General features: G+C 39.8%; 98 protein-coding genes (1 of these 98 running past the window's edge). 34 read left to right on the plus strand and 64 right to left on the minus strand.

Annotation, left to right across the window (positions count from 1 at the left end; translation table 11 throughout):
• Positions 1-442: 442 nt before the first annotated feature.
• A complete protein-coding gene (locus GGQ60_RS22025) occupies positions 443-1,291 on the minus strand; it encodes a DUF2911 domain-containing protein (protein ID WP_183768477.1) in 849 nt (282 codons plus the stop codon).
• Positions 1,292-1,363: 72 nt separating this feature from the next.
• Positions 1,364-1,873, minus strand: a complete 510-nt coding sequence (locus tag GGQ60_RS22030) for a GNAT family N-acetyltransferase (protein ID WP_183768479.1) — start codon at positions 1,871-1,873, stop codon at positions 1,364-1,366.
• A 74-nt stretch (positions 1,874-1,947) separates the two neighbouring features.
• Here GGQ60_RS22030 and GGQ60_RS22035 point away from each other — a divergent pair, with 74 nt between their 5' ends.
• Together GGQ60_RS22035 and GGQ60_RS22040 are read left to right on the plus strand one after the other, a co-directional pair.
• On the plus strand, positions 1,948-2,580 hold the full coding sequence (locus tag GGQ60_RS22035) for an ABC transporter ATP-binding protein (protein WP_183768481.1): 633 nt from the start codon (positions 1,948-1,950) through the stop codon (positions 2,578-2,580).
• Positions 2,580-3,707 carry a hypothetical protein gene (locus tag GGQ60_RS22040; protein ID WP_183768483.1) on the plus strand — a complete coding sequence of 376 codons (1,128 nt, stop codon included), beginning with the start codon at positions 2,580-2,582 and terminating at the stop codon, positions 3,705-3,707. Before GGQ60_RS22035 ends, GGQ60_RS22040 begins: the two co-directional genes overlap by 1 nt.
• A gap of 49 nt (positions 3,708-3,756) precedes the next feature.
• Here the strand turns inward: GGQ60_RS22040 and GGQ60_RS22045 are convergent, their stop codons facing one another.
• From GGQ60_RS22045 to GGQ60_RS22140, 20 genes are all read right to left on the minus strand, one after another.
• On the minus strand, positions 3,757-4,149 hold the full coding sequence (locus GGQ60_RS22045; protein WP_183768485.1) for a type II toxin-antitoxin system VapC family toxin: 393 nt from the start codon (positions 4,147-4,149) through the stop codon (positions 3,757-3,759).
• Positions 4,134-4,370 carry a hypothetical protein gene (locus GGQ60_RS22050; protein WP_183768487.1) on the minus strand — a complete coding sequence of 79 codons (237 nt, stop codon included), beginning with the start codon at positions 4,368-4,370 and terminating at the stop codon, positions 4,134-4,136. The genes GGQ60_RS22045 and GGQ60_RS22050 overlap by 16 nt, the downstream gene beginning before the upstream one ends.
• Before the next feature lie 79 nt (positions 4,371-4,449).
• Complete coding sequence (dacB, locus tag GGQ60_RS22055) at positions 4,450-5,859, minus strand: D-alanyl-D-alanine carboxypeptidase/D-alanyl-D-alanine endopeptidase (RefSeq protein ID WP_183768489.1); 1,410 nt, start codon at positions 5,857-5,859, stop codon at positions 4,450-4,452.
• Positions 5,860-5,931: 72 nt separating this feature from the next.
• The gene (locus GGQ60_RS22060; protein ID WP_183768490.1) at positions 5,932-6,534 is read right to left on the minus strand and encodes a CDP-alcohol phosphatidyltransferase family protein; all 603 of its coding nucleotides are present in this window, start codon (positions 6,532-6,534) and stop codon (positions 5,932-5,934) included.
• Between the two features lie 57 nt (positions 6,535-6,591).
• Positions 6,592-7,581, minus strand: a complete 990-nt coding sequence (locus GGQ60_RS22065) for an aspartate-semialdehyde dehydrogenase (RefSeq protein WP_183768491.1) — start codon at positions 7,579-7,581, stop codon at positions 6,592-6,594.
• 237 nt (positions 7,582-7,818) lie between these two features.
• Positions 7,819-8,691: a sugar phosphate isomerase/epimerase family protein gene (locus GGQ60_RS22070; RefSeq protein WP_229685188.1), complete on the minus strand. Its 873-nt coding sequence runs from the start codon at positions 8,689-8,691 to the stop codon at positions 7,819-7,821.
• 8 nt (positions 8,692-8,699) lie between these two features.
• Positions 8,700-9,575 (minus strand): sugar phosphate isomerase/epimerase family protein, encoded by an 876-nt coding sequence (locus tag GGQ60_RS22075; protein ID WP_183768492.1) that lies wholly within the window; start codon positions 9,573-9,575, stop codon positions 8,700-8,702.
• A gap of 10 nt (positions 9,576-9,585) precedes the next feature.
• Positions 9,586-10,497 (minus strand): hydroxypyruvate isomerase family protein, encoded by a 912-nt coding sequence (locus GGQ60_RS22080; RefSeq protein ID WP_311635852.1) that lies wholly within the window; start codon positions 10,495-10,497, stop codon positions 9,586-9,588.
• Entirely contained in the window at positions 10,478-11,716 is a 1,239-nt protein-coding gene (locus GGQ60_RS22085; protein WP_183768493.1) for a nucleoside permease, read from the minus strand. Before GGQ60_RS22085 ends, GGQ60_RS22080 begins: the two co-directional genes overlap by 20 nt.
• A gap of 164 nt (positions 11,717-11,880) precedes the next feature.
• On the minus strand, positions 11,881-12,561 hold the full coding sequence (locus GGQ60_RS22090; protein ID WP_183768494.1) for a 3-keto-disaccharide hydrolase: 681 nt from the start codon (positions 12,559-12,561) through the stop codon (positions 11,881-11,883).
• Positions 12,562-12,613: 52 nt separating this feature from the next.
• The gene (locus tag GGQ60_RS22095) at positions 12,614-14,071 is read right to left on the minus strand and encodes a Gfo/Idh/MocA family protein (RefSeq protein ID WP_183768496.1); all 1,458 of its coding nucleotides are present in this window, start codon (positions 14,069-14,071) and stop codon (positions 12,614-12,616) included.
• A gap of 32 nt (positions 14,072-14,103) precedes the next feature.
• Positions 14,104-14,487 (minus strand): c-type cytochrome, encoded by a 384-nt coding sequence (locus tag GGQ60_RS22100; protein WP_183768498.1) that lies wholly within the window; start codon positions 14,485-14,487, stop codon positions 14,104-14,106.
• An 87-nt stretch (positions 14,488-14,574) separates the two neighbouring features.
• A complete protein-coding gene (locus GGQ60_RS22105; RefSeq protein ID WP_183768500.1) occupies positions 14,575-15,633 on the minus strand; it encodes a sugar phosphate isomerase/epimerase family protein in 1,059 nt (352 codons plus the stop codon).
• A 9-nt stretch (positions 15,634-15,642) separates the two neighbouring features.
• A complete protein-coding gene (locus tag GGQ60_RS22110) occupies positions 15,643-16,800 on the minus strand; it encodes a Gfo/Idh/MocA family protein (RefSeq protein WP_183768502.1) in 1,158 nt (385 codons plus the stop codon).
• 224 nt (positions 16,801-17,024) lie between these two features.
• Positions 17,025-18,725 (minus strand): GMC oxidoreductase, encoded by a 1,701-nt coding sequence (locus GGQ60_RS22115; RefSeq protein WP_183768504.1) that lies wholly within the window; start codon positions 18,723-18,725, stop codon positions 17,025-17,027.
• Positions 18,726-18,750: 25 nt separating this feature from the next.
• Complete coding sequence (locus tag GGQ60_RS22120) at positions 18,751-19,335, minus strand: gluconate 2-dehydrogenase subunit 3 family protein (protein ID WP_183768506.1); 585 nt, start codon at positions 19,333-19,335, stop codon at positions 18,751-18,753.
• A 279-nt stretch (positions 19,336-19,614) separates the two neighbouring features.
• Positions 19,615-20,520: a TIM barrel protein gene (locus GGQ60_RS22125; protein ID WP_183768507.1), complete on the minus strand. Its 906-nt coding sequence runs from the start codon at positions 20,518-20,520 to the stop codon at positions 19,615-19,617.
• A 47-nt stretch (positions 20,521-20,567) separates the two neighbouring features.
• Entirely contained in the window at positions 20,568-23,498 is a 2,931-nt protein-coding gene (locus tag GGQ60_RS22130; protein ID WP_183768509.1) for a TonB-dependent receptor, read from the minus strand.
• Positions 23,499-23,691: 193 nt separating this feature from the next.
• Positions 23,692-24,711, minus strand: a complete 1,020-nt coding sequence (locus tag GGQ60_RS22135) for a FecR family protein (RefSeq protein WP_183768511.1) — start codon at positions 24,709-24,711, stop codon at positions 23,692-23,694.
• A 105-nt stretch (positions 24,712-24,816) separates the two neighbouring features.
• Positions 24,817-25,377 carry a sigma-70 family RNA polymerase sigma factor gene (locus GGQ60_RS22140; RefSeq protein ID WP_183768513.1) on the minus strand — a complete coding sequence of 187 codons (561 nt, stop codon included), beginning with the start codon at positions 25,375-25,377 and terminating at the stop codon, positions 24,817-24,819.
• A 218-nt stretch (positions 25,378-25,595) separates the two neighbouring features.
• Here GGQ60_RS22140 and GGQ60_RS22145 point away from each other — a divergent pair, with 218 nt between their 5' ends.
• Complete coding sequence (locus GGQ60_RS22145; RefSeq protein ID WP_183768515.1) at positions 25,596-26,540, plus strand: NAD-dependent epimerase/dehydratase family protein; 945 nt, start codon at positions 25,596-25,598, stop codon at positions 26,538-26,540.
• 75 nt (positions 26,541-26,615) lie between these two features.
• Positions 26,616-27,344 (plus strand): YebC/PmpR family DNA-binding transcriptional regulator, encoded by a 729-nt coding sequence (locus GGQ60_RS22150; RefSeq protein ID WP_183768517.1) that lies wholly within the window; start codon positions 26,616-26,618, stop codon positions 27,342-27,344.
• A 150-nt stretch (positions 27,345-27,494) separates the two neighbouring features.
• Here the strand turns inward: GGQ60_RS22150 and GGQ60_RS22155 are convergent, their stop codons facing one another.
• The 11 genes from GGQ60_RS22155 to GGQ60_RS22205 form a co-directional block, all read right to left on the minus strand.
• Positions 27,495-28,274: a carboxylesterase family protein gene (locus GGQ60_RS22155; protein ID WP_221236025.1), complete on the minus strand. Its 780-nt coding sequence runs from the start codon at positions 28,272-28,274 to the stop codon at positions 27,495-27,497.
• An 85-nt stretch (positions 28,275-28,359) separates the two neighbouring features.
• Positions 28,360-30,657, minus strand: a complete 2,298-nt coding sequence (gene bglX / locus GGQ60_RS22160) for a beta-glucosidase BglX (protein WP_183768521.1) — start codon at positions 30,655-30,657, stop codon at positions 28,360-28,362.
• Positions 30,658-30,679: 22 nt separating this feature from the next.
• Entirely contained in the window at positions 30,680-32,437 is a 1,758-nt protein-coding gene (locus GGQ60_RS22165; protein ID WP_229685189.1) for a discoidin domain-containing protein, read from the minus strand.
• A 13-nt stretch (positions 32,438-32,450) separates the two neighbouring features.
• Positions 32,451-32,852, minus strand: a complete 402-nt coding sequence (locus tag GGQ60_RS22170) for a hypothetical protein (RefSeq protein WP_183768523.1) — start codon at positions 32,850-32,852, stop codon at positions 32,451-32,453.
• Positions 32,853-32,908: 56 nt separating this feature from the next.
• The gene (locus tag GGQ60_RS22175; RefSeq protein ID WP_183768525.1) at positions 32,909-34,282 is read right to left on the minus strand and encodes a glucoamylase family protein; all 1,374 of its coding nucleotides are present in this window, start codon (positions 34,280-34,282) and stop codon (positions 32,909-32,911) included.
• A gap of 58 nt (positions 34,283-34,340) precedes the next feature.
• Complete coding sequence (locus tag GGQ60_RS22180; RefSeq protein WP_183768527.1) at positions 34,341-35,813, minus strand: RagB/SusD family nutrient uptake outer membrane protein; 1,473 nt, start codon at positions 35,811-35,813, stop codon at positions 34,341-34,343.
• A gap of 10 nt (positions 35,814-35,823) precedes the next feature.
• The gene (locus tag GGQ60_RS22185) at positions 35,824-38,835 is read right to left on the minus strand and encodes a SusC/RagA family TonB-linked outer membrane protein (protein ID WP_183768529.1); all 3,012 of its coding nucleotides are present in this window, start codon (positions 38,833-38,835) and stop codon (positions 35,824-35,826) included.
• A gap of 375 nt (positions 38,836-39,210) precedes the next feature.
• The gene (locus GGQ60_RS22190) at positions 39,211-42,090 is read right to left on the minus strand and encodes a triple tyrosine motif-containing protein (RefSeq protein WP_183768531.1); all 2,880 of its coding nucleotides are present in this window, start codon (positions 42,088-42,090) and stop codon (positions 39,211-39,213) included.
• A gap of 280 nt (positions 42,091-42,370) precedes the next feature.
• Positions 42,371-42,721 carry a four helix bundle protein gene (locus GGQ60_RS22195; protein ID WP_183768533.1) on the minus strand — a complete coding sequence of 117 codons (351 nt, stop codon included), beginning with the start codon at positions 42,719-42,721 and terminating at the stop codon, positions 42,371-42,373.
• A 231-nt stretch (positions 42,722-42,952) separates the two neighbouring features.
• Entirely contained in the window at positions 42,953-43,891 is a 939-nt protein-coding gene (trhO, locus tag GGQ60_RS22200) for an oxygen-dependent tRNA uridine(34) hydroxylase TrhO (protein ID WP_183768535.1), read from the minus strand.
• Positions 43,892-44,073: 182 nt separating this feature from the next.
• Positions 44,074-46,521 carry a DUF5686 and carboxypeptidase regulatory-like domain-containing protein gene (locus tag GGQ60_RS22205; RefSeq protein ID WP_183768537.1) on the minus strand — a complete coding sequence of 816 codons (2,448 nt, stop codon included), beginning with the start codon at positions 46,519-46,521 and terminating at the stop codon, positions 44,074-44,076.
• Between the two features lie 249 nt (positions 46,522-46,770).
• Between GGQ60_RS22205 and kbl the strand changes: the two genes are divergently transcribed.
• The 4 genes from kbl (at position 46,771) to GGQ60_RS22225 (ending at position 50,133) form a co-directional block, all read left to right on the plus strand.
• Positions 46,771-47,958, plus strand: coding sequence for a glycine C-acetyltransferase (gene kbl / locus GGQ60_RS22210; protein ID WP_183768539.1), 1,188 nt, complete (start codon positions 46,771-46,773; stop codon positions 47,956-47,958).
• Between the two features lie 147 nt (positions 47,959-48,105).
• Positions 48,106-49,146 (plus strand): phenylalanine--tRNA ligase subunit alpha, encoded by a 1,041-nt coding sequence (gene pheS / locus GGQ60_RS22215; RefSeq protein WP_183768541.1) that lies wholly within the window; start codon positions 48,106-48,108, stop codon positions 49,144-49,146.
• 2 nt (positions 49,147-49,148) lie between these two features.
• Positions 49,149-49,556, plus strand: coding sequence for a Rieske (2Fe-2S) protein (locus GGQ60_RS22220; RefSeq protein WP_183768542.1), 408 nt, complete (start codon positions 49,149-49,151; stop codon positions 49,554-49,556).
• Position 49,557: 1 nt separating this feature from the next.
• Positions 49,558-50,133 carry a TetR/AcrR family transcriptional regulator gene (locus tag GGQ60_RS22225; protein WP_183768543.1) on the plus strand — a complete coding sequence of 192 codons (576 nt, stop codon included), beginning with the start codon at positions 49,558-49,560 and terminating at the stop codon, positions 50,131-50,133.
• 165 nt (positions 50,134-50,298) lie between these two features.
• Here GGQ60_RS22225 and GGQ60_RS22230 read toward each other — a convergent pair whose 3' ends face one another.
• From GGQ60_RS22230 to carA, 4 genes are all read right to left on the minus strand, one after another.
• Positions 50,299-50,982, minus strand: coding sequence for an XAC2610-related protein (locus tag GGQ60_RS22230; RefSeq protein WP_183768545.1), 684 nt, complete (start codon positions 50,980-50,982; stop codon positions 50,299-50,301).
• A gap of 268 nt (positions 50,983-51,250) precedes the next feature.
• The gene (locus GGQ60_RS22235; RefSeq protein WP_183768546.1) at positions 51,251-52,372 is read right to left on the minus strand and encodes an ABC transporter permease; all 1,122 of its coding nucleotides are present in this window, start codon (positions 52,370-52,372) and stop codon (positions 51,251-51,253) included.
• 78 nt (positions 52,373-52,450) lie between these two features.
• Positions 52,451-53,215, minus strand: a complete 765-nt coding sequence (locus GGQ60_RS22240; RefSeq protein WP_183768548.1) for an ABC transporter ATP-binding protein — start codon at positions 53,213-53,215, stop codon at positions 52,451-52,453.
• A 241-nt stretch (positions 53,216-53,456) separates the two neighbouring features.
• Complete coding sequence (gene carA / locus GGQ60_RS22245) at positions 53,457-54,569, minus strand: glutamine-hydrolyzing carbamoyl-phosphate synthase small subunit (protein ID WP_183768549.1); 1,113 nt, start codon at positions 54,567-54,569, stop codon at positions 53,457-53,459.
• Between the two features lie 35 nt (positions 54,570-54,604).
• On the opposite strand from carA, the gene GGQ60_RS22250 reads away from it, so the two are divergent.
• The 4 genes from GGQ60_RS22250 (at position 54,605) to GGQ60_RS22265 (ending at position 57,059) form a co-directional block, all read left to right on the plus strand.
• Entirely contained in the window at positions 54,605-54,805 is a 201-nt protein-coding gene (locus GGQ60_RS22250; protein WP_183768550.1) for a hypothetical protein, read from the plus strand.
• An 86-nt stretch (positions 54,806-54,891) separates the two neighbouring features.
• Entirely contained in the window at positions 54,892-55,707 is an 816-nt protein-coding gene (panB, locus tag GGQ60_RS22255) for a 3-methyl-2-oxobutanoate hydroxymethyltransferase (protein ID WP_183768552.1), read from the plus strand.
• Positions 55,708-55,865: 158 nt separating this feature from the next.
• Positions 55,866-56,552 carry an RluA family pseudouridine synthase gene (locus GGQ60_RS22260; protein WP_183768555.1) on the plus strand — a complete coding sequence of 229 codons (687 nt, stop codon included), beginning with the start codon at positions 55,866-55,868 and terminating at the stop codon, positions 56,550-56,552.
• Positions 56,553-56,633: 81 nt separating this feature from the next.
• Complete coding sequence (locus tag GGQ60_RS22265; protein ID WP_183768558.1) at positions 56,634-57,059, plus strand: hypothetical protein; 426 nt, start codon at positions 56,634-56,636, stop codon at positions 57,057-57,059.
• A 139-nt stretch (positions 57,060-57,198) separates the two neighbouring features.
• Here GGQ60_RS22265 and GGQ60_RS22270 read toward each other — a convergent pair whose 3' ends face one another.
• The 13 genes from GGQ60_RS22270 to GGQ60_RS22330 all read right to left on the minus strand — a co-directional run bounded on the left by GGQ60_RS22270 (position 57,199) and on the right by GGQ60_RS22330 (position 68,547).
• Positions 57,199-57,672, minus strand: a complete 474-nt coding sequence (locus GGQ60_RS22270) for a hypothetical protein (RefSeq protein WP_183768561.1) — start codon at positions 57,670-57,672, stop codon at positions 57,199-57,201.
• Positions 57,673-57,816: 144 nt separating this feature from the next.
• On the minus strand, positions 57,817-59,127 hold the full coding sequence (locus tag GGQ60_RS22275; protein ID WP_183768563.1) for a sensor histidine kinase: 1,311 nt from the start codon (positions 59,125-59,127) through the stop codon (positions 57,817-57,819).
• 77 nt (positions 59,128-59,204) lie between these two features.
• Positions 59,205-59,882 (minus strand): response regulator transcription factor, encoded by a 678-nt coding sequence (locus GGQ60_RS22280; RefSeq protein WP_183768565.1) that lies wholly within the window; start codon positions 59,880-59,882, stop codon positions 59,205-59,207.
• Positions 59,883-59,986: 104 nt separating this feature from the next.
• Positions 59,987-61,177, minus strand: a complete 1,191-nt coding sequence (locus tag GGQ60_RS22285) for an aspartate aminotransferase family protein (RefSeq protein ID WP_183768567.1) — start codon at positions 61,175-61,177, stop codon at positions 59,987-59,989.
• A 71-nt stretch (positions 61,178-61,248) separates the two neighbouring features.
• On the minus strand, positions 61,249-61,692 hold the full coding sequence (locus GGQ60_RS22290; protein WP_229685190.1) for a hypothetical protein: 444 nt from the start codon (positions 61,690-61,692) through the stop codon (positions 61,249-61,251).
• 1 nt (position 61,693) lies between these two features.
• Positions 61,694-62,347: a hypothetical protein gene (locus GGQ60_RS22295; protein WP_183768569.1), complete on the minus strand. Its 654-nt coding sequence runs from the start codon at positions 62,345-62,347 to the stop codon at positions 61,694-61,696.
• A gap of 33 nt (positions 62,348-62,380) precedes the next feature.
• Positions 62,381-62,941: an RNA polymerase sigma factor gene (locus GGQ60_RS22300; RefSeq protein ID WP_183768572.1), complete on the minus strand. Its 561-nt coding sequence runs from the start codon at positions 62,939-62,941 to the stop codon at positions 62,381-62,383.
• Positions 62,942-63,022: 81 nt separating this feature from the next.
• The gene (locus tag GGQ60_RS22305) at positions 63,023-63,979 is read right to left on the minus strand and encodes a transketolase family protein (RefSeq protein WP_183768575.1); all 957 of its coding nucleotides are present in this window, start codon (positions 63,977-63,979) and stop codon (positions 63,023-63,025) included.
• Positions 63,980-64,074: 95 nt separating this feature from the next.
• On the minus strand, positions 64,075-64,920 hold the full coding sequence (locus GGQ60_RS22310) for a transketolase (protein ID WP_183768577.1): 846 nt from the start codon (positions 64,918-64,920) through the stop codon (positions 64,075-64,077).
• A 57-nt stretch (positions 64,921-64,977) separates the two neighbouring features.
• The gene (bcp, locus tag GGQ60_RS22315; RefSeq protein ID WP_183768580.1) at positions 64,978-65,442 is read right to left on the minus strand and encodes a thioredoxin-dependent thiol peroxidase; all 465 of its coding nucleotides are present in this window, start codon (positions 65,440-65,442) and stop codon (positions 64,978-64,980) included.
• A gap of 150 nt (positions 65,443-65,592) precedes the next feature.
• Positions 65,593-67,266, minus strand: coding sequence for a M23 family metallopeptidase (locus GGQ60_RS22320; RefSeq protein WP_229685191.1), 1,674 nt, complete (start codon positions 67,264-67,266; stop codon positions 65,593-65,595).
• Positions 67,267-67,329: 63 nt separating this feature from the next.
• Positions 67,330-67,941, minus strand: a complete 612-nt coding sequence (locus GGQ60_RS22325; RefSeq protein ID WP_183768585.1) for a fumarylacetoacetate hydrolase family protein — start codon at positions 67,939-67,941, stop codon at positions 67,330-67,332.
• A 75-nt stretch (positions 67,942-68,016) separates the two neighbouring features.
• Positions 68,017-68,547, minus strand: a complete 531-nt coding sequence (locus GGQ60_RS22330; protein WP_221236026.1) for a T9SS type A sorting domain-containing protein — start codon at positions 68,545-68,547, stop codon at positions 68,017-68,019.
• A gap of 179 nt (positions 68,548-68,726) precedes the next feature.
• Between GGQ60_RS22330 and GGQ60_RS22335 the strand changes: the two genes are divergently transcribed.
• On the plus strand, positions 68,727-70,706 hold the full coding sequence (locus tag GGQ60_RS22335; protein WP_183768588.1) for a KUP/HAK/KT family potassium transporter: 1,980 nt from the start codon (positions 68,727-68,729) through the stop codon (positions 70,704-70,706).
• Between the two features lie 192 nt (positions 70,707-70,898).
• Here GGQ60_RS22335 and GGQ60_RS22340 read toward each other — a convergent pair whose 3' ends face one another.
• On the minus strand, positions 70,899-71,438 hold the full coding sequence (locus tag GGQ60_RS22340; RefSeq protein ID WP_183768591.1) for a transposase: 540 nt from the start codon (positions 71,436-71,438) through the stop codon (positions 70,899-70,901).
• 5 nt (positions 71,439-71,443) lie between these two features.
• Positions 71,444-73,393 (minus strand): amino acid permease, encoded by a 1,950-nt coding sequence (locus tag GGQ60_RS22345; RefSeq protein WP_183768593.1) that lies wholly within the window; start codon positions 73,391-73,393, stop codon positions 71,444-71,446.
• Between the two features lie 289 nt (positions 73,394-73,682).
• Between GGQ60_RS22345 and GGQ60_RS22350 the strand changes: the two genes are divergently transcribed.
• Positions 73,683-74,903 (plus strand): MFS transporter, encoded by a 1,221-nt coding sequence (locus GGQ60_RS22350; protein ID WP_183768595.1) that lies wholly within the window; start codon positions 73,683-73,685, stop codon positions 74,901-74,903.
• Between the two features lie 234 nt (positions 74,904-75,137).
• Here the strand turns inward: GGQ60_RS22350 and GGQ60_RS22355 are convergent, their stop codons facing one another.
• The 3 genes from GGQ60_RS22355 to yihA form a co-directional block, all read right to left on the minus strand.
• Positions 75,138-76,844: a M3 family oligoendopeptidase gene (locus tag GGQ60_RS22355; RefSeq protein WP_183768597.1), complete on the minus strand. Its 1,707-nt coding sequence runs from the start codon at positions 76,842-76,844 to the stop codon at positions 75,138-75,140.
• A 99-nt stretch (positions 76,845-76,943) separates the two neighbouring features.
• The gene (locus GGQ60_RS22360; RefSeq protein ID WP_183768599.1) at positions 76,944-77,801 is read right to left on the minus strand and encodes a UbiA-like polyprenyltransferase; all 858 of its coding nucleotides are present in this window, start codon (positions 77,799-77,801) and stop codon (positions 76,944-76,946) included.
• Between the two features lie 97 nt (positions 77,802-77,898).
• Complete coding sequence (gene yihA, locus GGQ60_RS22365) at positions 77,899-78,522, minus strand: ribosome biogenesis GTP-binding protein YihA/YsxC (RefSeq protein WP_183768602.1); 624 nt, start codon at positions 78,520-78,522, stop codon at positions 77,899-77,901.
• A gap of 227 nt (positions 78,523-78,749) precedes the next feature.
• Here yihA and ubiE point away from each other — a divergent pair, with 227 nt between their 5' ends.
• From ubiE to murI, 13 genes are all read left to right on the plus strand, one after another.
• Positions 78,750-79,481, plus strand: coding sequence for a bifunctional demethylmenaquinone methyltransferase/2-methoxy-6-polyprenyl-1,4-benzoquinol methylase UbiE (ubiE, locus tag GGQ60_RS22370; protein WP_183768605.1), 732 nt, complete (start codon positions 78,750-78,752; stop codon positions 79,479-79,481).
• The gene (gene porT, locus GGQ60_RS22375) at positions 79,478-80,275 is read left to right on the plus strand and encodes a type IX secretion/gliding motility protein PorT/SprT (RefSeq protein WP_183768607.1); all 798 of its coding nucleotides are present in this window, start codon (positions 79,478-79,480) and stop codon (positions 80,273-80,275) included. The genes ubiE and porT overlap by 4 nt, the downstream gene beginning before the upstream one ends.
• A gap of 88 nt (positions 80,276-80,363) precedes the next feature.
• Entirely contained in the window at positions 80,364-81,122 is a 759-nt protein-coding gene (locus GGQ60_RS22380) for an SDR family NAD(P)-dependent oxidoreductase (protein WP_183768609.1), read from the plus strand.
• Positions 81,123-81,248: 126 nt separating this feature from the next.
• Positions 81,249-81,695 carry a GatB/YqeY domain-containing protein gene (locus tag GGQ60_RS22385; protein ID WP_183768611.1) on the plus strand — a complete coding sequence of 149 codons (447 nt, stop codon included), beginning with the start codon at positions 81,249-81,251 and terminating at the stop codon, positions 81,693-81,695.
• 161 nt (positions 81,696-81,856) lie between these two features.
• The gene (locus GGQ60_RS22390; RefSeq protein WP_183768613.1) at positions 81,857-82,621 is read left to right on the plus strand and encodes an alpha/beta fold hydrolase; all 765 of its coding nucleotides are present in this window, start codon (positions 81,857-81,859) and stop codon (positions 82,619-82,621) included.
• Entirely contained in the window at positions 82,622-83,284 is a 663-nt protein-coding gene (locus GGQ60_RS22395) for a CBS domain-containing protein (RefSeq protein ID WP_183768615.1), read from the plus strand.
• 9 nt (positions 83,285-83,293) lie between these two features.
• Positions 83,294-84,175 carry an NAD kinase gene (locus GGQ60_RS22400; RefSeq protein WP_183768617.1) on the plus strand — a complete coding sequence of 294 codons (882 nt, stop codon included), beginning with the start codon at positions 83,294-83,296 and terminating at the stop codon, positions 84,173-84,175.
• Positions 84,176-84,177: 2 nt separating this feature from the next.
• Positions 84,178-84,990, plus strand: a complete 813-nt coding sequence (gene porG, locus GGQ60_RS22405) for a type IX secretion system protein PorG (RefSeq protein ID WP_183768619.1) — start codon at positions 84,178-84,180, stop codon at positions 84,988-84,990.
• A gap of 19 nt (positions 84,991-85,009) precedes the next feature.
• Positions 85,010-85,750 (plus strand): undecaprenyl pyrophosphate synthase, encoded by a 741-nt coding sequence (gene uppS / locus GGQ60_RS22410; RefSeq protein ID WP_183768621.1) that lies wholly within the window; start codon positions 85,010-85,012, stop codon positions 85,748-85,750.
• A gap of 149 nt (positions 85,751-85,899) precedes the next feature.
• Positions 85,900-88,443 carry an outer membrane protein assembly factor BamA gene (bamA, locus tag GGQ60_RS22415; protein ID WP_183768623.1) on the plus strand — a complete coding sequence of 848 codons (2,544 nt, stop codon included), beginning with the start codon at positions 85,900-85,902 and terminating at the stop codon, positions 88,441-88,443.
• Positions 88,444-88,625: 182 nt separating this feature from the next.
• Positions 88,626-89,156, plus strand: coding sequence for an OmpH/Skp family outer membrane protein (locus GGQ60_RS22420; protein WP_121283542.1), 531 nt, complete (start codon positions 88,626-88,628; stop codon positions 89,154-89,156).
• A 62-nt stretch (positions 89,157-89,218) separates the two neighbouring features.
• The gene (locus GGQ60_RS22425; RefSeq protein WP_183768625.1) at positions 89,219-89,797 is read left to right on the plus strand and encodes an OmpH/Skp family outer membrane protein; all 579 of its coding nucleotides are present in this window, start codon (positions 89,219-89,221) and stop codon (positions 89,795-89,797) included.
• Positions 89,798-90,018: 221 nt separating this feature from the next.
• A complete protein-coding gene (gene murI / locus GGQ60_RS22430) occupies positions 90,019-90,837 on the plus strand; it encodes a glutamate racemase (protein ID WP_183768627.1) in 819 nt (272 codons plus the stop codon).
• 87 nt (positions 90,838-90,924) lie between these two features.
• Here the strand turns inward: murI and GGQ60_RS22435 are convergent, their stop codons facing one another.
• The 4 genes from GGQ60_RS22435 to GGQ60_RS22450 are packed head-to-tail and all read right to left on the minus strand — an operon-like array spanning position 90,925 to position 97,706.
• Positions 90,925-92,064: a cytochrome-c peroxidase gene (locus GGQ60_RS22435; protein WP_183768629.1), complete on the minus strand. Its 1,140-nt coding sequence runs from the start codon at positions 92,062-92,064 to the stop codon at positions 90,925-90,927.
• Between the two features lie 3 nt (positions 92,065-92,067).
• The gene (locus GGQ60_RS22440) at positions 92,068-93,651 is read right to left on the minus strand and encodes a DUF6850 family outer membrane beta-barrel protein (RefSeq protein WP_183768631.1); all 1,584 of its coding nucleotides are present in this window, start codon (positions 93,649-93,651) and stop codon (positions 92,068-92,070) included.
• A gap of 7 nt (positions 93,652-93,658) precedes the next feature.
• Positions 93,659-94,993, minus strand: a complete 1,335-nt coding sequence (locus tag GGQ60_RS22445) for a DUF4876 domain-containing protein (RefSeq protein WP_183768633.1) — start codon at positions 94,991-94,993, stop codon at positions 93,659-93,661.
• 1 nt (position 94,994) lies between these two features.
• Positions 94,995-97,706 carry a TonB-dependent receptor domain-containing protein gene (locus tag GGQ60_RS22450; RefSeq protein WP_183768635.1) on the minus strand — a complete coding sequence of 904 codons (2,712 nt, stop codon included), beginning with the start codon at positions 97,704-97,706 and terminating at the stop codon, positions 94,995-94,997.
• Positions 97,707-98,000: 294 nt separating this feature from the next.
• Between GGQ60_RS22450 and GGQ60_RS22455 the strand changes: the two genes are divergently transcribed.
• Positions 98,001-99,902, plus strand: a complete 1,902-nt coding sequence (locus GGQ60_RS22455) for an amidophosphoribosyltransferase (RefSeq protein WP_183768637.1) — start codon at positions 98,001-98,003, stop codon at positions 99,900-99,902.
• Between the two features lie 791 nt (positions 99,903-100,693).
• On the opposite strand, the gene GGQ60_RS22460 is transcribed toward GGQ60_RS22455, so the two are convergent.
• Positions 100,694-101,320 (minus strand): LysE family translocator, encoded by a 627-nt coding sequence (locus GGQ60_RS22460; protein ID WP_183768639.1) that lies wholly within the window; start codon positions 101,318-101,320, stop codon positions 100,694-100,696.
• A gap of 148 nt (positions 101,321-101,468) precedes the next feature.
• Between GGQ60_RS22460 and GGQ60_RS22465 the strand changes: the two genes are divergently transcribed.
• From GGQ60_RS22465 to GGQ60_RS22485, 5 genes are all read left to right on the plus strand, one after another.
• The gene (locus GGQ60_RS22465) at positions 101,469-103,076 is read left to right on the plus strand and encodes an MFS transporter (protein WP_183768641.1); all 1,608 of its coding nucleotides are present in this window, start codon (positions 101,469-101,471) and stop codon (positions 103,074-103,076) included.
• Between the two features lie 63 nt (positions 103,077-103,139).
• Positions 103,140-103,598: a deoxycytidylate deaminase gene (locus tag GGQ60_RS22470; protein WP_183768643.1), complete on the plus strand. Its 459-nt coding sequence runs from the start codon at positions 103,140-103,142 to the stop codon at positions 103,596-103,598.
• Positions 103,599-103,819: 221 nt separating this feature from the next.
• Complete coding sequence (gene guaA, locus GGQ60_RS22475) at positions 103,820-105,349, plus strand: glutamine-hydrolyzing GMP synthase (protein ID WP_183768645.1); 1,530 nt, start codon at positions 103,820-103,822, stop codon at positions 105,347-105,349.
• Between the two features lie 115 nt (positions 105,350-105,464).
• On the plus strand, positions 105,465-106,676 hold the full coding sequence (locus GGQ60_RS22480; RefSeq protein ID WP_183768647.1) for an ABC transporter substrate-binding protein: 1,212 nt from the start codon (positions 105,465-105,467) through the stop codon (positions 106,674-106,676).
• A gap of 26 nt (positions 106,677-106,702) precedes the next feature.
• Positions 106,703-107,872: an RsmB/NOP family class I SAM-dependent RNA methyltransferase gene (locus GGQ60_RS22485; RefSeq protein ID WP_183768649.1), complete on the plus strand. Its 1,170-nt coding sequence runs from the start codon at positions 106,703-106,705 to the stop codon at positions 107,870-107,872.
• Positions 107,873-108,262: 390 nt separating this feature from the next.
• On the opposite strand, the gene GGQ60_RS22490 is transcribed toward GGQ60_RS22485, so the two are convergent.
• The 4 genes from GGQ60_RS22490 to GGQ60_RS22505 all read right to left on the minus strand — a co-directional run bounded on the left by GGQ60_RS22490 (position 108,263) and on the right by GGQ60_RS22505 (position 114,230).
• Positions 108,263-108,829, minus strand: coding sequence for a MarC family protein (locus GGQ60_RS22490; protein ID WP_183768734.1), 567 nt, complete (start codon positions 108,827-108,829; stop codon positions 108,263-108,265).
• A gap of 79 nt (positions 108,830-108,908) precedes the next feature.
• On the minus strand, positions 108,909-110,240 hold the full coding sequence (locus GGQ60_RS22495) for a putative porin (RefSeq protein WP_183768651.1): 1,332 nt from the start codon (positions 110,238-110,240) through the stop codon (positions 108,909-108,911).
• Positions 110,241-110,340: 100 nt separating this feature from the next.
• Positions 110,341-111,849 carry an amino acid permease gene (locus tag GGQ60_RS22500; RefSeq protein ID WP_183768653.1) on the minus strand — a complete coding sequence of 503 codons (1,509 nt, stop codon included), beginning with the start codon at positions 111,847-111,849 and terminating at the stop codon, positions 110,341-110,343.
• A 134-nt stretch (positions 111,850-111,983) separates the two neighbouring features.
• Positions 111,984-114,230, minus strand: coding sequence for a sodium-translocating pyrophosphatase (locus GGQ60_RS22505; protein WP_183768655.1), 2,247 nt, complete (start codon positions 114,228-114,230; stop codon positions 111,984-111,986).
• Positions 114,231-114,481: 251 nt separating this feature from the next.
• On the opposite strand from GGQ60_RS22505, the gene GGQ60_RS22510 reads away from it, so the two are divergent.
• On the plus strand, positions 114,482-115,343 hold the 5' portion of the coding sequence (locus GGQ60_RS22510) for an APC family permease (protein ID WP_183768657.1). 575 nt of this gene lie beyond the right edge of the window; 862 of the gene's 1,437 nt are visible here — the first part of the coding sequence; it begins with the start codon at positions 114,482-114,484; its stop codon lies beyond the right edge, outside the window.

The raw sequence follows: 115,343 nt of genomic DNA on the forward strand, positions 1-115,343 counted from the left end.
TTGAAAGAAAGGCCTTATAAGAAAGATCTTGGTATTGCTGCTTAAATATTTTAAAATTTATTTGCAAAAACCATAGAATACGGGTTTAGTAACAAGGGTTTCTGCACCCGGCAAGCCCTAAAAATGAAATACTGCATTGGCCACCTAGCCCCGGTTGAAGCATTACCCTGCAGCAACGAGGTATCCCGAATTTTCGGGAAAGTGTATAAGCGTAAAACGGGGAGAAACTTGCTGTTTTGCACCAGCATTGCGCTCCCCTAAAAAATAATAATTTTAGGGTTGGGAAATGGATGGTCTGTGGTTCTTAACGGTGTAGTTCCTTTTTCCATTACTCCCAACTTTATGTCGGGACCATTGTATAATATTTCTTGAAATCGACTAATCCTTACATAGAAAAACCGTTGAAGTAATTCAACGGTTCGTTAAAATATTTTTTAACAGCTTATTTTTTAGTTTCAGCCAAAAGTTCAGAATTTAAGCGGACATATTCATCAATTTTTTGGGCTTTGGCAGCATCTATTCCTTGCTGGGCAGTAACCATTGCACCTGTTTTATCGCCCATTTTCAGCTGTATACGGCCTTTCCAAAGTTTAAACCAGGGTGCTTTCGGATCCGATTTTTCTGCTTCTGTCATCCATTCCAAAGCTTGTTTCAAATCTTTTCCATGTTGAAAATAGTATTGGGCAGCCGCAAAATACGGTTTCTTTTCACCTTTCATCGCTTCGGCAATATTGGCCATCACTTTTTCATCAATTGAAGTCGTAATATTGATAGCATAGGCACTATGCTCCCACATCATGTTTAAAGTTGCCGAAGTTTCGCTAACAGCCGAGAACTGCATGGTTAATGTTTCTACTTTATCTTTTAAAGCTGTTGTTTTAACTGTTACGCGAAGCACATCATCACTTTCCTTATATTCGTATGCACCCCACTGATCGGCAATTTTGTTAAAAATAACAGTCCATTCTTTTTTACCCGGGATACTGAAAAGGCCATATTCGCCTGCAGGTAAATCTTTGCCTTCAATTTTAACGGCATCCGTAAATTTAATGCGTGTAGCTGCATTTGCACCATTACGCCAAACGACGCCCATGGGCTCCATGCCGCCAAAAATTTTACGGTCTTTAACATTGGGTCGAGAGTAGGTTAACGTTATTTTGCCCAATCCAAAATCCTGGATGATGGTTTGGCCACTGCTGGCTTGTGGGAATTTGGCTTCCTGGGCGCCTGCAAAGTCTGCTGTCCCCAAAAGTGCCACAAACAGTACCACTGTTTTGATCGATAATTTCATTGTTTTGTTGTTTTTGGTTTTGACGAATTTACGCAATTCGCACTGACTTTGGCAAAAATTTTAGTGCAGCAGTTAGATCAATTGATTTTTTCTGAATCCAAAAATAAGTTCGTCAAAATATTCGCCATTTTTAAAAATAGTGCCTTTTAGTTCTGCCTCGAAAATAAACCCCGATTTTTTTAAAACCTGTTGCGAAGCAAAGTTGGTATGTGCGGTTCGGGCGAAAATCCGTTCAATATCAAAAGTATCGAAACCATATTTAAGCATCTCTTTTATGGCTATCGGAACAATTCCTTTCCCCCAAAAATCTTCGGCAATCCAATAACCCATTTCTGCACTTTTACTATAAATATCGGCCAATTGATGCACCCCTATCGATCCGATTACCTCGCCATTTAACACAATGGCTTTGATCTGTAGCGGATCGTGACTCAACGCCAACCGGATAAAAGCTTCTCCATCTTTTTTTTCATATGGGAAAGGAAATTTATTAGTCAGGTATTTGGAAATATTAACATTATTGGCATGTTTAACTAAATCTTCAACATCACCCGGCTGATAAGGGCGTAAAATTATTTGCATGGGTTTAAAATTTTATCAGGATGAAATAAGCTGTAACTTTTTAATAAAAATAAAGTCAGAATTGAAATGTCTTTATGTTACACTTCAATCAGTTTGAAAAATCTTATTCCGGTCATCTTGTTTTAAAGATAGCTAATATTAAGCTTCCCCAGGGCGTTTTTTGGATAAAAGGAAGCAATGGCTCTGGCAAAAGTACGCTGCTGAAGGCCATTGCCGGAATACTTTCTTTTCAGGGCGATATTGCAATTGGCACCATTTACTTAAAAGATCATGGTATTGCGTACCGGAAACTGGTCAATTTTGCAGCGGCTGAGCCCTTGTTCCCCGAATTTTTAAGCGGTGCGGAAATGATCGGTCTTTTTGCAAAAGCGAAGGGTGGAGGTATTGATCAGGCGGAGGCTTTGCTTAGCGAAATGCGTATGAAAGATTACATACATAATCCTTTGAGTTCCTATTCGAGCGGCATGCTGAAAAAACTTTCGCTGGTACTGGCCTTTTTAGGAAAACCGAAACTGATTTTATTGGATGAACCTTTAAATACCATCGATGCCGAATCACTCGAAGTATTATACCATTGGATCAATAAAAAACATAAGGAAGAGGGGATCAGTTTTCTTTTGTCATCTCATCAGCCACTTGATGGGATAAAACTGCCCGGACTCAGGCAAATTAATATTGACGACAAAAAAATAATTCTGAACTTTTAATGTTGCAGCTTTCAAATCTGGCACTAAGAAAAATATTTGTAGGTGGGTTTTACCGTACCCATGCAGGCATGCTGGTGTTTGTTTTTGTCATGTTGATCAGTTATTGTTTGTTCATTAATACTTTAGGTACGGTTATGCCCGATCAGATTGATTTTTGGCAGTTTTTTTTTACCATCAGTTTGGTGAGCAATCCGTTAATTATGGGGTTTTATCTGTTTGCCAGTGTATTATATGCTTATAAAGGCCTGCAATATGTAACCAGCCAACTTGCTTTACCACAACAGGAGTTTTTGTATTATAGTTTTACGGCTTCTTCTAAAAAGCAGCAGTTTAAAACCTGGTGCATTGTTCAGGTTTATTTATTTATCCCTGTTTTGTCCTATACGTTCTATGCCAGCATAATCGGGCTGGTTTTTGGTTATTATCTTATTTCGACCGGCATTTTATGCTTCCAACTGCTGCTTATTATTGGCTGCGCTTATCTCAGTCTGAAAGAAAATAATCGTTTAATAACAAAAAACACATTTAATTGGCTGGTACGGATCAGCAGAAAATGGAATAAACCGGTTTTTTTATTGTACAGTTTTCAGGTTTTCAACCAGTCGAAGTTGGCTTATGTACTTACAAAACTCCTTTCGTGGTTATTGATTTCCAGTGTATTTATGCTTTTCGCCGATATTAAAGAAAATTCGAGGTTGTTAATGCTTATTACTTCCTGTATTGTGGTGGCGCATGCGGTACTGATCTACCAGGAAAGGGTTTTTAACAATCGTTATCTGGCTTTCTTACCTAATTTCCCTTTTCCCAAAGCAAAAATGTTTTTTAGCTTTGGTTTAAACTATCTCCTTTTATTATTACCCGAAATATGCTGGATGGCTAACCGTTTTGGATTGATAACTTCACTCGGGTTGGCTGCATTTGCTTTTTCCGCTATCCTTTCATTTAGAAGCTTGCTTTTGTTGGATGGGATCCGGATTAAAGGATTTTTAATCCTGGTTTTCTGCCAGTTTTTCCTTTTCTATATTGTGATTATATTTGGATTAGGCTTAATACTCATTCCGATGAATATTGTTACGGCCTGGCTGGTGTTTAAGGGAAATTATTTGAACGATTATGCATTAAATTAATTCTTGTTTTAAGATAACCTGAATTAACAGTAAGAGCATCTGTACTTGATTATATTTCAATTAATTCCAGGTCAGTAATTCTTTCGAAGTGTTTTTTATTAAGTGTAGCAATTTTTATTTTTCTGGCTAATGCTGTTGCCCCAATAAAAATATCAGGAATTTCAACCAAACTGTTTTTCTTTTTGAGCTCTTTTGTAATTTTTATAGCAATATCATTTGATTGCTTATCAAAAGGAAGTATGGTTACCCGGTCAAAAAAATCTTTCCAAAAATCAACTTCCTCTGCTTTAGCACCAATCATAATCTCATATTCTGTAATAATAGAGACTGCAAAAAGATTATAAACTTTGGTTAACTGATAGAATGTACTTTTCTCTTTTATTCGTTTTCGATAAAAATCAATCAAAATAGATGTATCCAAGCAAATTACTTCGTTCTCCATGAATTGAAGTTTTTCCTATTTGCCTGATGCTGTTTGTACTGCTCTTCATTCATTATAGGTCCTTTGAGCAAAAATTCCTGGAAATCAGATAAGTCATTTGATGCTTTTTGTTCAATAAACTCATCATTTAAAACTGATTTTAATTGTTTTATTTTTGCTGCCGGAAGTTTTTTTATCGCTGCAAGCAATTGTTCATAACCTATGTCGATTGTTATTTCCATATACCAAAAATACAAAATATTAAAAATTTAATCAAGTTGCAGATTTTTACATGCACTTTTAAAGACGTACTTTTTGTTTTTACTTCAGTTCATCCAGTACCTTAAATAATTTTTTATTGATGCCACTTCCGTTATAGTTATTGATATTGATCACCACAACATATTTGTTCCCGGCGGTATCTGTATGGTAACCTGCAAAGGCCGAAACATCATTTATGGTTCCGCTTTTAATTTTCATACCATTGTATTCAGGCAATGCTTTGTAATAATCAGCAAACCAGCTTTCTTTTTGAATCTGGAATAAAATGCTGGCCATGGCTGCTGTTGTAATCCTGTCGCCTGGCGAAAGCCCACTGCCATCGATAATGTTCAATGCCGATTTTTCGATGCCTTTACTGGCCCAAAAAGAAATTTCAGCTTCAGCGCCTTTTGCGGTACTTGCTTCTTTTCCTGACTTTATGGCAATGGTTTTTAATAAACTCTCGCCATACAGGTTGATGCTTTTCTTTAAAAACCAGTAAATCATATCGCTCAGGATAGGAGAACTGATGGTGCTTATTTTTTGCGTTACAAGCGGAACAGTCTGGTTATTTAAAGCCATCAGGCGGGTGGTGGTGGCTTGCTGACTAGTATTTATGCCCAATCTTTTTAGCGTATCCTGCAAACGGTATGCGCAATCAAAAGCAGGGTCAGGACTGGCGACTGAAATTCCCGGTTTTGTAATGCCCATACCCCAGCTACCGCGGAGGTAAGCAACATTGCTATAAGGTGGAAGAAAAGCATAACTCCTGTCGCCGGTACCTGCCGCACCGGTTTTTAACTCATTTACTATTTGGATGTAAGGAGTTGCCGGAACCATTTTTACGATTCTCACTTCATCGGATGTGCTACTGCCGGGCCGAAGGTGAATATCGAACTGATTTTCCCGCCAGGCCAGGCCAGAGGTTCCTGCGCCATAATAATTGCCAATATCCTGCCAAACCCAGCCTTCAGGCGTAGTCTGCGAACCGAAAATACGGTCGTCGCCAATTATACCGCCTTCAATTTTTTTTATGCCAGCCGATCTTATAGCGGCAACCCATTGCGTTAAAACGGTATTTTCTTTGTTTTGATAACGCCATGAACCCAAGGTAGGGTCGCCACTGCCTATTATTATTAAATTTCCCTTTAATGTTCCATCAGCGGTAACCGTACCGGTGTAGGCCAGGGTAGTCTGAAATTGAAAATCTTTTCCTAAAATACTAAAAGCTGTTGCCGCAGTAATGGTTTTTAGCGTTGAAGCGGTGGCCAAACCGATTTGCTCATTTTTGGCGTAAAGCGTTTTACCTGTATTGGCATCCAAAACGCATAGCGAAACGATAGCATGTTTAGCCTGTTCGTCGTTCAATAAATTGTTAAAGGCTTTTTCGATGTTTTGGATCCTGTTTTGGGCAAAGCTTTGGGTAAAGGAAAGAGACAGGAAGATAAAAAGGAGTTTTAAAAATTTCATTTGTGAAGATATGGTAATCACTAAATTATATATAAAAAGAGATTATAATCACTAAATTCTATGATTTTAACCTTATCCGTTAAATAACCTGTTGCGTTTGATTTCCTTCCCCTGTCTTAATCTTATTGCATGATAGATGGTGGGTACATCGTTTGTCCATTTTTTGAGCGTGAAAACGATAGCCAGAATTTCTAAACGGGTAGCCAGACCAACCCAAACGCAAAGCTCAAACCAAAACACCGATTGGCAATGGGCCATTACTTCTACCAATGTGGCAAATAAAATGAGGGTCCATATTTTGGCGCCGATAGAGTGGGTAGCAATCTCTCTTTTAAATTTAAAGTAACATACTAAATAGGTTGAAGCCTCGAATGCAACCAGAACGATCAGTTTAACGAAGTTGTTTTTAAAAAAATCAGGACATTGGATGTAGGTAGCTACCGCTACGGAAATAAAAAACACCTGGTCGATACTGGAGTCTAAACGGCGCAGTTTTTCGGATGATATATTAAAACGGCGTGCAATAATGCCATCAAACACATCGGTTAGCAAACCAATGGATAGGAGGGGAATGGCTAAAAAAGGATAATGTGCCACCTGAAAAACACTGAGTAAAAGTATGGCAAAGCCAATGAGTAACCTTGAATAAATTAAAGCAATAGGGATGTTTTTCACGGATAGCGCACATAAAAAAGCCCCCCGATGTAAATCGGAGGGCTGTAGTATTATTGATTAAACCAATTCTTTCTGAACCAGGTATTCCGCAATCTGAACAGCGTTGGTTGCAGCGCCTTTACGTAAGTTATCGGCAACAATCCAAAGGTTTAAGGCTTTAGGCGCCGATTCGTCTCTACGGATACGGCCTACAAAAACCTCATCTTTTTCATGAGCGTCTTTTGGCATTGGGTATTTTAAGTTGGCTACATCATCAACAACAATTACACCTGGTGCTTTCTCTAAAATGCTGCGCACTTCGGCTAAATCGAAATCATTTTCAAATTCAATATTTACTGATTCTGAATGCCCGCCCATTACCGGGATACGAACCGTTGTAGCGGTAACTTTAATGCTGTCGTCGCTCATAATTTTGTTCGTTTCCTTAACCATTTTCATTTCTTCTTTGGTATATCCGTTATCAGTGAAAATGTCGATATGCGGAAGAACGTTCAAGTCTATTTCGTATGGATAAGCCTTAGGGCCATCAATGCCTTTACGCTCATTCATTAACTGCTCAACTGCTTTAACGCCTGTACCGGTAACCGATTGGTAAGTAGAAACCACTACACGTTTAATTTTGTATTTATCGTGCAAAGGTTTTAAAACTACCACCATTTGGATGGTAGAACAGTTTGGGTTGGCAATAATTTTATTATCAATGGATAGTTCGTGTGCATTAACTTCCGGTACGATCAATTTAATGGCCGGGTCCATTCGCCATGCAGAAGAGTTATCGATAACTGTTGCTCCCGCTTCTTTAAAACGTGGCGCGTGTTCCAATGAAGTATTTCCACCTGCCGAAAACAAAGCGATATCTGGTTTCATGCTGATTGCAGTATCCATGCTAACAATTGGGAACTTCTTACCCTTAAAAGTAATTTCCTTACCAACACTCTTTTCTGATGCTACGGGAATCAACTCTGTTAAAGGGAAATTTCTCTCCTCCAATACTTTTAACATGACAGTGCCCACCAATCCGGTGGCACCCACTACTGCTACTTTCATTTTAAATTTTAATTATTTTTTATTAATTATTTGATATAAGCCCAAATATGCTAAAAATTAAGCTTATATCCCTATCGTTGCCAATTTAATTTGCTTTTAATGGCAGAAATATTATTTTTTCAATAAATAACATGGTTTTATGAAGAAAACACAATAGAACCGGTTCGCGGGCAGCTACAGAGCTGGAAAAGGGAGGATAAACCTTGCAGGGGATTAACCTGCAAGGCTGAGGAAAGTTTATACCAGGTTTGCTTTAATATAATCGCAGCTGGTTTTGATAGAACCAATTGGGTCGGGTTTATAGTTGGTTTCCTGCTCAACAAAGAAATGTTGCATGCCCGAAAGTTTTGCCTGTGCAAAAATGGTTTTAAAATCAACTGAACCTTGTCCAACTTCGGTATTCCATTCCGGCTTGGTTTTGTCCATATCTTTAACATGCCACATCGGGAAACGGCCCGGATACTTTTTAAACAAAGCTAATGGATCGTTTCCTGAGCGTACAACCCAATACAAATCCATTTCAAAATTGACCAAATTTTTGTCAGTTTCGCTTAAGTAAACATCATAGCCGGTGGTACCGTCCAACTTTTTAAATTCAAAATCATGGTTATGGTAAGCAAATTTTAAGCCTGATGCTTTGGCAATTTCGGCAACTTTATTAAAGTCGTCGGCAGTTTTTTTGAAACCGTCAATACCCTTACTGGTATCTACATGAGCGCCGGCAATTGTAAAATATTTACCTCCAATGGCTGCTGATGATTCGATATCGGCTTTTAATTTATCCGTTTTGCCCGTTTTTGAAAAATCATCCATGCCGTAATGACCACTTGGTGCTTTTAACCCATTGGCATCAAGCAAGGCTTTAAATTCTTTAGGTGTTAAGCCCCAGAACTTCCCATTGGAAAATCCATAGGTTTCCACCTCTTTGTACCCCGCCTGTGCTACTTTTTCAATAACCCCTTTTACATCTTTTGGCAGTTCGCCGCGTAGGGAATATAATTGAATGCCCACATTTTTACTCGCTTTATCAAAAGCAAAAGAAGGGATTAAGAATGCAGCTCCGGCAGCTAATCCTGCCTGTTTTAAGAATGTTCTTCTCGAATTCATCATTTAAAAAATTAAATAATTTCTTTTTTAATGTAAGCGCAGCTGGCTGTAACCGATTCCAGTGGGTTTGGCTTGTAATTGGTTTCGTGCTCTACAAAAAAGTGTTTCATGCCCGAAAGCTTAGCATTGGCAAAAATAGATTTGAAGTTAATGGATCCGGTTCCTACTTCAGCATTTAATGCAGGGTTCGCTTTGTCCATATCCTTAACATGCCACATGGTAAAACGGCCAGGGTTTTCCTTAAACAATTTAATCGGATCGTTTCCTGAACGTACCACCCAATATAGGTCGAGTTCGAAATCGACTAGTTTTTTATCAGTACCTTTTAACAAAATTTCGTAACCGGTGGTATTGCCTATTTTGTCGAATTCGAAATTGTGGTTATGGTAGGCCAAACGGATGCCGGCGGCTTTACACATTTTAGCGGCTTCGTTTAACCTGGCTGCAATTTTTTTATAATCGTCGGCATTCTTTCTGATACTTGAATCCAACCACGGAACAGTTACATATTCGCTTTTAAGTACTTTTGCTGCCGCGATAGCTGCTTTTAGCTCAACGGTGTTGCCATCGCTTAAATAAGTACCTAAACCATAGTGACCGCTTGGGGCTTTTAATCCATTCGCATCCAATAACGCTTTAAATTCTTTAGGTGTTAATCCCCAAAACTGATCCTTTATTGAAAAACCATAGGTTTCCACTTCTTTAAAGCCAGCCTTGGCAATTTTTGCGATCGTTCCTTTTACATCTTTTGGCAATTCCTCTCTTAAAGAATATAATTGAAGGCCAACGGCTCTTTTATCAGCAGCAGCAAAAACAAAAGATGGAACCAACAGTGCTGCCGCTGCAGCCATACTGCTGTTTAATATAAAATTTCTTCTTGATATCATAGGTCTATTTTTAAATGTCGCAGATGGTAACTGCCTTTTTTAAGGAAGCCATTTTATCTGCATTTTTAGGTAAAAATTCTTGCGCAACGAAACCTTTAAAGCCAGTTTCGGCAATGGCTTTCATAATGGCAGGGTAGTATAGTTCCTGGGTATCGTCTATTTCATTACGGCCAGGTACACCGGCAGTATGGTAGTGGGCAATATACTGATGATAATCTTTGATGTTCCTGATTACATCGCCCTCATCTATCTGCATATGATAAATATCATATAACAATTTAAAGTTTTCCGAACCCACACGTTTACAAAGCTCGGCACCCCACGAGGTTCTGTCGCATTGGTAATCTTTATGGTTGATTTTGCTGTTTAGAAGCTCCATTACCAGAACAACATTGTGTTTTTCTGCCAAAGGAATTAACTGTTTCAAGCCTTTAACGCAATTGTTCCAGCCTGTTTCATCGTCTTTACCCCTTCGGTTACCGCTAAAGCAGATTAAGTTTTTATATCCGGCTTCGGCAACGAGCGGAATCATGGCAGTATAATTCTGAATCAGCTTTTCGTGAAATTTTTCATCGTTAAAACCATCCACCAAATTGATCTCGGCACCATTACACATGGTTGATTCTAAGCCATATTTTTTTAAGGTTGGCCAATCTTTAGGACCAACCAGATCAATCCCCTTAATGCCTATCTTTTTGGCTTCGATGCAGAGTGCTTCTAACTCGAAGCTGCTAAAACACCAACGGCAAACAGCATGATTAATATTTCCTTTTAGTTTAAGTGGCTGATCTGATTCTGATTTATCCATTGCTAAGGCTGATAGTCCTGATGAAACACCGATGGCAGCGGTACCTGCAACGATGTTTTTTAAAGCATTTCTTCTATTGATGTTTGAGGTCATGTTAAACTGTTTTAGTTTCAATTTCCGATTTGGTTTTATCATTGAACAGCAGTGCGAATAATAAGAAAACTGCCGCTGCAATTCCCGCAGGAATAATCCAAACCATTTTCCAATCGGTTACATTTCCGGTTTTGTACATATCTGTAATTAATCCGGCAACCTTAAAACCGATTAACATACCAAGGCCATAAGTTGCGAGGGTAATAATACCCTGCGCTGCACTTTTAAATTTTTCTCCGGCTTTTGAGTTGGTGTAAATCTGGCCGGAAACAAAAAAGAAATCGTAGCAAACACCATGAAGTGCAATCCCGATGATCAGCATAAAGCTTAAGCTGCCGGCATTACCATAAGCAAAAAGAAGATAACGGACTGCCCAGGCGAGCATACCCACTAAAATGGTTTTCTTAAAGCCGTATTTTGAAAAGAATACAGGAATTGCAAGCAAAAACAATGCTTCTGAAACCTGGCCTATAGCCATTTTACCCGTTGGGTTAGAAACTTTAATATCTGCCAGGAAAAGGCCTGCATTTTGATAATAGAAGGCCAATGGGATACAGATCAGGATAGAAGAAATAAAGAAAACAGCAAAATTTTTATCTTTTAATAATTTTAATGCATCTAATCCTAAAATGTCGCCTAGTTTTATTTTTTCATCTTTTGCAACCTTTGGAGGAGTAGCCGGTAAAGTAAAGCTGAATAAACCTAATGCAAGAGAGGCGATACCAGCCATTAAAAAGGTACTTTTTAGTAGCCCAGCCTGTATTCCTTCCGGAGAATCCCAGTGGAACGCAAAACTGATCAATAAACCAGCAATAATCCAACCGATTGTACCAAATACCCTGATGTTTGCAAATTCTTTTTCTGCATCTTTCATCTGATTAAAAGAAACCGAATTTACCAGTGCAAGGGTTGGCATGAACAAAATCATATAAGCTAAAACGTAAGGGTAGAAAACACTTACATCTGGTGCACTGTACATCTGGTACATTAAAATAGCACCAATAATGTGTAGAACACCTAAAATCCTTTCAGCGTTAAAATACCTGTCGGCAATAAGGCCTATAATAAACGGAGCAATAATAGCTCCCCATGACTGTGTCGAAAATACAGAACCAATTTCAGAATTGGTTGCCTTTAAGTTATTGTTTAAAAAAGCTCCTAAAGTTACAAACCATGCGCCCCAGATAAAAAATTCAAGGAACATCATGGCAGAAAGTTTAAAGCGAGTAGTGCTATTCATTTGGTTTATATGAGGGTTGTATTAAGGTGTAAGGTTAAAGGTAAAGGGGAGATGAGGTTAATGCGAAAACGGGTAACTTACGCTTTCCCGCTCTCTAACTTTAATATATAATTAAAGTGCAAGGGAGAAAGCTCTCGGCCTTTTCCCTTGCGCCTGCAACCTCTTTATAGTTCTTTAATAGAGATGTTTTTGTACCACACTTCATCACCGTGGTCTTGTAAAGCGATTTTACCGGTTTTGAAAGTACCCCAGTTTTCCCAGTTGGCAAATTTACTGCCTGCAACAAGCTTTTTCCAGTTATCGTCCCAAAGGGTGGTTTTTACTACTTCAACACCATTTAATATCAAAGTTAGCTTGCCTTTTTTGCTGATAATTTCTGCTTTATTCCATTCACCAACAGGTTTAACCGGTTCTGATGAGCTTTTTACCAGGTCATATAAATCACCAGCACGGTGTTTGGTTATTTTTCCATCTGGGTGACCATCGTTATCAATGACCTGCATTTCCAACCCGGTTGAATAGGTAGCATGGTATTTAGGTTCTTCATGAACGTAAAAAACAAGACCGCTATTTGCTTTTGGAGCCACTTTCCATTCATATTTCAAATGGAAATCGCCGTATTCTTTGTCGGTAACTAAATCGCCACCGCCATTAGGGCCTTTTTTAGCCAGGTCTAAGTGTAATGCCCCATCCTGAACTTGCCAGGCGCTACCAACGGTAGTTTTGTTGTAAGTATGCCAACCCGTGGTGGTTTTACCATCGAAAAGCGGTTTAAAACCCTTTTGGGCTTTTGATATTTGCGTAACTGCCAGCATGATGCAAGCAGAAAGAAAGATTTTTTTCATATTTTTTTTAAATTAAACCTCGTAGATTTTAAAACCTATCAGGTTTGGGAAATTAAAGGGTTAAATTGTTCCAGCCTTTACGGTATTCGCGCTTTACAAACTGGTTTGCTTCGTCGAAATTGGTTACTTTCATATTATCGTTATCCCAAAGCATTTTAATGTACCTGCCAGGGTAGGTAACTTTATCGTTTACCGTTTTTTGGATATCGAAACTCCTGATGGCCAGGTTAGCCATCAACAATGCTTCCGTTAGCGGACCTGCAATTTCGAAAGGCGAACTCACTTCCTGCTTGCCATAACCGGCAATTGCTGCTTCAACCCATTGTTTGTAATGCCCGTTTGCACCATCAGGTACGCGGGTGTATTTTGGTTCCACTTTAATGTCTTTGTTTTTACTTAAAGGCAATAATTTTGGATTTGCGCTATACGTTTCGCACATCATTTTACCTTTTGTTCCAATAAAGAGGGTACCGTTACCGCCATCGCCAAAAGTTTCGTTTGCCTCTAATTCTTCAGGGCGTTCGGGTTGGATACCACCGTCCATCCAGTGTAAAGTAATATCGCCTTCGGTTTTATTCGTTTTAGGGAATTTTAAGGTAACATGACTTGATGGAGGACAGCTTTCAGGGAAATAACCACGTTTAAATTCGTCTACGTAAACAGAACCTACACTTGCCTCAACTTCCTTGGCATATTTTAAATTTAATACGCTAAACGGAGCTTCGATTAGGTGGCAGCCCATGTCGCCCAAGGCACCGGTTCCATAATCCCACCAGCCGCGCCAGTTAAAAGGAACCAATTTATCAACAAAATCCTTGTCAGGAGCTGTTCCCAGCCATAAATTCCAGTCTAATTCTTTAGGAATTTCTGCTTTTTTGCTTGGCCATGGAATGCCTTGCGGCCAAACCGGACGGTTAGTCCAGGCATAAACCGTATGTACGTCGCCGATTAAACCGGCTTCGTACCATTCTTTCATTTGGCGCGGACCGTCGTTTGATGCACCCTGATTACCCATCTGTGTAACCACTTTATATTTTTTAGCAGCTGCGGTTAGTATACGCGCTTCATAAATATCGTGTGTTAAAGGTTTTTGCACGTAAACATGTTTGCCCAGCTGCATGGCTGCTAAAGCCTGGATGGCATGGTTATGATCGGGAGTAGAAACCGATACAGCGTCGAAGTGCTTATGCTCTTTATCCAGCATCTCGCGCCAGTCTTTATAGTATTTTGCTTTAGGGAAAGCTTTTACACTATTGGCTGCACGGCGGTCGTCAACATCACATAAAAAAGCAATGTTTGCTTTTCCGCTTTTGTTGAACATTTCCAAATCGCTTTGTCCTTTTCCTCCAACACCGATACCGGCAACCAATAAACGGTCGCTTGGTGCTAAATAACCTGGGCCACCTAAAACATGGCGGGGTACAATCATAAAAGCAGCGGCAGCTATAGCTGTGGTTTTAATAAAATCACGGCGGTTGCTCGTGTTTTTATTTTCTTGCTCCGTTTTCATAGGCGGTAAATTGATTAGTTAATCGGTTAAGATTACTTTTTTAAAGATAAAATATACTTTACCATTAATTTTGCGTCATCTTTTTTAAGCGTAGCATGAGCGGTCATCGGCATATTGCCCCAAACTCCTGTTCCACCTTTAATGATTTTATCGGCTAACATGTTGATGTTTTTTTCGGTAGCCGGATATTTTTTTGCAATGTCTACGTAAGCAGGGCCAATAATTTTGTTGGTTTTGTTGTGGCAGCCCAGGCAGTCTGATTTATTGATCAGTTTTTCACCCGGATTGGATTGAAAAGCAGCATGGTTGGTCATTGTTGCCGTTGCTACCACGGTTTTCTCTTTCGCTAAATCGGCTTTTGTAAACGACGCCATAAAAACGACTACAGCGCCTAAAATTAAAAATGTTTTTTTCATGTGTTGTGTGTTGTTTTAATTGCAATCAAGCATGTACAAGCGGTAATATTTTAGTTCTTTGTTGCTCATACAGACTTTCATGTGTTGTTATTCTTGTAATCCTAATATTCTTTTATTGAAAGCGCTATCGCTACCTGATGCAGCAAAATCATCAAATGCTTTATCGGTTACGTTAATGATATTCTTTTTGATGAACTCTGCGCCTTCGCGGGCACCATCCTGCTGGTTTTTAATGCAGCATTCCCATTCCATAACGGCCCAACCTTTAAAATCATATTGGGCTAATTTACTAAAAATGGTTTTAAAATCAACTTGCCCATCTCCGGGTGAGCGGTAGCGTCCGGCGCGGTTTGCCCAACTTTGGTATCCACCAAAAGTGCCTTGTTTGCCTGTAGGGTTAAATTCTGCGTCCTTTACATGGAAGGCTTTGATGCGTTCGTGGTAAAAATCGATGTATTGAATGTAATCCAATTGTTGCAACACAAAGTGAGATGGGTCGTACAATAAGCATGCCCGGGGGTGATTATTTGCCGCAGCGAGGAACATTTCGTAGGTTTCGCCATCAAATAAATCTTCTCCGGGGTGTATCTCGTAACAAACATCAACACCACATTGGTCGAATTCGTTTAAGATTGGTGTCCATCGTTTTGCCAGTTCTGCAAAACCTTCTTCAACCAATCCTGCCGGACGTTGCGGCCAGGGGTGGAAATATTGCCACAATAAAGAACCACTAAAGGTTGCATGTGCGTTTAAGCCGAGGTTTTGTGATGCTTTGGCAGCATATTTCATTTGTTGTACAGCCCATTCTGTTCTTGCTTTCGGGTTTTTATGTAATTCTTTTGGTGCAAATGCATCAAACAGGTCATCATAGGCAGGGTGAACTGCAACCAGCTGGCCTTGGAGGTGTGTAGACAGTTCGGTAATTTCTAAGCCATAACTGGCAATTTTACCTTTCAATTCGTCTGCATAAGTTTTGCTTTCAGCAGCCTTCTGAAGATCGATAAACCTTGCATCTAACGTTGGCATCTGGATTCCTTTGAAACCTAATCCTGCTGCCCATTTGCAGATACTATCTAAAGAATTAAATGGGGCTTCGTCGCTTATAAATTGTGCTAAAAATACTGCTGGTCCTTTTATCGTTGTCATGCCGGATGATTATAATTTATAGTCGAACCATTTTTGATCTGATTGGCTTGAAGCCACTACATTTTCGATGAATGCCATCCCCCTGATACCGTCTGCTGTGCCAGGAAAATCGAGCATTTCTGCAGTAGGCTGCTCATGGTTTAATTTTGCATTTACCGTAAGAGCAAAGTTTCTATAAATGTTGGCAAATGCCTCTAAATAACCTTCTGGGTGACCGCCCGGGGTACGGGTATTGTGTTTTGCAAAACTACCCATATAACCATTGCCGGTTCTGTAGATCTGGGCAGGAGCATTTAACCATCTTACAATTAGCGTATTTGGTTCCATCTGGTGCCATTCCAAACCACCTTTTTCGCCATATACCCTGATTTTTAGAGCGTTTTCTTCGCCGGCGGCAATTTGTGAAGCTACCAATACACCGTTGGCTCCGTTATCGAATTTCAACAGCACGTTGCCATCATCATCAATAGCTCTTCCAGGTACGACAATGTTTAAGTCGGCGCAGATTTTGGTTATTTTCAATCCGGAGATATACTCGGCAAGGTGTGCTGCATGTGTGCCAATATCGCCCATACAACCGCTTTTACCGGTTTTAGATGGGTCGGTACGCCATGCTGCCTGTGCATTTCCTTCGCGCTCAGAAAGTGTGCTTAGCCAACCTTGAGGATATTCTACTACAATTTTGCGGATGGCACCCAGTTCGCCCTCTTTTACCATCTGTTTGGCCTGCTTAACCATAGGATAACCAGAATAGGTATGCGTTAAACAAAGGGTTAAGCCGGTTTCTTCTACTTTAGCCTGTAACTGTTTAGCCTCTTCCAAGGTTAAAGTCATTGGTTTTTCTATTACCACATTGAAACCTTTATCCAAAGCCATCATGGCTGGTGCAAAGTGCGCAAAATTTGGGGTAACAATGGTTACAAAATCAATTCTTTCGTCTGCTGGCAACTCACTTTCCTTGGTCAGCATTTCTTCGTAATTATTGTAGATCCTGTTGTCTGGAAGAAAAAGCATTTTTCCCGATTCGTATCCCACTTCAGGATTTACACTTAAAGCACCTGCAGATAATTCAATTAGGCCATCCATGTTAGCGGCCAAACGGTGTACGGCACCGATAAAGGCGTCTTTTCCACCGCCTATCATGCCCATTCTTAATTTTCTTTTCATTTTGTAAAGGTGTGAGGTTTAAGGTTAAAGGTTTAGGATGATTTTCCTATGCCTTACATCTTTTACCTCTTGCTCTGTTTTTTATTAGGTTTTGTGTTATGCTTTAAAGTAATTCGTCTGTTTATGCTACCTTAAAAAGGTTCAGGGTAAAAGGTTTAAGATTTTCGGCTTATTAAACCTTATACCTTACGCCTTCTACCTCGAACCTTAAGCTTTAAACCTTTCTAGATATTCTTTTTCTTTAGTTCCTTTACTGCGTAATCGGCAGCGCGCGCTGTTAGCGCCATAAATGTTAGCGATGGGTTTTGACAAGCAATAGAAGGCATACACGATCCATCGGTTACAAAAACGTTATTAACTTCGTGCATCTGGTTCCATTTGTTCAGTACAGAAGTTTTCGGATCGTTACCCATCCTTGCGGTACCCATTTCGTGGATCGCCATACCCGGATAACAACCATTATCGTAAGTCTTGATGTTTTTCATGCCTGCTTTTTCCAGCATTTCAGCAGCATCGTTCATCATATCCACACGCATTTTTTTCTCATTTTCCTTGTATTCGCAATCTATCGCCAATACGGGTTGTCCCCACTTGTCTTTTTTGCTGTGGTCGATATAAACCTTGTTTTCGTAGTATGGAAGCATTTCTCCGAAGCCACCTAATCCCATCGTCCATTTTCCCGGAGTAGTCATTTTTTGTTTCAGGTCTGCACCAAATGATAACTCGGCAACATCACTTTGCCAGTTGCTTCTGCTCGCACCGCCCTGATAACCGAAGCCTCGTAAGTAATCGCGTTTATCGTTACCGATATTCTGATATCTTGGCACATAAATTCCATTTGCACGGCGACCATAAGTGTATCTGTCGTCAAAGCCTTCTGCTTCGCCTGATGCACCGCAACGGAAATGGTGATCCATTAAATTGTGGCCCAGCTGCCCGCTGCCATTGCCCAGTCCGTTTGGATGTGCTTCTGATGTAGAGTTTAATAAAATGAATGTCGAACCTAGCGTAGAACCGTTTACAAAAACAATTTTGGCGTAAAACTCCATCGTTTTGTTGGTTTGGGCATCAATTACCATTACCCCTTTAGCTTTTTTGGTATCTTTATCGTAAATGATATGATTAACGATAGAATATGGCCTTAATGTTAAACGTTTGGTAGCCATAGCAGCAGGCAGGGTAGAAGATTGCGTACTGAAATAAGCACCGAACGGACAGCCTCTGCTGCACAGGTTCCTGTACTGGCAGTTGCCCCGGCCTTTATGCGGAACAGTAAGGTTGGCCACACGGCCAATCATCATAATCCGTTCTCTTTTATAATGTTCTTCTATACGTTTTTTTACCGATTTTTCTACAATGTTTAGATCCATTGGAGGTAAGAACTGCCCATCAGGACAGGTTGGCCAGTTTTCGTTGGAACCGCTTATGCCTGCAAAACGCTCGGCATAATCATACCAGGGTGAAAGTTCTGCATAACGAATTGGCCAGTCGTTTCCGTGGCCATCTCTTGCATTATCTTCGAAGTTATGATCGCTTAAGCGATAGCTTTGGCGGCCCCACATTAATGATTTACCACCAACGTGGAAACCACGGTACCAGTCGAAACGCTTATCTTCGGTATACGGACATTCTAAATCGTTCACCCACCATTTTTCGTTCGCTTCCTGGTAAGGGTAATCTCTTTTCTGTACCGGGTGGGTACGTTTTTGCTCTTCGGTTAATCGGCCTGCATGTTTAAAATCCCATGGATTTTTCATAGCATTTTCGTAACCGGTAATGTGCTCAATGTTCATCCCTCTTTCGAGCATTAAAACACGTAAGCCTTTTTCGGTAAGTTCTTTTGCAGCCCAGCCGCCACTAATCCCCGATCCTATAACAATAGCATCGTAAGTATTTTCTGCTTTTAAATTTGTATTTAAATTCATGATGTTTTGTAGTTGTTGTTAGGAATTAGGTTGCCCAAGATCTTTGGCCAGGTTTTAAAGGCGCATTGCCATCATACCGGCCCGGAATAAGCACATATTCACGTGCTTTGGTACAACCTATTTCTGAAGAATAGTAGCCAAGTAAAGTTAAATCTCTTGCAGTGACAAAAAAGTAGGCTAAATCTTTATTTTCTTCTGATTTGCTTTCTTTTTGAGCAAGTGCGATTGCCCTTAAATCGATCATAAGTTTCTTACGTTCAGCTGGCGTTAAGGTGATATAACTTTTTCCGAAATCTTTCATTGACTTTGCCTGAAGATCTTTGAAGCCCTGAGCAAATGAGGCTTGCATCGTTGCAGGGTAACAATCTTTCATCATCATTGGAATAAACTTCCCTAAGCCCGCAGCTTTAGCACCGGCAGATGATTTGGTCGTCGGGACAATAATATCGGCAAATTCTGCAAAAATCTTCTCGTCTTCTAACGAATAGAGGACAAAGTTCTTCTCGTTTTCCGGTAAGGTAAAACTTTCAAATAAAACGCCCATTGTACTGGCTGAGATTGCTCCTCCCAGCAAAAATGCAACGTTTTTGAGTGCTTCTCTTCTGTGCATCGTTGTTATGATTTTATATATTGGTTACTTATGTGTTGAATGAGTAATATTAGAAAAAATATAATGGAAAGAATAACTTTTTTGAATTAATTTATCGGCATGCAATGCGATTGTTACTGAATAGAATTATTCTAAATAAGTATTAATTTCTTACTTCATTGCAATTTAAACTGTGTTTTTTTGCCGGTTTTACTTGGTGTAAAAAATACATTTAGTAAAAGTAATCCTATTATTTATAAATAAATCACAAAACACCAGTTTTTTAGGGCGAATACCTGCTTAAATCAGATTTCTTTTAATGTAATTATAACTTTCGGCAATACTCTCATATGGCGCTTTTTTGATGATATCCTGTTCCGTAAAAATATAATCGACTCCAGCCAGTTTCGAAGCAGCAAAAATGCTCTTGAAATCTATCCTGCCAGAACCCACTTCCACGAACACCGCTTTATCTGCTTTATCCATATCCTTAACATGGAACATTTTATAACGGCCCGGATTTTTCCTGAACATATCGACCGGGTTTAAACCGGCATTTACTGCCCAAAAAATATCGAGTTCAAAACCCACCAGCCTAGTATCGGTTTCGGTGAGCAGGATTTCGTAGCCTGTGGCGCCATTGCCCTGATCTTTAAATTCGAAGTTATGGTTGTGGTAAGCCAGTTTTAAGCCCGCTTTTTGGCAAAGTTCGGCTGCCTGATTAAATTTTGCAGCCATGCGTTTATAATCATCCAATGTTCCGTTGGCCCTGATATCGGTGGGTAATGCAGGAATAACAAAATATTGCTGGCCAACAGTGGCTGCTGTTTCGATATGCGATTTTAATATTTTATCGTCGCCCGATGATAAAAATTCCGTTACGTTATAATGGCCACTGGGAGAGGTGAGGCCATTTGCTTTTAATAGGGAATCAAAGTCTTTTGCTTTCAAGCCCCAAAAACCACTCACTTCGTATTTTCCCGGGTAGCCATAATAGGTTTCTACCTGGCTATAACCGATTTTGGCTACTTCTTCTATTGTTGCCTTTACATCAGCTGTTAATTGTTCCCTTAAAGTGAAGAGACCGATCCCGATTTTTGAAATTTTAGCAGGGGCTGCTAAAACTTTTGTTACGAATGGTGGAGCCAAAAAAGCTGCTGCACCAGCCAGGCTTACTTTTTGTAAAAATGATCTTCTTGTTGTCATGATGTTTTAGAATTAAAAAAACCGGAGTGTAAACTCCGGTTTACCTGTTAGAATGAATAAGCTAATGATCCCCAGAAGGTACGTTGAAGTAATGTTCTGCCAATCATTAATTGACCAGGGGTAACGGTAGAGAAATCTCTGAACTGATCTCCCCGAACATCGCCCTCTGTCAACACTTTTGCATTTAACAAGTTGTCTGCCCAAAATCGTATTGAAATCTTTTTAGTAAAATTGTACCCTGCACCGGCTTTCATTACCACATAACCTGGTAACTCGTAACTTTCGCTGGGTGAAGTGAAACGGCTGCCCACATAATTTGCTGCCACATATAAATTAAAGTTTTTATGATCGTAGTTAGCGCCAAGTTCGGTGTTGAGTACAGGAACGCGTTCGGTCCTGTTGCCCGTGAAGCTGTAGATGCGGTTGCCAAATTCGGCCGCTACAGCAGCATTGCCACTGGTATTTGCTTCATAATCGGTGTATTTGGAGTCTTGTAATGTTCCGGTTAAACGTAAGCTTAGCGGCTTAGCAATTTTGTATGAAACTTCATACTCGGCACTCCAGGTGCGGGTAGAGCCAAATGCTACCAATGCCTGCAAACCTGAGGCAACCGTTGGAACATTAATGGTTAACGATGTATTTTTAATTGCGGAGTAACTTCCTGAAGCAAAGATCGCCAGGTTGTTTTTAGCATATTTAAAACCAATTTCACCTAAATAAACAGGGCGTTTTTTGATGTTTGCCGCATTATAGGCGGATGCATTATAATCGCCAATATTTGGAGCGTTATAAGCTTTTGTAGCCCTGGCAAAAATACTTGATGTAGCGCTTATTTTGTAGTTGGCGCCTACAGAAGCGGCCCAATTGGTTAAAGTTTCATCATAATGCGTGTAACCTAAAATTGTAGGAGTTGCGCTGGCGGTGGTATTAACCGTACCATTTGCATTTAGTGCATAATAAGGCCGGTCGCCCTTAACATTCTGATTGTCAATTCTGGCACCGATATCTAAACGCCATTTTTCGGATATTTTAATTTCATCGCCTGCATAAGCAGATAGTGTCCTGGTATCACCAATAAAAGTATTTTTGGTTTGGATGGTACGCTCTGCCGCCGTTGGCGATTGTAGTAAAATGCTTGGATGTTCTTTAAATTCGGTGTATGAACGGAAAGCATAACGTAAATCATCCCTGTTATACTGGTGGATGCCTAATCCGATATTAAGGCTATGGTTTTTTACTTTTTTTCTTAAATCCAGGTAATCCACAATCTGCACATCGCTGTTAATCTGTCCCTGTGCGTTAGAGGTAATTACATAATCTCCGGCTACAAAAGGCGCTACAGAACCTCCCGGATAATAATAAGGTGTTGCTGCTGTTCTCGCTACTATCCCAGCAGGGGCTGTATAAGTAGAATTAGTATGTGTATTTTGGTAACGGAAATTGTTAACAATTTGCCAACCGTTATCGGTTAAGTAGTTGAATTGGAAACCACCTGAACCTAATTTGGTGTGGATCCCATCTGTTAAACTAAAATTATGGCTCCCATTGGTAGGATCATTATAACTCCAATCGGTTTGAATCGGCGTAATTGATTGCGTTGCCATATTATAATCGCGGTAAGTTGTTGGTTTCCCGGTACCATCATAAGGATAATAACTTGTTAGTAAGAACTGAACCTTATCATTCAGGTATTTACCATATACCCTGATAAAGCCTTTGTTGTTCTTAAAATTGAAAGTGATGTTGCCTTTAATCTGTCCACCCTCATTAGCCGGTTTAAAACCCTGGTCTACCACACCGTTATCAGTACGGTAAAAACCACCGATATTGTATTTGATCTGGTCGTTTATTTTGCCCCCTGTGTTGCCATCAAAACGGTACAGACCTTGCGAAAAACCTGTTGTAAACTTGAACTGGCCATACTGTTTATCTGCTCCCACGTAACTGATGTTATTTACTACAGCACCAGGAGTATTGGCCTGAACAATTGAGGCATTCCCCCCTCTGATGGCTTCAATGTTCTGAATGGTTAAATCGGTTTTGTAATATTGATCTACGGATGGGTTAGTATTGAAACCTGTTGGTAAGAGTGGTAGGCCATCTTCTTGTATGCCTAAGAAAATATAACCGCCCTGTTGTGGAAAGCCCCTTACCCAAACATTGCCCGGACCGTCGCCACCTGTACTTTCTACAGTGAGGCCTGGTATAGCCTTTAGTAAATCGGTGCTGTTTAAAGGTGCCCTGTTGGTGATGTCTTTATTGCTTACAGAGGTTAGGGCCACACTGCTTTCCAGTTTTTTCTTGGGGTTACCGCCGGTAACCATCACACTTTCTAACTGCAGATTATCTTCTGATAGGGTGATGCTCAGGTTTTCGTCGGCATTGCCTGGAGAAAGATTTACTTCTTTGGAGATGAAACCAACATAGCGTACAATTAAAATACGGCTATCTACCGTTAAGCCTTTTAAAGCAAAAGCGCCATTTTCGTCGGTGGTAGTACCGATAGATTTTCCTTTTACGGTAACTGAAACACCTGGAAGGGGATTACCTTTACTATCGGTTACTTTTCCGGTTACAATGCCTTCGAAGGCCTTTAAGAGCTCGAGGTTGTTATTAGCGGGAATAGAATAGAGCAAAATCTGATCTTTAACTATTCTATATCCCACGTCATAACGTTTTAGCGAATTCTCAAGAAAGTATTTAAGTTTTTGGTTTACAACGTTAATGGAAACTTTACGGCCTGAATTTATTAGCTGTGGACTGTAAACAAACTTCACATTGGCCAGTTGCTCTGTTTTTTCAATGATGGTTTTAATATCGGTTTGATCTGCTTTGATCGAAATGGGCGTATTCAAAAAGTCCTGTGCGCCCACATGATTTGCAAATGCAGCACAGGTAAAAATTATTATTGCAAGTATTTGGTAAATCGAAACTTTCATTGCATATATCGCCAGCGAAATAAGTTGATTTTTTTTCATAAATTTGGTTATTGTTCATTAAATGATTGGATTTATTGGACATAGAAATACCATGAATACATTTCTGATGTATTTAACTCGCCGGCAATGCCCCCCATTGTCGGCTTTGTTTTTTAGAAAAATATTATGGAAAATAGAGCCGTATTACGGGCTGTTGGTGTTGTGGTTCTTTTTCATCATATTTTATATTTGGTTAGTTTTTGGAAACCACAATGCGGGTTCCCTGGATAGAATATTTGCTTGATAGGGTTCCGCAGATCAGGTCGAGCTGCTCATACAGCCCTTTCTTGCTTAAATCTCCGGTAAAAGTATAGGTAGAAATCTGTTCGTTATCCGATTTTATCTCAATGCCATATGCTTCAGATAAGGTCTTGAAAATTTCCTGAACGCTTTCCTCTTTAAAGTTATAACTCAAACTGCTTGGTATGTTATAAGCTTCGGCCAGCGGAATGGGATTGCTTACCAATGTTTTATTTAAATGATGTTCAGAAAAAACACCTTTTTGATTTGGCGTAAGCAGAATCGGTTCAGCCAATTTTTTTTTAGAGAAATCAAATAATGAACTTTTTTGATTTTCTTCAACATGTACTTTCCCGGTCCTAACCGCAACCTGGGCTGGCAGGTTATCTGTAGCCGATTTAACCAAGAAACTGGTGCCCAAAACCCGAACGACCAATTTTTGATTGTATACCAAAAATGGTTTTTTGGGGTTTTTACTCACTGAAAAGAATGCATCTCCTTTTAGGTATACCGTTCTTTTATTGGCCGCAAAAACTTTAGGGTAAATAATGGTTGCTTTTGGTTTAAGGGCTACAGTACTTTTATCGCTTAGTGCAATCACCACGTTTTGATTGCTTTCATTGGTTTTGCTGATCAGGTTTAAATCAACATTTTCGTCTAAGAAAGATTGTTCTGCGTGGTTGTAGTTAACTAAATATAATCCGGCAATAAAAAAGGCCACAACAATCGAAGCTGCAATGACAACTTTTGGCCAAAGCCATTTAATTTTTAAGGTAGTTGCCGGCCTGCGTTCAATGGTATTGATGTGTTGCCAGGCGTTCCTCTGCATTTCTTCCAATGCCATTGAAGGCAGGTCTTTAAAATTCCTGCTGTTAAGATTATGATACCATTGATCAACCCAAAGCTTTTCGGCTTCGGTACAATCCCCGCTTTCGTAACGGCTGAGTAAATCGTAAAATGATTTCTGATCCATGATGAATAATATTTGGCTTTATATATACCAGTAACACAATGGGGGTGAAGCCCTAAACGGAAACATTAAAAAAAACTAATTATTTTATAACTAATTGGTAATCAACTATAAAAAGGTGTAAAAATTTTTAATGTATTCTTTTATTCTTTTAATGGAGCGGGTGATGTGGTACTCTACAGCTTTTTCGGTAATGTTTAAACCGGCCGCGATGTCTTTGGTAGATTGATGTTTATAACGGCTCAACCTGAAAACTTCCTGTGTTTTTTCAGGCAATGAGTTAATGCTTTCTTCTATAATGGAAGTTAAATCATGAAGGTCGATAAGGTTGGCAGTATCCTGATGGTTTTCTGAATAGGTAAGTGTTTGATATTCCATGTACCTGTTTTCCATTACCAAACTGCGGATGTGATTGATTAAGCTTAACTTTAATGCGCCAAATAAATAGGCCTGCAGGTTATTGATCTTTAAATCCTGCCGTTTTTCCCAAAGCGAAATAAAAATATTCTGAACAAGTTCTTCCGCAATTACGCGGTCGCCCGTTTTCTTATAGGCGGCATAAAGCAGTTCCTTGCTAAAAGTAAAATATATTTTTTCGTAAGCCTGCTTATCGCCCTGTTTTAGGCGATTAAGTAAATCTTCAGATTGGTAAGGCTCAAAAGGAGTCATTGATTTGGTTATTCGGCGTGTAACGAAAGTAAATGTAATAAAATTAATATGGAAAGTTTCGTTAGCCTTTCATAGTTTTCAATTTATGCAATCTGAAAATCTGCTATGCGGTGAGTATATAAGCCTTTTAGGCAATTAACCGGTTAAGCTCTTCTTATCTATAAAAATTTTATCTCCTTTTAGGTCATTTTTTTACCTTTGCTCAATCTCAAAAAAATATGCAAGAAAAAATTGTTGTTTTAGGCTCTAACGGGCAAATAGGAACCGAGTTGGTAACCACGTTACGTAAAATATATGGTGATGATCATGTAGTTGCTTGCGATATACGCAGGCCCGATTACGACATTAAAAATTCAGCACCGTTTGAATTTGTGAATGTTCTGGATAAAGAAATGATCAATGGCATTTTCCACAAATACAGACCCACACAGGTTTATCTTTTGGCCGCCTTATTATCGGCTACAGGCGAACAAAATCCAAAGCTAGCCTGGGATTTAAATATGAACGGCTTACTGAATGTTTTAGATTTAGCGTTAGAATATAAAACTGCTAAAGTATATTGGCCAAGTTCGATTGCCGTTTTTGGTCCGAATTCGCCAAAAGACAATACTTCGCAATATTGTATAATGGATCCGAATACCGTTTACGGAATCAGTAAATTGGCCGGAGAACGTTGGTGTGAGTATTATAACCAAAAATACGGATTGGATGTACGCAGTATCCGATATCCTGGATTAATCAGCTGGAAAGCAGCTCCGGGCGGTGGAACAACAGATTATGCGATCCACATTTTCCACGATGCATTAAAAAAAGGCAGTTACCAAAGTTTCTTAAGTGCAGAAACAGAGCTCCCAATGATGTACATGGATGATGCTATCCGCGGTACGATTGAGCTGATGGATGCACCTGCCGATCAGATTTCGGTACGCAGCAGTTACAATTTTGCAGGAGTAAGCTTTACACCTGAGGTGCTGGCAGCCGAAATCAGAAAACATATTCCGGATTTTACCTTATCTTACGCAGCCAATGATCCGCGTCAGCAGATTGCGAACAGCTGGCCACGTTCCATAGACGATAATTATGCAGCAAAAGACTGGGGATGGAAACCAGAGTTTGATTTGTCCAAACTCACAATTGACATGTTGAATAATTTAAAAAAATAATATAAAGGTATAGGGTTGGAAAGCTGAGGGCTTAGGGCCTCAAATCTCAATTCTCATATCTCAATACTCCAAACAATGGGAAGAGCATTCGAATTTAGAAAAGAGCGAAAATTTAAGCGTTGGGCCAAAATGGCGGTTCAGTTTACGCGTATTGGTAAAGATATTGTAATGGCAGTTAAGGAATCAGGGCCTCATCCGGAAACCAACTCCCGTTTACGTACAGCCATACAAAATGCGAAAGCGGTTAACATGCCAAAAGATAGGGTAGAGGCAGCCATTAAGCGCGCATCTGATAAATCTTTGGCAAACTACGAAGAAATTGTATACGAAGGTTATGCGCCGCATGGTGTTGCCGTTTTGATCGAAACTGCTACCGATAATACCAATCGTACGGTGGCAAATATTCGCAGTTATTTTAACAAAACGAATGGTACTTTAGGCAAAACCGGATCGTTGGACTTTGTTTTTAACCGCAAATCTATTTTCCGTTTTGTACCTGCTGAAGGGTTAGACCTGGAAGAACTGGAGTTTGAATTAATTGATGCCGGTTTGGAAGAACTTTATGTTGAGGCTGATGAAGAAGGAAACGATATTGTGGTTGCCCAGGGTGCCTTCGAAAACTTCGGTTCCTTACAAAAAGCTTTGGAAGAAAAAGGCATTGAATTAAAAAGCTCGAAACTGGAGCGCATTGCTTTATCTCATCATGAGGTTACCGAAGAGCAGGCTGCTGATGTATTAAAATTGATCGATAAACTGGAGGAAGATGATGATGTGCAGGCGGTTTATCACAATATGGCCGAGTAACAGCAATTGAATAATTTATTTAGAAGAGCCTGAAGAATTTTCTTCAGGCTCTTTTTTTACTTCGTAGTCATGCTGAACTAGAGAACTTTTTTGTTTCGTGGTGCTTAGGCCCCGCAGGTTTTTAAAACCTGCGAAGTTTGATTTAATCTACTATTTTTTATGCGAAAATAACCAGGGTAATAACTCCGGTTCGGCAAATGCACTGTCCCAGCTATTGTGGTTGGCATTTGGATAAAGGGTAAACTTCACTTCATCGCCAACCGTTTTTAATCGTTCTGCAATGGCGATAGAGAATGCCGGATCTACGATATCATCTTTTGCACCATGAAAGATCCAAAGCGGTATTTTTTGATACTTCTTAATGTTGTTGGTATTGTCTCCACCACAAATGGCAATGGCTGCGGCAAATTTACGGCGCTCTCTCCTTAACAATTCGTAAGTACCCATAGCACCCATTGATAAGCCACCAACATAAACCTGATCTCTGTTTACAAATGGCTTTTTAAGAAAATTTTTAACCATCCCCTGGAGGGCATGCATAGCTTTGGTAGGCTTCCCATCTTCTATAAAGCTGATTTTTCTTTTGCCTTTGGCATCTTGCTCAAAATTAATATTGGCCCAATAATCGTTCTGTGGACATTGCGGGAAAACCACAATTGCAGGAAAATTTTTGCGTATATCAGGTTTTAAGAACAACTTTCCGCCATGTACCAGTTGGCTGGCATTATCGTTGCCTCTCTCTCCGGCTCCGTGCAAAAAGAAAACGATCGGATATTTTTGATCGGGATTAAAATTTTCTGGAAACAATATCCTGTAGTAGATAGAATCCTTTCCTTTAATAAAGCTTCCCCTGTCGTATTTTTTAAAATCTTGAGCGTTTAAAAAGAGTACAGAAAAAAGAATGCAGATTGTTAAGGTAATCTTTTTCATCTTTTTAATTTTTTTCATTCAACAAAAATAGAAAACCCTGACTACTTTACAATAGTACAGGGTTCATAACCAAACCTAATTGTCTTTATTGCAATGTAAAAGATGCTTCTTTTACATCGTGTGAGTTTGTGCCGATAAATACTTTGAAATCGCCGGGTTCTGCCGCAAATTTCAGGTCTGAATTGTAAAATTTGAGGTCGTTTTCAGAAATGTTGAAAGTGATCGTTTTGCTTTCCCCGGCTTTTAAATTTACCTTTTGGAAACCTTTTAGCTCTTTAACCGGGCGGGTAATGCTGCCCACAAGATCCTGGATATACAACTGAACAACCTCTTTACCATCATATTTGCCCGTATTGCTTAAAGTTACCGATGCTGTGATCGATTTTCCTTTGGTTAAGGTATTTGAACTTAATTTAATATTGCTGTAAGCAAATGTGGTATAGCTCAAGCCAAAACCGAAAGGATATAACGGATCGTTGCTTACATCTAAATAATTGGACCGGAATTTTTCGAACCATTTGCCTTCTGCCAAGGGCCGACCGGTGTTTTTATGTGCATAATATAAGGGTACCTGACCTACGTTTTGAGGGAACGTAGTACTCAATTTGCCTGATGGATTTACATCGCCAAAAAGTACATCGGCAATTGCACTGCCAGCCTCACTGCCCGGAAACCAGACATTTAAAATGGCCTGGATATTTTCCTGCTCCCAGTTTAGTGCCAACGGACGGCCGGTAAACAATACCAATACCACCGGTTTACCTGTTTTAGCTAAAGCCTTTAATAAATTTTTCTGTGTTTCAGGGATCTGGATATCAGTTACACTGCTGCTTTCGCCGGTAAATTCAGAACCTTCTCCAACAGCAGCTACAATGACATCCGATTTTTTTGCTATTTCTAAAGCTTCTTTGATCATTTCCGCTTTGGTACGGAGGTCGCGTTTATAGGTAGGGTTGTGGATGTTTACATAACGGTGTTCCATGGCAGAATCGGCCAGGAAATTGGCACCCCGCGCTGTTAGTATTTTGGCATTATTGCCCACAGCATTTTTCAGACCTTGCAATACGGTAACCGATTGATCAAAAAGGGCAGCAACACTCCAGGTACCATACATATTTGCCGTATTATCGGCCAATGGACCAATTAAACCGATCGTACCTGATTTTTTTAATGGAAGAATATGGTTATTGTTTTTTAACAATACAAAGCTTTCGCCGGCAACCTGGCGAGCCACTCCGCGGTTAGCCGGACTGAAAACCTCTTTTTCTGCCCTCTCAGGATTACAGAATTTATAAGGATCTGTGAACAAGCCCAGTTTATATTTTGCCTGGAGTATCAGTCTACAGGCCCTGTCGATCTGTGCGATACTTACTTTTTTCTCAGCCAGCGATTTTTTTAGTGTCCCTAAAAAACCTTCGCCCACCATATCCATATCTATGCCTGCATTTAAAGCCAATGCCGAAACGGTTTGCAGATCACCCATGCCATGTGCAATCATTTCAGGGATGCCGGTATAATCGGTTACTACAAAACCTTTAAAGCCCCATTGGTTACGTAAAACATCAGTCATTAACCATTTGTTTCCGGTAGCAGGGATACCGTCAACTTCGTTAAAGGAAGCCATTATGCTTGCGGCTCCGGCATCAACGGCAGCTTTATACGGTGGGAAATATTCGTTGTACATGCGTACCCTGCTCATATCAGTAGTGTTATAATCTCTTCCTGCTTCGGCGGCACCATATAAGGCATAATGTTTTACGCAGGCCAGAATTTCGTTGTTGGCCTGAAGTTTACCCTGGTAGCCCTTTACCATTGCTGCCGCAATCTGCGAACCCAGGTAAGCATCTTCTCCACTTCCTTCCGAAATTCTGCCCCAACGCGGATCCCTGGATATATCTACCATAGGAGAGAAAGTCCAGTTAATGCCACTGGCACTTGCTTCTATCGCTGCTACACGTGCCGATTTTTGTACCGCTTCCATGTCCCAGATGCAGCTTATACCTAAAGGAATCGGAAAGACGGTATGGTAACCGTGGATAACATCCATCCCGAAAAGTAAAGGAATTTTCATGCGGCTGTTTTCTACCGCAATTTTTTGTACCGCCTTAATCTTATCTACACCTTTGATGTTGAATAAACCACCCACTTGTCCGGCTTTTATTTTTTTAGAAATGTCGCTGCTGTTGGCCTGCCCGGTAGTGATATCTCCAGAACTTGGCAAGTTCAGCTGACCTATTTTTTCGTCAACTGTCATTTTCGCCATCAGGTTGCTGATGAAGGTATTCATCTTCGCTTGTTCTGCCGAAACAGGCTTTTTGGTCTGTGCCGATCCGTTCAGTACAAACAGGGTTAAAAAAACAACCAGGATATTCGCTCTCTTCATTATATGTGTATTTTATTCTTTGTTAATCAACTTTTTTTACTTCGGTTTTTGCCGATACGCCATTTTCATTTATCGCCTCTATGGCAAAATAATACGCTTTTTGACTATCCATTGCCTTAAACCAATATTCATTAAAATCGTGGATCATGATACAATTGTACAGCTTATCGGGTGCGGTGCCGTAATAAAGATTATAGGCAAAAGCATTATCAACGGGTTCCCATTTGATGTAGGCGCTTCGTTTGTCTTTTTCTGTCCTTAAAACGATCAGGTTTTTCACTTTTGTGGGTTTCTCCCCATTTCCATTGCCAAATACGCGTAAGCCACTGATGGCAAATTTACCTGTGGGCATGTGTATGTTGACCATTTTAATGAACCGGGTTTTTACCGGCTTTTGGAGTTCAATGTAATCGTGCGGAACATCTGTTTTATTCTGGCTTTTATCAACCAGCACGGTCCATTTTTTCCCGTCAGTTGAAGAAAGGATTTTATACTGGTGGTAAATTCCGGTCTGTTTCCCTAAAAATTCAGCATCCTGATCGGCATAATTGATCTGTATGGCGTTAACGGTAGCAAGGCTGCCGAGGTCAGTCTGGATCCACTCGCCATTATCTGCTGTTTTAGCACTCCAGTACGTTTTAATGCTTTCGTCAACCGCGTTATTGGCATTAAAGCCTCCCAGAGTAGACGAAACGGTTACCGGTTTTTTATAGTTGATGAGCATCCAGCCTGGCCCTGCCGGACCGTCCTCTTTTCTTTCTGAAGGCAAATAAAGCGGGTAATCGCCAAAGGCCGTATTGGTCCACATTACATCATCCTTGTCGAAACCTGTTGGCCAGATACCCATCCTGCGCTCCCAGGTGTTTTTTACGCAGATAATGCTGGTAGAAATGTGCCAGTAATTTTTGTTGTTATCCTGAAAGGTAGCCCCATGCCCGGCACCACGGGAGAAGCCACCTCCTTTATAACTTAAAGGATCGGATTGTGGCGTAGTAGGGGTATCATAAAACAAAGGTTTGGTGCCCACCACCACACCATCAGAATAGCCGCTGAACTCAGTTCCTGGTGCGCCATACTGAAAATAATATTTGCCATTGTGCTTGGTCATCCAGGCACCCTCCGCGAAAGGATCAAGGAACGTATTGTCCATATATTCGCCAAAGCGTTGCCAGCCATAGCGCCAGCTCTCTAACAGGTACATCGGGGTACGTGTACCTTTGGGTTTAAAGGTTTTGCGGTCTAACTCTACGCCGTACATTGGGTAATTGTTGCTGCTTCCGTTGTACATGTAAAATTTGCCATCGTCATCAGTAAAAAATGCAGGGTCCCAACCGCCTATTTCTAAAGAATCGACCAATGGAAACCATTTGTTCCCTTTAGGATCGGTGCTTCCCCACAAGGTAAAATTTTTGGTATAGGTACTGCCGAAAACCACCATCGTATCGCCTATAATGCCCACACCAGGGGCACAGAGTTCATCTTTTGTTTTATTCCACGGGCGAAGAAATTTTCTTTCGTGGAACTTCCAGTTCAGCATATCGGCACTATGCCAATAGCCCCACTGGTTGGTGCTGAAAAGAAAGAAATCGCCTTTATAATTTACGATTACAGGATCGGCAGTGGCCCGGTGTTTACCCCATTCGGTAAAAGACTCAAAGGGGGTATAACCATAATCTACATTGATGGGGTTGCAGTAAGTTTTCTGTTGTGCAGAAACTGTACAAGCAGCACTGAAGAGTAAGCTTACCGATAAAAATATTTTGAATAAATGTTTAGCCATTATTCGTATGTGATTAATTAAAAATGTTTATCCGGGCGCAGCTGGAACATCCTATCGACATCCCGCTAACGGTTAATCCGGTAACGTGCGATTGGTGTTCCCAGTATACCCACATATCGTGCGCACCACCTGTTGAAGTTAATGTAACGGTGTAAACATCGCCATTTTCCGGTATCTGGCCAATAACGGTTCCGCTTGGAGAATTTGGTGGAATAAAGAAAGAATAAACAATCCCACTGGTATTATTTTCTAGCCTTACATATACGCCATCGGTGGTTGAGTTGGTTGCTGTTACATTTACCGTGGCGAATTTTGCTGTTGCTTTTTTATGTTTAGCATAAGGTATATTGGTAAAACCCGTGTTGAGGATGATACTCCCTATCATTGCTGTTAATATTAAAATTACTTTTTTCATGGTTCTGTAGATTTAGTTTGAATATATGATGGCTAAACATTTATATGCAATTAATATCAGGGTGTGAATTGGAAATCGAGTTTCTTTAATCCATTTTGAACATCCTTATTTCCCATAAACAGCTTCCAGAGCAACCCTGACCTGTAATTTTCGATCATTACTACCATAGGTCCCTGGTCTATTCCCAAGTATCTTTTTGGATACCAGTTGTCGGTTTCGGAGAAGGCATCATAAAAGCCGTATTTGCCCCAAACCTTATCGCCTAAATCCTCATAAAGATGCCTGATTACCTTCATTGATTCTTTTGGGGTATAGGGAATTGAAGAAATGGCTGCGGTGGGAGAGATAACGCCGTAATCTTCCTGAAGGCTATGGGCGGCATAACCTTTTACAGAGTAACTGGCGGTTAAACCCCAGCTATTTTCGCCATAGCCTTTAAATTTTTTAGGGTTGGCTACGCAATAATCATGTATGGCCAATGTTTGGTTTACATTGTTTTCCCAGTAATCGGCATAGCGGTCTTTTAATCCCTTAGGATTTAAGCCTAAATAGGAATAATGTGCCCAGAATAAAGGGCCTACAGAATTCTTTGCGCCCTGGTAATCCAATGGGATATGGTGCCCATAAAGGTTAAAATCAGCTTTAATTTTTCCCCCTCTTGCCCAGCCCTCATGATAAACCTCGGCCGGTACCGTGTGGGTAGGGGAGGAAGCGGCCATAACATACATGATTAAACATTCGTTATAACCTTTAACCGGAAAGTTCATCTCCCAGTTATACTCCGGCGACCAATGCCAGTACAATACATTTTTTCCGTTGCGGTACCAGCTGAAATCTATTCCTTTCCAAAGCTCATCGGCTTTTTTTGCCAGGGCTTTTTCGGCTTCTGTTCCATTCTTATAATATTCTTTGATGCAGATCAGCGCTTGCGCAACAAAAGACGTTTCTACCAGGTCGCCTCCGTTATCTTTCCGCCCAAAAGGACGTACTTTGCCGGTTTCGCCATTTATCCAGTGCGGCCATGCACCATGAAAGCGATCTGCCCGGGATAGGAAATCCAATATTTTATTTAACCGGTCTAACCCTTCTTTCTTGCTTACATAATTCCTGTCGATCCCACTTAAAATGGCCATTAACCCAAATCCTGTGGCGCCTGTAGCTACGGTGTTTTTATCATTTTCAGGGTATATATTATCAACATGGAAACGCTCCCTGCCTGCACCAGAGGTGGGTTCAGCACCATCCCAAAAATATTGGAAGGTCTGTTTTTGAACAAGATCCAATAATTCGATATCGGAAAGATTTTTTTTGATCGTTAAATCAGGAACATAAGTTGTGTTTTTATTTTTGGTGCAAACCGGGAAGAGCAAAAAAGGGCATAATACTGTTATCAGTAGGGAAGTAATTTTGCCTGAGAAGATGTTTAGCATAGTATTAGAAGAAAAAAAGGTTGCCAGCATTCACCGGCAACCTTTGTCTAAAGATGTATTAGTAACCAGGGTTTTGTTTTAACAGGTTGCCACTTAGCTCAATCTCGTTCTGAGGAATTGGCCAAACTTCATTTTTATTGGCTTTCCAGCCCTTAACACCAAAAACAGCTGAACCTCTGCCCTGACGGATGACATCGAAATAGCGATCATTTTCCATTGCGAGTTCTACTTGTCTTTCTTTCCAGATCGCATTGCGTAGCGCGGTTTTATCCGTGGTGGTCACATCAGGCAGGATGTTGTTATTGCCTCCTCTGGCGCGTTTACGCACACGGTTGAGCGAAGTTAATGCCTGCGATGGAATGTTCTGCTCATTGGCTGCCTCTGCATTCATCAGAAGGATATCTGCAAATCTTAATACCCTGAAATTTTGTTGTGCACCCTCATTAAATCCGGAAACACGCATAGCAAAAGGCACGTAAGATTTTTGATTGTACCGATCGTTTGGTACAGTAGTCGGAATTAAGTCGCCCTGAGGAGTCGTTTCGCCTTTAAATAATATAGTTGCGTCCCTACGTGGGTCTCCTGCTTCAAAAGCATTGGCTAATACTTCTGATGGTGTATTAAACCCCCAGCCCATAATGCCAGCTACACCCTGCACCTGACTGTATTGTGAATTGGAAGCGTCAGGATTACCGGGAACCAGCTCTGCCTGTACTTCAAATAACGATTCGATGTTATTTTCGTTCTCGGTTCTGAAACCTTTTTCAAAATCAGGAAAAAGATCATAACCCATTGTCATTACCTGGTTGGTTAGCGCAAGTACATCTGCCCATTTGCCCTGGTACATGGCAACTTTTGCATGTAAACCAATTGCAGCACCCTTTGTTGCCCTGCCTAAATCTGCCGCACCGTACGATTGTGGTAATACTGCTGCAGCTTCAGTTAAGTCTTTTTCGATTTGAGCATAAACGGTGGCTTTATCCGATTGCGGTAGGTTATATTCACTATTGTCTTTAGGAACATGTAACCTTAATACCACATTGCCATAGGCGCGAACTAACCTGAAGTAAGAATATGCCCTTACAAATTTTGCTTCGGCGAGGTACCTGTTTTTTAACGATTCATCCATGCTGATATTAGGGATGTTATCCAGAACCTGGTTGCAAAGGTTTATATTCTGGTACTGACCGGTCCAAAAATCCTGAAGCGAACCATGGGTAGACGTTACCGTAAACTGATCGTAAAGGTTAAAAAAAGTGGCATCAGTAGGAGTGCTTCCTTTATCAGCCTCGTCTGATCCGGTACTTTCGATAGCGATCGCGTTAAAAGCAATATTATTCCAACTTCTTAAGTTGGCGTAAATGGCATTAACGCCTTTTAAGGCATCTTCAGGAGTTTTCCAGAAGGTTACTGATGGCTGCTGAGCCTGTGGCGGAACATTTAGAAAATCTTTTTTGCATGATGCAGTGAAAAGTACTGTACTAAATGCAGCTGCAGCAAAAAATGATTGTGTATTTATATATTTTTTCATTTTAAGTCGATTAGAAAGTTACGTTAACCCCAAAGTTGTAAGTAGCAAACAAAGGATATACATTGGTATCGATTCCTGCATTTGTTGGTGTTCCACCTACCTCCGGACTAAATCCTTTATACCCAAAAATGTTAACAGCATTTTGTGCGTTCAGGAATACCCTTAAACGTTGCATTTTCCATTTGTTAACAAGTGAAGCGGGTAAGCTATAACCCAACTGGATATTCCTTAACCTGATATAATCGCCTTTTTCTACGTAAAACGAATTTGGCGCATTATTTAAACCGCCTGCTAAATCTGCAGAAGGGTAGGTGTTCGAAGTACCAGGTCCTGTCCAGCGGTGATCAAAGAAATCTTTGGTGTAGTTTTCGTTACCAAATCTGCTGCTTAGGTTTGCATTAAATACACTTACATCAGCAACACCCTGGATATCGAGTGTTAAATCGAAATTTTTATAGGCGAAGTTGGTATTTAAACCATAAGTGAATTTAGGATTTGGATTACCAAGAACAACCCTGTCCCTTAAATCGATTGTTCCATCACCGTTGATGTCTGCATACTTAAAGTCACCTTTTTTAAATCCTGGCCAAGCTGCGGCTTCTGCATCTGTTTGGAAGATGCCAACAACCTGGTAGCCATAAAATTCTCCAATTGGCCTGTTGTTAACCGTTCTGGTAGAAAGATAACCACTGGTTAAGCCAGCACCGCCCTTATAGATCGGGTTGGCTCCTGAAGTTACGTTTAATACTTTATTGTTATTGATTCCAAGATTTCCACTGATCGAATAGGTTAATCCCCCCGATGTTTTATCAGCCCAGGTTGCTAAAAATTCGAAACCACGGTTTTGGATATCGGCCTGATTGGCAATAATAGAACTATTTACTGTTCCCAGACTTCCCAAAACCGGGATATCAAATATTGCCTGTTCTGTTTTTCTATTATAGTAATCTAATTCAATGTTTAATCTGTTTTTTAGGAAGCCCATTTCCAAACCAATATCAGTTCCTGCACTTCTTTCCCAGAATAATGTTGGGGGTACAATGGTTCTGATGCTTGCTCCGGTATACGGAATTCCTCCAAATATGGCTATTAATGCTGCTGTTTGATCAACTGTTTGGGTTGATGGGTTAAATGGAACCCCGGCATTACCTACTTTACCCCAACTTCCCCTTAGCTTTAAATTACTGAAGATATTCTGGTTTTTCATAAATTCTTCGTTGCTGATTACCCAGCCTGCTCCGATTGATGGGAAATTTCCCCAAACATTGTCAGAGCCAAAAAATTGAGAAGCACCGTCTCTTCTGATGGAAGCATTTAATAAATATTTGTTTTTGTAACCATAATTAACCCTGGCAAAGTATGATGAAAATGTACTCAACTCGCCTTTATCAATAATACTCCTGCTGGCAGCATCACCCAATGCTAAATATAAATCGCCCTCACTGCTGTATGGAACATTTTGCGCATCGGCATTTATGGTATACATTTTATTTCGCTGAGCAGTTTGACCAGCCAAAACCGTTAGACTATGGTCGTCCCATTTTTTGTCAAAAGTTAAGGTGTTCTCAACCAGCCAGTTTCTGTTTTCAATGCGGTCTATATCAAGTTTACTTACTGTGCTAAGCTGAGTATTGGTAGCTTTATATTTTGGCACATAACCCCTAACTTCTTCCTGTCCAAAATCTCCGCCTATACTGGTTTTGAAAGTAAAGTTCTTAAGGAATTTTAATTCGGCATATACATTACCATTGATTTTATACTTAGTGGTATTCTGGTTAAAGAAATCCAAAGTAGCCTGCGGATTCATATTACTTCCGTTACCAAGGTTGAATGCATTTGGATCACCATAACTGCCATCAGCATTAAAAACAGGTACAACTGGCGATGCAGCATACATGGCTCTAAATATGGTAGATGGCGCATCTTTCGATTTACTGTATGTACCGGCAACATTGTAGCCGATTTTTAGAGGTTCGAAAATCTGGTAATCGTTAGCCAGCCTTACAGTATAACGTTTGTAGTTATTGTTCTTCACAATACCGTCCTGATCAAGGTAACCTAAAGAAAAATTGTAGGTCGATTTTTCAGTTCCACCGCTAATAGATAACTGGTGATTGTTAACCATGGCAGTTCGCAGCACCTGGTCATACCAGTTGGTTCCGGTACCTAAATTGGTATTTGTGAATAGTGGAGTTGCCGGCGGAGATTGAAGAGCATATGCTTCGTTTACAGCGGTAGCATATTCACTCGCATTTGCCATTTCTACTTGGTTAGTTACCTTTTGAATACCAACAGATCCGTTATAATTAATTACGGCAGTTCCTTTTTTACCTTTAACCGTAGTTACCAAAACAACGCCGTTTGCCGCACGGATACCGTAAATAGATTGCGATGATGCATCTTTTAAGATACTGATATTAGCAATATCAGCAGGGTTAAGGAAATTAATATCGTCATACCATACACCGTCTACTACGTATAATGGTCCGGTTTTTCCATAAATGGTGCTTGTTCCACGAATGGTGATCTGCGGAGAAGAACCAGGTGTACCAGTATTGGTTATGGATACACCAGCAACTTTTCCCTGTAAAGCACTTACCGGGTTAACCGATGCCTGCTTAGCGATGTCTTCGCCTTTTACGGTTCCAACAGCACCGGTAACATCAATTTTTCTTTGCGTACCATAACCCACCACTACAACCTGCTCTAATTGTTGTGTTGATGATGCCAGTGATACATTAATGGTCGTTTGGTTATTTACAGCTTGTTCTTGTGCTGTGTAGCCTACAAAGTTGAATACTAAGGTGGCGTTCGCCGGCACACTAAGTGAGTAGTTGCCGTTTACATCTGTTTGGGTGCCACCTTGTGTGCCCTTGATTAAGATAGATACGCCGGGTAATGGGGTCTTGTCACCCCCATCAATTACCTTACCTTTTACGGTAATGTTTTGCGCTAATGCTACGTTAATTGTAAGCAAACAAAATGCAGCGAGAACAGAAATTCTTGTAAAGATTCTTTTCATGCTTTATTATAAAATTTAGTTTAATTGTTATGTTAAAATTGAGGTTGTTTTTGCTGATGTGCAAGTGTTTTTACCTCAACATTATTACATCAAGTTGGCTGATAATGTTTCACTTTAAGATAAACCGAATGCGATTTTGGGTCAAAAACGCAGTTTTTGGAGATTTTAACAAAACTTTAACACAGTCATAAGTGTATAAGGTACACTAACTGTTTTGTGGGGTACGAAAATCGTTTATGAGAGGTAATGACGTAGTGCCCGGTCTCTGATTTAGGCAAAAAAACATACAGAAATCAGATTTTATAAAAAAGCGGCCTTCATTTTATAACAGTTTATCGCTCTATAAAAAGGAAATATGACTTAAGAAAAAACAGGTTAAAGCTCCATCAAAAACTCGGTTAAATTTTTGTCATGCGGTACTTCAAGTTTTTTACGCAAGCGGTATCTGCGGATTTCTACACCCCTTAAAGTAATGTTCAGCAGCGATGACATTTCTTTACTGCTCATGTTCATTCTTAAATAGGCACATAACTTGAGATCGTTCGGAACAAGATCGGGATGCTGTGCTTTCAGCTTTTTAAAGAAGCTTTCGTGTGCCTCGTTAAAGCTGTTTTCGAACAGGTGCCAGTCTCGCTCGTCGTTCATGCCATCATTGATTACTTTTTGGATTTTCCGGGTCTGATCATCAGAAAGCTTTTTGCCATTTTCATCTTTCAGTTTAGAAATTTCATCACTTAGTTTTTGCAGTAGTTCATTTTTATAAACCAGGGTCATGGCAGAATTGGCCAGTTCCCTGTTTTTGGAAGCCAGTTCTGCCTGTAATTTCTCTGTTTGGAGTTTTACGATCTGTTTTTCGTTTGCTTCAGCTTCCTGTTTTAATATCTCCTCCTGCTCTGCCTGTAAACGGTCGCTTATTATTTGGCTGTCCCTTTTAAGTTTCTGTTCATAAATTTTCTTGCCGAGGATCAATGCCACAACAAATATCAAGGTATAGAAAACTATAGCCCAGTTACTAAGGTACCATGGCCGTAAAATGATAAAAGTGTAAACTGCTTCGTCGCTTACGGTACTGTCGTCTGTTTTGGCCCTTACCTTAAAAACATACTTACCCGGACTTAAATTGGTAAAATCTTTCTGTGTCGCATAACTCCAATCAGACCAGGTTTTAGAATATCCTTCTAAATAAAACTGGTACTTTACCTTTGCCTGGCGGTAATAGGGCAGTGCATAAGAAATACGGATGTTATTGCGGTTATTGGGGATCTCAGTTGCATCATTAATATAGCCGGTTTCGCTGATGAGTGAAAATTTATCGGTAATATCCTCTACACGTCTGATCAGTACAGAAGGCAGTTTGCGCTTTTCCTGTTTCTGTTGTGTGGTGGGGTTATAAATTACAAAACCATCATCCACACTGATCAAATAAATAGAATTGCTGATGCGGCTGATGTTTTCATAATATTGAACCATCCGGCCATCTAAAATGCTGAACTGGTTCGAATCGATTTCTACCTTTCCTGGCTCACTAAAGTTAACCAGGGCTGTTTTACCATGATTGATAAACCAATACTTTTTGCCCCCGGCATTGATGATTTTGTTCGATGATTGGAAAGAACCAAGCTCCTTGTTCAGTGCTTCATATTTGCTGAATTTATCGCTCAACTCATCGTAAGTATAAAAACCGGCATCAGATGAAAAAACGATCTTATTTTCTAAATTAAAAATATTGATGTTGTAGTTCCCCGGCAAACCATTCTTTTCGTCGAAATATTTCGTGCTGATAGCACTGCGGTAATTGGGACTTAAATTCAGCTTATATAAGCCCTTGTAAGCATGTGCTACCCATATATCACCCTTATTGTCCTGCTCTATATACCTCGATGGTGCATCAAATCCTGAGATTTTTGTTTCAAATTTTAATCCTCCTAATTGCGATTCAGTAAAGAGCGACAGCCCGGTATAGGTACCCTGAATGAGGTAATTAGGATCGGAATTTAACTTTTTGATCGTCCATCCTCCTGAAGTTCTCGAAAGCCATTCTATCTGGTTGCCCTTTACTTTAAAGGTGCCGCTATTGTGCCCGCAGATTAATTCATTATCAATAATGGTCAGTTCCCATACCTGCCCCTGCGAATTGGGGATTAACCTAAAGTTAAAAGGTAAAAGATGATCAGGCGACCATTCGCTGTAAAACAATCCCTGGTTAGTGCCAAGATAGATTTTGTTATTGAAAATTATGCTCGAGTAAACGGTTCCAAATTGTCCGGTTTTATCGAAATAGAAATATAAAGGCGAGTTGAGTTCAATACGGTCGATCCCGTTATCCAAGCCTGTCCAAAGATTTTGCTCATTATCCGCATATAAACTTAACACCGTATTGTTTTGTAAACCACTCGATTTATTGATGCGTTGCACTACTTTCCCATTTTCATCTATAATGATGAGCCCGTTAAGGATGGTGCCATAAGCGAAATATTTGCCTAATAAACTTACCCCGTTATTAAGCTGGTAGGTTTTTAAATAACTATTGGCAGGGGTATTTAAAGGTTTGAAGTCTTTCCCATCATAAATGAACAAGCCCTGTTTGCTGGTACCAATAATGAATCCGGTAGTTTTGTAAGGTAGTATAGAAAGAATTCCTTCTTTACCCAGTTTCTCGCTGTTCGGAATGTAGACCAATTTATTACCTGTCAGCTCAAACAGGCCTTTTTCGAGCACTTCAACAAAATACCTGTTGTTTACCTGATGCAGGAATAGAAAAGAAGATGGCGATTTAACCACCTCTATTCTATTGTTTTTATAGATAAAGATTTTTGAAAAAGATTGAAAGATTACCCGGTCTTTGTCTACATATATTTTCCAGATTTCATCATTAATTTTTATCCCTTTTGGAAGTAAGCTGGTGAGCGAGTTATAGCTTAAGAGATTGTTTTTTATAGCCCAATAACCGAATTCGCCAAAACTTCCGGTATAAATCTTCCCATTGCTATCGGTCGCTACAGCCCTTACAATCTGCCGGTTGGGCATCAGGTATTTCTGCCAGTAACGGCCATCAAAAGTTAAAAGCCCCTCGGCATTGCCAAAGTACATTACACCATTTTTATCCTTGGCTATGCTCCAGTTCTGGTTTCCGGATGAATAAACGGATTTTGGATAATTTTCTATGTAAGGTACACCAATACTTTTAATTTCTGATGCATGGGTATTTATAGCAAAGCAGAATAACAGTATTAGAAGCCTGAAGTAGTTTAGCATAAAGTGGTATTGGATAAACCCGTTATAACACAAAGTAAATGAAAAATTGTTTAAAATAGGCGGATGATTGCTGTATGACCAGGGTTGATGGTTTTTTTAGTTCATAGTTAATGGCTAAATTGCTCAGGCAAATACGTTATGTTATAGGCTTAAAGATTGTAACATATTGGTTAATAGATAGATGATGGATATTCATTGCTCAATTTATGTAGCTATTAAGCTATCATGCACTGCCTTATAGAGCCTGCCAATAATCATGAGACATCAATAAAAATATCCTCTATAGTGACGTCTTCAATTTCGATATCATTTTACAAAGTTGTTCGTATTCTGAATATAGCCGTTTAAATTCTAGCTCTGTAATGTAATTTCTAGATGATGCCATAAAAAGACAACTTACTACCTCTAAACCAGAGCGTACTGAATAGGTTAAAAATCTTTTAAATTCGGCTTTTGACTGTCCCATACAACCTTCTGCAATGTTGAGATTTACAGAGTCTGCGGCTTTTTTTATTTGATTGGAAAGACTGAATAATTCTATCCTCGGAAAGTTTTTTGCAATAACATCTATTTCATTACTGAGGTTTAACGAGATCTGCCAAACTTTTAGTTCTTCAAATTTGAAAGCCATAATGTTGATTTTGAAATAAATATAATTATCCTTCTCAATAATATGGTTGCCTAATATTCAAATTTTTATTTGTTTATGTAATTGATAATTTCGATTGACAATTAAACTTTTTAACCCATAATCCATTCAACTATAGATTAAACGGCAAGCAATCAAAATAAAGCCATTAACCAATAGGTTATATAGATTAGGCAATGGGCTATGAACCATAAAGCCATTAACCATAAGCCATTAACTGAGTTTCACCGCCACCGGCTGCGGAACCTTCACATAATAACCTGTACCATCGTATGGGCGTTTACGCGGATGAGTTGTGCATGCTGTTGAGCAGCAACCCTGAAGTTCGTTACCGCAATCGTCGCATTGGGTGATGTGTTCATTGCATTCCGGATTGGCACAATTGATCATTTTAGGTGTGGTTTTACCGCAATTGTAACAAACAGAAACAACGGTTGGGTTCACCTCATTTACATCAACGGCAATACGGTTGTCGAAAACGTAACACTTACCCTCAAAATCCTTTCCACCGGCTTCCTTACCATATTTGATGATGCCCCCATGTAACTGGTACACATCTTTAAAACCATGGTGCAACAATAGGGCAGATGCTTTTTCGCATTTAATCCCGCCGGTGCAATAAGTTAATATTTTTTTGTCTTTATACTGGGCAAGTTGGTTAATCTGCTCCGGAAAATCGCGGAAATTCTCGATGTCAAGCGTTACCGCATTTTTAAACTTACCAAGGTTATGCTCATAATTAGAACGCACATCAAGGATAACAACATCCTCTTCATCTTTCATTTTCATGAAATCGACAGGTTCTAAATGTTTGCCGGTTTGTTTGTTAGGATCGATGATCGAAGTATCCCTTAAACCCGAATGCACAATCTCCGATTTGTAACGGCAGTGCATTTTCAGAAAGGAAAGTTCTTCAACGTCATCGATCTTAAATTCAGTTTTAGCAAATCTTTCATCGGCATGTACTGCCTGCATGTAAGCTGCACAGGCTTCAGGAGTTCCGGAAACAGTACCGTTTAAACCTTCGTCGGCAACGATAATACGGCCAACTAATCCTAACGATTTACAGAATTTAAGGTGATCGGCAGCAAATTGTTCTGCCTCTGCTATGTAACTATAGCAATAGTAAAGTAAGGTCTGATATTTTTTCATAACGCTATTGATACCGTTGCAAACGGCGTTTAAAGCGCTGCAAAGATAGTAAAAAAAGGTGGAAGGTAGAAGGCTTAAGGTGGAAGGTTTTTAACTCCTGCTTTTAGAATCTTTCCTTTTTGTGGAAATACTTCAAATGAGCTGAACGTACCTTAAGCCTTATTCCTATACCTTAAACCTCGTCAGAAGCCATACGAAATTCTAAAACCCTGGGTTAACTTACGTCCGCCATCGTAGGCAAAACCATAACTGGCACGTAAAACAAGGCGTTGGATACCGAAATAAAATTCTTTGTAATTCCTTTTTTCCGGAGAAGATAAATACCCCCCACCTATAAACTCTTCGAGCTTGGCTTTACGCAATAGTGGCACTTTGTTCATGAAAAAGCCTGCAAAATTATGCTCTAAATGGGCCTCGAAATATTGTTGATTGGTACTGAACTGATAAAAATCGAGGTATTGGAATTTCCTTAGGTTAGGAGGGAATATGGTGGATATGTTACCTGCAAAATGTTTGAAATCAGGATAGTACATGCTTTTGTTGTTCAGGAATTTACCCACACCAGCCAAAAACGAAGTATAACCCCATAATCCCAGTCCGATCCTGTCTTCAGAAACCTCCAGTTTTACAAAATCGTAATCAACATCACTGTTCAATGCACCTTTAAACCCTTTTTTATACAATAGGGTAACCTTCGGGAATTTCGACTCCGTATAAAACTTACCGTCAGGACGGGTAATGTATTTCTGTCCGAAGGCATAGGTTAAACTCGCTGTTGCACTGAAAGAAGTATAGGTTGGGAAAAGCGGTGTTTCTACCGTTGGACTAAAAGGATTGTTCGAAGTAAATTCGCGGTCTTTTGCATCAATAATTTTAAATGTAGAATTATTGGTGAGGGTTTTATTCCGGTTGTAATCTACCGCAACACTTCCCTGCAGCCCTGATGCCAGCTCGCGGGTGGTATTGATGTTTATGAAACTCTTTTCGTAAAATTTGGCAAAGTTTTTCTCATAAAACAGCGAGTTAATGGTATTACCCAATTGTGTCATAGAACCCAGGTTGTTCAGGTCGAAAATCCCGTTTCCGAATGATGCACTAACGCTTGCACGCTTGGTCGGATGGTAATAATAAGTTCCGCTTAAACTTCCGGTAAGCTTCTGGTTGGCGAAACCGTATCGCAGTTCAGGGCGGATGGAGTAAGTTCTTCTGTTCTCAAATTCCTTTCTGTAGGTTACCCCGTACCGTACAGCAAAGCCTTCTACAGTATTATAAAATATGGCCTTTATTACCGGATCGAATGACCAGTATTCCTTATCATAGCGATCGTTGATACTGTAACCATGTAATAATAATTTACCGATGCCAAACTTATTATTGTCTTTTTCAAGCGAATCGAGGTACTTTTTCGATTCTTTTAACTTTGCGATGCTATCTTTTTTAACGTAATTGATTTTTTCATCTTCTGTTAAAGGGATAGGCCTGTTGTTTTTCCAGTAAACAGAATCTTTTTTATTGACCATTTCGGTAACTTTTAAGATCTCACCGCTAAAAAAGTTTTTAGAAAATTTAGGCTCCAGGTTATAATTGCTATAAATACCCACATAATAACCGGCTATTTTAAATCCCAGTACATTGCCTGCGAATTGAAAGTTAACAGCGGTTGGCATATAAACCTCGTTAACCTTGGTAAACTGCTGGCTAATGTTTAAAGTATCAATAAAATTAATACCTGCATTTTTGGTCAGGTAAACATCGGTATTGTAAATTCGCCAGCTGCCATCAATAATATAGATAATTCCCCTAAAAACAGGGTCGTTTTCACGGCGGGGAATCACCTCTATTTTGTGGATAGTTTCGCCGTTTTCCTGGCTTTCGCCCAATAGTTTATATTTATAATAAAAAAGGGCGTTATCGGCAATCGGCGAAATAAACCCCCTCGCACTCAATTTGTTTTCTAACAGGTAATTATCGTAAAAGTTGATAATCAGATCAGATGCCTTATTAAAACTGAAAGCATTGTTCCGTCCTGCCACTTTCGATGAGATCATTTCTTCGTGCACCTCATTCGGCCTTCTGAAATTAAACTTGCTCTGCGATTCAGAAAGATAAATGATGCCTTTTCGGTTGGTATCGAGCTCTAAAACTTTTTGGATATCCCGCCCAAAGAATTTTTTTGGCGCACCCCTTAGCCGTTGCACACCTTTGATGTAAACCTCGCAACTGAACTCATTTACCTCGTCGAGATGTTTTTTCCGTTCTTCAATGGCTTTGCGGATTATGGCGTAGGCCGGATCTTCGGCATTGGCCCTGATATTGACATTCTCTAAAGTATAACTTTCAGCAGTTAGTGTTACATTGAGCGAAAGGTCGGCAGTTAGGTTTACAATATGTTCCTGTTGTTTATAGCCAACCGCCCTAAAACTTAAGGTGTATTCCCTGCTTTTTAGCTTTATCGAGTATTTTCCATCAACATTTGCAGAAGTTCCGGTAGTGGTATTCTTTAAATAAACCGAAGCAAAAGGCACAGGTTGCCCGTTTGTATCTTTAATTACGCCTGTAACTGTAAAATGTTGAGCAAATACAAAACTGGTGAGGCTGCAAAAAAACAGGAGTGCGCAAATTCTTCTCATAATTAATTAGTATTCCCTAAATATCGAATATCTTTTAACACTATACACATAGCTACATGTTAAAGTTTGTTAAGATCGAAAAAAAATAGTGATGGCCCGCTATTTCTTGGTAACAATAAAAATGTATAATGGCAATTGGCTTGCCGATCAAACGTTTGTTTGTAGAATTTATTCCGAAAATTGCGTTTTTAGGTCTGCAAAGACTTTTTTTTATACCTTTGGAGCTAAATTCAACCATATTAAAAAGCCATGTACAAAACATTACAACCAGTTCTTCAAAAAGAACTTGAAGAGATCGAAAACGCTGGGTTATTTAAACGCGAAAGGATTATTATTACCCCTCAGGGTGCCGACATTAAAGTGAGCACCGGTGCTGAAGTAATCAATTTCTGTGCGAATAATTATTTAGGACTTTCTTCTCACCCAAAGGTGATAGAAGCAGCTAAAAAAGCGATAGATGATCATGGCTATGGAATGTCGTCAGTGCGTTTTATCTGTGGAACACAGGATGTGCATAAAGAATTGGAGGCAAAAATCTCTAAATTTCTGGGTACGGAGGATACCATTTTATATGCAGCAGCCTTTGATGCAAACGGTGGTGTTTTCGAACCGCTGTTTAATGCAGAAGATGCCATCATTTCTGATGAATTGAACCATGCTTCCATTATTGATGGCGTAAGGTTATGTAAAGCGCAGCGTTTCCGGTATAAAAATGCCGACATGGAAGACCTGGAAAAACAATTGATTGCTGCTAAAGACTGCCGCCACCGGATTATTGTTACCGATGGTGCTTTCTCAATGGACGGTTCAGTAGCTCCGTTGGATAAAATTGCCGATCTGGCCGATAAATATGAGGCATTGATCATGATCGATGAGTCGCACTGTACCGGTTTTATCGGTAAAAATGGACGTGGAACGCACGAACATTTTGATGTAATGGACCGCATAGACATCATTACCGGTACGTTGGGCAAGGCCTTGGGAGGTGCATCGGGTGGTTTTACTTCTGGAAAGAAAGAGATCATCGATATGCTTCGCCAGCGCTCACGCCCTTATCTTTTCTCTAATACGTTGGCTCCGGCTATTGCAGGCGCATCAATTGCGGTGTTGGATATGCTGAGCGAAACGACTTCTTTAAGAGATAAGTTGGAAAGCAACACGAAATATTTCCGTGAGAAAATGACAGAAGCGGGCTTCGACATCAAACCGGGTTTCCATCCGATTGTTCCGGTAATGCTGTACGACGCCAAAATTGCACAACAGTTTGCCGCTAAAATGCTGGAAGAAGGCATTTACGTAATCGGTTTCTTCTATCCTGTAGTGCCACAGGGTAAGGCGCGGATCCGTGTACAGCTATCGGCAGGACATGAGCAGCATCACCTGGATAAAGCCATTGCCGCATTTACCAAAGTAGGTAAAGAACTTGGTGTGATCTAAAAAATAAGATGATAATAAGTACAAAAGCCGCTTTATGCGGCTTTTGTGGTTTATGGGTTCATTTTCTTTTATAATGATAGTGTAAACAGATTATTTGAACTCCCATAAGCCTAAAATTATTAGATAATTTGCTGTATATTTGGAGCCATGTTACAGGACAAAATAACGCAATATACCGAAGCGATCAATGCTTTCGTAACTGAAAAAGCCGACGAATTAGAGCAGTTCCGCATTAAATATTTAGGAAGCAAAGGCATTATCAAAGAAATTTTCGACGAGTTCAAATCTGTTTCTGTTGAAGAAAAAAGATCGTTGGGCAAGGTTTTAAATGAGTTTAAACAGCTGGCCGAATCTAAATATCAAACTTTAAAAGAATCGACCGAAAGTGTTGATGCCAAAAGCGAAAATTCGCAACTGGATTTAACTTTGCCAGGGGAAGGTTTTGAAGTGGGATCGCGTCACCCACTGGCTTTGGTGCGCAGGGAAATTGTAGAGATATTCGCCAAACTTGGCTTTACCGTAGCAGAAGGCCCTGAAATTGAGGACGACTGGCATAACTTCTCTGCGTTGAATTTCCCTGAAGAACACCCGGCAAGGGATATGCAGGATACCTTTTTTATCAAAAAAGGTGGCGAAAAAGGCGACATCGCTTTGCGTACCCATACCTCGTCGGTACAGGTGCGTATGATGGAGCAGGGGCAACCGCCATTCAGGGCAATTATGCCGGGCCGGGTTTACCGTAACGAAGCCATTTCGGCCAGGGCACACTGCTTTTTCCACCAGGTAGAGGGGCTTTATGTTGATGAAAATGTTTCATTTGCTGATTTAAAGCAAACTTTATTCTATTTCGTTCAGGAGCTTTACGGAGAAGGTACAAAAGTGCGTTTCCGTCCGTCATATTTCCCTTTTACAGAGCCATCTGCAGAAATGGATATCTCTTGTACCATCTGTAAAGGGGCTGGTTGCCAGCTTTGTAAATACAGCGGCTGGGTAGAAATTTTGGGCTGCGGCATGGTTGATCCAAACGTTTTGGAAAACTGTGGCATCGATTCTAAAAAATACAGTGGCTTTGCCTTTGGAATGGGTATTGAGCGCATTGCCAACTTAAAGTATGTAATTAAAGATCTGCGTTTGTTTTCTGAGAATGATGCACGTTTTTTAAAGCAGTTTAAATCGGCCTTAATTTAAAAATGAAATATCTGTACAGCATATTATTTGTTTTGTTATTAGCTACCGGTTGTGGTAAAGAGGAGGGGTACATTCCGGATGTGCCTGTAAATTATAATGTCACCATAACTGAATTTAGCCTCAAAGCGGTGAATAATGTGCTGTTAGTTGCCAATAATGGTGTAGGTGGATTGTTGATTGTTAAAACGCCGCTTGGCACTTATGTGGCTTTTGATCGTTGCAGTACCGTAAATCCGGAGAAAATATGCAAGGTTTCGCCGGATGATAGTGGAGTAACCGCAACTGATCCCTGCTCTGGCGCAAAATTTTCACTGCTTGATGGTAGCCCGCAAAAAGCACCGGCAGAGAGAAGTTTAAAAGCATACAATATTTCGCTACAGGGCAACACACTATTACACGTAAGCAATTAGAATGGAAGCTGAAAAAATAAAAGAAACAGTAAAAAAGGCTGCCAAAGAATTATTTAGAAAATACGGTTATCATAAAACCAGTGTAAACGAAATTGCAAAAAAGGCACGTATTGCCAAAGCAACGATTTATAAATATTTTGAAAGTAAAGAGCAGGTATTGGACAGTATCCTGATGGATTATCTGGATCAGAACCTGCACGAAATTCTGCAAAACAAAGTCAGCTATGTATCTGAAGAAGAGCATTTGAAGGCCCTTGTGATGAAAACCAGCCGTTTATCTTTTACCGCCTGTAATGAGTTTATCGGCTGGGATTTTGTGCGCGAAAATGCAAATTCGCAGGAGTTTTTGAAACATTTATCAGATCAGCTTGAAGCCTTGCTGTTAGCCGCCTACCTGCAATTGGATAATTTTAAGAATAATCCTGCGAGAAGAGAAGGATTGGCTTTTTTACTAAAAGCAAGTAAAAGTATTGTATTTTCATTTGCATTTACGTCAGTTAGCGATTCAGACGTGCGTAAAAACTTTGTAAGTTTTCAGAAAGAGATTTTGCCATTTTTAGTAAAAGCTGCGCTTTAAATAGGAGTTGACCATCTCGGTTGAAAACGAAATGGAGAGATTTACTATAGTTTTCTCAATTAATCTGCCTACAAGCTAGAATTGGCAATTTAACCACAGGTAAAAAGGATGCAAACTGATTGAGATCCGTGTGATCCATATGCATCTGTGGTTAAAGAAACATAACTATTGATTATAATAATCTTTCATCTTAAATTTCTGCACGGTTCTTTTCATTTTACCATCAACCAGTTTTTGGGTTATTACTGTAACGTAATCGGCAATGGTCGAATCTTCAATTACTGAAGAATCTTCATATAGCGTATTTTTACCGCTGTATTTGTAATTGATTGTTTTATCAAAACAACACCCATCCTTTTGATGGATGGATAGCTGTTTTGCTTTTTTGTCTACATCGAACATGCCGAGGTTTTGGCTGGCCAGTTTGGTTAGTTCACTGTTTAAAAGGAATTTATTTTCGGGGCCTGCTACATATATATCGTACGACGGGCTCGAATAGCTACCCTTGTTGCCATTTCTGATCGCGAGATCTTCAAGGCCATCGAAATTAAAATCTCCGAAAATTAATGGTGTTTGGTATTTTCCGAGTTCTAGCCAACCTAATTTTGCATCCTGTTTTTCGGTTAAGCCGAATTCAAGATCGTCTGAATGAAAAGTATCAATTTCACCGTTGGTAATCTTATTATACAGTATGATGGTGGCTTTCCCATTACAGGCACCGTTTTCGCACCGATCGACAATAATTTTTGCATTATACTGATCAGAACTATTGTTGGCGAGGAATTTAAACTGTGCTTCTGCTGTATGGGCAATCAATAAGATACTGCAAAAGATGATCAAATTTTTCATTGAATATTTTTCAGTAAAATTACATCATTATCAAGCCGTAAAAAGTTAAAAAAGGTTAACGTTTCCTCTTGCGTGTTCTGGTATAGCTTTGCACCGCTGCTTTTTCTGGTAAGCCAATCCCTGCCTTCCGTGTAGGCATCTATTTTACCCTGGCCTTGCTTACAAGGAGTTTAAGGGCTTCGTAAAGCTTAGTACATGCTGCTCAACGCAGGCAAATAGAAACGAATTACAGGTATGAATAGCTTTTCAGAATGTTTTTTAGTGATGTTTATTCCCACTTAAATACTTTTACGGCCACGGCATAAATACCAATGCCCCAAAGCAATAAGATCATGATCTGGAATTTCACATCCCACAAACCCAACCCTTCAAAAGCTACTTTGCGCATGGCATCGTTTAAATAGGTGAGCGGGAGGGCCCTGCTGATCGGCTGTAACCAATTTGGAAAAGCCTCGATAGAAAAGAATGTTCCCGATAGTAAAAACTGTGGCAGGGTAATAATGTTTGAGATGGGAGGCACCATACTTTCGTTTTTGGCAATACCCGAAATGATAAAACCAAAGCCCATAAAAACAATCACACCAAGGGTAGCGAGTAGGAGCATGTTGACGACCGTAAGTGTGCCATGTACAAGGGTAAAACCAAAAAAGAAATGGCCAATTAAAATGATAAATAAAGCACCAATTAAGGCAAAACCGATACGGGCAATTCCTTCGCCAATTACAATGCTCGAACGCTTTACAGGCGTTGCGAAAAAGCGCTTGATTACCAGCGTTTGGCGCAGGCTTAAAAACACAAATGCCGTTCCGAAAACGCCTGTGCTGAGTAACGAAAAGCCCAATTGGCCCGGAAGTATAAAATCGATCGTTTTGTATTCGCGACCTGTAATGGTGCTCTCTTTTATTTCTGCTACTGTTGGTTTTAAAGTTTTATCGTAAAAGACATTGTTTAAAACCGATTTTAAAATCCCGCCTTTATCTCTCGATGCAGAAGTATATACTACATTAACCGAATAAGCAGCAGAATTTACTTTTCTATGTACATCGATCATGGCATCAACATTGCCCTTTTCAAGTAGTTTATCAAACTCAGCTTTAGATTTATCTTTTACCAAACGGATCATTCCCGTTTTTTCGAGCATGCCTATTACCGGGTTATGTACATCAGAGCCTGGTGTTACCCCAACATCAATGCGCGTGCCGCCACCCCCTAAAAAGCCAAAAACGAGGATAAATATCAGGGGGAAAGCAAGGGTAAATACCACTGCCGAAGGACTTCGCATAATAGACCGGAAACTTGCTTTGGCCAGGGCAAGGGTTGCTTTGGTATGGCTATAGCCTCCAGCCGCTAAAGTGGAACCTGAAGGTTGATCTTGTATATCTTTTTGCATAGTAGTTCTGCTAGATTCTGTTTTTCTCAATTATATAGTAAGCTTTGGTATAAATTCCTTCCCCAAGGGGGATGAGGGCTATTCTCTCCATTCCCGGCCGGTAAGGTTGATGAAAACATCTTCCAGATTGGCCTTTTTAACCTCTTTTTTACGCTCAAAGCCGCTGCTCACCAATTTATCTATTAAATTATCCGGGGTATCCAAAGCAATAATCTGCCCACGTTCTACAAAAGCTACCCGATCGCAAAGCTGTTCAGCCTCATCCATATAATGCGTGGTAATTACAACAGTAGTACCTGCATTCCGGATTTCGATAATCAGGTCCCAAAGATTCCTGCGGGCCTGCGGATCAAGGCCTGTTGTAGGTTCATCCAAAAAAATAATCTTGGGTTGGTTGATAAGCGTTGTTGCTATAGAAAAACGCTGTTTTTGCCCTCCTGAAAGTGCTTTATATTTGGCTTTAGCCTTATCCTGAAGATTTACTTTCTCCAACATTTCCATCGGTTTAATATCAGCTCCGTATAAACCTGCAAAAAGTTCGATCAGTTCTACCAGGTTCAGATTGGGATAGTAACCCGCAGCCTGTAGCTGTACACCGATTATCTGTTTAATATTCTGGGCATGCTTATCCACAGAAAAACCATCAACAATAATATCGCCCGATGTTTTAGCCCTCAGCGTTTCAATAATTTCGAGGGTGGTGGTTTTCCCGGCACCATTCGGGCCAAGCAGACCGAAAATCTCATGCTCGTATACCTCAAAACTAAGCCCTTGAACGGCCACAAAATCATCGTATTTTTTTACCAGGTCTTTAACACTGATAATGGCTTTTTTTGTTTCCATATTGCGAATGTAAGGAGCTTTAGGTGAATAGAAAATGAATTTTATCAGTTACACACTAAAATATCGGTAAAATGATGTTTTATTCAGGTGAAATGGGTTTAAAAAAGAAATCTGCGGATCAACAGCCTGTTTTTGCCGCAAATCCGCAGATCGTATTTTTGTATTATGGTTTTAAGTTTGCGTACCGACTTCCCCTCAAGCCAGTTACTGCTTTTAAGCGTTGGTCTTTAAGCTATCCCTCTCACCAAACTAGCTCGCCTTTCATTACCTCAACAAAATCATCGAATAAGTAACGCGAATCGTGCGGGCCTGGAGAAGATTCCGGGTGATATTGCACTGAAAATGCCTTTTTACCTTTAACGCGGATTCCTTCTATAGATTTATCGTTTAGGTTAACATGGGTAATTTCTACTTTATCAGAATTTTTAACCTCATCCGGAATTACACCAAAACCATGGTTCTGTGAAGTAACTTCGCAGTGGTTTTTGATAATGTTTTTAACCGGGTGGTTTAATCCGCGGTGGCCATTGAACATTTTCATGGTACCGATACCGTTTGCTTCGGCCAATAACTGGTGGCCTAAACAGATACCGAACAATGGTTTGTCTACAGCCAAAATATCTTTGATGGTTTCTACTGCATAAGGCATTACAGAAGGGTCGCCTGGGCCATTGGAAATAAAATAACCATCCGGGTTAAATTTTTCCATTTCTGCAAAAGTAGTTTTAGCCGGAAAAACCTGAACATAGATGTCGCGGTTTTCGAAATTGCGCAAAATGTTTTTCTTAATGCCCAGATCCAGCGCCGCTACTTTTAAAGTTGCATCAGGATTGCCATAAAAATAAGGTTCTGTAGTACTTACTTTTGATGAAAGTTCTAATCCTTCCATGGAAGGTACTTCGTCCAGTTTTTCTTTTAATTCTTTTAAATCCGTAATCTCAGAAGAGATAATGGCGTTCATTGCACCTTTATCCCTGATGTGGCGAACCAAAGCACGCGTATCGATATCAGAAATGGCAACCAGGTTATCATTCTGGAAATAATCCTGAATTGATTCGGTAGCTTGTTTACGGCTATAAACAATGTTGTAATTTTTGCAGACTAAACCAGCGATTTTGATCGAACCTGATTCGATCTCGTCTTTGTGGATACCATAATTACCAATATGTGCATTGGTGGTAACCATTATCTGTCCAAAATAACTTGGATCTGTAAAAATTTCCTGGTAACCTGTCATCCCGGTATTAAAACAAATTTCGCCGGTAGTGGTGCCAATTTTTCCGGCTGCTTTGCCGTAAAAAACTGTGCCATCGGCCAGTAATAAAATCGCAGGTAACTTGGTGTAGTTAGTCATGGTAATTACAATATGGATTTTGATTTAAAAAAGAGTTGAAAAAAGAATGGCTTTCGGCATTAAAGCCGTATTTGCAGGGTACCAAAAAAGATGAATATATCCCTTCCATTTCGGGGTACAAAGATAGAGTTTTAGATTGGGAATATAAAGAGAAAAATAAAATAAGGTTGAAGCTGAAAGCAGAAAGACTAAAGCTTAAAGTTGTAAAGTCAGATTTGTGTGAAAAACGATTTTAGATTGAGATTGCTTGGGTCTTTTACCTGTGGTCTTTTCAGCTTAATTAAATAAAAAACAATACTTTTGGCAACACAAAACAAATCCCATGTCGGTACATAAAGAAATCAAACGTGTTACCACGCATACATTACAGGAAATGAAAGAGCGTGGCGAAAAAATATCGATGCTAACCGCCTACGATTATTCGATGGCAACCATTTTGGATGATGCTGGCTTAGATGTTTTATTGGTTGGCGATTCTGCTTCGAATGTAATGGCTGGTCACGAAACGACTTTGCCCATTACCCTCGATCAGATGATTTACCATGCAGCCTCGGTAATCAGGGCGGTTAAACGTGCATTCGTAGTGGTCGATCTGCCTTTTGGTTCCTACCAGGGAAACTCAAAAGAAGCATTGAACTCAGCCATCAGGATCATGAAAGAATCAGGTGCACACGGTGTTAAGTTAGAGGGTGGTGAAGAAATTATTGAGTCGATACAACGCATTATTACTGCCGGTATCCCGGTTATGGGACATTTAGGGTTAACACCCCAATCCATTTATAAATTTGGAACCTATACCGTCCGTGCCAAGGAAGAGCAAGAAGCGAACAAATTAAAAACCGATGTGCTGGCCTTACAGGCTGCCGGTTGTTTTTCCATTGTTTTAGAGAAAATTCCCGCTGCTTTAGGTAAAGAGGTTACCGAAAGTTTAAATATTCCAACCATTGGTATTGGCGCAGGACCATACTGCGACGGACAGGTTTTGGTGGTAAATGATATGATTGGATTAACAAAAGGCTTTAAACCCCGTTTTTTACGCCAGTACATTAACCTTTACGACGAAATTTTAGGAGCGGCGCAATCTTATATCCGTGATGTAAAAGGAAATGATTTCCCGAACGAAAAAGAACAATATTAAGTTTGGAGTTTGGCGTTGTGAGTTTGGCGTTGTTTCAGCGCAGGTAAACTATCCAACCTTAAATAATAAAAAGCTTAACCGATTAACCAATAAACTTTCGCAATAGACGATGTGCTCTATCAAATGAACTAATGACGAATGAACCAATGAACTAACCGATGCCAATTACCGATAACGACATCCTTTTTGAAGACAATCATTTAATCGCTATTAATAAGAGGGCAGGTGATATTGTGCAGGTTGATGAAACTGGCGATGAGCCCCTTGATGAACAGGTAAAAAAGTATATTGCTCAAAAATATAATAAACCAAATGGTGCCTTTTTAGGCGTGGTACACCGCTTAGACAGGCCCGTAAGCGGTGTAATCCTGTTTGCAAAAACCAGTAAGGCTTTAGAAAGAATGAACGCTGTTTTTAAAAACAGGCAAGTAAAAAAAACTTATTGGGCTGTAGTAAAAAACAAGCCACCAAAAGAATCAGCTACTTTGATTCACTGGTTGGTTAAAAATCCGCAAAAGAATGTGGTTTCCTATTACAATACTGAGGTTGCAGGAAGTCAGCGGGCCGAACTTTCCTATAAAGTAAAAGCCAAAGTAGGCGATTATTATCTTTTGGAGGTTGATCCTTTAACAGGACGTTCGCATCAGATCAGGGTGCAACTGTCATCGATGGGATGTCCGATTATGGGCGATAATAAATACGGTTATCCGCGGGGAAGCAGAAAAGGGAGCATTTGCCTGCATGCCCGTCGGTTACAGTTTATACACCCGGTAAAAAAAGAACCTGTAAATATATTTGCCAAATTACCTGTTGATGGATTTTGGGAACGGTTCGAAGATTTATAGCCGGAATGATCGCGATATTTATTAGGTATTAAGGGTTTGGCACAATATTTAGTCATGTTTCGGCTAAAAACTAAATCCATCATGAAAAACACCTTCTTATCAATCGCTGCAGCAGGTCTACTGGCGTCTGCATTAGTATCGTGCGACAGTACAAAAAAAACAGAAACGACCAAAGACTCAAGCGAAATTTCTGCTAATGGCGACACCATTACAAAAGTGACTACAAAAACAACTGAAACGGTTACAACAGAAATCCCAACTTTCTCAAGTGAAGAAGTAAATAAGGGGCTTGCCGAGTACAGCAAATTAAAGGATGAATACATTGCAGCTGTAAAAAGTAAAAATGCAGCTGAAATTAAAGCCATCAACGATAAGTATACCGCCTGGGCAAATCAGGCAGCAGGCTGGGCAGCCAAGTTAAAGCCTGATGAAATACAAAAATACTCAGATTATGTGCTTAAGTTAAGTGAGGAATGGACGAAAGCTGCAAAAGACGCTTTAAAGTAATTTTAAAATGATAAGAAAACTGGCCATAATGCTGGCTGGAAACTGTCAAGTTGAGCCTCTCGAAGCGCCTTTAAATATATTTTAAGTGTCCTTCGACAGGCTCAGGATTGACAATTCTATCTTAAGTATGCAACCTTTTTTATTTACAATCTATCTTATCAAAATTCATCGATCCATCAAACTTTAGTTTGCTTAGGTCTTTGAACTTAGTTTCTCCTCTTACTTCCTCTACATCGCCAAATCCCTCTGCTATCTGGTCACCCTTTTTCAAAAAAGCCACTTCTCTAATAGATGTTTTGCCTTCAGATTGAAAAATATAGTTGGCAATTATGGTATCACCTTTAATAATCCCGGTTATCGTGCCAGCATTTTTATCTTTTTCGTATAAATTATAACCTAGTGTACCTGTTACCTTATTATCCTTTGTTTTTAACGATAGGGTGGCAGTATCTCGGTTTTTAATGTACTGGTAGCACAGGATAGAATCGGGCTTTGCCGATGCATTGGTTATTATGGTGGAATCGATTTTGGCCTGTGTTTTTTTTGCTGTGCCGCCCTGGCAAGATGCCATGAATAAAGCGGTTGCTCCTAGTATGGGGATGATGTTTTTCATTAAGATATATTCTTTTCTTATCAGATTGATTTTTATTATCAAGCAAAGCCCTTGCCAAAAAGATTTGTCAACCTGTACTGATCTTTACACCGGAATTAAGTTATCCTAAATATATGAGCGTTGTGATCAGTTTATCTGGAAGTTTCATTTAAAAAAAAACAACGAAATACTGGTCCCTTTATGTTCTTCAGAATTAATATCGATTTCGATCCGGTGAAAGCGGGCAATACTTTGAACAATTGCCAAGCCTAATCCAAATCCATTTTCTTCGCTGTTCCCCCTTTTAAAACGATCAAAAGCATCTTCTACCAATGCCTGGCTCATGCCTTGCCCGGTATCGCTAATGGTTAGCACATATTTTTCGGCTTCGCTTTTATCAGATATCGTGATCGTACCCCCAACAACATTATATTTAATGGCATTATTAATAATGTTAATTAAAAGTGTATGTATCAGTGCTTTATTTCCTTTAAAATGAAAATCCTTTGTTAAAGTTGCATTGTAGCTAATATTTTTGTCTGCTATACGGTCTTCCAGATCTTCATATATGTCTTCAATCTCTTGTTTGAGGCTAATGTCTTCCGTTTTTAAATATTGGTTGTTTTCTACCTTTGAGATCAGTAACAAACTATTAATAATTACCTTTAAACGGTTCAGTGTTTTTAAAGATGCATAGATTTTATTCTCATGCTCTACCGGGATATGAGGGGTATTGAGCATGTTTTCGAACCGGGTACTTAAAATCGAAATGGGGGTAAGTAACTCATGCGAAACATTGGCAATAAACTGTTTCTCCAAAGCAAAAAGGGTATTTATTTTTCGCATTAAAGAGTTTATACTGTTATCAAGGATTTTAAAATCGTTGGTGGTTGTAGGTATATTCTCATAGTTGTAGTGCGATGGATCGTCAACCAGATTAATCTTTTTATCGATAATGAGATAAAAGGGTTTCAACAGGAAGTTGGAAAAAGTAAAGTCGGCTACGAGCGTGATCAGCAGTGCAGCAACCAATACGATAAGCATATAAAAACGTATCGAATTTTTAATTGACTGGAGGGCAGTCATTGTTTCGCCAATTTCCAGGTTATACCAGTTGGTGTGGTAAGAAAATTTGTAGTTCAGGATCCTGTATACTTCAATATCACCCTCTATTTCTCTCTTTTCGGTAAAAACCTTGGCCGTAGAATCTTTTTGATTATCGGGAATGTCTGTTAAAATGATAAACTCTTCCTTTAATATGTTATAATCGGTAAAAGATTGCTGTTTGTTTAAAAGGCTATCGATTTCATCATCATTCAAATGTTTGATGATCTTGTTCTTTTTTTTGATCAGGCGGTTATCAAATTGGTTGTAGGCAAGTCTGTCTAACGAGAATAAAATAATAGCCCCCAACACTAAGATGATGGCAATTTTGGTTACTGCGTTATATAAAGAAAACTTTACCTGTAACTTCATTTTGTTTAATGGTTCATTAGTTCAATCGTCTTCGGTTCATTGGTAGATCGGCGTTTAACTTCTGACCTCCTGACTCCCTAGCAATTAATCCTGTAGCCAATGCTTCTTACCGTTTCGAACCAATCGATAGGACTAATCCCGGCAAGTTTTTTTCTCAGGTTTTTAACATGTACATCAACGAAGTTGGAATCTGAATTAACTTCTAAAATATCACCCCAAACGTGCTCCGTTAAACTCATCCTGGATACCACGCGGTTTTTATTCAGCACCAAATAGTTAAATATTTCGAATTCCTTTTTGGTCAGGTTTAATCTTTCGTCGCCAAATGAAACGGTTCTGTTCTGGATATTGAGCAGGAAATTATGAATGTTTACCTCGTTTTTCTCTAACTTATGTTTTCTCCGGGTAATGGCGTGGATACGTGCTAAAAGTTCGTTTAGTGAAAAAGGCTTTGGTAAATAATCATCCGCACCTTCATCAAGCCCCCTGATCCGGTCGTCTACAGCACTACGGGCAGTTAAAATGATTATAGCATCATCACGATCTTTCATGGCTTTAAGCTGTTTCAAAATATCGAATCCATCACCATCCGGTAAACCTAAGTCGAGTAAAATGAAATCGTAGTGGTTTACAAATATTTTTTCTTCCGCAGAAGATTTTTTCCAGGCATGTTCTACAATAAACCCTTCCTTGCTCAAGAATTCATCCATTTCAAGCGCCAGGCTTTTTTCATCTTCAACAATAAGTACGTTCATTCAGTTTACAGTTTTCGGTTTACAATTTTCAATTTTTGATCACGCTAATCAACGTTTTCCCTGGTCATCTAGCCTTGGCCTTTCCTTTCAAAAATGCATTGCTATTACCCTGCAACTAAGTTAATATTTTTTAAGATGATCGCACAGGCTTCTTTAATTTCTTCCTTGCTTATAATTAAAGGTGGGGCAATACGCATCGAATTGCTGCAATGTAAAAACCAGTCGGATAGTACACCATCAAGGATACAGGCATCGATAATTTTTTTGTTCACCTCGAAATTCTCAAATTCTACGGCCAGCATCAACCCTTTTCCCCTGATTTCCTTAATAGCGGGATGTTGCAAAAGCTGTTTAAACAATTGACCTTTTTCTTCCACTTCATCAACAATATGATGATCAACCAGTGTGCGTAAGGTGGCCAGGCCTGCAGCGCAACAAACCGGATGACCACCAAAAGTTGTCATGTGGCCCAGTATAGGCGTATGCGACAAAACCGACATGATTTCCAGCGAACTGATAAAAGCACCGATCGGCATTCCGCCGCCAATGCCTTTGGCAAGTAACAAAACATCAGGTATAACCTGGTAATGCTCGAAAGCGAACATTTTGCCACTCCGGCCAAAACCCGATTGTATTTCGTCGAAGATCAATAAGGTTCCTGTTTCGTTGCATTTTTCTCTCAACGCCTGCATGTAACCGGGATCGGCTACACGTATTCCTGCTTCACCCTGGATAGGTTCTATAAAAACTGCTGCAATCTCTGCGGTGATTTTGTCGAGGTCGGCGAGGTGATTATGCTCGATAAAGCTTACATGGGGTAAAAAAGGGCCATAACCGGAAGAGTAGGCGTTACTTTCCATTAAACTTTCGGCACCCTGAGTACTGCCATGGTAGGCATTTTTACAGGCGATAAATCCTTTTCTGCCGGTGTAACGTTTGGCCAGTTTCATGGCGCCTTCTACAGCTTCTGTACCCGAATTTAAAAAATAGGTACAGCTTAGGCTTGGAGGCAGGATATCGGCCAGGGCCTTTGCGAAATTAACCTGCGGACTTTGTACATATTCGCCATACACCATCAGGTGCATATAGGTTTCTGCCTGTTTTTGGATGGCTTCAACTACTGCCGGATGGCAATGCCCGACATTACTTACGCCAATACCGGCAATAAGATCTAAATGTTTTTTATCTGCAGCATCGTATATATAAACGCCCTTTGCCCTCACAAATTCGAGCATTAGCGGTTCTGGGGAGGTTTGTGCATTGTGTTGTAAAAACAACTGACGTTGGGTAAGCATGGCACAAAAGTACTGAAATGAAGGAGCGCTTTAAAATAAAAAAGACCTACATTACTGTAAGTCTTTCTTTGTTATGGCCTTTGTCCGCCCTTATACCTGTTGAGCAGCTCCCGTTTAAAACCTTCCTGTGCCCTGTAAAATTTACCTACAACTTTGATGGGTAGCGAAGATTTTAGTTTATTATAATATTTTTTATCGAGATTAAGATCTCTCTGTTTAAAGTCAAATTCACTGGTAATTAAGCTCTGCACCTGTGCATCTGTTAAATTATCAATTTCATCCACTTTTCTGAAGGATATCATTTTTTGGAAACGTTCCTTCCGCAATGCATTTTGTTCAGCCTGCATATCGTTATAAATCGGCCAGAAAATTTTGGCTTCTTCAGGCGATAGATCCAGTTTTTGGGTAAAAAAGGCTATTTTTAGCGATTCTATCTCTTCTCCTTTAGGCCTTTGAGCAAAAAGAGCAGTGGGCAATAGAAATATTAAAGCAATAAAAAGTAAGTTCTTCATCATTTTAATTATTTAGTTCCTGAGATAAATCACTTGAAGAAAAATGACTCAGGATGTAGTTTTCCATTTCTGTATCTGACGCAGAAGTTTTATTATTAGAGGATGTAGTAGGTTGTGCTTCTAAATGATCGATAATGGTATTTTCATCGATGTCATATAACATCTGTTCATTTATTGCATCTGCAGATTGTACCTGCTGAACACCTGTAATTGAACTGTTTTGGTAAAAATAAATGCCAAACGAAACCATTAACAGAAAACAGGCTGCGCTTGCATATTTAACAATACTTCGCTTCCATAAAGGAATAACCCTCGCCACCTTTTGGGGTTCGGATAAGGCAATTTTTTTGGCAATTCTACTTTGCAGGTTATCAAAGTAATTTTCGGGTACGCTAAAAGCATGTTCAGCCTTAGGTATTCCCTCCAAAGCAACCCGCGTTTGTATACGCTCAGTTAAATTTTCAAAATAATTTTGAGGAACTTCAAAATTATTGCTACTGGTTTTCTGTTTCAATCCATCTAAAAAGACTACAGAAAAAATGGCCTCTTCACAATCTTCAAAATACCCTTCAGGCACTGAGAAAGGATTACGTTTTCCGATTGCCCTAAGGGCAGGAGTTTCGTTCATCCAGTCGTTATTTTCTATATTTTCGCTCATCACCATTATATGATACAATTAAAGTGAAAAGGTTTAATAGTCTATTTGATCATTTGTGATAAAAGCTTCAATTTTTTTTGCTGCGATATGAAATGATGCCTTTAATGCGCCTACAGAAGTTCCTAGCACTTCCGAAATCTCCTCGTATTTCATATCGTCAAAATACTTCATATTGAATATAATCCGTTGTTTTTCAGGTAAGGTGAGGATGGCTTTTTGCAGCTTGAGCTCAAGTTTATCGCCGTTAAAATAGGACGATGATACCAGGTTATCGGCGAGTTCTGATGATACTTCATCCAAAGGAGTATTATTGCGCTGCTTTTGCTTATTCAGGAACGTGATCGATTCATTAGTGGCAATACGGTAGATCCATGTGTAAAGCTGAGAGTCGCTTCTAAATTTATCGAGGTTTTTCCAGACTTTAACAAATACTTCCTGCAAAAGATCATCACAATCATCGTGGTTTAAAACCAGTCTGCGGATGTGCCAGTATATTTTTTGCTGATATTTTTTTAACAACAGGTTAAAGGCTTCATTACGCGTACGCTCTACAGCAAACAGTGCCAGGATTTCTGAATCTTCAACTTGTTTCATGCTATCTCTAGATTTGAGATGTGAGAATTGAGATATGAGATTCGACTTCATGCCCCGAATCTCATATCTAATCGCTCAAATCTATTTTTTTCTGCCGATTACTTTTTGTGCAGCCTCAACAATGTTTACAGCATCCAAGCCATATTTAGACATCAATTGATCTGGTGTTCCGCTTTCGCCAAAAGTATCGTTAGTTGCTACAAATTCTTGTGGAGTTGGCAGTTCGGTAGTGAGTAAACGTGCTACACTTTCACCTAAACCACCAAATTTATTGTGCTCTTCGCAAGTTACTACACAACCGGTTTTCTTAACCGATTTTAAGATTGCCTCCTCATCCAAAGGTTTAATCGTATGGATATTGATAATTTCAGCATCAATGCCCAATTCGGCTAATTTTTCGCCGGCTTCAATTGCTTTCCAAACCATGTGACCTGTAGCGATAATGGTTACATCCGTACCTTCGTTAACCATCCAGGCTTTTCCAATCTCGAATTTTTGGTCCGGATCGGTAAATACAGGAATTACAGGGCGGCCGAAACGTAAATACACCGGACCTTCGTATTCAGCAATGGCAATGGTTGCTGCTTTGGTCTGGTTGTAATCGCAAGGATTAATCACCACCATTCCTGGCAACATTTTCATTAAGCCGATATCTTCTAAGATTTGGTGTGTTGCACCGTCTTCGCCAAGGGTTAAACCCGCGTGAGATGCGCAAATTTTAACATTTTTATTGGAATAAGCCACTGATTGACGGATCTGGTCGTAAACACGGCCTGTAGAAAAGTTGGCAAAGGTACCGGTGAAAGGAATTTTACCACCGATAGTCATACCTGCTGCAATACCAATCATATTGGCTTCTGCGATACCAACCTGTGTAAAACGCTCAGGAAAATCCTTTATAAAGGCGTCCATTTTAAGCGATCCAACTAAATCGGCACACAAGGCAACCACATTTTCGTTTCTCTTTCCGGCTTCATGTAAGCCAGCTCCAAAACCCGAACGTGTATCTTTTTTTTCTGTATATGTATATTTTTTCACGTTTTTATATTTTTAATTAGCTGCGTTCAAGCTTGCTTCGCAGGTTTTCATTGTTTTTTAGATATTAGATATGAGACTCACATCTCTAATCTAATTTAGTAATCCCCTAAAGTTTCTGGTAATTGTGCTAAGGCTGCAGCCAATTGTTCATCGTTAGGTGCTGTACCGTGCCATTTATGCGTACCCATCATATAATCTACACCAGCACCCATTTGTGTGCTCATCAGATTTAAGATTGGTTTACCTTTTCCTGTTAAAGTTTTAGCATAATGTAAACCTTCTACAATTGCCTGCATATCGTTACCATCGGTATTGATTACGTGCCATCCGAAAGCTTCAAATTTTGCCTGTAAATCATCCAAAGCTAAAACTTTGCTGGTAGGACCATCGATCTGCTGCCCGTTGTAATCAACTGTGGCAATTAAGTGATCGACCTTATTAAATGGTGCAAACATGGCTGCTTCCCAGTTTTGGCCTTCCTGCAATTCTCCATCCCCCATTAAGACAAACACATAAGATTTATCGCCGTTTAATTTTTTAGCAAGTGCGGCTCCGATAGCAACCGATAAGCCCTGACCTAAAGAACCTGATGCAATACGGACACCCGGTAAGTGTTCGTGGGTTGTAGGGTGTCCCTGCAATCTTGAATCCAATTTACGGAAAGTGGCCAATTCACTTTTATCGAAATAACCGGCATGAGCAAGTGTACTGTACCATACCGGAGAAATGTGTCCATTCGAAAGGAAGAATAAATCTTCGCCAGCACCTTCCATGGTGAAGTCTGTTTTGTGATTCATTACTTCAAAATATAAAGCAGTAAAAAAATCTGTACAGCCAAGCGAAGCGCCCGGGTGACCGGATTGACATCCGTGAACCATTCTTACGATATCTCTTCTGATTTGAGAGGCAATATCTTCTAGCTCTTTAATTGTATGTTTCATTAAAATAAGAGGTTGTTGTTATATAACAAAGGTAATATTTTACCTGCTATATCATAATTAGTTATTGATTAAATTGAGTACTTGTTGTGTTGGGTTTTTGGTATCAACTTTTTTGATGATGTGGATAATTTTTCCTTCACCGTCAATAATGAAAGTGGTACGAACCGTACCCATGTATTTTTTGCCGTACATATTTTTTTCTCCCCAAACACCGTAGTCGTTAACAATTTTCTGGTCGGTATCGGCCAATAGTGTAAAAGGTAAATTATGTTTGGTTATAAATTTCTGATGCGATTTTTCGTCATCAACACTAACACCTAAAACGATAATGCCTTTAGCCAGTAAACCTTGGTAGTTATCCCTGAAATCGCAAGCCTCGGCTGTACAACCCGGGGTATCGTCTTTTGGATAAAAGTAAAGCACAACTGTTTTTCCTTTATAGTCGCTTAACGACACTTCATTGCCGTTTTGATCTTTCGATGTGATTGCCGGTGCCTGATCGCCTTCTTTTAACGTTGCCATATCTGTATGATTGAATTTTGAATAGTTTAATAATAGAAATTAAAACAGTTTACTATAATATACGGTTTAAGATAATCTTAAAGATGACATTTCTGCGTATTAACATAAATTAATCCAACTGATCATGCACCTTATCTGAAAAACTTAATCCTACCTGGAGAAATTCACGGTATAGTTCCGTGTATTTTCCTTCATATCCACAACAGTCAGTTCCAAAGTATGCCTGCCCGCCGCCGTTCTTTCGTCGAAACTGTGCCAAAGTGTTGCAGTTTTGGCATCAAACTCCATTAAGGCCCACTTCCCATCAATATAACCGTTAAAACTTTTAATGCCTGATAAATTATCACTGATCTTAAAAAAGATTTTGGACAAGCCTGACATATTCTTGCCCTCAGAAATATTTACAGGAAAGATTCTCGGCGCAATGGTATCAACGGCTATATAAAAACTACCGAAATTTTTTGGAGTAGCTTTTACATAGCCATTATCGAAACTACCTCCTTGCGATGAGCCGTTTAAATTGACGATCAATGCCTTGCCCCGCAGGTTTTCGGGAAGGTTATCACCTTTAATCCAAAGATCGAAACCAATATGCAGCGGCACGTAGCGGTTGTGGATCTGGTGTACCGCCGACCAGGCATTACCAGCTGGCCTTGGTAGTTTTTTATAGGTGAAATTTAAATCGTTATATAAAGTGCCCTTTGGCAGAATCACTTTTACCTCTTCGGCATTAAATTCGTTTACCTTATTGTATGGGTAAATTATTCCGGCAGCAACCGTTGGGGCTGCAATTGGTGCTGAACCTGCATGTACAGTAAAAGGCAGCAAAGAAGAGTTTCCTTTCGAATCGGTAATGATATAGCGTAGCTGATGCTGTGCACCATCGTTGAAGTTGATGCGGCCGTTATTTACCAGATTGCTGTAAATCTTCAATGGATTGCCCGGATCAACAAAACTTTTCTGAATACTTCTTTTTGTATTTAAATAAGTTGGGTAATCAATGTGCGAATTGATAGCCTTACTGTCTTCAAATGCAAAACGCTCCAAAGCTGAAGTATATACCATTTTGCCATCAAGTTCTAATTGAATGGAATATACACCGTTTGTGCCCGATAAACCATTGTGCCTATCGGTTACTACAATACCAAAACCCACTTCGCCGGTTAAACTTATCGGGGCAGTAGCTTTATAACTGCCATTTGCACCGCTAATCGTTATGGCCTGTTTCGGCGTAGATTCGTTAAAAGTTTTGCCATTTAGGCGGTAAACATATAAACCATGGATCACAGGAGGAATGTTGTCAGGAATTACAATTCCAAAAAACTGTGGATTGATGGTTTCTTCTGTTTTGGTATCCCTGATCTCGAAATGCAAATGCGGCCCGCCTGAGCTGCCACGGTTACCAGACCAGGCAATAATTTCACCCTTATGTACGGGGATCAGGGAAGCATCAGGAAATTCGTCGATCTCGAAAGTTTTCTTTTCGTATTCGAGGTTTTTAACAATGGTTGCGATCTTTGGTGCAAAACGTTGCAAATGACCATACACCGTAGTAAAGCCATTTGCATGATTAATGTATAATGCCTGTCCAAAACCACTGTTCTGAACCCTTAGCCTCGATATATATCCATCTGCCACCGCATAAACAGGATAACCTTCTCGCTGATTGGTTCTGAAATCAATTCCTGAATGAAAGTGGTTGCTCCGGATTTCGCCGAAAGAGCCTGCAAGCGCAGGTGGACTAATGTCTAAAGGCTGTCTGAAATCTGTTATCGGGTACTTATTGGTACTGAAAATCTGTTGCGCCTGTACAAAAGTGATCATGCATAGCAGGCAGATTGAAAAGGAAAATTTTAACTTGTACCGGATTGGGTTTTTAATCATTCGTTACTTCACATCAAAATTTAAAAGTTGCTTTCCTTCCAGCCAGGCTTCGATTTTATCGCCCTTATTTATTTTCCCAACACCCTGAGGGGTTCCGGTAAAAATTAAATCGCCTTTTTTTAAGGTGATGTATTGAGAAACAAAGCTGATTATCTTCTCGAACGGGAATAACAAATCTTTAGTATGGCCAACCTGGCGGCTTTCTCCGTTTATCTTTAATTCAAAATTTATATCATAAAGATCTTCAAAATCACTTTTCGGCAAGAAAATGCTAATGGGCGCTGAATGATCAAAAGCTTTGGCAAGCTCCCAGGGGAGCCCTTTTTCTTTATGCCTGCTCTGGATATCACGTGCGGTAAAATCAATGCCTAAACCCACTTCATCGTAATAGTTTGATGCGAATTTTTCGGCAATGTGTTTGCCTTCTTTGCAAACTTTTAAAACAATTTCTAATTCGTAGTGAACATCGTCAGAAAAATCGGGGAGGTAAAAAGGCTTATTATCTTTTAAAACGGCCGTATCCGGTTTCAGAAAAATTACAGGTGTTGTAGGAACAGGATTGTTCAGTTCTTTTGCATGTTCGGCATAATTTCGGCCAATGGCGATGATTTTCATTCTTAAGAATATGAAAGATGATAAAATAGACGGGTATTTAATCCCCGTCAATCAAAAATATAAAAGAAAATGGGGTTATAAAACTGAGATTCGCTTTACCTGGCTTTCTGACCCTGCAATAACCCTTAAAAAGTAAATACCAGGATTTATCCTGCTCGGAATAACGAAGCTTTTCGTCTGTTCGCCCGCGTTTAAACGTTCGTTTGCCAGTGTTGCTACCTCATTACCCAATAAATCGATGATTTTGATGGTTGTTTGGGTACCATCTTTCCCGATGGATAAGATCATGTTTAATTGATCTTCAACCGGGTTAGGATATATTTTTACGATAGTCAGCAATTTGTCTTTGGCTGCCGGAATTGTATTTTTTGGAGTGGTGGAGTATGTATTAAACATTCCTGAACCGCCGATCCACGTATAAAGTGGTTTATAAGGCGTAATGTTTGCTTTAATTTCAGGTATTCTGTTTACTTTTTTGGTTCTGTTTTTTAAGCTAATGTGAATGCTGTCAGCTTGTTGCGCCCAAGAATTTACGCCGCAAAGGAACACAATGCACAATGTGCATATGAGTTTGGTGAGGAACGTTATCTTAGCGTAGAGTTTCATCAAATTGGTATAACAAATGTATTAATTTAAAACAAAGAAATTAAACATTTTGTTTAAAAGCCATAATTTAACACAATTTAACAATAATATTTAAATTTCATAGTGTTAAAAATACACAATAATTTGGTTGTTAAATTGTTATAGTTAGTTTACTTTTGCCGCACTAAAATATCAACGAAGTGTCAAATCATAAAAATGTCAACGCGTTAACCGCCGGCGGTGTTCTAATTAGTTTAGGGATTGTGTTCGGTGACATTGGTACATCGCCTTTATATACACTTAACGCAATTTTCACCAGCATTCTGGGCGTAAAGGACGGGATTGTTGGAAATCCGGGATCAATAACAACCGATGTTGTCCTGGGTGTTCTTTCCTGCATCATCTGGACACTTACCTTGCAAACAACCATTAAATATGTCATCATCACGCTAAGAGCAGATAATAAAGGTGAGGGTGGAATTTTCTCGTTGTTTTCTCTCGTAAGAAAAAAGGCAAAATGGTTAATTGTACCAGCAGTTGTTGGGGGCTGTGCATTGCTTGCCGATGGTGTAATTACACCCAGCATTACCGTAACATCGGCTATAGAAGGATTAACCAGCAGGTTCGATATCCCCGTAGTTCCGGTAGTAATTGCAATTTTAACAGTGCTTTTCGTTATCCAGCAGTTTGGAACCAATTTGGTCGGGAAATTATTCGGCCCCGTAATGTTCGTCTGGTTTACAGTTTTGGGGGTTGCCGGTCTGTTATTTATCGTTAAAGACTTTAGTATTTTAAAAGCCCTTAATCCATATTATGCAGTACATTTATTAGCTACCAATAGTAAGGCCTTTATTATCTTGGGTGGGGTGTTTCTTTGTACCACCGGGGCAGAGGCGCTTTATTCTGATCTAGGACATTGTGGACGGAATAATATCCGTATCAGCTGGATTTTTGTGAAAATAACCCTGATATTAAATTACTTGGGGCAAGGAGTTTGGATTTTGCAGAACGAAAGCACTTTTATTCCGAGTTCTAAAGTGAATCCTTTCTTTCAGATCATTTCTAGCCATTTCCAGGTGCCGATGGTTATTTTAGCTACCATGGCAGCGGTTATTGCAAGCCAGGCATTAATAAGTGGTTCTTTTACCTTAATATCAGAAGCCGTTCGTTTAAATCTTTGGCCAAAAATCAAAATTGTATATCCATCGGTTCAAAAAGGTCAGCTGTATGTGCCATCCATTAACTGGATGCTTTGGGTAGGCTGTTGCAGCATAGTGTTTTTCTGGGAAGAGTCTTCTAAAATGGATGCCGCGTATGGCCTTTCCATCACAATTGCGATGTTAATGACTACGATTTTGGTAAGTGTTTATTTAAAGAGTAAGCGTTTCCCGAAATACCTTATTGCCATTTTTATTTCCGTGTATGTAATTATTGAAGGTACATTCCTTTTCAGTAACCTGCACAAGTTTTCTGATGGAGGCTGGTTAACGGTACTTATTGGTTCGGCACTGTTTACCGTGATGTGGAGCTGGTTTGTTGCCCGTAAAATCAAAAACAGGTTTGTTAAGTACGTGGAAATTGAAGATTATTACGAGATTTTAAGCGAATTGAGTAATGATGAATCTGTTCCGAAATATTCTTCTCAATTGGTGTATTTAACCAGCGCAAATTTTAAGACAGAAATTGAATCGAAAATTATTTATTCGATTATACAAAAAGAACCCAAACGGGCAGATGTATACTGGTTAGTGCACGTTGATGTGATGGATGAGCCATATACCTTGGATTACAAGGTCGAATTCTTAATTCCGGGTAAACTCATCAGGATCGATTTCAGGTTAGGTTTCAGGGTTGAGCAGCGTGTTAACCTGCTTTACCGTAAAGTAGTAGAGGAGTTGGTTAAAAATGGTGAAATCGATATTACAAGTCAATATACTTCGTTAAACAAGCATAAAATTGCCGGCGATTTCAGGTTTGTACTTTTAGAAAAACACTTATCTAAATTTGCCAAACTGAGTTTCTATGAACGGACGATTATGGATTATTATTTTATCCTGAAGCGGTTAAGTTTATCAGAAGAGCGCAGTTTTGGCTTAGATAGCAGTTATGTAGACGTAGAGAAAGTACCGCTTATTTTTGTGACGCCGGATGATATTGAACTGAACAGATTACCGGTTTAACGAATGAGAGCTGCACTTTTAATTTTAGGTATTGTCCTCTTTATAGCAGGGCCGGCCGCAAAGATATACCATCTTGATCATGCTAATCATTATATGATCGCCTCCGGGTTGGGGCTGGTTATGATTACAGTAATGGCTTTTATCAAAAAGAAATAAATCAAATCCTCTTTCAGTTTAAGAAAGGGGATTTTTTTATAGATGGAATTTATCTTTATCCCATTTGCTGGGATTATTGATAATATAGTTAGAGATATTCTGATATGCTCTTTGATTGCGAATAATGTGTTCGTAATAATTGCGCTGCCAAAGCTTTCCCATTATTTTATTGTGCGATTTGAATAATTGCAAACATGCATTTGAAACAATTGATTTATATGCTCCAATGATATTTGCAATTGTCGGGGCGACCCTTGCGGTCGCCCGGTTATCTTCTTCTTTGGCGACCGCAAGGGTCGCCCCGACATCAGATAAGATTATAATGCCGTGCATGTGATTCGGCATAATCTGAAAAACATCGAGTTCGAAATTTGAAAATCTATCAGATAAACTAATCCATTCATTGTAAGCGATTTTTCCTGATTCATTTAAAATCATCTTATCGTCTACTATCTTTCCAAATCTATGAAGCCTATCTTCACAGCAGATGGTGATAAAATAGGCACCCGCTTTTGAATAATCATAACCCTTTAACCTGATCGATCTTCTGTTGTGTATTAAAGGATTGTACTTCATGATATCTAAACCTCGGTTTGTGCCAGCTTACTGTGCCGGTAACCGTAAGCAAAGTAAACCACAAGCCCCACAACCAGCCATATACCAAAACCGATCCAGTTGGAGATGCCGAGTTCGCACATCATATACAAGCAGCTGATCAATCCCAAAACGGGGATTAACGATAGGTTTTTAGTGATGCAATAATAATTGATTACCACGCAGATGATCAAAAAGATCCACATTGGAATTTTGTGTTTAAACAGGCCCCAGCCACTTTCATATTTCTTCTCTGCCGGTACTTTTGAAGCAGAGATAAACTGCTCGTAACGATCGGCCGGTAATGCACTCAAGTAAGATTCTGCATCAACTTTATCTTCATTGATGATCTGCGGAGCTGCATGTTTAACAATTTCCTCTTTTACAATTTTCAGTTCATCACCGTTTAAAGAAGTAACAAAAGTTACCGTTTGGATGGTTTTAGGCGAATTGAAAAAGAATGCTTTGGTTTCTTTACCATATTGTGTAAAAGCAAAAGCAATGGCTGCGGCAAAAGCAACCGGAACGATAAACTTGCTGTTGATGTAAGGGATTTTAAACTTTCCACGCTGCACATCAGGCCTGTTCTGCAGCACTAAAACACCTGCGCAAACCAAAACAAAAGCGAATAAGGTACCAATAGAGCAAAGATCGGTAACAATGGTGAGGTTCATAAACAAAGACGGAACGGCTACTACAAAGCCAACCACGATGGTGGCAAATGAAGGTGTTTTGTATTTTGGGTGGATTTTCGAAAAGGATTTTGGTAATAATCCGTCTCTGCTCATGCTCATCCAGATGCGTGGCTGACCCATCTGGAAAACCAAAAGCACACTTGCCATGGCAAAAACAGCACTCACGGCAATTATACCGCTCATCAGTTTTAAATCAATCTGATCGAAAACAAAGGCCAGTGGATCGCCAACCGCCAAGGTATCAGATTTAACAATACCTGTTAAAACCAGGGCGATGGCTACATATAACAAGGTACAGATGATAATGGCCCACATCATGCCTCGGGGGAGATCGCGCTGCGGATTTTTACATTCTTCAGCAGTTGTAGAAATGGCATCGAAGCCGATATAGGCAAAGAATACTGCTGAAACACCTTTTAATATCCCTGAAACACCGTTAGGAGCAAATGGATTCCAATTTTTGGTGTCGACATAAAATATACCAACCGCCAAAACCAACAGGATTACGGCCAGTTTTACCACTACCATGGCGTTGCTGGCGTTACGGCTTTCCTTCATGCCGCGGTAAATCAACCAGGTGATTAAAATGATAATGCCCAAAGCCGGGATATCTGCAACAAGGTGAAAACCACCTATTTGTGGTGCCGTAAGCCAGGCGTTATTGGCCAGCGCAGTGGCAGGATCTAAAGCCGAAAGACTTTTTCCTGCGGCTAATAATGCTTCAGCATGTTTGTGCCCGTTATAGGCACTTAAGTAATCCATGGTCATCCAATCGGGCACATGGATGCCATCTATGCCGAGGAAAGGTATTTTTATAGTGGAGAGTAGTCCCGTAAAATAATCAGACCAGGATATGGCTACGGTAATGTTCCCGATGGAGTATTCCATAATGAGCGACCAGCCGATAATCCAGGCAACCAGTTCTCCAAAGGCAACATAAGAATAGGTATAGGCACTGCCCGAAACAGGAACCATCGAAGCGAATTCTGCATAGGCAAAAGCGGCAAAACTACAGGCCACTGCTGTAAAAATAAACAAAAAGATTACGGCCGGACCGCCATCGGCACTTGCTTTACCTATCGTACTAAAAATACCAGCACCAATAATTGCTGCAATACCAAAAGCTGTTAAGTCGCGAACACCTAGTGTTTTATGTAACGTATTTTCATGGTCGCCATAGCCTTTTGCTGCATCTTGTAATATTTTGGAAATGGATTTCTTTCTGAATAGTTTTTCGAACATCTTTTATTTGATTGTTTCTTCAAACTTATAAAAAGTTTGGCTAAAAACGTTTAAAGCCACATATAATTTTCGTTGCAGGTTATTCAGAGTTCCAAATCCATTCAAGATCGGATAATTATCGATTTAAAGTCAAAAACCGCAATTATTTGGCTTGAATAAGCCTTTGTTTGATTCGCATAATTTTAACTTTTCTGATAGTGTTAATTTTGCCTTAATTAATTAACAGGTTGATGCGGAGTGTTTAAAAACCTGTTTGATTGGAATATTAAATTATAATTAACATATCATTATGAATACGAGCACTGTACCAATAAAATACATTAAAGAGCGTAACCAGGGCATTGCCACTATACTGGCTTTTGCACTGCTCCCGATTTCCGGTTTTGCCACTGATATTTATATCCCTTCCTTACCCGATATGGCGGGAGCTATACAGGTATCCAATGTTCAGGTTCAGCTTACGTTAAGCATCTTTCTCATCAGTTACGGCGTTTCGCAGCTTTTTATCGGGAGTGTGCTCGATAGTTTCGGACGTTACAAAATCTGTCTTTATGCCCTGTTGGTTTTTGCAGCTGCCAGTATTGTTATTGCCACCAGTCATAACATTTATCTCATATATTTCATGCGTGTAATCCATGGGATTACCGTAGCAGCTATCGTAGTGGCGAAAAGGGCATACTTTGTGGATCTTTTTGAAGGCGACCGGTTAAAAAATTACCTGAGTCTGTTTTCTATCATCTGGAGTACCGGACCAATTGTTGCACCGTTTATAGGCGGTTACCTGCAGACTGCTTTTGGATGGGAATCGAATTTTTATTTTTTGGCCGGTTTTGCGCTTGTTTTTGCTTTATTGGAGACGATATTCAGCGGAGAAACCTTAAAGCATTTTACCGATTTTCAATTGAAAAAAATTGCAAGGATCTATGTCCAAATGATCAGAACCACCAGTTTTACACTGGGTATTGTGATGTTGGGTTTAGCGTATTGTATGGTAATGGTCTACAATATGACGGGTCCTTTTATCATCGAACACCATTTGAATTTCTCCCCGATTGTGACTGGTTACAGCTCCCTGTTTTTGGGTTTCGCCTGGATGGTTGGTGGTTTTATTGGTAAAGCAACAATTAACAGGCCCTTCTTTAAAAGGTTAATGATCAATTCAGTATTACAGCTGGCGTTTGTCGTTTTAATGATCCTGAGCTTAAACTTCGTATCCAACCTTTGGTCGTTAATTTTCTTTGCTTTTATTATCCATGTTGGTGCAGGCTATACCTTTAACAATTACTTTACTTTTTGCTTAGGTAAATTTCCTAAAAATGCGGGGATTGCAGGTGGCTTAACAGGTGGGTTTACCTATGTGATCGTTTCTGTGTTGAGTTATGGTATTGTAAACCTGATCCCTGCAAAAGACGAGCGTAATTTAAGCTACAGTTACCTGGTTATGATCATTATATCGCTGGTGGTAATGTTTATGATTTTGAAGTTGAGAAAAAAAGATGCGGTAAATTAAAACAGCTGGATTTCAGGCTTAAATCAAAGTTGTATCATCAAAACAATTGCCGTCTTGAGGGATGATTTATGGTATAAAATCAATAGGGGTGGCAGGGGAGCCCTACGGTATTGGTCTTCTCGAAAAATCGCCATTGCGAGAAGGAAAGACGAAGCCCTATCGCAATGACTCAACGATATGGCCTTTTTGTTTTTTGAGGGGAAAACCTTCGGTCTTCCCCTTTAAAGCTGTTAATTATCCCAGTTTCTCCAGCTCCGATTTCACAAAACCTGCAAGTTCTTTTACGTAATCTGCACTGAAATCAAATTTGATACCTGCGGTTTCGTATATTTCATTCATAGGCCTGGTGTAACCCAAAGAAAGTGCAGCAAGGTATTGTTCCAGGGCTTTTTCAGGATTTTCTTTATAATTTTTCCAAACGGCAATGGCGCCTAATTGTGCAATGGCATATTCGATGTAATAAAAAGGTACTTCAAACAAATGAAGTTGTTTCTGCCACACGTTACCAAATTGCTGTTCTAAATCCGTCCAATCGGCAAAGCCTGCACCAAAACGCTTATAAATCTGCTTGAAGGTTTCCTCTCTGTCTGCAGCAGTATGGTTTGGGTTGGTATAAATCCAGTGCTGGAACTGATCAATTACCGCTACCCATGGCAACGTTTTTAACACATCGGCCAATTGTTCTTTTTTTGCGCGGATTAAGTCTTCTTCATTATCAAAGTAAACCTCCCATTTGTCCATAGAGATCAGCTCCATACTCATTGAGGCGAGTTCGGCCACTTCTGACGGGCAGTGTTTAAAATCGTTCAATTCTAAATTGGCCGTTAAGAACGTATGCACGGCATGACCACCCTCATGTACCATTGTGGTTAAATCGCGTAGTGAGTTTGCCGAGTTCATAAAAATAAACGGTGCACCGGTTTCGGCCAAAGGATAGTTGTAACCACCCGGGGCTTTACCTTTTCTGCTCTCTACATCAAAAAGGTTGTTGGCTTTCATGGTTGCCAGTTTTTCGCCCAGTTTTTTGTCTATTGCATTAAAGCAGGCAATACTTTTATCAATCAGTTCTTCACCATTGTTAAAAGGTTTTAAAGCTGGTTTACCACTTATGCTAACCTCCATATCCCAGGGCTTTAATACCTTTAAACCCAATGCTTCGCGACGTTTTTCGGCCTGTTCTTTTAAAATCGGAACAATTTCTTTCTCAATTGCATTCGCAAAGTCATAACAGTCCTGCGGAGTATAATCGAAACGGCCCAAAGCCTGGAACATGTAATCGCGATAGTTTTCAAAACCTGCGTTTAAGGCAACCTGGTTACGCAATTTAATCAGTTCATCAAAAAGAATGTTTAAATCATCTTTATCAACCAAACGGCGTTGTTGGATAGTTCTCCATGCGTTTTCGCGTACCTCACGGTTTAAATCTTTAATAAAGATCGAAGCCTGTTCCAAAGTGTATTCCTGCCCGTTAATCTGGACGCTCATGGCTCCGGTTGTACTTTGGTATTTTTGTTGTTTTACCTGCAGCTCAGTGAAAAGCTCAATGTTTTCCTCGCGGTAAAGCTCAAGTGCTTTTTTAATTGCACGGCTGTAAACAAAATATTTTTCTTTATCCAGGTCATCCATAAACGGACTTTCTGCAAACTTTTTATTCAGCTCGTTGGCTAAAGGGGAAATTTTAGGTTCTATTTCTGTTGCAAAGTATTGGAAATTTTTAACCAGTTCTTCATTGGCCGTATCGCAGCTCATTTTAATGTATCTCCAGGCAAAATCTTCTTCCAAAGCTGCTTCCAGTTCAGAACGGTCTTTAAGCCATTGCTCCAACTTGGCAGTACTGTTTAGTTCGCGGTGCTGCAGTTCGGTAAAAAGGGGCTCTAAATTTTCCCAGGTAATGGTTAATTCCTGCGGAATATATTTTCTCGGTTTCTTGGTGATGATCATGTTTAATTTAAATTGTTGAATGATAGAATTAGGGATTGATTGAATGTTTCAGGTTAAACACCAAACATTCAATCATCCAAAACTCAAAATCCATTCATTTTATTTATGTCTCAAATACGCGTCTATTAAAAAGCAAATGGCAAATACCACCGAAGCATAGCCGTTTAAGGTTTGAAATGCCCGGTTTACCTTGCTGATATCGTTTGGTTTTACCAGCAGGTGCTGATAAATCAGCATCGAACAGAAAAATACTATACCTACATAATAAACCCAGCTAAATTCGGTAAAGAATACAGGTAAAATTACGCAGGCTGCCGATAATACATGCAATAAAACCGAAACGTTCAGAGCATTTTTTATGCCAAGAGCCGATGGAATAGAATGTAAATTTTCTTCGCGGTCGAAATCTTCATCCTGCAAGGCATAAATGATATCGAAACCGCTTACCCAGAACAATACGGTTAAGGAATATAAAACCGGCACTAAAGCAAACTGACCGGTTACGGCAATGTACGCACCTATTGGTGCCAACGATAAGCCTAGCCCTAACACCAGGTGGCAAAGTGCTGTAAACCTTTTGGTATAGCTGTAAAATAATATCACAAACAGGGCTACTGGCGATAGATAGAAACAAAGCGGGTTAATGAAATAAGTGGCAACGGCAAACAATATGCAATTGATAATAACAAAAGTAAGCGCTTCTTTTGCCGAAACTTTCCCTGCCGGGATATCGCGCATTTTGGTGCGCGGGTTTTTGGCATCGATATTCCGGTCGAGGTAGCGGTTAAAAGCCATGGCCGAGTTACGGGCAAAAACCATGCACAGCAAAACTAAAATCAATTTATACCATGAAAATGGATTTTCGGTAGTGGTTACACCCAGAAAAAAACCAATCATGGCAAAAGGCAATGCAAAAACCGAATGTGCAAATAATACGAGTGAAAAATATTTTTTCATTTATTGATAATGATTAACTATTCTTATTGATTAGTGGTTAATAGGCGGTGGTTAATGGCAGATTGCAAAATACCAATGAACCAATGACCATTAAGTTTTAAAACCGTTTATAATCTGTAGGAACTACAAAATCTTTATTTACTTCATAAATAAAATTCAGTACCTCGTCTTTACCAATACCTTTTTCGGCCGAAGTAATGAAAGTTGCCGGAATTTCTTCAAAAAACTCACCTAATTTGCGCTTAAAGCCAACCACATTTTTTTGTGTGGTGGTCATACCCTGTTTGTCGGCTTTGGTAAAAATCAACGAAAAGGGGATTTGCCTTTCGCCCAGCCAGTAGCAAAATTCAATGTCAATCTGTTGCGGTTCCAAGCGGCTATCGATCAATACAAAAACGCATTGCAAACTTTCCCTTTTCGTAATATAGGCACGGATAAATTTTTCCCATTTTTCTCTGCTGGTTTTTGAAACCCTGGCATAACCATAACCCGGCAGATCGACAATATACCAGGCTTCGTTAATCAAAAAGTGATTAATGAGCTGTGTTTTTCCCGGCCGTTGCGAGGTTTTGGCCAAACCATGCTGATTAACCAACATATTAATTAAAGAGGATTTACCTACATTAGAACGACCAATAAAAGCATACTCAGGCAATATAGGCGGCGGCAGGGCCGAAACCTGGGTGTTGCTGCATACAAATGCTGCTGTTTTGATAACCATAGTGCAAAGGTAGGGTTTTGAGTCCGAAGTCCGAAGTGCTTAGTCCGAAGTTCAAAATGCCAAATGCATAGTGGCGTAAAAATTAAAAACAAATCTTTAATTTGATTATAGGTTTCTTTCCTAGCATGCAAAATGTTAAGTTTCTTCTTAAACGTGTAAACTTTGAAATTAGACTTCTGACTCCGGACTAAAGACTCCCGACTTTTTACCTATCTTTGCCATATATCATGAATCAGAATATCACTCCATACCAAGTAGAAGACGCAACTAAAAAAGAGCAGGTTGCAACCATGTTTAACAACATTTCGGGTACCTACGATTTTTTAAACCATTTTCTTTCTTTAGGCATTGATGTATTATGGCGTAAGAAAGCAATTAAAGAACTGGTTTCCATTCAGCCCAGAATTATGCTTGATGTAGCTACTGGAACAGGCGATTTTGCTTTTGAAGCGATAAAAAAACTTCGTCCAGAAAAGGTAATCGGTGTAGATATTTCTGAAGGCATGCTCGAGGTGGCCAAAAAGAAGATCGACGAGCGTAATCTGAACGAAATTTTTACCGTTCAGGTAGGTGATTCGGAAGGACTGCATTTTAACGATAATACTTTTGATGCCATTACCTGTGCTTATGGTGTACGTAACTTTGAAAACCTCGAAAAAGGTTTAACCGATATGTACCGTGTACTGAAACCAAATGGTAAAATGGTGATATTGGAATTTTCTAAACCGAGGGTATTTCCGGTAAAGCAACTGTACAGCTTCTATTTTAAACAGGTAACCCCGTTTTTTGGTAAGCTGTTTTCTAAAGACCACAGGGCCTATACTTATCTGCCCGAATCGGTAGCCGCTTTTCCTGATGGCGAAGACTTTACTGGCCTGATGGAAAAAATAGGTTTCAAAAGTACCAAACAGCGGATTTTAACGTTTGGAATAAGTTCGATATATATAGGAACCAAATGATCAGAAAATTAAGCCTCATTCTTTCTCTCTTCGCCGTATCTGCAACTTCCTTTGCGCAAAACTGGGGTGGTGGTATAGATGATGAAGATTGGAGTTTTGGCTTTAATTTCCAGTATATTTCAGCTGAATATAAAATCCTTAAAAAGGGAAACTGGCGCGCGCCTTTTTACGAGGTGCCAAATTCACTGGATCCCTCTTACGATCCAAATTCGGGCATTCCGGTTACCTCAACGTTAAATTCTATTTCCAGTCCGCCATCCCAGGGTTTTGGCTTGGGTTTCGTAATCAACAGGATGATTTCTGATAACTTCGATATCAGGGCCACGCCTTCACTTATTTTTAGCGATAGGATCGTCACTTATGAGTATGAACCCATGGCACCGATTAACCTGGGCAATGGGCAAATGAAAAACTTTCAAACCGTGGTTGAAAGAAAAGTTCAGGCTACGATGTTTGAATTTCCGTTGGGACTGAAAGTAAAATCGAACCGGATGAACAACTTTAGGGCATACTGGTTGGGCGGTGCAAAATATTCGATAGATATCGCTTCAAAAAAGAAAACCTTCGATGATGGGGAAACTGCCGTAAATAAATTTTTAAAGAATCGACGAAATTACCTGTCGTACGAAACAGGTATCGGTTTCGATATTTACTTCGAGTATTTTAAAATGTCGCCCGAAATAAAACTATCATATTCCACAAATGATTTGCTTCAGCACGACAATACTGTTTACGCCAATCCGATAGATAAGTTGAAATTACGTCAATTAACATTCAGTTTGATTTTTCAATAGTCCTGCAATCCAAAAAAACTTACCTTTGTGTGGGTTGGTAAATCAGAGGTGCTATCTTCGTGATTACCCATACTTAAAATTCATAAAAATGTCTAAAATCGCATTAATTACGGGCGCAACTTCTGGTATTGGCGAAAGTTGTGCGCATACATTTGCCCAACAGGGTTACAATTTGGTGCTTGTAGCCCGCAGAGAAGACCGTTTAGTTAAGATTGCCCATCACTTGGAAGATAAATATGCCATCAGTATTAAAAAGGTATTGGCAGATGTTCGCGAAAAGGATAACCTTACGGCCGCTTTGGAAGCTTTGCCCGCTGAATGGAAAAAGGTAGATGTGCTGGTGAATAATGCAGGTTTAAGCCAGGGTTTAGATCCTATTGATCGAGGCGATACCAATGATTGGGATACCATGTTGGATACCAATGTAAAAGGCTTGCTTTATGTAACCAAAATTGTTTCCAACTGGATGATTCCGAACCAATCCGGCCATATCATCAATATTGGTTCAATAGCCGGTAAAGAAGTTTATCCGAACGGAAACGTATATTGTGCCAGTAAACACGCGGTAGATGCGTTAACCAAAGGCATGCGTATCGACCTGCTTACCCATGGAATAAAAGTTACTGCCATTAATCCGGGCATGGTAGAAACCGAATTTTCGGTAGTGCGTTTTAAAGGCGACGAAGACCGTGCAAAAAAAGTGTATGAAAACTTTGAGCCGCTCATTGCCGATGATATTGCTGATGCCATCTGGTATGTGGTCAGCAGACCAAAACACGTAAACATTAACGATATGCTGATTATGCCTACAGCGCAGGCTACAGCAACGATAGTAAATAGAGGTTAATTCAGTTAACTGTATAAACGGTTTAAACCGGTTAATTGAAAGATTAAATGATTAATAAAAATTGAAAATAATAACTGGTGATCGGGATTTACATTTAACCGGTTAACCAATTCAAACGATTAAACAATGATATCAAACACAATAGATCAGGAAATAAAGAAAGCTATGCTGGCTAAAAACAATGCACAGTTAAGGGGATTAAGGGCAATAAAGGCGGCTTTACTTTTAGCCAAAACAGAGAAAGGATCTTCAGAAGAAATTACTGAAGAAGCTGAACTTAAAATTCTTCAGAAACTGATTAAGCAACGCCGCGAGTCTGCTGATATTTACAAGCAGCAAAATCGAGAGGATTTATACCAGGTAGAGAAAGAAGAAATTGAAGTAATTAATCAGTTCTTGCCAAAACAGTTAGATAGGGAAGAGGTTGCTGCAATTATCGAAACGGTAATCAAACAATCTGGCGCTACATCGGTTAAGGATATGGGGAAGGTAATGGGGATGGCAAATGCGGCACTTGCAGGTAAAGCCGATGGTAAATTAATTGCTGAGATTGTTAAAGAAAAGTTAGCTTAATTTAAGTCCGAAGCGCATTTATTGCTGGCGGCTTGTTGCCATACGTAATGCAAACAGCGTTTTTATACCGTTTTCGATTTTATTTCAGAAAAATGGCATAGAAATGCATAATTTTAATTTTACTCTACTAACTTAGTAGCACAATACCATCTAAAATAGATATGACTTACCCGATAATAGAAGAAGACGGATTTAAATACATAGAAGCTGGAACAGGCGAGACACTGGTATTGCTACACGGCCTAATGGGCGAACTAAGCAATTGGGAACTCGTTATAGAATACTTTAAAGACCGCTATCGCGTAATTATTCCAATTTTGCCAATTTACGACCTGCCTATTTTAACCTTAGGTGTAAAAGCATTATCGAGATACCTTCATCGCTTTTTAAAATATAAAAATTTAAACCAGGTGGTGCTTATTGGTAATTCGCTTGGTGGCCACGTTGGTTTGGTATTTACTGTAGCCCACCAGGAGTTTGTTAAAGCTTTGGTGTTAACAGGTAGTTCAGGTTTATACGAAAATGCTTTCGGAGGATCTTTCCCACGCAGGGAGAGCTACGATTACATTAAGGAGAAGGTTGAATTTACTTTTTACGATCCTGCTACTGCAACCAAAGAGCTGGTTGATGATGTTTTTAAAACAGTTAACGATAGGTCGAGGGTTATTCGCATTTTAACCATGGCAAAATCGGCAATACGCCACAATATGGCCAAAGATCTTTCAAAAATTACCATACCGGTTTCCTTAATATGGGGTAAAAATGATAAGGTTACCCCACCGGAAGTGGCAGAAGAATTTCATGAATTGTTGCCGAATTCGGAGTTAAACTGGGTTGATAAATGCGGGCATGCGCCTATGATGGAACATCCCGAAATATTTAATGCATTTTTAGAGAAATTTTTAGATAGAATATTGTTAAAATAAATGTTTGCCGCAGAAATCATATCAGATACAGTTCCATCACTGATGACCAATGATACGGTGCAAAAAGCTTTAGACCGGATGAACGATTTTAAGCTAAAGCATTTGCCTGTTGTAAATGGGGTAACTTTATTGGGCCTGGTGTCTGAAGATGATTTACTGAATATTGATAACCACGATACGCTGTTAAGCGATAGTACAGTAAACATTCTCCATGTTTTTGTATGGAGCAATGTACATACTTATGATGTGATCAGGTTATTGAGCCAGTTAAAATTAACGGCAGTGCCGGTTTTAGATCAACATAAAAATTATGTGGGTTTAATTCCGATCAATAACTTGGTAAATGCAGTGGCCGAACAGTATGCGGTAAACGAACCTGGGGGAATTATCGTTCTGGAAATCAGTAACCGCGATAATTCGCTTGCACATATTGCTCAGATTGTGGAGGCTGATAATGCACAGGTGCTCTCTTCTTATGTGAATTCTTTCGAGGATTCTACGCGTTTAGAAGTTACGCTGAAAGTAAACAAAACAGAAATTACCTCATTGGTGGCCTCTTTCGAAAGGTATGATTACCTGGTAAAAGAAGTCTACAATAACACCCAGGTTGATAATGGATCGCAAGAGCGTTACGATTCTTTCATGAACTATTTAAACGTATAAACCGCTCTTATGAGGATTGCAATTTACGGCAGAGATTTTAATGATACAGTTTTACCTTATGTACAGGTGGTTTTCGATCATCTGGCCGAGCACCGGATCCAGCCTGTGGTATATTCTAAATTTAAAACTTCTCTGCACGGTAAAATAAAATTGCCAGCCAGTACCATTGTATTCCATAACCATGCCGAACTTAAAGACCATGCCGATGTATTATTGAGCCTGGGCGGAGATGGAACTTTGTTGGATACTTTGTCGCTGATCCGTAACTCAGGCATTCCTGTAATCGGGATTAATTTTGGCCGCCTGGGTTTCCTGGCCAGTATCAATAAAAACGAAATTGCATCGGCACTCAAAGCCCTGATCAATAAAGAATATACCTTAGATTCCCGTTCACTGTTAACATTAGAATCTGATAACGGTTTATTTGGTGAAGAAAATTTTGCACTGAACGATATTACGATTCACCGCCGCGATAATTCGGCCATGATGATCATCCATGCTTCAATGAACAATGAGTTTATCAACTCTTATTGGGCAGATGGGCTGATTATCGCTACCCCTACAGGCTCTACAGCATATTCGTTAAGCTGTGGCGGCCCGATTATTTATCCCGATTCTAAAAATTTTGTAATTACCCCCATTGCGCCACATAATCTGAATGTGCGGCCAGTGGTGGTGCCAGATCATAATAAGCTCTCTTTCGAGGTAGAAGCAAGGGAATCTAAATTTTTGGTTTCGTGCGATAGCCGGACCGTTACGGTAGAGCGTTCGGTAAAAATTAGTATTAAAAAGGCAGATTTTTGCGTAAATCTTATCAGGCTTAACAATGAAACGTACTTAAACACGTTAAGGAATAAATTATTATGGGGCATCGATACCCGTAACTACTAAGTATGACGCCAAACAAAAAACTATTGATTATCCTCTTCATCATCGTGAGCGGGCAGCTGGTCCGTGCACAGCGTGAGCCAATAGGTGAGCCCTCTTGGGAGGTTGGCGTTATGGCTGGTGGAGCCGGTTATATGGGCGATCTTAATCAGAACAATCCTCTGCAGATCAGCGGTTTTTCGGGCGGTGTTTATATCAAGCGGAATTTTAACCAATATGTGGGTATTCGTTTAAATTATACCTACGGACAGGTAAAAGCAGATGATTCCTATTCCAGCAATGAGCAGTTTCGTGAACGAAACCTGCGTTTTAGAACCTCACTGAACGAGATTAGCGGATTGGTGGATTTTAATTTTTTTAATTTTAACCTGGGCGGCGGAACGCGCCAGTTTACACCATACCTCTTTACCGGGGCAGGTTTCCTTATTTTTAAACCAACTGTAAAAGTAAACGGCGAAAGATACCGGTTAGATAGACTGGCAACTGAAGGCCAGGAAAATGGCTACAACAACGCTGTTTTAACCATTCCGTATGGGGTAGGGCTAAGGTATAATTACAAAGATACCTGGAGTGTTTTTACCGAAATAGGCTACAGAACGCCATTTACCGATTATATCGACGATGTGAGTGGCCGTTATCCGGTTAACCAGGTGATTGTTGGAAATGGCCAGAATCAGGTTAATTTATCTGATCCTTCGCGCTTCCAGATCGGGCAGCCGGGTACGCAAAGAGGGGATTTTCGAAAAAGGGACACTTATCTATTTGTTAGTGTTGGCATATCTTTTACCTTTGTATCCTCAAAATGCTATTCCTTTTAAGCTGATTTTGACATAATTAATGGGATTTAAAGAACAAATTGACTATAACCGCCTGCCAAAGCACATTGCCGTTATCATGGATGGCAATGGAAGATGGGCAAAAGGCCGGGGTGAAGTGCGGGTTTTCGGCCACGAACAAGGGGTGCTGTCGGTAAAAGACATTGTAGAAGGCTGTGTGGAAATAGGTATCCAATATTTAACCTTATATGCTTTTTCTACCGAAAACTGGAACAGACCAAAGGAAGAGGTAGATGCTTTGATGCAGATCCTCATTTCTACCATCAACAAAGAAACCGAAACGCTTAATAAAAATAATATTAAGCTTAATGCCATCGGCAATATCGCATCCCTGCCTCAGGAGTGTATTGATGATTTAAAAGAAGCCATGGCAAAAACAGCCCATAACGAGAAATGCACATTAACACTGGCTTTGAGTTATAGCGCAAAATGGGAAATTCTGGAGGCTGCCAAAAAAATTGCATCAGCGGTAAAAGACAATGCCATTTCTATAGATGACATTAACGAAGACCTTTTTTCATCAAAACTAACCACGGTAAATATACCCGATCCGGAACTCATGATCAGGACCAGTGGCGAACACCGCATCAGCAATTACCTGCTTTGGCAAATGGCTTATACGGAGTTCTATTTTACCGATGTTTTGTGGCCGGATTTCAGGCGTGAAGATCTTTTCGAAGCCATTGTAGACTATCAAAAACGCGAACGCCGTTTTGGTAAAATTAGTGAGCAATTAAACTAATTTTTCTTTTAACACTTTTTAACAAGCGTTTAAACTAACTTAGCACCACTTTTACACTATAAATGAAACCATGATAAGGGAACAACGTAAAGAAAATTTGCTTTATAAAATACCGTTACCTTTTGGCCATTACTGAACAACTAATTTTAATGAAAAGAATATTTCAAGTTTTAATCCTACTAGTTTTAGCCGCTCCGGCCTTCGCTCAAGTACGTCCACAAGGTCAGGCTCCGGTAACCCCTTCTTTAAAGGTTGGTGGCTTAGATCTCGATTATTTTAGTCCAAAAGAATATATCATTGGGGGTACCACAGTAACCGGCACCCAGTACCTGGATAAGGAAGTGTTAATCACCTTATCTAAGCTAAATAAAGGCGATAAAATCGTTCTGCCTGGCGAGGCCACTTCTGATGCGATTAAAACACTTTGGGCCCAGGGATTATTTGATGATGTTAAACTTAATATCGAAAAATTTGTTCAGGATTCTGTTTATTTTGAAATTGAAGTAGTTGAGCGCCCCCGTTTAAGCTCAATCGACCTAAAAGGTATCCGTAAATCTGAAAGAACTGCAATTCAGGAAAAATTAAATGATAAAACCGGTAAAATCGTAAACGATAACCTCTACAATACCACCTCGGCTATAGTTAAAAAATACTTGTTGGATAAAGGTTTTTTCTTTACCAAGATCGATTACAATACGCGTAAAGACCCAAATGCAGAGAACAGCGTAGTATTGGAAGCAAATATTGATAAAGGTCACCGTGTTAAAGTACGGCATATCGATTTTACCGGGAACAAAGATTTTAAATCGGCCAAACTTAGAAAATACCTTAAAAACCCTAAGCAATTTGCCTGGTGGCGCTTTTGGGGATCCGGAAAATTCTCAAAAGAGAAATACGAAGAGAACAAGGTAAAAATGATTGCCAAAATGCATGAGAAAGGCTATCGTGATGCCGAATTACTAAAAGATACCATTTACCAATATAACGATAAAAAGGTTAATATTAGAATGGACCTTTACGAAGGTAAAAAGTATTATTTTGGTAATATTACCTGGGCTGGTAATGCCATTTATCCGGATAGCATATTACAAAAAGTATTGACCATCGAAAAAGGGGATGTTTTTAGCGAGGAGAAATTAAATAAAAAATTAAACGGTGGTGGCGAAAACGGTGGCGACATCAACAGTATGTATACTGATAACGGATACTTAACTTTTAATATCGATCCGGTACAGACCAAAATTTATGGAGACACGGTTGATGTGGAATTACGGATGTATGAAGGGCCACAATATACCAACAACCGTATCACCTTAAAAGGAAATACCATCACAAACGATAAAGTGGTGTTGCGTGAGATCCGTACCAAACCGGGACAAAAATTTAACAAAAGTGATTTAATCCGTACCATCCGTGAAATTGGTCAATTAGGAAACTTCGACGAATCTAAAACAGTTCCGACACCCCGCCCTAATCCGGCAGATGGTACGGTAGATATCGAATATGCAGTAGAAGAAAAACCATCAGATCAGATCGAATTATCGGGTGGTTTTGGCGGTGGCCGTATTATCGGAACCCTGGGTTTAACCTTCAATAACTTCTCGTTGCGTAACCTGTTCAATTTAAAAGCATACAAGCCATTACCAAAAGGAGATGGACAGAAATTAAGTTTGCGTGGACAAACCAACGGTAAATATTACCAATCGTACAGTTTCTCGTTCTCTCAACCTTGGTTTGGTGGCGAGAAACCGGTAAGTTTTGGGGTAAGTGCATTCACCTCTTTACAATCTAACGGTTTAAGCAGCGGCGATGCCCAGTTTCAGAAAATCCGTTTAAATGGTGTAACCGTTAGTTTAGGCAGAAGGTTAAACTGGCCGGATAACTACTTCCAGTTATCGCACGCAATTAGCTTGCAACAGTATATCCTGAATAACTATACAGGATATTTATTTAGCACCGGTACTTCTTATAACCTGAGTTTATCGCAAGAGATTAGCCGCGATTCAAGAGATTCGCCAATTTTCCCTAAATCCGGATCGTTTATACGTTTCACTATTCAGGCTACACCACCATTTTCACTGTTTAACAAAGTGAATTATGCAACGGCGCCTGATAAAGAAAAATATCGTTTTACCGAATATCATAAATGGAAATTCGATTCGCAATGGTACCAGCGTGTGGTAGGGAATTTAGTCGTTAAAGCGCAGGCACAATTTGGTTTCTTGGGCTCATACAACAAGGCAGTGGGGCAATCCGCATTCGAGCGTTTTAAATTGGGTGGCGACGGGATGCAGGGCTTCGATTTTTTACAGGGGTCTGAGCTGATCGCGATGCGTGGTTATGCAAATAATACGGTGATACCAAATGGTTCTGATCCGAGAATTGCACAACAATCGGGTAGCCCAATTTATACCAAATATGTGCTCGAGGCACGTTATCCGGTAATTGCGAGCCAGCAGGCAACAGCATTTGTTTTGGCCTTTGCCGAGGCAGGTAACACCTGGAACAGGTTTGGCGATTTTAATCCTTTTAACGTGCGGAGATCAGTTGGTGTTGGTGCACGTATCTTCTTGCCGATCTTCGGTTTATTGGGTATCGATTACGGACATGCATTCGATAGAATTCCGGGAGTTGCAGATGGAGGTAAACAAAACTTTACTTTCAGTATCGCACAACAATTAGGTGGATTTTAATTGATAAAGAACAAAAAAATAAGTAATTATGCAATAAATCATTGCAAGTGGAGTTTAAAAAAAGCTTAGGTTATTAATATATCAGTTAACACACACAAAAATGAAACCATCAGATTTTGCTTACTTGGAAATAAACAAGATAAAATCATGATTGCTTCATCACTTTAAAACAATTATACAGGATGAAAAAATATCTTTTTATCGCATTCCTACTTTGCACATCTTTCGGTGCCTTTGCGCAGAAATTTGCTTATGTAGACACGGAGTATATCTTAAAACATTTACCAGAATATAAATCGGCATTAAGTCAGTTAGATGTGGCTTCAAAACAATGGCAACAGCAGGTTGATCAGAATTTTTCTGAAATAGACCGGATGTACAAAGCGTATCAGGCTGATCAGGTTTTATTAACAGATGATATGCGCAAACGCCGTGAAAATGAAATTATTGAAAAAGAAAAACAGGCAAAAGAATTTCAGCGGTCTAAATTTGGTCCCGATGGAGATCTTTTCCAAAGCAGGGTAAAATTAATTAAACCGATTCAGGATAAAGTAGCCGAGGCTATTAAACAGATTGCAAAATCTAAATACCTAGACTTCATTTTCGACAAGAGCAGTGAAGCAACGATGATGATTTATGCAAGCAGCAGTTACGATGTTAGTAATGATGTTATTGTAAAATTAGGTTATAAACCAGGGACAGTAAATAATTAGTATATTCGTCACTCATTTTAGAAAAAACAAACGAAAAAAATAAAAAAAAGTAAAATAGAAAGATGAGAAAGTTAATTAACGTATTCTTTGTAGCAGCAGGGTTATTGTTTACAGCGAATATGGCAAGTGCACAACAAAAATTGGGTCACATTAATTCTGAAGAGGTATTCGCAAACTTACCAGAGGCTAAAACAGCTCAAACTACTTTAGAAACCTTAGGTAAACAAAAGCAGGCTGATATTGATGCAATGATCAAAGAATATCAAACCAAAATGGCCGCTGCAGAAGCCAAGCAAAAAACGTTAAGCGAGGCAAACAAAGAAACAGTGGGTAAAGAATTGCAGGCTGCGGGCCAGGAATTACAGGATTTAGAAAAACGCATTACAGATGCACGTACAAAAGCTTCACAAGATATAGGTACTAAGCAAGGCGAATTGTTCCAGCCAATCCAGGCTAAAGTGGCCAATGCAATTTCGGCTATCGCTAAAGAAAAAGGTTTAGCTTACGTTTTCGATATTGCAAACGGACAAGGTGGTAACAACTTAGTTTTTTGGGATGGCGGTGACGACATTACGGCAGCAGTTAAAACCAAATTAGGTATTTCAGCAACTACGGCAAAACCAGCTGCACCTAAAAAGTAATCTTGAGTCAGGAGTTCGGAGTCAAAAGTCTCCTTTCCAGTTCAAAATATAAAGCGGAATTAAGTTTAACTTGGTTCCGCTTTTTGGTTTAAGAGAAGTTTTATTGTTGTAAAGTTTAAACGTTGGAAGGTTCTGTTCGGGGCTTTAAAACATTCCAGCGTTCCAATATTTCAACCTTCAAACATTTCAACTAACTTTACAACTTTCCAACATCAAAAGGCATGCAAAACTCTTCGCCCATAGGTATTTTCGATTCGGGTTACGGTGGTTTAACGGTTTTCCGTTCTATTGTAAATAAATTGCCAGATTATAATTATATCTATCTGGGCGATAATGCCCGCTCACCCTATGGCGATCATTCTTTCGATACCATTTATAAATATACGCTGGAATGTGTAGAATGGCTTTTTGCAAAAGGATGCCAACTGGTAATCCTGGCCTGTAATACCGCTTCTGCGAAAGCACTGAGAACCATTCAGCAAAAAGATTTACCAGTTAAATATCCTGGCAGAAGGGTGCTGGGGGTAATAAGGCCTACAGCAGAAGTAATTGATACCTATACCCAAACCAAACAGGTTGGTGTAATGGGGACAAGGGGAACGGTTAACTCACAATCGTACCTGTTGGAAATCAATAAATTTTTCCCCGATATACAAGTTTATCAGCAAAGCTGCCCGATGTGGGTACCGCTTATTGAAAACAACGAGCATTTAGAGCCAGGAGCAGATTTCTTTATTAAAGAATACTGTGATCAGCTGTTGCACCAGTCGGCCGGTATAGATTGCGTATTGCTGGCCTGTACGCACTACCCTTTATTAATGCCCAAACTAAAGAAAGTTTTTCCGGATCACATCACGGTTTTAACACAGGGCGAGATCGTAGCCAACAGTTTGGTCGATTATTTAGCAAGGCATCCTGAAATCGAAGAAAAATTGGCTAAAAATGGCGAAAGGTATTTTTACACGAGTGGCGATCCGGCTGCATTCGATGAGCATGCTTCTATCTTTTTCGGTGAGGCATTGGAATCGGGTAAGATGTAATTTTGTAGCTCATTGAGAATTGATCATTAGTCATTTGGTTACGGGTTATTATTATGAATAAACTGTAAACTGCCCACTCCTAACTACCTACTGCGGTAACTGTTCAACCCTCACCAATACCGTTGGCGATGATAAGGCATCTAAAAAGGCAACAACAGCGTCTTTTTCTGCTTTGCTTAGCTTCAAACCCTTCAATAACTTGTCATTTTTAGGCAAAAGCGGATCGTTTACCTGCTCGGGCTTTACCCGCTGTACAGGCATGCCCACATTGTACATGTTCATTACGCCGTCCATATCCGGAAATAAACCATTGTGAAACCAGGGAGCGGTTTTCATCACATTTCTTAAACCTGGGGTTTTAAACTTGCCCACATCTTCAGCCTTTTTGGTTACGTTGTATAAGCCTAAATCTTCATATTTACGGCCATAATAAGTTAAACCATCGTTGTGGAACTCGTTATCGGTAAAAAACGGACCATTGTGGCAATTGATACAACGCGCTTTGGTGCGGAACAAATGCAAACCCACCAACTGCTGATCGGTCAACGCTTTTTTATCTTTTCCTAAAAAACGATCAAAAGGCGTTCTGCGGCTTACAATACTGCGTTGAAAAGTAGCTAAACTTTCAAAAATTCTTTTATTGGTAATTTTATCCGAGCCAAATGCGGCTGTAAAGTAAGGTTGGTAACCTTTAATCTTGCTTAGTTTTTTAGGTAAAACTTTCATGTCCTGGTGCATTTCGTTATGCGCGGCCACCGGACTACCAGCTTGTTCTTCGAGGCTATTGGCCCGGCCATCCCAAAACAGGCGCTTGTAAAACCAAACATTTTCCAAAGATGGGGCATTGCGGATATTGGCCAAATGATCATGACCAATGGAAACCTGGCGGCCATCGGTCCAGTGCAAATCTGGAGCATGGCAGCTCGAGCACGAAATCTGGTTAGAGCCTGATAAACGCGGATCGAAAAATAAAATCTTACCCAACTCAACCACCTTTTTAACTGAATCATTTTTTAAATCAACCGGAGCGGGAGGGAGCTCTCCCAGTTCCTGAAATACAGCTCCCGGATCTACCGTTGGTTTCGGCCACTGGCTGGTAGGTTTCGAATAAACTTTGCGCAAACTGTCAATACTCAACTCATCATCATCGTTAAAATTGGCCGATTGAAATGAAAATAAGATTAATCCGGTGAATGCAAGAGCAAGAAGGGCAAAAAATTTATTCATGGGTTAAAAATACAGGTTTAAGCTAATATTGGAAGAAAAACGGTCTTTACCGGGGGCACTTGTCAATGTTCTGCCAAAATCTTTTAGATCTTCCCTTCGCCAGTAAGTAAGGGCAACTTTGATACCAGCCTGAACTTGTTTAAACATCGGGATGCTATAATCACCGGTCAGGTTAGCGCCAAATTTTGAGGTGGTGTGGTAAGCATAGTCGTAGTAAATTACATTTCTGGTAAATACACCTTCATTAGCCAATAATACATTAAAATCAGAATCAAGATATTGATTATATAAGCCGGTTAAACTGAAGCCCCAATTATGGTTATTTTTATTCTGGCGGTTTATACCATAACTAAGCGAGTAATTTAACTGGTTGAATCTGATATCATTTCCGGCAATACCGTCTTGCTTACGTTCTCCGTATTTACTTAAGCCTAAGCCAAAATTATGGGTGATTTGATTATTAATTAACGAGAAAAGGCCTCTGGCTGCGATAGTATTGTCTTTATACAGATAACTATTGGCCAGATAAACATGTAAATAGTTATGGCCGTTATTTCTGTAATAGGATAAATCTGCGCTAAATTTGTTATTCCTTCCTTTTTTCAACCAATACAGCCGGTACTTTTCGTTAATTAAGTTGAAACTGATGTATTTTGTAATTCCTGATGAAGTTCGATAATCAAATTTCTGCTTTTCTTTTGATGTTTGGAATGTGAAATTGAAGCTTCCCATTGTTTCATTATCAAAAGTTAAATAGGCATCGAGTCCATCTCTTGTTTGGTTATTCTGAAAGGTCCTTCTTTCATTATATTCTTCTCCCTCCCCATAACCATTTATCAAATAATTGGTAAACTCGGGGATTACTTTGCCTTGAGAGAGGCTGTTATTTTTATAGGCAACATTTACTTTTTCTAAGCCATAACCATACCTGTAAGCCGCTCCTATGGTTAATTCTTTGGCAATATTATAACCAATTGATGCAACCAGATTTAATTGATAATCGCTAATTTCTCCGCGCGGATCGTTAGTAGAATAATGGTTGCCTATCCTGTAATCTGCACCTAAGCCGACAGGTAAATTATCGTTTAGTAAATTTTTACTGGCTAAAGCCTTTAGGTTGTAAACTGTTCTTTGATAATTAAGATTTTTAACTGAACCAAAATAGTATGGATTTACCAGGTTGTTTCGGGTTTGATGTGAAAATGAGGTACTATCTTCTACCGATCTGTTATATGAAAACAAACCCCATAATGTGACAGATTTGAGCTGCGAAATTCCTTCTGTACTCAAAGCTGTTGTGTTAATCTGTGTTGCATCCTGGGCTTTCATCAGATGCCCCTTCTCGAAAATTTGATTAATCTTTAAGCTGTTAAAAGTTAGAGGCATTAACTTTTTAATAAAAAAAGGACTTGTTTTTGCAAAGTCATAGGCGCTAAATTGAGCTGAATCTGCAGAAAACCGTTTGTTATTTGTTGCTGTATTTGAAGCATCATTCACCTGAGCTGATGCCGTAAATGCAGTGCCGAAAATTAAAATTGTATATAAAATATTATGCTTCATTTTTATGATGTGAAGTATTTTCGCCATGTAATAATTATTTAAACCCCCTTGGATTGGCAAGTGGCAGGTAGTCAAAATCTTCGGCTGAGTTATTGGTATCTTTTAAAATTATCCTTCCATTTACGATAGCTTCCGTTTTTCTGATTACTGATTGCGAAGAATATATCCCGTTGGGAACATAGGTGTATAAGGCATCCAGGCTTGCAACAAGCTTTTTAGGTACTCGTGATGTCGCTACGTTGGTTTGAGTCTCCACCGCATCAATAATGAAAGAGCGTGGAATCTGATAATATTTATCAGCACTTGAACTTGGTGGAGCAATGGTTGGATATGGATATTTAGGTAAATCTTTGATAGGCGTTTTGCCATTATTTTTAAAAATTACATAGCCCATTCTGCCGCTGGTTTCTAAAATCAGATCAGTTCCATTGTAAGATAAGACGTCAATATTGGGTACTAAGGGGTTGTCTATATCGGAAGCGAGAGGGCGGGGTAGGAAAGGGGCATAATAGGCTTCAAAATCTGCGCCACTCAAATCAATTGTTAAAGATGGGTCGCGTGCAGTAATTACTTTCCCATCAGAACCGGTAAAGGGTGCTTTATGGTTTACGGCAGTTTGCGCCAATACAATACTTTTACCCGGTAACACCGGATATTGCTTTCCGGTTCCAGGGATCATCAATAACGCCCTCATATAAACATAATCGTTATTGGCATCAATATCCGAAGGCATTCCCTGAGCTTTACTCCAATCATACTGGCTGTTCGTTTGTCTGTAAATGTTCACAGCAGTAAAGTTTTGGATGCCTAAAGCCTCGCCAATGTACAAACTATCGGCATACAATACAGAATCTGAGTTGTTGTAAATCTCAATAAACTGATCTCTAAAACTAGCACCTGTTGTGGTATTAGACCCTGCAAAATAGATTTGCTTAATTACCCATGGGCCAGTAGGGCCAGCAATAAGTTTTAAATTAAGACTCTGGCCATTTTCAATAGTGATGATTCTTGCTTTTTCTGATGCATTAAAGACCACATTTTTAGTCACGCTTTCTCCGGTAAGTGCAGAATATTCAGCGGCTGATATTTCTACCGAAGCAGAAATATCATAGCTTCCTGGTGAGATAGAATCCAGCGAAAAAGTACCATCATCTTTAGCAGTATAAATGTTTTCCTTATTATTCTTGTTGTTCTTAAATGTAAGTTTAACTTTTGCAATGGGTAAAATCTTTGCAAGATCAGCAGAAGCATATGATGCGATAACTTTGAATTGTACCGGATGAATTTCTGGTGTATCCCCCTGGTATTTTTTGCAAGCAGTGAATAGCAGCACAATTGCAGTTACTACAAATATTATTTTTTTCATCATCTTATAGTTTAATCGATAATTCGGCACCAAATGTTGGGCTGGTATTTGGATATTTATACGTACCCGCAGGGGTAACATAATAAGGCTGGTAATTAAAAACATTGTATACATTAAAAGCGAATTTGAAACGCTTCTTAATCTCCTTTGCAATGCTCATGTGGTAATTTGAGAATATGCGGGGAAGATTTTCTTCGGCCTGTTGTTCTGGGCTTTTGTATAAATGACCATAGGAAGTATTATTCTTATCGAAATTAGTAATAGCTATATATTGATTAGTGCTTGTATAATAACCCAGCGGAATTCTTGAACTTTCCGGACTGATAATTTTATCTAATAATTGGAATTCTGCAATAAAAGAAACTACAAGACTTAGCTTAGGGATATGGGTTACACTGGTAAGTCTTCCTGTACTGAAATATGCTCTGGTATTTTTTGGTTCATAAACACCAATGTACGCGTAGTTTGGGTCTGTAGGAACAGTGTTTGGGATTTCGTTGCTCAATGAATTATAGCGCGAGCGCGATTTAGTTTTGAAAAGCCCGCCACTAATGTTAAATGAAGTTTTGATCTGTTTAATCTCTGGGGTGTTTAAGATCAGCTCAAAGCCTTGGTTATCAGATAAAAGGTCATTTTTAAATGCTGAATAATTAATGGCGTAAGCTTTGGTACCTGTTTGGTTTATTGTTGGTTTTGCACCGGGATTGATAGTTGCAGTGTAAGTGGGCAGAAAAATGCTCTGTAAATTTTGAACGGTAGATATCCCATCCCGCGATTTTTTGTTAAAAGCAGTTAAAGAAAGATTAAATTTATCAATTTTTAATTGTGCAGATAATTCGATGCTTTCGCTCTTTGATGGTTTTAAACCTGTGCTAGTAGGTTCGTAACGCTCTACATAAACCAGATAAGTACTTTCATTTACCTTACCATTATAGGCATTTAACAATGGCACTTCAAAAAACGTTGGCCCTGGGAAACGTTGTGCCAGGCCTGGCGATTTATATGATAAACCATAAGCCACGCCAAACCTAAGGTTTTTATTTGCTTCATAATTGATATTTGTTCTGGGTGATATTGAAGTATACCCATTTTGTATATCAGATCTTATACCGGCACGAATATTCAAGGGTCTACCCATTACAGTTGCGGTAAAGAGGTCTTCAACATAAAAACCAAGGTCTTTTTGGGCAAGTGCCAACCTGAAGTCGTAATAACGTTCTGAACTTTTTGTGCCCAAAGAAGTACTTGCAATTCTTGTTGTAGCCCTCGGCTCGTTCGGATCAATGGTTTGGCCCAACCCTTTGTTTATGCTATAGCTAAAGCTGGTACCAAAAGACAGGTTGTGCACTAAATTTCCTGTTGCAAACCCTCCCGTGAAATCTAAATTAGCTGATGCGGTAATCGGACGGCCATCTATCAATGATTTTGCAGTGTAAACTCCAGAATCATAATATCCTTCATGTATTCCTGTAGTAGTTGCTGTACTATATAATACATAAGCATCATTTACTAATTCTTCCTTGTAACTAACCTGGTGTCCTTCTGCATATCTTAAATTTAGACCAACATTTTTTAGGAAGCCGTTGTTGAAACGATAATTGCTTCTGTTTGCAATGCTAAAATTCCAGCTGTCAAATTTCGTTCTTGTACTCTTTTCATCGTCCGGGTCAAATTTGATTCCATCTAGATTCCGGCCATAATCTAAACTAAAAGTATTCTTTAGCTGTTTACTTTTTCCAAAAGAATTTGTCCACATGGCATTGGTGGTTAGCCTTTTGTAAGCTTTTAATTTGTCGCGGTTGTCCTGGAAAGAATTAACATAATTAATTCCAATATTTACAGCTCCATATTTTGGACTGATTTCAAAGCCTTTTGAAAAACCATAAGATGTAGCATTATCTCTTAATTGCATACGTACGTAAGCAGGAGACTTACCTGCCTGACGTTCAATAACAACAGCACCATCTGTTAAATCGCCATATTTTACCGGGGCCACACCTGGAATAACCTCAATACTTTCAATATTATCAGCGGGGATTTGGCGCAGGTCTGTTCCTCCAAAAGTATAATCTCCGGTGTAGCCTGTTCTGTCCTGCTCGCCAGTTCCTCTTATTCCGTATGATCCGCTTTTTACAAATGACGAACCTACCCCGCCTGCTCTGCCAGCATTAAAACTTTGCATGTTGGCATTATTACTAATGGTGTTTCCGTCCATAATAATGGCAATACCAAATGCATTATTTAACTCGAAAGCCCCTTTTCCATCAGTAGTGGGGGCATAAGCAGCCCTTAGGTTAATATTCTGTACGTTTTGTAAGGATGGCGGCTGGATTTTTCTATTCGGTATCTGATTCAATAGATCATTTACACTCAAGGCAGGCGTTTGCTCAATTAAATCTCTGGTAATGATTAATGAAGAGTTGGTTTGGCCGGTATAATTCCGCTTGGCATTGATCTCGATGTTTTCCAAGCTTAAGTCCAAAACTTTTAAGGTGATATTACCGAGATTAGTTTCGCCAGCTTTAATGGTTACGGGTAAGTTTAACTTCTGATAACCGATATAGGAAAATTCGAGGGTCAGTATATTATTCGTTTCAGAGCCATTAATCCTGAATAAACCATTTTTGTCTGTGATGGCATATTGATTGGTTTCTACAATTTTGATATTAACAAGTTCTAAAGGCTTGTCCTGTGGATCGGTTACTTTTCCGACCACAACATTTCTAATTTGCGCTATCGCAGTGAAGCAAATAAAAAAGAATAAGGCGAATGTGTAAAGTTTTTTCAATTTAGACTAAATCTTAATAATGATGCAAATGTGAGAATTCCACATTAACTATGCAAATTATTTAGAACGATTCTAATTAATAATACAGGTATTTAATTAACACAGGCAGCCCAACGAGCATTTTAGAAGTGTGTCAGCTTAAACTCATCATCTTAAAAGAAAGCATTTTTCTTTAGGTTGTAATGAGTTAAAAGGATAACTTTGCGGCTTCAAATCCACACAATGAGTGATCAGATAAAACACGAATGCGGAATCGCTTTTATTCGACTGTTAAAACCACTTTCTTACTACCAGCAAAAGTACGGTACAGCACTTTACGGCCTTAACAAATTATACCTCTTAATGGAGAAACAGCATAACCGGGGCCAGGATGGCGCGGGTATTGCCACCATTAAGCTGGATATGAAACCGGGAAGCAGGTATATCAGCCGATACCGGAGCATGGCATCAAATGCGGTAGCAGATATTTTCGAATATGTGCAGAACAAATTTGTTGATATCCAGGAAAATACGCCTGAACTAATGCAGGATACAGAATGGCTCAAAAACAACGTAAGCTTTATTGGCGAGGTGTTATTGGGCCATTTGCGTTATGGTACACATGGGAAAAACAGCATTGAAAATTGTCACCCCTTTTTAAGGCAAAACAACTGGATGACCCGTAACCTGGTAATTGCAGGGAACTTTAACATGACCAATGTGGATGAATTATTGGAGCAATTATACGAATTGGGCCAGCATCCTAAAGAAAAAGCCGATACAGTTACCGTATTGGAAAAAATTGGTCACTTTCTGGATGATGAGAACCAGGAACTTTTTGACCAGTACAAAAAAGAAGGGCATGATAATATTGCAATTACACATAAAATTTCCGAACATTTAGATATTGCCAATATCCTTCGCCGCTCGGCCAAAACCTGGGATGGCGGTTATTCGATCTGTGGTATGGTTGGTAATGGCGATTCGTTCATTATGCGCGATCCGGCAGGTATCCGCCCGGCTTACTACTATTACGATGATGAGATTGTAGTTGCAGCTTCTGAACGCCCCGCTTTACAAACCGCATTCAATATTCAGTATAAGGATGTTAAAGAGATCGATCCGGGTCATGCTTTAATTATCAAGAAAAACGGCCAGGTAAGTATGGAACAGTTCCGCGAGCCTACCGAAAGATTATCATGCTCATTTGAGCGCATCTATTTCTCGAAGGGAAGCGATGTTGAAATTTACCGCGAACGTAAACAGCTGGGCCGCTTATTAAGCGATAAAATTTTAAAAGCCGTTAACTACGACCTGAAAAACACTGTATTTTCGTTTATCCCGAATACAGCTGAGGTGGCCTTTTTCGGTATGGTTGATGGCGTACAGCGTTATGTGCGTAACCTCCAAAAAGAAACCCTTTTACATAAAAAGGAACAACTGAACGACGAGCAGTTAGACGAGTTATTGTCGCTGGCTCCCAGGGTAGAAAAACTGGCGGTTAAAGATGTAAAACTACGCACCTTTATTACACAGGACGCAGACCGGAGTGAAATGGTTGCCCATGTTTACGATACTACTTATGGGATTATCAACAACCATCAGGATACGCTGGTAGCGTTAGACGATTCGATTGTTCGTGGTACTACGCTTAAGCAAAGTATCATTAAAATTGTAGACCGTTTACACCCTAAGAAAATCATTATTGTTTCTTCAGCTCCTCAAATCCGTTATCCTGATTGTTATGGTATCGATATGAGCCGTATGGGCCAGTTTGTTGCTTTTGATGCGGCAATACAACTCCTTACCGAGCGTGGCATGTGGCAGGTAATTGAAGATGTTTATACCAAATGCAAAGCGTCGTTATTATTGCCTAAAGAGGAAATTGTAAACCACGTTAAAGAAATTTATAAACCATTTACCCCGGAAGAAATTTCGGCCAAAATTGCGCAGATTATCACGCCAAAGGGTACCGTTGCCGAGGTTGAAGTAATTTACCAAAGTTTGGAAAACCTGCACGAAGCCTGCCCGAAAAACAAAGGCGATTGGTATTTCTCCGGAAATTACCCTACACCAGGTGGTAACAAGGTGGTAAATAAAGCTTTTGTTAACTGGAAAGAAGGAAATAACCAAAGGGCTTACTAGCCTCAAAATCCCTGAGGGGAATAAAATAATGAATAGCCCATATCACTGATATGGGCTATTTTTTATCACCGAGTGCACCAAGTTTGCACAGCGAAAGGGAAAGTGGTACTCTGCCATCAATGACGATCCTGTAGACAATTTTTATCACTAAGGAACAAAGACCCAAAGCAGATTTCAAACACTTGTTCTGGTCTTGGTTAATGTTACTGCCTTTTCATCCCTAAACCTGACATTCGCGGAAAGCCCGGAGGCCGGTTTTTCACCGGGCGAGGACTTGCAGCATTGGCAGGACTGACGCTTAACCGGAGTACAGGCATTGCTTTTCAATAAAAATAATATGAACCACTGAGGCACAGGGATACCAGACGATTTTGTATAATTACTCGGTCTCATGAGTTAATGTTACTGTCTTTTCATCCCTAAACCTGACATTCTCGGAAACCCCGGAGGCCGGTTTTTCACAGGGTGAGGACTTGCAGCATTGGCAGGACTGACGCTTAACCGGAGTACAGGCATTGCTTTTCAATAAAAATAATATGAACCACTGAGGCACAGTGATACCAGACGATTTTGTATAATTACTCGGTCTTGGTTAATGTTACTGCCTTTTCATCCCTAAACCTGACATTCGCGGAAAGCCCGGAGGCCGGTTTTTCACCGGGCGAGGACTTGCAGCATTGGCAGGACTAACACTTAATGCCAGCACTAACATTGCTTTTCGAAAAAATAATATTAAGCACGAAGATACAAAGGGCAACAGGCCATATTAGTATGCCGGTACTGCTAAGTTGTTATGCGTAAAACTTCAGGTAGGTTTTAATAATGAGCCAGAAGGCGAAAAAGATGATCACGACGCCCGCAATTTTATTCAGCTTTTTAAGTGCATCTTCTTTTATTTTGTAACGGAGTTTGCTGGAGTAAAAACTCTTGACGGCATCTATTGACAATTGAGTGGTCATGGCAATAAAAAAGCAGACCAATTTCTCATTTAGCATGTTGTTGAGCTTAACAGAGATGATTCCGCTGACGATAATCCAAAACATAAGGGTAGAAGGGGTGAGGATACACATCAGAAACCCTTTTAAAACATAACCTCTCTTACTTACTTTTCGTAAGGTCGAGCTATCATAATGTACGGTTATTTTAGAAACCAGGTAGTAGATGCCTACCGCCAACAGGAATAGGCCGCCAATAGCGCCTACGTATTTGTCGAATTCGGCTTTATAATCGAAAAACTGACTGCCGAAAAGTACAAGGCCAATCAGAATAATATCACTGAGGATTACGCCTACTGCTAAAGAAAAACCTGCTTTGAAGCCTCTTTCTATGCTGGTTTTAATCATTGCAAAAAATACCGGCCCTGTTAAAAACGACGAAATAATCCCTGCTCCTATTCCTAGTAATATGGCTTCAAACATGCATTGTATTGTTTATAATGCGAATATGCAATTTTATACCTAAACATATAACATTTATTTTTGTTGCACAGGTTGCATAAAATTTGCTGGTTCTCATTTTTTTTATTTATGTTTAGCGCCACTAAAACAATTTACCAACTCATAAGCAATGACAAAAGAAACAACTAAAAATTATGGTACAGCGCTATATACAATTATAACTGTATTCTTTTTTTGGGGATTCGTTGCCGCTTCAAATGGCATCTTTATTCCTTTTTGTAAAACGCATTTTAAATTAACTCAATTCGAATCTCAATTAATAGATTTTACCTTTTATGGCGGGTATTTTATCGGATCATTAATATTATACTTTGCCTCGCAGGCGTCGAAGGTTGATATTTTAAATAAAATAGGTTACAAAAAAGGAATCATTGCCGGGCTTGTGATTTCTGCAGGGGGGGCTCTTTTAATGATTCCGGCGGTACATTCGGGATCGTTTTTGTTTATCCTGTTCGCTTTTTTTGTCATTGCCCTGGGCTTTTCTCTACAACAAACAGCAGCAAACCCCTTTGTGGTTGCATTAGGGGAGCCGGAAAGCGGTGCGCATCGTTTAAATCTTGCCGGAGGTGTTAATAACTTTGGCGGGTTAATGGGGCCCGTTATCGTTAGTGTGGTACTTTTCGGAACAGCAAACGATGCAGTAGCCAAAGCTGTAGAAATTTCTTCTATTAATAATCTATATTATATCCTGGCAGGATTGTTTCTGGCCGTTGCTATATTTTTTGGTGTTTCCAAGCTCCCTGATGTTACCAGCACGGAAAAGATCGAAGCCAGTAGCAAACCAACCGGACCATTGGTTGTCATGATCTTGGGTTTCTTAATGGTGGCAGCAGCTGGTCCTTTGGCTAATTTGACCGGTATCAGTGCATCCATTTTTGTTTACTCTTCGTTTGTAATCATTTTAGGCGCTTTATTATTCGGTTACTTTGCTAAGAAGGAAAATTCTTCTAGCTGGGGGGCAATGCAATATCCTCAGTTGGTGTTGGGCATGCTGGCTATTTTTATGTATGTGGGTACAGAGGTAACCATTCAAAGTAATTTGGGTGCTTTGCTCAAATTGCCTGATTTTGGCGGTTTAGCGGATGCAGATATCAAACCTTATATCTCGTTGTATTGGGGGAGTATGATGATTGGCAGGTGGGCTGGAGCGGTTAGTGCTTTCAACCTATCCAAACTGACAAAAAATGTTCTGACCATTATAGTGCCTTTCGTGGCTTTCGCAATTATTTTGGGCGTTAATCATGCAACTGGTACAAATGTGGGTAATTTATATGTTTATGGATTGTGTATTGCGGTAATGGTTTTAGCTGTTTTTATCGGACAGGAAAAACCTGCTAAGACCCTAGCTATTTTTGGTACTTTGGGCGCTATTGCCATGATAATTGGCTTATTGACAACCGGGCATGTGGCTATTTTTGCTTTTGTGAGCGGAGGTTTATGCTGCTCAATTATGTGGCCTTCGATATTCTCATTGGCCATTACAGGTTTAGGTAAATATACCTCGCAAGGTTCTTCATTCCTGATCATGATGATCCTGGGAGGATCTATTATTCCACCGATACAAGGTGAATTAGCTGATAGTGCCGGTATTCACCATTCATATATTATTCCGGTTATCGGTTTTGCATATTTAATTTTCTTTGCATGGAAAGTTAGCGGCGAACTTAAGAAACAAGGTATAGATGTTGAAAATATCAGTGCCGAAGGCGGACATTAAGTTTTAATGCAGTAATTTAGCAGCCACAAAGACGCATTTCTTTGTGGCTTTTTATTTTAACAAATGACAGATAAACCAAGTTTCGATACAATATTTATGAACCTCGCCACCGACCTGGCAGCCCGCTCACATTGTGTGCGTGCCCATGTTGGTGCAGTGTTAACCAAAGATACCCGCATTATTTCTATAGGCTATAATGGTCCGCCGGCTGGTACACATAACTGCGACGAAGAATGGCCTGAACATGGCTGTGCCCGCGATAGTAAGGGAAGTTGCTCTTTGGCCTTACATGCCGAAGAAAATGCCATTCTTTATGCCTCAAAAAATGGAGCCAGGATTGAAGGTTGTACCTTATATACCACTTTATCGCCTTGTATTGCCTGTGCCCGCCTTATTTTATCATCAGGTATTAAACTGGTATATTATTCCAAATCTTATGCGGCTTACAAAGGTTTACCAAGCGATGAAGGGGTTGACTTTTTGAGGAAATTTGGCGTGGATGTGATTTTGATGGAATCTTAAAGGTTCAGTGGTTTATTTGTTATTGGGCCGTTAGTAACTGTAAATTGAAAACTGTTATTAGGGTTAATCAGTTAATTGTTTAAATCGGTTAATTGAGGCCGAATGTCAAACACTCGATTCCGAAGCGCCTTCCGGACTCCTGGCTGCAGACTCCTGACTTTTTCCTTCAAAAATCTCAAATCTACCTCCCCAAATCTCATATCTAATCACTACCTTTGCGGATGCAAGAAAAAATCATTATCGTCGATTTTGGTTCGCAATTTACACAACTCATTGCCCGCAGGGTTCGCGAACTAAATATTTACTGTGAAATATATCCATACAACAATCTTCCTGAGATTACACCTGATGTAAAAGGAGTTATTTTCTCAGGCAGTCCTTATTCTGTCCGTCAGGAAGATGCCCCTCAAATCGATCTATCGAAGTACCATTTAAAATATCCGCTATTGGCGGTTTGCTATGGTGCACAATACATTGCCCAACACTCAGGAGGTTCGGTTCAGCCTTCGTCTACACGCGAATATGGCCGCGCTAACCTAAACTTTGTAAACCAGGAGAATAAATTATTCAAAGGTATCAATTTAGGTTCGCAGGTTTGGATGAGCCATGGCGATACCATTACTGATATTCCTGAAAATTTTGAGCTGATTGCCAGCACAGATAGTGTTAAAGTTGCAGCCTACCACATCAAAAATTCTGACACTTATGCCATCCAGTTCCATCCGGAGGTAACGCACAGTATTGACGGAAAAATCCTTTTAGAAAATTTCCTGGTTGATATCTGCGGTTGCAGTCAGGATTGGACTTCTTCAGCTTTCGTTGAAACAACCATTGCTGATCTTAAAGCTACTTTAGGAGATGATAAAGTAGTTTTGGCACTTTCGGGCGGTGTTGACAGTAGTGTAGCGGCTGTACTTTTACATAAAGCTATTGGCACGAACCTGCACTGTATATTTGTGGATAATGGTTTATTGCGTAAAAATGAATATGAAAGTGTTTTAGAGCAATACAAAGATTTCGGGTTAAACATTAAAGGTGTTGATGCAAAAGCTAAATTCTTGGGCGAATTGGCTGGAGTAGAAGATCCGGAGCAAAAGCGTAAAATCATTGGTCGCGTATTCATCGAAGTTTTCGACGAAGAATCGCATTTAATACAAGATGTAAAATGGCTGGCTCAAGGTACTATTTATCCTGATATCATTGAATCGGTATCGGTAAAAGGTCCGTCGGCTACCATTAAGTCGCACCATAATGTAGGCGGTTTGCCAGATTTCATGAAACTTAAAGTAGTGGAACCACTTAAAACTTTGTTTAAAGACGAAGTGAGAAGAGTAGGTACGGCATTGGGTCTGGAATCATTTATCTTAGGCCGTCACCCGTTCCCCGGACCAGGTTTGGGTATCCGGATTATTGGTGAGGTTACGGCTGAAAAAGTAGCCATTTTACAGGATGCAGATAAGATTTATATCGATAACCTGAAAGAAGCAGGATTATACGACCAGGTATGGCAGGCAGGAGCCATCTTTTTGCCGGTTAGATCTGTTGGTGTAATGGGCGATGAACGTACCTACGAAAATGTAATTGCACTAAGGGCTGTTGAATCATTAGATGGTATGACGGCAGATTGGTGCCATTTGCCTTACCCGGTATTGGCTAAAATCTCGAACGAAATCATCAATAAAGTTAAAGGCATCAACAGGGTGGTATATGATATCAGCTCTAAGCCACCTGCAACTATTGAATGGGAATAGCGTTGAGTTAGGAGTTGAGAGTTTTTAGTTTGGAGTAACAAACTGCATAAAATAAAAGTTATGCTAGCAAGGTGGAATAAACTTTGCTAGCATATTTTGTTAAAAAACGATAGGTATGAATTTTAAGAAGGTTTATGGTTTGCCAGTTTTGCTGATGTTGGTTTTAGGTGCTTGTTCGCCAAAAGTGAGAACACCTAAGCCTGGTGCGGGTAAACCAACTGAAAAGGAAAAACCGGCAGATAAAAAGCCTATCAAAAAGTTTACCCAGGCCAGTGTTTCTTTGCTTGTTCCTTTTAAGCTGGATGAACTGAACTTAAAAACGGCCACCAAGGCAGATATCGAGAAATACGCAATGCCCATCGATTTTTATCAGGGCTTTAAATTAGGATTGGATTCTGCTGCGGCCCAGGGTTTAAATTTTAAACTTAATGTTTTTGATACCCAGGATGATAACGCACATATTTCTACATTGTATAAAAACGAACGTTTTAAACAGAGCAATTTAGTTATAGGCCCCGTTTTCCCTGAAGGTTTAAAATTTATAGCCAATTATGCTGAAGAAAACAACGTAACCATTGTTTCTCCCTTAGCCGCTACCGATCCCGCTGAGTTTAATAACCCAAATCTCGTTTCTGTGGTCAACAATATTGGTTTGCACGGAAAAAAGATGGCTACCTATATTACTAAAAACTTTAACCCGGCCAGTACCATTGTAGTGCTCATTAATCCAAAGAAAACAGAGGACGAAGCTTTTGCGGCCCCGATCAGGAGTTATTTCCGAAACAATGGCAAGTTTACTGTACAGGAATATGCATCGGCTTATACCTTTGAAACCAAAATGATCAAAGGCAAGCAGTATGTGGTTCTGGTAACCTCATCCGACCGTAGTTTTGTACTGCCAACTATTGAAAAACTTTACCGGCTAAAGAATTTGCCAAAAGGAGGTTATGCCATTAACCTTTTTGGGCATCCAAACTGGGTAAAACAGAATTATCCTGCAGATAAGCTACAGGATCTTAACACAATTATCAGTTCTTCCTATAAAATAGATTATAAGAGCGGTGCTGTAATTACTTTTATTAAAAAGTACCGTTATAAATATGGTTTCGAACCCGGAGAATATGCATTCAAAGGTTTTGATGTTGGTTATTATTTCGGCAGGTTATTAGTCCTGTATGGCGAGGATTATAAAGACTATATTGTAAAAGACAGATATAAAGGGCTCCATAATAGTTTTTCATTTATACATGATCCAAAATTAGGTTATATTAACACCAGTTTAATGTTGTTGAAATATAAAAACTTTGCATTAAACCCCGTTGAATAAACATCATTCTTCAATTTAATTATTGCATGAGAGCAGACCACCAGTTAAGGGCCTTTGAACAGATTTTAAGCAGTTATGATGGAAGTTTGCCCCTGCACCGCTTCTTACCCGCTTATTTTAAGCAGCACAAGCAAATGGGCTCTTCCGATAGAAGATGGGCTACACGCCATATATATAGTTTTTTTAGGTTAGGGAAAGCTTTACCCGAATTGCCACCTGAAGAACGCTTAAGTATTGCCGATTTTTTATGCCATACTACTTTGAGCCAGGTGGTAGAGAAAAACCTGCCAGATTGGGTGAAATATATTGCTTCATCTTTTGAAGAGAAATTAAGTCTTGTTAAAGCCAAATATCCTCATTTTGATCTCAAAGCGGTATATCTTTTTCATACCGGGCTTTCTGCCAGTATTGATAAAGATGCATTTTTTGCTTCGTTTTTTAAGCAGCCCGATCTTTTCATCAGGGTTGCTGCCGCTGATGCCAAAGCTATCATCGCAAAACTGGAGAACGAAAACATTGCGGTTAAGGCAATTTCTGATACTGCGTTGGCACTACCCAACGGTACTAAACTCGAAACCATTTTAAAAGAAGGCAGTTATGAGGTCCAGGACTTATCTTCACAGTACACCGGCAAATATTTTAAACCCAATAAATGGGATAAATGGTGGGATTGCTGTGCGGCATCGGGCGGAAAAACCCTTCTTTTACACAGTTTAGAGCCTGTTATAGAGCTTTTGGTTTCAGATCTGCGCGAAAGTGTACTGTTAAACCTTGATGAACGTTTCCGCCTGGCAGGCATTAAGAAATATCATAAAAAAGAGATGGATCTTTTACAAAATAACGATCAGATTTTGCACCATTATGCATTTGATGGAATTATTTTGGATGCACCCTGTACAGGCTCGGGTACCTGGGGAAGAACGCCGGAAATGCTTACTTTTTTCGAAGAACGCAAAATTAACCAGTTTGTAACCATCCAAAAAGGTATAGCACAGAATGTCGTGAAATACCTTAAACCTGGTCAACCACTGGTATACATTACCTGCTCTGCCTTTGCACAGGAAAATGAAGAGGTTGTACAGCATATGGTTGATACGCTGCCTTTAGAACTGGAAAAGATGGAACTGATAAAAGGATATAAAAATAATGCCGATACGATGTTTGTGGCAAGATTGATCAAGAAAAGCCGAGACTAGAGGATTTTAAGATCAGTGAATATTTTCCCAGGCCGTCATTCCCGCGAAGGCGGGAATCCTAATACTTTAAGATTTCCAAGTTGGAAATGACGAATCTATTTAAAAAAATAGAAATCGATTCATTACACGTTAAGTATGCTCAAACCAGGATTTGAAATTCTTTTTAAAGTATTTCACTGCTTCTATAAGTACAGCGATGGCTCCGATAATTAAGGTATATTCTTCAAAGCTTTTCATGATTTGAGCTTTATGTTAAGATAAATATAACCAAATATTGTTACAGTTTCGTGTGTAGATTGTCATTTATATTATTGTCGGCTTTTAAGCCGCAGTAAAGAAATCTAATGGTGCGCGCACTAATTTTACATCATCCCTCTCACATATACCGTTTTATAGCCCTGTATTGTTCCTGAATAATTTAATGGCAATGGCCAATAAAATTACGCCAAAAGCTTTACGCAAAATGTTTAACCCTGATTTTCCGAAAAGTTTTTCCAGCCTGTTGGTATTTTTCAGTACGAAATAAACAAAAAGCATATTAAGGATGATTCCAACCAGTATATTCTGCGTATGGTATTCTGTTTTTAGCGAAAGGAGGGTGGTCATGGTGCCGGCGCCCGCAATCAACGGAAATGCCAGTGGAACGATCGAAACCGTTTCAGGAGCTTCTTCTTTGAAGATGGTGAGCCCTAAAACCATTTCCATGGCGATGAAAAAAATCACAAAAGAGCCTGCAATGGCAAAAGATTCTACATCTAATCCGATTACTTTTAGCAGCGATTCACCTACAAATAAAAAGAGGATCATTAAACCTGCGGCCACCAGCGATGCTTTTTCAGATTCGATATGGCCAGCTTTTCTGCGCAGTTCGATTACGACCGGAATAGCGCCTAAAATATCGATAATCGCAAAAAGAACCATCGTTGTAGATAGGATCTGGCTTAAGTTGAACTTCATAAAATCGAATTTCATAGCAGGACAATTTTAAGCAAAGGTAGCGGAATTTGCATCAAATCCTCAATTGTACTGTTATTTATTAAAAATAGAACTGCGTTCTTAAAGTAAGAACATTGTCCTTTCTGTCAGCGGTGTAACCCGGAATCTGGGTCGATTCATTTTTGATGATATCGTAATAAAGTACAGCTTTAAAATGCGGATTAAAGTGATGTAAAAAGCCAAAACCAAACGTATCAAAACGAACGTCGGCAGCCGAAAGCCCTTTATCGGCCGAAATATCCATTCCTTTAACTTTAGCATTTGGGTCGTACCAATCGTATTTTAAAATGAGTTGGTTATCGGTACTGTTTAATGTTTGTACAAAGGTAAAGTAAGCGCCATTAAAAGTCCTGGTATAAAAAGGTAAAGCTATAGCCTTATTGTCTACAGGGTAAGAGCCTGGCGTTGTAGAATTGGTAGAGGTGCCTGTTTGCAGGCCCGATATTACCTCAGCCCTCAGTTCCGATTTCCAGCTTTTGGTTTTGGTGGCTAATTGTATATCGGCACCGTAATATCTTCTGGGGGCAACTTTATTTACGGTGGCGGCAGAAGAATCTTTAACCATTTTCCATACCTTATTAACCTGCTCCATTTTGTAGCTCACCGGCAAACGATGATCTAAGCCCCCCTGAAGCGTGCTTATCCCGCCGGCAACCGTAAAATTTTTAAAGGCATACGTTTTATGGCTTAATCTGAAAATGTAGTCTTTACTATTATCGAACTCTCCGTTACCTGCTAAGCCCTGGCCGTTGTAAATACCAAAATCGAATACAAAATTTTTAAGTTTGGCATCTTTCCAGCGTGGATTTAGAGTAAAAGTTACCCCCAGGTCGCGTTCTGTTTTCATTAAAATCTGCGACATCCTGCCACGTTCCGGCGCTTCTCTCACCGATGAGGAAAGCTGGAGTTCATTGCCAAACGGACGGCCCGAAAGACCAAGTGTTACGGCCAGTATCTTCCATTTGTTTTCGTAATAACGCCCCCAGAAATCGCGTATGGCAACTCCCTGTTCGGTACCATCAAACTGGAGTACAAAATAGGTAGAAGGAGACCCATCTTCTGTTAACATCATATAATCGGCCCTTAAACGGCCCCTTCTCAGTCTAAAACGGTTGTTGGTAAAGTCGCCAAAGTTTCCGCCCTGAAATTCGGCCTGTGTGCCTTTCGATTCTGCAAGTTGGAATTGAGGCTGTAAATATCCACTAAATGATAATGAGCCATATTTCTTCGATATAATCAGCAAATGGTTTACTGTGGTAGAATCCATTACATCGTTAATTGTCCTTTGTGCATGCCCTGAAATAGAAATGAAAAGTAAAACAACGGTTAAAGAGAAATAAACGCTTTTAATTTTGGCAGAATTGCGGTGCATTTTATAATTTTTTTGCAAAGGTACTTTTATTAACAATTATTTAACACAAAAAAAGCCCCGACTTTTAAATCGGGGCTTATAAAGGATATTATTTTTTTGATTACAACTCTGGTTTTGGAGGATCAACCGGATCTACTGTTTTGCCGGTATTACCTAAAACGGAGTGTTTACGGCTGTAACCAAAGTAAATTACAAAGCCGATAGCCAACCATCCGAATAACCTTAACCAGTTGGTCCAGTGTAATCCCAATATCATTAAGCCGCAGGCAATTATACCAAGTATAGGCAATAATGGTACAAAAGGTGTTTTAAATTCCCGGTGCAAATTAGGATCTGTTTTTCTAAGTACGATTACTGCCGCGCAAACTAAAATAAAGGCGAATAAGGTACCTATAGAAGTCATATCACCCACAACATCACCCGGAACAAAAGCCGCAAACAATGCACAGATTACGAAAATAATCATATTGGCTTTGTAAGGTGTTTTAAATTTAGGGTGAAGATCGCTGAAAATTCTTGGTAATAAACCATCTTTACTCATAGAGTAGAAAACGCGGCTTTGACCTAGCAACATCACCAGGATTACTGATGAGAACCCTGCCAAAATCGCCACGGTTACCAATTTGGCAAGCCAGCCATATCCAGGCATATAATCGATAATAGCCGCTACAACTGATGCTTCACCACCTTTGGTTCTGAAGAACTCTACTGGTGCCATACCTGTTAAAACATGGGCAAACAGAATGTATAAAACGGTACATACGGCTAACGAACCCAGGATACCGATAGGCATTGCTGTTTTAGGATTTTTGGTTTCCTGAGCAGCGGTACTCACGGCATCAAAGCCGATAAAAGCAAAGAACACTGTACCGGCAGCACCCACTATACCCCAAAAACCACCAAAATTATGGGTTAATCCTTCTTTATCAACATATTTTGTTGCTTCAGGGATATATGGTGTATGGTTAACCGGATTGATGAACGACCAGCCAAAAGCAATGATCAACAATACGATGGCCACTTTGGTAATTACAATCAGTCCGTTTACGAAAGCAGATTCCTGTGTACCTTTGATCAATAAAAGACTTAATAAAAAGATAATTAATAAGGCAGGCAGGTTCATGATACCATGCACGCCACCTTCACTCTGGAAAGGAGAGTGGCACCATTCGTAGGGTATGGGGCTCATGTGTAATACTTCGGTGAGCAATTTGTTAAGATACTCACTCCAGGCAATCCCAACTGTAGCGGCACCTACCGCATATTCCAAAACAAGATCCCAACCAATGATCCAGGCCATAAACTCACCCATGGTGGCATAGGTGTAGGTATAGGCACTACCCGAAATAGGAATGGATGATGATAGTTCAGCATAACAAAGACCCGCAAGTGCACAACCGATGGCAGCCAGGATAAAGCCAAAAGTAACCGAAGGGCCGGCGCTCTGGGCAGCAGCATTGGCTGTACGGACAAAGAGGCCTGCGCCAATAATTGCTCCAATACCCAACGCCACTAACGAACCAGCTGAAAGGGTGCGTTTTAAGCTTTTCTCAGACTCTGACGAATCTGCCAAAAGTTGAGTAATTGATTTCTTAAGAAATAAACTCATAAAAGTTAGTTAATGGTTTGATTTATTTGTTAAATATAAATTTCTGGCCCAAACCTAAATAAAAATTACCATAATGTAAAAGGGATTTTGGTTAAAAATCCCTTTTACACGTTATTATATCAGCTACTTTACAACTAATGGCTCAATGTATCGACTTTATTGATCAAAGTATCGGTTTTTATGTTGCCCAAACCATCTGTTTTTTGCTCAATCCTGATTTCTTTCCGAACTTCCAGTTTATGTTCACCTGCAATTGCTTTAACTGCGATGTAAGGAGCAATAACCAGCGAAACAATCGACATTAATTTGATCAAAATGTTCATTGAAGGGCCTGAAGTATCTTTAAAAGGATCTCCAACGGTATCTCCGGTAACCGAAGCCTTGTGTGGTTCTGATTTTTTGTAGTACATCTCTCCGTTGATCATCACACCCTGCTCAAAAGATTTTTTAGCATTATCCCAGGCACCGCCGGCATTACTCTGGAATATCCCCATCAATACTCCGGTAACCGTTACACCAGCCAATAAACCGCCCAAAACTTCCGGTCCAAAAGTAAAGCCCACAATTACCGGGGTAATTAAGGCAATAGCTCCCGGCATCATCATTTCGCGGATAGAGGCTTTGGTTGAAATGGCTACACATTTTTCATATTCGGGTTTAGCTTTATATTCCATAATACCTGCAATTTCCCTGAACTGGCGGCGTACTTCCTGCACCATATCCATTGCAGCTTTACCAACCGCCTGGATACATAAAGCAGAGAAAATAAAAGGAATCATTCCGCCGACAAACAAACCCGCTAAAACGGGTGCTTTATAAATATCAATGGCTGTAATGCCTGCAATGCCAACAAAAGCAGCAAATAATGCTAAAGAGGTTAAAGCAGCTGAGGCAATGGCAAAACCTTTACCTGTTGCTGCGGTTGTGTTACCCACGGCATCTAAATTGTCGGTGCGCTCACGTACTTCTGGCGGTAATTGGCTCATTTCGGCAATGCCGCCCGCATTATCGGCAATCGGTCCGAATGCATCAATGGCCAATTGCATAGCTGTGGTGGCCATCATTCCGGCGGCGGCAATGGCTACACCATACAAACCCGCGAAATGATAGGAAGCCATAATCCCACCGGCCAGAACCAAAATCGGGATTACGGTAGATTTCATACCCACAGATAAACCTGCGATAATATTGGTGGCATGACCGGTTGAAGATTGTTGAATGATTGAATTTACAGGTCCTTTGCCCATTGCAGTAAAATACTCGGTTATAATACTCATAATGGTACCGACTACTAAACCAACAATAATCGCATAAAATACATTAATGCTCGAGAATTCATAGCCGCGGAGGTTAAGGGTTTCAGGGAGCATCCATTTCACAATAAAGAATGAAGCCACGGCCGTGATCACGATAGACGACCAGTTTCCGAGGTTCAGTGCATTTTGAACATTCGATTTTTCATCTTTAATGGTTACAAACCAGGTACCTATAATCGAAAAGATAATACCCAGTCCGCAGATTACCATGGGCAGAAGGATGGGAGACATCCCTCCAAAATTATCTTTCACATCAATTTCCTGTCCTAAAACCATGGTAGCCAAAATGGTGGCCACGTACGAACCAAATAAATCGGCTCCCATACCGGCAACATCACCCACGTTGTCGCCTACGTTATCGGCAATGGTTGCAGGGTTACGCACATCGTCTTCAGGTATTCCGGCTTCTACCTTACCCACTAAATCGGCACCAACATCGGCAGCTTTAGTGTAAATACCGCCGCCAACACGGGCAAATAAGGCGATAGATTCGGCACCTAAAGAAAAGCCGGTTAAAACTTCTATTGCGGTTTTCATTTCAACGCTGTTAACCGAAACCACGTTGAAATGCTTAAGAAATACAATAAATAAGCCCCCTAAGCCTAAAACGGCCAGTCCGGCAACGCCCAAACCCATTACAGAACCCCCGGTAAATGATACTTTTAATGCTTGCTTTAAGCTGGTTCTGGCCGCTTGTGTGGTTCTAACATTGGCTTTCGTGGCCGATTTCATGCCGATATAGCCTGCAGTTGCCGAAAATACCGCTCCGATAATGAAGGAAATGGAGATAATCCAGCTCGAATGCATCGGCACGCCTTTAATTTCGGTAACGGTGCCTGAGTAGGCCAGTAGCGCAGCCGTAAAAACGGCAAAAATGCTTAATACCCTCCATTCTGCTTTTAAAAAGGCCATGGCACCATCTGCAATGTAGCCCGCAAGTTCCTGCATGTTTTTATCACCCGCATCCTGCTTGTTTATCCAGGCGCTTTTAATCATCATAACGATTATTCCAACAAGGCCTAGCGCCGGGATACAGTAAATTAAATTGTTTTGTAAAAAATCCATAGTGAATAATTGGTTTATATTTGGTTAGTTGTTATTAGTTAACTGTTAAATCGGTTAATTTGTTTAAACCATGCTAGGCACCCCGCTCCAAATGCCTGCTTATATCTAGCAAGATAATAAATATTCTTCTTGTGATTAAAAATTTCGCCATCGCGGCCAATAAAATTTTGCTCAACTAAAATAATACAGGCGAAGCACACCTATTTTCTTTTTTTTAAATAAATTAGCCACAAACTAAACCAAACCAAAAAATGAAAATTGAAAAAGAAGAAGGATCTTCTAAGAGAAAATTAAGCCTTTTTGATGCCACAATGTTGGTAATGGGCTCAATGATCGGAAGCGGTATCTTTATTGTAAGTGCCGATATCATGAGAAATTTAGGCTCTGGTTACTGGTTGATTGTGGTATGGTTAATAACCGGGGTAATGACCGTTGCCGCTGCAATTTCTTATGGAGAGCTTTCTTCTATGTTTCCTAAAGCAGGTGGACAATACACTTACCTGAAAGAGATTTTTGGTAAAATGATGGGTTTTCTTTATGGCTGGGGACTGTTCACAGTAATTCAAACAGGTACGATCGCGGCTGTTGCTGTTGCATTTGGTAAATTTACAGCCTATTTGGTACCGGCTTTAAATGATGCTGCCCCGATTTTTCAGAGTGGCAGTTATAAAATCACCTGGATACAGATTTTAGCTATCGCTGTTATCCTGCTTTTAACCTATATTAATACCAAAGGGGTTGAAGGCGGAAAAATTTTGCAGAATATTTTTACAGGATCCAAAATTGTTGCTTTAATCGGATTAATTGTATTAGGCTTTCTTCTGGTTAAAAACAGTTTCTGGACTGAAAATATGGGCTTTGGATGGCACGCTTTCAATAACCTGAAAACAGATCCCAGCGGAAATTTCCTTAAATCGGGATGGGAATCCATCTCAGGAATGACCATAGTTGGCGGCATAGCAGCGGCAATGGTAGGCTCCGTATTTTCAAGTGTGGCCTGGGAGAACGTAACCTTTGTTTCGGGAGAGATCGAAAACCCGAGGAAAAATGTAGTCCGCTCCATGGTTTTGGGTACCACTGCAGTAATGATCCTTTATTTATTGGTGAACTTTG

This window comes from Pedobacter zeae (assembly GCF_014196715.1).
GTDB classification, from domain to species: domain Bacteria; phylum Bacteroidota; class Bacteroidia; order Sphingobacteriales; family Sphingobacteriaceae; genus Pedobacter; species Pedobacter zeae.

Excerpts from the sequence above, each read along its gene's own strand:
- yihA (WP_183768602.1), bottom strand. The coding sequence starts at position 78,522 with ATGGTTATCAAAACAGCAGCATTTGTATGCAGCAACACCCAGGTTTCG.
- GGQ60_RS22025 (WP_183768477.1), bottom strand. The coding sequence starts at position 1,291 with ATGAAATTATCGATCAAAACAGTGGTACTGTTTGTGGCACTTTTGGGG.
- GGQ60_RS22385 (WP_183768611.1), top strand. The coding sequence starts at position 81,249 with ATGATATCAAACACAATAGATCAGGAAATAAAGAAAGCTATGCTGGCT.
- pheS (WP_183768541.1), top strand. The coding sequence starts at position 48,106 with ATGTTACAGGACAAAATAACGCAATATACCGAAGCGATCAATGCTTTC.
- porG (WP_183768619.1), top strand. The coding sequence starts at position 84,178 with ATGACGCCAAACAAAAAACTATTGATTATCCTCTTCATCATCGTGAGC.
- GGQ60_RS22100 (WP_183768498.1), bottom strand. The coding sequence starts at position 14,487 with ATGAAAAAAACATTTTTAATTTTAGGCGCTGTAGTCGTTTTTATGGCG.
- GGQ60_RS22085 (WP_183768493.1), bottom strand. The coding sequence starts at position 11,716 with ATGAATAGCACTACTCGCTTTAAACTTTCTGCCATGATGTTCCTTGAA.
- dacB (WP_183768489.1), bottom strand. The coding sequence starts at position 5,859 with ATGAAATTTTTAAAACTCCTTTTTATCTTCCTGTCTCTTTCCTTTACC.
- GGQ60_RS22165 (WP_229685189.1), bottom strand. The coding sequence starts at position 32,437 with ATGGCTAAACATTTATTCAAAATATTTTTATCGGTAAGCTTACTCTTC.
- GGQ60_RS22480 (WP_183768647.1), top strand. The coding sequence starts at position 105,465 with ATGAATTTTAAGAAGGTTTATGGTTTGCCAGTTTTGCTGATGTTGGTT.
- GGQ60_RS22185 (WP_183768529.1), bottom strand. The coding sequence starts at position 38,835 with ATGAAAAGAATCTTTACAAGAATTTCTGTTCTCGCTGCATTTTGTTTG.
- GGQ60_RS22045 (WP_183768485.1), bottom strand. The coding sequence starts at position 4,149 with ATGGAGAACGAAGTAATTTGCTTGGATACATCTATTTTGATTGATTTT.
- GGQ60_RS22120 (WP_183768506.1), bottom strand. The coding sequence starts at position 19,335 with ATGCACAGAAGAGAAGCACTCAAAAACGTTGCATTTTTGCTGGGAGGA.
- GGQ60_RS22340 (WP_183768591.1), bottom strand. The coding sequence starts at position 71,438 with ATGAAGTACAATCCTTTAATACACAACAGAAGATCGATCAGGTTAAAG.
- GGQ60_RS22150 (WP_183768517.1), top strand. The coding sequence starts at position 26,616 with ATGGGAAGAGCATTCGAATTTAGAAAAGAGCGAAAATTTAAGCGTTGG.
- GGQ60_RS22485 (WP_183768649.1), top strand. The coding sequence starts at position 106,703 with ATGAGAGCAGACCACCAGTTAAGGGCCTTTGAACAGATTTTAAGCAGT.
- GGQ60_RS22115 (WP_183768504.1), bottom strand. The coding sequence starts at position 18,725 with ATGAATTTAAATACAAATTTAAAAGCAGAAAATACTTACGATGCTATT.
- GGQ60_RS22170 (WP_183768523.1), bottom strand. The coding sequence starts at position 32,852 with ATGAAAAAAGTAATTTTAATATTAACAGCAATGATAGGGAGTATCATC.
- GGQ60_RS22270 (WP_183768561.1), bottom strand. The coding sequence starts at position 57,672 with ATGAAAAACATCATCCCCATACTAGGAGCAACCGCTTTATTCATGGCA.
- GGQ60_RS22390 (WP_183768613.1), top strand. The coding sequence starts at position 81,857 with ATGACTTACCCGATAATAGAAGAAGACGGATTTAAATACATAGAAGCT.
- GGQ60_RS22260 (WP_183768555.1), top strand. The coding sequence starts at position 55,866 with ATGCCAATTACCGATAACGACATCCTTTTTGAAGACAATCATTTAATC.
- GGQ60_RS22420 (WP_121283542.1), top strand. The coding sequence starts at position 88,626 with ATGAAAAAATATCTTTTTATCGCATTCCTACTTTGCACATCTTTCGGT.
- GGQ60_RS22070 (WP_229685188.1), bottom strand. The coding sequence starts at position 8,691 with ATGATGAATTCGAGAAGAACATTCTTAAAACAGGCAGGATTAGCTGCC.
- GGQ60_RS22495 (WP_183768651.1), bottom strand. The coding sequence starts at position 110,240 with ATGCACCGCAATTCTGCCAAAATTAAAAGCGTTTATTTCTCTTTAACC.
- bcp (WP_183768580.1), bottom strand. The coding sequence starts at position 65,442 with ATGGCAACGTTAAAAGAAGGCGATCAGGCACCGGCAATCACATCGAAA.
- GGQ60_RS22195 (WP_183768533.1), bottom strand. The coding sequence starts at position 42,721 with ATGGCTTTCAAATTTGAAGAACTAAAAGTTTGGCAGATCTCGTTAAAC.
- GGQ60_RS22395 (WP_183768615.1), top strand. The coding sequence starts at position 82,622 with ATGTTTGCCGCAGAAATCATATCAGATACAGTTCCATCACTGATGACC.
- GGQ60_RS22205 (WP_183768537.1), bottom strand. The coding sequence starts at position 46,521 with ATGAGAAGAATTTGCGCACTCCTGTTTTTTTGCAGCCTCACCAGTTTT.
- panB (WP_183768552.1), top strand. The coding sequence starts at position 54,892 with ATGTCGGTACATAAAGAAATCAAACGTGTTACCACGCATACATTACAG.
- GGQ60_RS22425 (WP_183768625.1), top strand. The coding sequence starts at position 89,219 with ATGAGAAAGTTAATTAACGTATTCTTTGTAGCAGCAGGGTTATTGTTT.
- GGQ60_RS22310 (WP_183768577.1), bottom strand. The coding sequence starts at position 64,920 with ATGAAACATACAATTAAAGAGCTAGAAGATATTGCCTCTCAAATCAGA.
- GGQ60_RS22230 (WP_183768545.1), bottom strand. The coding sequence starts at position 50,982 with ATGAAAAATTTGATCATCTTTTGCAGTATCTTATTGATTGCCCATACA.
- GGQ60_RS22325 (WP_183768585.1), bottom strand. The coding sequence starts at position 67,941 with ATGAAAATCATCGCCATTGGCCGAAATTATGCCGAACATGCAAAAGAA.
- GGQ60_RS22235 (WP_183768546.1), bottom strand. The coding sequence starts at position 52,372 with ATGCAAAAAGATATACAAGATCAACCTTCAGGTTCCACTTTAGCGGCT.
- GGQ60_RS22065 (WP_183768491.1), bottom strand. The coding sequence starts at position 7,581 with ATGAAAGTAGCAGTAGTGGGTGCCACCGGATTGGTGGGCACTGTCATG.
- GGQ60_RS22050 (WP_183768487.1), bottom strand. The coding sequence starts at position 4,370 with ATGGAAATAACAATCGACATAGGTTATGAACAATTGCTTGCAGCGATA.
- ubiE (WP_183768605.1), top strand. The coding sequence starts at position 78,750 with ATGAATCAGAATATCACTCCATACCAAGTAGAAGACGCAACTAAAAAA.
- GGQ60_RS22505 (WP_183768655.1), bottom strand. The coding sequence starts at position 114,230 with ATGGATTTTTTACAAAACAATTTAATTTACTGTATCCCGGCGCTAGGC.
- GGQ60_RS22220 (WP_183768542.1), top strand. The coding sequence starts at position 49,149 with ATGAAATATCTGTACAGCATATTATTTGTTTTGTTATTAGCTACCGGT.
- GGQ60_RS22140 (WP_183768513.1), bottom strand. The coding sequence starts at position 25,377 with ATGACTCCTTTTGAGCCTTACCAATCTGAAGATTTACTTAATCGCCTA.
- GGQ60_RS22095 (WP_183768496.1), bottom strand. The coding sequence starts at position 14,071 with ATGAAAACGGAGCAAGAAAATAAAAACACGAGCAACCGCCGTGATTTT.
- GGQ60_RS22285 (WP_183768567.1), bottom strand. The coding sequence starts at position 61,177 with ATGCTTACCCAACGTCAGTTGTTTTTACAACACAATGCACAAACCTCC.
- GGQ60_RS22145 (WP_183768515.1), top strand. The coding sequence starts at position 25,596 with ATGCAAGAAAAAATTGTTGTTTTAGGCTCTAACGGGCAAATAGGAACC.
- GGQ60_RS22470 (WP_183768643.1), top strand. The coding sequence starts at position 103,140 with ATGACAGATAAACCAAGTTTCGATACAATATTTATGAACCTCGCCACC.
- GGQ60_RS22380 (WP_183768609.1), top strand. The coding sequence starts at position 80,364 with ATGTCTAAAATCGCATTAATTACGGGCGCAACTTCTGGTATTGGCGAA.
- GGQ60_RS22265 (WP_183768558.1), top strand. The coding sequence starts at position 56,634 with ATGAAAAACACCTTCTTATCAATCGCTGCAGCAGGTCTACTGGCGTCT.
- GGQ60_RS22500 (WP_183768653.1), bottom strand. The coding sequence starts at position 111,849 with ATGAGTTTATTTCTTAAGAAATCAATTACTCAACTTTTGGCAGATTCG.
- GGQ60_RS22090 (WP_183768494.1), bottom strand. The coding sequence starts at position 12,561 with ATGAAAAAAATCTTTCTTTCTGCTTGCATCATGCTGGCAGTTACGCAA.
- GGQ60_RS22445 (WP_183768633.1), bottom strand. The coding sequence starts at position 94,993 with ATGATGAAAAAAATAATATTTGTAGTAACTGCAATTGTGCTGCTATTC.
- GGQ60_RS22320 (WP_229685191.1), bottom strand. The coding sequence starts at position 67,266 with ATGATCACTTTTGTACAGGCGCAACAGATTTTCAGTACCAATAAGTAC.
- GGQ60_RS22280 (WP_183768565.1), bottom strand. The coding sequence starts at position 59,882 with ATGAACGTACTTATTGTTGAAGATGAAAAAAGCCTGGCGCTTGAAATG.
- porT (WP_183768607.1), top strand. The coding sequence starts at position 79,478 with ATGATCAGAAAATTAAGCCTCATTCTTTCTCTCTTCGCCGTATCTGCA.
- GGQ60_RS22075 (WP_183768492.1), bottom strand. The coding sequence starts at position 9,575 with ATGATATCAAGAAGAAATTTTATATTAAACAGCAGTATGGCTGCAGCG.
- GGQ60_RS22400 (WP_183768617.1), top strand. The coding sequence starts at position 83,294 with ATGAGGATTGCAATTTACGGCAGAGATTTTAATGATACAGTTTTACCT.
- GGQ60_RS22460 (WP_183768639.1), bottom strand. The coding sequence starts at position 101,320 with ATGTTTGAAGCCATATTACTAGGAATAGGAGCAGGGATTATTTCGTCG.
- GGQ60_RS22030 (WP_183768479.1), bottom strand. The coding sequence starts at position 1,873 with ATGCAAATAATTTTACGCCCTTATCAGCCGGGTGATGTTGAAGATTTA.
- GGQ60_RS22290 (WP_229685190.1), bottom strand. The coding sequence starts at position 61,692 with ATGATGAAGAACTTACTTTTTATTGCTTTAATATTTCTATTGCCCACT.
- uppS (WP_183768621.1), top strand. The coding sequence starts at position 85,010 with ATGGGATTTAAAGAACAAATTGACTATAACCGCCTGCCAAAGCACATT.
- kbl (WP_183768539.1), top strand. The coding sequence starts at position 46,771 with ATGTACAAAACATTACAACCAGTTCTTCAAAAAGAACTTGAAGAGATC.
- GGQ60_RS22300 (WP_183768572.1), bottom strand. The coding sequence starts at position 62,941 with ATGAAACAAGTTGAAGATTCAGAAATCCTGGCACTGTTTGCTGTAGAG.
- GGQ60_RS22440 (WP_183768631.1), bottom strand. The coding sequence starts at position 93,651 with ATGGCGAAAATACTTCACATCATAAAAATGAAGCATAATATTTTATAT.
- GGQ60_RS22130 (WP_183768509.1), bottom strand. The coding sequence starts at position 23,498 with ATGAAAAAAAATCAACTTATTTCGCTGGCGATATATGCAATGAAAGTT.
- GGQ60_RS22350 (WP_183768595.1), top strand. The coding sequence starts at position 73,683 with ATGAATACGAGCACTGTACCAATAAAATACATTAAAGAGCGTAACCAG.
- GGQ60_RS22490 (WP_183768734.1), bottom strand. The coding sequence starts at position 108,829 with ATGAAGTTCAACTTAAGCCAGATCCTATCTACAACGATGGTTCTTTTT.
- GGQ60_RS22035 (WP_183768481.1), top strand. The coding sequence starts at position 1,948 with ATGTTACACTTCAATCAGTTTGAAAAATCTTATTCCGGTCATCTTGTT.
- GGQ60_RS22155 (WP_221236025.1), bottom strand. The coding sequence starts at position 28,274 with ATGAAAAAGATTACCTTAACAATCTGCATTCTTTTTTCTGTACTCTTT.
- GGQ60_RS22455 (WP_183768637.1), top strand. The coding sequence starts at position 98,001 with ATGAGTGATCAGATAAAACACGAATGCGGAATCGCTTTTATTCGACTG.
- GGQ60_RS22240 (WP_183768548.1), bottom strand. The coding sequence starts at position 53,215 with ATGGAAACAAAAAAAGCCATTATCAGTGTTAAAGACCTGGTAAAAAAA.
- GGQ60_RS22330 (WP_221236026.1), bottom strand. The coding sequence starts at position 68,547 with ATGAAACTCTACGCTAAGATAACGTTCCTCACCAAACTCATATGCACA.
- bglX (WP_183768521.1), bottom strand. The coding sequence starts at position 30,657 with ATGAAGAGAGCGAATATCCTGGTTGTTTTTTTAACCCTGTTTGTACTG.
- bamA (WP_183768623.1), top strand. The coding sequence starts at position 85,900 with ATGAAAAGAATATTTCAAGTTTTAATCCTACTAGTTTTAGCCGCTCCG.
- GGQ60_RS22360 (WP_183768599.1), bottom strand. The coding sequence starts at position 77,801 with ATGAAAAAATATTTTTCACTCGTATTATTTGCACATTCGGTTTTTGCA.
- murI (WP_183768627.1), top strand. The coding sequence starts at position 90,019 with ATGCAAAACTCTTCGCCCATAGGTATTTTCGATTCGGGTTACGGTGGT.
- GGQ60_RS22175 (WP_183768525.1), bottom strand. The coding sequence starts at position 34,282 with ATGCTAAACATCTTCTCAGGCAAAATTACTTCCCTACTGATAACAGTA.
- GGQ60_RS22180 (WP_183768527.1), bottom strand. The coding sequence starts at position 35,813 with ATGAAAAAATATATAAATACACAATCATTTTTTGCTGCAGCTGCATTT.
- GGQ60_RS22355 (WP_183768597.1), bottom strand. The coding sequence starts at position 76,844 with ATGATCATCACCAAGAAACCGAGAAAATATATTCCGCAGGAATTAACC.
- GGQ60_RS22190 (WP_183768531.1), bottom strand. The coding sequence starts at position 42,090 with ATGCTAAACTACTTCAGGCTTCTAATACTGTTATTCTGCTTTGCTATA.
- GGQ60_RS22105 (WP_183768500.1), bottom strand. The coding sequence starts at position 15,633 with ATGACAACGATAAAAGGACCAGCAGTATTTTTAGCACAATTTATAAGC.
- GGQ60_RS22345 (WP_183768593.1), bottom strand. The coding sequence starts at position 73,393 with ATGTTCGAAAAACTATTCAGAAAGAAATCCATTTCCAAAATATTACAA.
- GGQ60_RS22135 (WP_183768511.1), bottom strand. The coding sequence starts at position 24,711 with ATGGATCAGAAATCATTTTACGATTTACTCAGCCGTTACGAAAGCGGG.
- GGQ60_RS22110 (WP_183768502.1), bottom strand. The coding sequence starts at position 16,800 with ATGAAAAGAAAATTAAGAATGGGCATGATAGGCGGTGGAAAAGACGCC.
- carA (WP_183768549.1), bottom strand. The coding sequence starts at position 54,569 with ATGACTAACTACACCAAGTTACCTGCGATTTTATTACTGGCCGATGGC.
- GGQ60_RS22295 (WP_183768569.1), bottom strand. The coding sequence starts at position 62,347 with ATGAGCGAAAATATAGAAAATAACGACTGGATGAACGAAACTCCTGCC.
- GGQ60_RS22125 (WP_183768507.1), bottom strand. The coding sequence starts at position 20,520 with ATGACAACAAGAAGATCATTTTTACAAAAAGTAAGCCTGGCTGGTGCA.
- guaA (WP_183768645.1), top strand. The coding sequence starts at position 103,820 with ATGCAAGAAAAAATCATTATCGTCGATTTTGGTTCGCAATTTACACAA.
- GGQ60_RS22040 (WP_183768483.1), top strand. The coding sequence starts at position 2,580 with ATGTTGCAGCTTTCAAATCTGGCACTAAGAAAAATATTTGTAGGTGGG.
- trhO (WP_183768535.1), bottom strand. The coding sequence starts at position 43,891 with ATGAAAAAATATCAGACCTTACTTTACTATTGCTATAGTTACATAGCA.
- GGQ60_RS22465 (WP_183768641.1), top strand. The coding sequence starts at position 101,469 with ATGACAAAAGAAACAACTAAAAATTATGGTACAGCGCTATATACAATT.
- GGQ60_RS22225 (WP_183768543.1), top strand. The coding sequence starts at position 49,558 with ATGGAAGCTGAAAAAATAAAAGAAACAGTAAAAAAGGCTGCCAAAGAA.
- GGQ60_RS22275 (WP_183768563.1), bottom strand. The coding sequence starts at position 59,127 with ATGAAGTTACAGGTAAAGTTTTCTTTATATAACGCAGTAACCAAAATT.
- GGQ60_RS22435 (WP_183768629.1), bottom strand. The coding sequence starts at position 92,064 with ATGAATAAATTTTTTGCCCTTCTTGCTCTTGCATTCACCGGATTAATC.